Here is a 94,521-nt window from a genome sequence, read left to right on the forward strand (position 1 = left end):
TGCGGCTCACCCCGACCGTCGCGGCGCTCATCCGCGACCTGTCGGAGATCACCGGCCAGCCGATCGACCTGGACCGGCTGGACGCCGAGGCGGCCCGGCTCGGGCCGCTCGGCAGCCTGTTCAAGAGCCAGATCCGCAACTCGGCTAACCCCACCATGCTGGACGCCGGGTACAAGGTGAACGTCGTGCCCTCGACGGCCGCCGCCCACGTGGACGGGCGGTTCATGCCGGGCACGCAGGAGGAGTTCCTGGCCACGATCGACGAGCTGCTCGGGCCGAAGGTCACCCGCGAGTTCGTGAACCTGGAGGACGCGCCCGACGCGCCGTACCCGTCGGCGTTCTTCGACGAGCTGGCCGGGGCGCTGGTGGCCGAGGACGGGCTGGCCAGGCCGGTGCCGTACGTGATGGCCGGGGGCACGGACGCCAAGTCGTTCGCCAGGATCGGGATCAAGGGGTACGGGTTCGCGCCGTTGATGTTGCGGCCGGATCTGGACTACTTCGGGATGTTCCACGGGAAGGACGAGCGGGTGCCTGTGGAAGGGCTGGAGTTCGGCACCCGGGTGCTGACCCGCCTGTTCACCTGACGGCGGGCGGGCCGAACCACGTGGTGAGCGCCTCGGCGGCCTCGCCCGGTTCGCCCGCCCACGCCACGTACCCGTCGGGCCGCACCAGCAACGCGCCCGCCCCTCCGAGGTCCCCTCCGAGGTCCGCGCCAAGGTCCGCGCCGAGGTCCGCGCCGAGGTCCGCGCCGAGGTCGCCGCCGGGCTCGGCCCAGGCCGCCAGCACGCGGTCGCGATGCCCCGCCAGCGCGGCTTCCAGCGCGCCCGGCTCCCCGCCCGCGCCACCGGCCTGCGCGCCACCAGCCTGCGCCGCACCCGCCTGGGCGCCACCGGCCTGCGCGCCGCCGGCCTGCGCCGCACCCGCCTGGGCGAGCCCGATCAGCAGCCCGCGCCCGTCCCGCAGCGACTCCGCGACCCCGGCCGCCCCGGTCAATCGCACGTCGGGGACGAACCGCCCGACCAGCGGCTCGGCCGCGCCGGGCGCGTAGTCGATCGCCGTCCCGTCCATCATGCCCGCGAAGTGCCGCCACCCCTCCGGCAGCGCGATCACCTCCTCCAGCACCGCACGCAGCGCGTCCACCTGCGCCCCCGGCCGCATGAGCGCGACCTGGGCCCGCTGGTTCCGCAACACCCTGGCCGCCACCGGATGCCGCTCGGCGGTGTACCCGTCGAGCAGGCTCCCGGGCGCCGCTCCCCGCACCACCAGGCCCAGCCGCCAGCCCAGGTTGAACGCGTCCTGCATGCCGAGGTTGAGCCCCTGGCCGCCGATCGGCGAGTGCACGTGCGCCGCGTCCCCGGCCAGCAGCACTCGCCCCTTCCGGTACGTCTCCGCGTGCCGGGTGTTGTCGCTGTACCGGATCCCGGTCTCCAGCCGTTCGACGACCACCTCCAGCCCCGTCACCCGCCGCAGGCTGGCCTGCAGCTCGGCGGCGGTCACGGGCGTGTCGCGGTCGCCTGGCCCGCCGTCGAACTCGATGGTCGCGATCTCCCCCGGCACCAGCGACAGGTTCACCAGCCCGCCGGGCCCGCGCAGCGAAGAGGTCACCAGGGAGGGGTCCGCCAGCTCGGCCACCGCCGTGCGCCCGGTCATGGTGGGCGGCGTGCCGTCGAAGGCGAAGCCCGCCCGCTTGCGCACCACGCTGCGCCCGCCGTCGCAGCCCACCAGGTACGCCCCGCGCACGATCTGCCCGCCGGCGAGCGTGGCGGTGGCGGCGGAGCCGTCCTGCGTGACGTCCGTGACCGTGCGTCCCTGACGGATCCGCACGCCCATCGCGACGGCCCGCTCGGCGAGGATCTCCTCCAGCCGGTCCTGCTTGAGCATGACGTACTCGGCGCCGCCGGCCGGTTCCAGTAGCGGCATCCCGGCGAAGTGCCCTCTGATCTCGCCCTTGCGCAGCACCTCCAGCATCAGCCCGACGACGTCGGCGCGGGCGGGGCCGGACAGCCCGTCGAGCATCTCCCACTGGGCGCGTTCGACCGGCTCGACGAGCCCGCGCAGGGCCAGTGACTGCACGGTGCGGGCGTTGAGCGAGCGCAGCCCGAGGCTGCGCGTCCTGCGCTCCTCCCCGTCGGCCGCCTCCAGGACCAGCGGGTCCGCGCCGGCCAGCTTGAGCTCGCAGGCCAGCAGCAGCCCGACGGGCCCGCCGCCGACGATGATCACGTCTTCCATCGCCCTACCCCTTACTTACAGTGTAAGTGTACGCCGCAAGTAAAACACGTACACCGTAAGCTCTGTCAAACCGGCACCCTGCGGAAAGGAATGTCACATGGCCCGGCGCGAGCCGCTGAACAGGGAGAAGGTCCTCGACGCGGCCTTGGCCCTGGCTGACGAGGAGGGCCTGGACGGCCTGTCGATGCGCCGCCTGGCCAAGGTGCTCGGCGTGGAGGCGATGTCGCTCTACAACCACGTCTCGAACAAGGCCGACCTGCTCGACGGCATCGCCGAGCGGGTGTTCGCCCAGGTGGAGCTGCCGGACACGGCGCTGCCGTGGCAGGAGCAGATCCGCTCGGCGGCACTGAGCATGTACCGGGCCTTCCGCCGCCATCCGGTGGTGCCGATGGCACTGGTGACCGACCTGGCCAACCCCACCTCCGCGCGGGCCATGTCGCGGGTGGACGCGCTGGTCGGGGCCCTGTACGCGGGCGGCTTCGACGACGAGGGGGCGTGGCGGGCGCTGGGGGCGGTGAACGCGCTGGTGTTCGGCTCGCTGCTGCTGTCCACGGGCGGCTTCGGGGGCGATCCGGGGCCGCACGCGGGCGCGGCGAACGTGGAGATGTACATCACCGAGCTGAACCCCGCCGCGTTGCCGCACTTCAGCAGGCTGCTGCGGTGGACGCGGGGCGGCGGCGTGGATCCGGAGGCCGACTTCGAGCAGGCGCTGGACACTCTTGTCCGCGGACTAGTGGAACAAAGTATTCCGTTCTGATAGAGTGGTCTCAACGAACCGGAAGGGACCCACTCATGAGCGACAGCATCATCATCAGCGGCTGGGACGTTCTCGACGCCTCGCACGAGGCCCTGCGCCAGGCGGTCAGCGGCGTTCCGGCCGGCGGCTGGAGCCTGCCCACGCCGTGCGAGGGCTGGAGTGTCGCCCACGTCCTGCAGCACGCCGCGGGCGACCAGCTCGGCTTCGCCTCCGCCCTCACCGGCGAGCCCGGCCCCTCCTTCAACCCGTTCGAGCCCACGGGCGAGCTCGGCGGGGACGCCGCGGCGTTCCTGGAGGACGCGCTGCGGCGCTCGGCCGCCGCGTGGGCAGGGGTGGACCGGCAGGCCGCCGAGGTGGCGACCCCGGTCCCGCCGCACAAGATGGCGCCCGCGTCGGGCGTGGCGGCGTGCGCGCTGGACGCGGGCGTGCACGCCTGGGACATCGCCATGGCCTGCGGCGGGCCGTCGCCGCTCACGCCCGAGATGGCCCGCCCCATGCTGGAGGTGGCCAGGCGGATCGTCGAGCCGCTGCGCGCCTGGGGCGCGTACGCGCCGGCGCTGGAGTCGCAGCCCGGCGACGACGACGTCATCACGCTGCTGCGCTACCTCGGCCGCGACCCCCACTGGACCCCGGCCGCCTGACGGGTCAGGCGAACTTGCTCTTCGGCCGCTCCTGGAGCTCGCCGTCCACGTACACGTCGAGCTTCTCGTCGTAGAACGCGATCAGCCCGGCGACCCTCGTGCTCTCCGGCAGCGGCGTCCGGTACGACCACGCCAGGTCCTTCTTGCCGTTGACCGACCAGTACTCCGCCGTCCCCTTGTAGGGGCAGTGCGTGGCGGTGTCGGTGTGCTCCAGCAGGTCCAGCCGCACATCGGTCTTCGGCAGGTAGTACCGGACGGGCAGGCCGGTCTCGAAGAGGACGCGCGGGTTGCGGGAGTCGGCCACGGTCACGCCGTCCACCTCGATCCGCACGTGCCGCGAACTGGGCAGGATGTCCACCCTCGTGTACGGGTCGCGCGGGTGGAAGAACACCTCCTCGTCCTCCTCGAACCAGGCGTCCATCGCGTCCCACTCGAAACGGACGTAGCCCCGGATCTGCTCCAGCGGCGAGTCCGGGTAGGCCAGCGCCGCGTCCGCGGCCTCGGCGGTGCCCGACGTGACGGTGTAGACGACCGCGTCGCCCCTGCTCGGGGAGTGCTTGGTGGCTCCCGTGGCCTTCAGCGCGGACTCGTCCACGTCGGCCAGGGGGAAGTAGTAGGTGGGGTAGTACGGGACTTCCCACACCAGGAGGGCGGCGGTGGTGTCGGCCACCACCCGTCCGCCCAGGTAGGTCCGCACGCGCTTGGCCGTGTGCTCGACACGCACCCGGCCGCGGTTCTTGGCATCCATGTTCGCGGCAACCCCGGCGGCGACCCCGCTATTCCGGTGCCGCTAGCTCACACCGAAGGCGGCCAGCGTCGCCCAGGTCGTGAGCGTGCCGACCGCGGCCCCGGCCGCCACCTGGGGCCAGGTGTGGTGCGTGAGACGCACCCTGGCCCAGCACACCAGCGCCACGACGGCGGCCCCCACCAGCGCGGCCGGCCAGGCTGGCAGCACGTGGGCGAACACCACGACCGTGCCGGCGGAGACGGCGGCGTGGAAGGAGATCTTCCAGCGCAGCGTGATCGGCACGGTCACGCCCAGCGCGACCAGCATCGCCGTCACCGTCGCCACCAGCAGCGTCGGCGCGCCCAGCACGACCAGCAGCGCCAGCGCCACCAGCACGGCCGCCACGGCCGCGAGCAGGGGGCCGGTGCGGCGGGCGCGGTCCACGATGTGGTGGGAGTCGAGGCGGCCCGAGCGGACGCCCAGCGCGATCACCGCCGCCGGCACGCCGCCGCAGAACGCCGAGGCCACCAGGCCCCACACTGCGCCCTGCCAGCCCTGGGCCAGGAGGCCGACCAGCGGGGGCATGAGGATCACCAGCACCTGGGGTGCCAGGACATCCGTCACCCGCTTCGCTACCAGGTCGGCCGTCATGTCAGGAAACATTACGCGATCATGGGGGCTGTCCCGTCCAACGGGGTCTGCGACTCAGGGTCCCGTGCGGCGGCGGTGGCGGGCCGGGCGGTCCGGCACGGGGGACGGCTCGGGGTGCGCAGGCGGGCCGGGGCGAGGGCGCGGCGTGAAGAAGTCGTCGCGATCGGGCGGGCGCGAGAAGAAGTCGTCGGGCTCGGGCGGGCGCGAGAAGAAGTCCTCCCCCTCGGAGTCGTGCCCGGGGTCGTGCCCGGAGTCGTGCCCGGGGTCATGGCCGGAGTCGTGCGCGGTCACGGGGCTCGTGTGGCTCCGGGACGCGATCAGCGCGGCCAGCGCCGTCGTGATGGGAACGGCCGCGATGAGCCCCAGCGTGCCCACGATGCTCCGCACGATCTCCTGCGCGATGACCGGCGTCGACATCACCTCCCCCAGCGGCTGGTCCCCGATGCTGAACAGCAGCAGCAGCGGCAGAGAGGCTCCCGCGTACGCCAGGATGATCGTGTTGATCACCGACGCGATGTGCGCGCGCCCGATCCGGCTGGCCGCCCGGTACAGGCGGGCGAAGCCGTAGGACGGGTTGGCGTGGGCCAGCTCGGCCACCGTGACCGACTGCGTGACCGTGACGTCGTCGAGCACGCCGAGCGCCCCGATGATGATGCTGGCCAGCAGCAGCCCCTGCGTGTCGATGGACAGGCTCATGTCCAGGGCGAGCGCGCTGTCGTCGGTGATCCCGTTCAGCCGGGCGAACCCCAGCGCCAGGTACGACAGCGCCCCCGTCAGCGCCAGGCTGGCCAGCGTCCCGAGCACGGCGACGGACGTGGACAGCGAGAAGCCGTGCGTGAGGTAAAGCACCGCCAGCATGATCGCCGCCGCGCCCACGATGGCCACCAGCATGGGCGGCCGCCCCTCCAGGATGCCGGGGATCACGAACGTCAGCAGCAGCACGAACGTGACCGCCAGCCCCACCAGCGCCGTCACCCCGCGCCACCGCCCGAAGGCGATCACCGCCAGCGCGAACGCGGCCCCGAACAGCCACAGCGGCATCGACCGGTCGTGGTCGGAGATCTGGTAGGTGCCGTCGGCCCCGCGCAGCAGGATCACGTCGTCGTCCGCGGCGAAGTGCTGCGCGCCCGGCCCGCTGGGCAGCCGCAGCTCGACGTCCTGCCCCGCGTCGGGCCCGTCGCCCACCTTGACGACGGCGTTCCCGCAGGTGGCCGGGTCAGGCTGGGGCGAACCCTCAAGCGCGGCCGGGCAGGTCTTGAGCGTGACGCTGACGACCGTGCCGCTCAGCCGCTGCACACCCGACTCCGCCGGCGCCGCCGCCTGCCCGCCGCCGGGCCCGCCGCCGGGCCAGAGCCACACCAGGGCGGCCAGCGTGACGACGGCCAGCGGCACCAGGACGGCCAGGCCCGCCACCACGGTGCGGCGCGAGCTGGGAAGGGCGGTGCCGTGCGCGTGGTTGGCGCCCATTGCGTGAAAAATCCTCTCGGCTGATGAACTAGGACAGTTGTACTGCACGTGGCCCCATGGGGTAGGCGAGATGCCATGACATGGCTGGTGGGCACGTCCGGGTGGCAGTACAAGGACTGGCGCGGGGTGCTGTACCCGGAGGGCGTGCCGCAGCGGCTCTGGCTGGAGACGTACGCGGCCGAGTTCGGCACCGTGGAGAGCAACAACGCCTTCTACCGCCTGCCGAGCCTGGAGTCGTTCGCCGCCTGGCGCGACCGTACGCCGCCGGGTTTCGTGATGGCCGTGAAGGCCAGCAGGTTCCTCACCCACATCAAGCGGCTGGAGGAGCCGGAGGAGCCGGTCGCGCGGCTGATGGGCGCCGCCGCCGGGCTGAAGGAGAAGCTCGGCCCGATCCTGCTGCAGCTCCCGCCGACGCTCAAGGCCGACCCCGACCGGCTGGACCGGTGCCTGAGCTGCTTCCCCGAGGGCGTGCGGGTGGCCGTGGAGCCGCGCCACGAGTCCTGGTGGACGGCGGAGGTGCGGGGGCTGCTGTCCGCGCGTTCGGCCGCGCTGTGCTGGGCCGACCGGCTGGGCCGGCCGGTGACCCCGCTGTGGCGTACGGCGGGGTGGGGCTATCTGCGGCTGCACCAGGGCAGGTCCGGCTTCTCGTACGGCGAGCAGGCGCTGCGCACCTGGGCCGGCCGGGTGCGCGAGGCGGGCTGGGACGACTCCTTCGTGTACTTCAACAACGACCCTGGAGGGGCGGCCGTGCGTAACGCGAGACTGTTTGCCAGACTCGGCTAGTGCATACGCGGCTGTACAGGAACGGCGTCCTGGAGAAGGAGGGCTTCCCGGTCGAGGAGGTCTCCGACCACGTGGCGGACCCGGAGAACGTGGTCTGGTTCGACCTGTGCGCCCCGACGCCCGAGCAGCTCGGCGTGATCAGTGAGGAGCTGGGGCTGCACGAGCTGGCGGTCGAGGACGTCCTGTCCGACCACCAGCGGCCGAAGGTGGACGTCTACGACAACCACCTGTTCATCACGGTGTACGGGCTCTACTCCGAGAACGACCGGCTCGTCCCCGTCGAGGTGAACGTCTTCGTCACCGGGAACGCCCTGGTCACCGTGCGGGAGAACGACCACTTCGACATCGGCGGGGTGGTCAGGCGCTGGGACGCCGCCTCCCGGATGGCCTGCCACGGCGTGACGTTCCTGCTGCACGGCCTGCTCGACTACGTCGTCGACCAGCACTTCGACCTCGTGCAGGACCTCGACGGGAAGGTCGAGGCGATGGAGGAGGGCCTGTTCGTGCAGGGCATCCGCGAGAGCAGGCAACTGCAGCACTCCATGTACCTGCTGCGCAGGGACACCACCAAGCTGCGCCGGGTCACCTTCCCGATGCGGGAGGTGATCGGCACGCTGCTGCGCCGCGACCAGGACCTGATCGCCGACCCGGTGATGAAGCCGTACTACGAGGACGTGCACGACCACGTGCTACGCGTCATCGAGTGGGTGGAGTCGATCCGCGACATGCTGGCGAACGTCCGCGAGACCCGCCTGTCGCAGCAGGGCTTCCGGCTGAACGAGATCATGAAGCGGGTCACGAGCTGGGCCGCGATCATCGCCGTGCCCACCGCGATCACCGGCTTCTACGGCCAGAACGTGCCCTATCCGGGGTCGGGCGACCCCCTGGGGTTCTGGACGTCCTCGGTGCTGGTGGCGCTGGCGTCATCGGGACTGTACGCCGTGTTCAAGAAGAAGGACTGGTTGTAGGGCCGCGAACGCGCGGGGGCACGGCCGGCTCGCGGGCTGCCGGGTGAGCGCGAGCGACAGGCGCACCTCGCTCGCGCCCGTGGCCGGGTAGAGGGGCAGGCAGCGGCCGTCCGCGATGACCGTCCTGCGGCCGATCGAGGTGGTGAGCAGCGACAGCTCCGCGTACGTGGCGGGCTCGGCCGGCCGCAGCAGCCACAGGCCGCCCGGCAGGCGCACCCGCTGCCCCTCGACCGCGTAGTAGTCCAGCACGCCCTCGTTGACCGACACCACGGCCCGCATGGTGAAGCGCCCGCCCGCCACGGTGAACACCTCGGCGGCGGGCGCCCGGTAGATCGAATGCACGTAGGCGAGGGCGAAGCCGCGCGTCACGGGCAGGCCGTTGACGGCCGGGCACCCGGCTCCGTCGCCGGAGCCGAGCGTCAGCGCCACCGTCAGCGCCAGGAGCAGGCGGATCAGCCCTTCTCCTTGTAGTAGCGCGCGGCCCCGGGGTGCAGCTCGACCGGGGCCACCTGCTGGCCGAGCGCCGGGTCGAGCTTCTTGGCCTCGGGGTGCACCTTGGCCAGCTCGTCCTTCTTGTCGAACAGGGTCTTGGTGATGTCGTGGGCGAGCTGCTCGTCCATGGAGTCGGGCACGAGCAGCACGTTCGCGATGCCGACGGTCTTGACGGTGCCGGACAGGTTGTAGGTGGCGGCCATGTCCACGTCGAGCGAGACGTACTGCTGGCCGTAGGTGGACTGCATCTTGGCCAGCACGTCGCTGGTGTCGAGCATCTTCATGTCCGGCTTGCTGGTGGCCAGGTCGGTGATGCCGGACGTGGGCAGGCCGCCGACCCAGAAGAACGCGTCGATCGTGTCGTCCTTGACGGCCTGCACCGACTCGTTGATGGAGAGCTGCTGCTTGGTGATGTCGGTGTCGGGGTTCAGCCCGGCCGCCTCCAGCACGCGCCTGGCCACGACCTGGGTGCCGGAGTTGGCGGGGCCGAGGGAGACGCGCTTGCCCTTCAGGTCGGCGACCTTGGCGGCCTCGACGCCGGGGGCGACGACGACGTGCGTGTAGTTGTCGTAGATGCGGGCGATGGCCTTGACCGGCTGCTTGGCGGTGAAGGTGTCCTTGCCGTTGACCGCGTCGGCGGCCGTGTCGGCCTGGGAGAACGCGATGTGCGCCTTGCCGGAGGCCAGCAGCTTGATGTTCTCGACGGAGGCCGAGGTGGCCGAGGCGATGGCGCGGGTGTTGGCGATGCTGGCCGAGAGCTGCTGGGCCAGGCCGCCGCCATAGACGTAGTAGACGCCCGACGTGCCACCCGTGGCGATCGACAGCCGGTTGCCCGAGCCGCCGCCCGCGCCACCGCCGCCGCAGCCCGCCGCCGCCAGGACGGCGGCGGCGACGATGATGAGGATCCGCTTCACGCTGCTTCCCTTCTCCTGCTTCTGATGAGGTGCACGGCGGCGGCCACGGCGAGCACGGCCAGGCCGGCGACGATGGGGACGGGTTCGAGGAACAGCAGCAGCACCGCGGCCACCGCCGCCAGCAGCCGTTCGGGCCAGGCGGCCAGCCCGCCGGTGGCCATGGCCAGGGCGGCCACCGCGACGGCCGACACCCCGGTCATCAGCAGCACGGTGCCGATCGGCCCCTGCCCGAGCAGCGCCTGCCCGTTGGGCGTCAGCACGAAGGCGAACGGCACCAGGAACGCCGGCAACGTGTAACGCCAGGTCATCATCATGGTCTTGTACGTGTTGCCGCCGGTGATCGCGGCCGCCGCGACCGCGGACAGCGCGGTGGGCGGGCTCACCTCCGAGAGCACCGCGTAGTAGAAGACGAACATGTACGCCTCGGGCCGGCTGACGCCGAGGTCGAAGAGCGCGGGCCCGATGATCACGGCCGCGATGATGAAGCTGGCCGTCACCGGGACGGCCAGGCCGAGCAGCAGCACCGCGATGGCGGCCATGGCGGTGGTGATGATCAGGCTGCCCGCGCCGATGTCCACGATGATGTCGGCCAGGTTCTGGCCGAGCCCGGTCAGCGTGATGGAGCCGACGATGATGCCCGCCGCCGCGCAGACGGCGGTCACCGGCAGCACCTCCAGGGCGCCCTTGGCCAGCGCCTGCCCGATCCGCTTGGGCCCCATCCGGTGCGCGGGGTCGAGGAACGACAGCAGGAACGCGACCGCCGTGGCGATCACCACGGACTGGAACGCCGACCGGTCCAGCGCCATCAGCACGACGATGAGGATCAGCGAGCTGAAGTGGTAGCCGAAGCGCAGCAGCAGCCGGCCGATCCTGGGCGCGTCCACCTCGACGGCGCGGGTGCCGAAGCGGCGCGAGTCGATCTCGATGGCCAGGAAGATGCCGAGGTAGTACAGCAGCGTGGGGATGGTCGCGTACAGCAGCACCTGGAGGTAGTTGACGCCGAGGTACTCGGCGATGATGAACGCCGCCGCGCCCAGCGTGGGCGGCGACAGGATGGCGCCGATGCCGCCGGCGGCGAGCATGCCGCCCGCGGGCTCCCTCGGGTAGCCGGCCCGCCGCAGCACCGGCCAGGCGACGCTGCCCAGGCTGACGGTGGTGGCCACGCCGGAGCCCGACACGGTGCCGAGCAGGAAGCCGGCCGTGGTGACGGTGCGGCCGGGGGCGGCGCGGGACTTGCGGAAGGCGGCGAAGCTCAGGTCGATGAAGAACCTGCTGGCGCCCGAGTATTCGAGCACCGCGCCGTAGATGGTGAACAGGATGATGTAACTGGCCGCCACCTGCATGGGCACGCCGAAGAAACCTTCGGTGCCGGTGTAAAGCTGCGAGATGATTTGCCCGACATCAAACCCGGTGTGGCCAATAGTCCAGTCAATGGGTAAATATGCACCGTAGTAGGTGTAAAGGAGGAAAATGACGCAGATGATGGCGAAAGACCAGCCGACCGTACGGCGTACCGCCTCCAGCAGCAGCACCGTCAGCACCACGCCCGCCACGACGTCCAGGTCCGTCAGCGCCGCGCCGGAGCCGCGATCGCGGAACGCCTCGATGTCCAGCAGCGGGTAGAGCAGCACCGCCAGCGACGCCGCCGCCAGCAGCCAGTCGGCCACGCCCGGCCACTCCACCCGGGGCCCCGCCACCACCGCGGGCTCGGGCCGCCGTGACAGACGCCGAACGTACGGCGCGAGGCCCGAGCGGTAGCAGAGGAAGACCGGCGGCAGCGCCACCGCCAGGAACGTCATCCGGTGCTCGATCGCCTCGACCGGCCGGAACACCACCACCAGCGAATACGCCGACAGCAGCCCGCCCACGATCCACACGCCGAGTTTGAGCGGCCCGCCCAATTCACGTGCCGGACGTTCCTGTTCGTGAGCGGAGATCAGCTCTGACTCACGATCGCTCAGCTCGGTCAAAATCCGGCCTCCCCGACCACGGCGTTGCAGCGGACTTTACGAGCCGTTCACATGATCAGGGAAGCCTCCGTTATCCATTTGATTTCCGCTCGTCAGCCGAACGGTCGCGATTGTGCGGCCAACTGCTCGATCGGCACCTCCCCCGCCTGGCTCCCGTCGCGCAGCCGCACCGCCGCCCGCCCGCTCGCCACCTCGCGCGGCCCCACCACGAGCTGGTACGGCACCAGCCGGTGCGCCCTGATCCTGGCCCCGAGGCTGCCCCGGTCCGCGGGCGCCAGCTCGGCCCGCAGCCCGGCCGCCACGCAGCGGCGCAGCACCTCCGCGGCGGCGGGCGCCTCGGCGTCCGACAGCGGCAGCACCACCGCCTGCACGGGTGCCAGCCACGCGGGGAACGCGCCGCCGTGCACCTCGATGAGGTGCGCGACCAGGCGCTCGATGCCGCCGACCACGCTGCGGTGCACCATCACCGGCCGCCCGCCGCCCGCGTACCGCAGGTCGAAGCGCTCGGGCTGGAAGTAGTCGACCTGGACGGTGGACAGGGTCGCCTCACGGCCGGCCGGGTCGGCGATCTGGATGTCGATCTTGGGGCCGTAGAAGGCGCCCTCGCCGTGCTCCTCGTCGTACGGGCGGCCCCGCTGCCGCAGCACGTCCCGCAGCACCGACTCCGAGCGCAGCCACATGGCGGGGTCGTCCACGAACTTCTCGCCGTCGCCGCGCAGCGACAGCCGGTACCGGGCGGCACGGATGCCGAGCCGCTCGTGCGCGGCCTCGATCAGGTCGAGCGCGGCCGACACCTCGGCGGCGGCCTGCTCCGGCGCGCAGAACACGTGCCCGTCGTTGAGCTGGATCGCTCGCACCCTGGTCAGCCCGCCCAGCACCCCCGACAGCTCGGAGCGGTACATGCCGCCCAGCTCGGCCAGCCGCAGCGGCAGATCACGGTGGCTGCGCTGGCGGGAGCGGTAGACGAGCGCGTGGTGCGGGCACAGGCTGGGCCGCAGCACGAACTCCTCCCCGCCCACCTCCATGGGCGGGAACATGTCCTCGGCGTAGTGCGCCCAGTGCCCCGATCTCTCGTACAGCTCGCGCTTGCCCAGCACCGGCGAGTTGACGTGCAGGTAGCCGTCGCGGCGCTCCAGCTCGTGCACGTAGTCCTCGATCGCCTTGCGCACGGCCGCCCCGGCGGGCAGCCAGTAGGGCAGGCCGGACCCGATCAGCGGATCGGTGTCGAAGATGCCCAGCTCACGGCCGAGCCTGCGGTGGTCGTTCATGGTCAACCTCTCCGTGGAAAGGGCGAACGACCAGCTCCCGGGCGTCCGCCCGGGAAGACATGGAGTCAGCGCGCCGGGAGGGTCTCCGGCGTCGTCGTGACGAAAGCGCGCTGCATGGCAACGACCATAGCACCGGACGCCCCTGCGGCACCCCGGTTAAAACTTCGGCAAATGATATAAAAGCAGCGTGGCCCAGATCACCGTGGACGTGCGCCATCTGCAGGCGTTCGCCGAGGTCGGCTACCAGGTGGCGGGCGGCGGGGGCGCGCACGGGGCGATGGCGGCGCTGCGCCGCGTGGTCGCGCTCGACGCCTACGAGTTCGTCGCCTACGACCCCGCCACCGGGCGGCACCACAGCGTGGTCTCCGACGGCCATCCGCGCATCGACCAGGACGCGGCCGAGGAGTACGCCGGGCTGGAGGCGTACCGCAGGGCGATGGCCACCCGCGCGCCGGTCACCATGCCCGAGCCGGGCACCGAGCGGTACTTCCGCCGCCACCTGGCCCCCTACGGCTGGCGGGCCGGGCTGACGGCGCCGCTGTTCCTCGACGGGGGCCGCTACACGGGGCTGCTGCACCTGGCGGCCAGAGAGTCGTTCCCGCTGCTCACCGGGGCGGTGGTGGCGGCGGTCAGCCCGATGCTGGCACACGTGACCGACCTGAGCAGGTGCGTGATCGACCCGGTGGGGCTGCCGCCGGGCTTCCGCGCGGTCGCCTACGACCGGCTCGGCGTCCGCCGGGAGGTGCCGGGGCACGAGGTCTCGGCCGCGCTGTGGGACGACCCGGCGATGGCCGCGTACGCGCGGGCGTTCATCGACTCGCGTGAGCTGAGCAGGCACGGGCTCTGGCTCGGCGCCGACGGGCGGTGGCGCGAGGTGCGGCTGCTGCGGGCGGGCGTCGGGTTCCAGGGGGCGGTGCAGGGGGCGGTGGCGGCCGAGCGGCGCTGTCACCTGCCGTACGAGCTGACGGGGCGCGAGGTGGACGTGCTGACCCGGGTGGCGGCGGGCGACTCCAACCCGCAGATCGCGGCGGCGCTGGTGCTCAGCGTCCGCACGGTCACCACGCATCTGGAGCACATCTTCGCCAAGCTGGGCTGCGACAGCCGCACCCGCCTGACCACCAAGGCCCTGGCCGAGGGCCTGTGCCGTCTGGACGTCTGACCTAGCGGTTCACCACCAGTCCCAGCCGCCTCCCCAGGGGCCGCCCCACCAGCGCCTGCGGCGGCGGCAGCGACGGCGACGCCAGCGGCGCCGCCCGCAGCCTCCTCCTTCGTGGAAGCCGGATGTCCCAGCCATGATGCCTCCCCCCGATCGCCGTTCCCCTCCTCTCCACGCTAATCCCGCAAACCCCCACAAAACGCCCTATATCCGCTTATTTCGCCCAGTCTTGACGGTGTCTTCGCCCTGCTGCCCGCCCACGCCGGACGGGCCCGTCGCTGCCACCTGACCCGGCGTCTCACTCCAGAGAATCCATCAGCCGCGCCAGCCCGGCGCGGCTGCTCACTCCCGTCCGCTCGTAGACCTGGACGAGCGTGTTGGCCACGGTGCGGCGCGACAACACCAGCCGCTCGGCGATGTCCGGGTTGCTCAGCCCGGAGGCGGCGAGCTGGGCGATCTGCCGCTGCCTGGCCGTGAGCCCGGGGACGGCCAGGCCGACCAGCGCGGGCGTGCGCGCCGTGCCGCACCGGCGGGCCAGCGTCCACGCCCGCGTCTCGGCGGCCCGCTGTGCCCTGCGCAGCCCGTCGCGGTGGTGGCCCGCCGCCGCCTGCGCGGCGGCCTCGGCGGCGTGCAGCGTCAGCCCCAGGCCCTCCAGCGCCTCCGACACCCGCTCCAGCTCGGCGGGGGTTCTGGCGCGGGCGTGCCGGGCGAGGACGGGGGCCAGGTCCCCTTCCACCACCTGCGCCAGCCGCCCCAGCCGCTCGGCGACCCGCTCCCCCGCGCCCAGCCGGACGACGTCGTGCAGCGCCAGCAGCTCGTAACCGGGATACGCGGACACGTCGTCCGCGCCCGCCCCGTGACGCTTCCCCGGGCCACCCGCCACCGCCGACGCGCCCGCCCCGTGACGCTCCCCCGCACCACCCGCCACCGCCGACGCGCCCGCCCCGTGACGCTCTCCACGGGCTGCCCGCGCCGCGCCCAGCGCCGCCTCCACCGCGCCCTTGACGTCGCCCTCGGCGGCCAGCGTCCACGGCCTGGCCAGCAGGAAGGCGAACTCCGTCTCGTGCACGCCCGGCAGCACCAGCTCGTCCGCCAGCCGCAACGCGCCCTGCATCGCCGGCACATCACCGGCCAGCGCGTACGCGTGCACCAGCTCCGCCAGGCACGTCCCCGCCTGCATCGTGCGGCCCCGCAGCCGCACGAGCGCCTGCCTGCACAGCCGGACGGCCTCGGCGACCTGACCGCGCAGCCGCAGCACCTGCGCCCGCCGCGCCGCGAACGCGACCAGCGCCCGGTCCCAGCCCGCGTAGTCCTCGCCGATGCGGTACCCGATCCCGGCGAACCGCTCGGCCGCCGCCAGGTCCCCCGCCAGCACGGACGCCCCCGCCCCAGCCCCGGCCACGGCCGCCGTGATCGAGGGCAGCTCCTGCTCGGGCGCGCGGCCGATCAGCGCGAGAGCCTCGTCCGCCGCCGCCATGGCCTGCCGCGCGAGCCCCCGCCCCAGCAGCAGGAACGCCTCCACCCCCGCCACGCCGGCCGTCACCCGGGGGCCGCACGGGCCGATGGCGCGGATCTCACCGAGCGTGGCGCCGGCGGCGGCGAACAGGCCGGTGGCGTGCTCGATCGTGGACCTGACCGTGAGCACCCCCTGCCGCGGCTCCACCTCCGTCATCAGCTCCCGCGCGTCCGTCAGCACGGCCCGCGCCTCCTGCGCCCGCCCGAACCCCCAGAACAGGTTGAGCGCCCGCACCACCTCGTACTCGGCCAGCGTCTGGTCGTCCATCGGCGCGCCGGCCAGCCCGGCCAGCACCTCCTGGGCCTCGCCGTAGCGGTCGGCGTAGCTGAGCACGTTCGCCAGGGGGATCCCGGCCGCGACGCCGCCGCCCACGGCCAGCGCCGCCCGGCCGAGCCTGGCGGCCAGCTCCAGGTCGCGGACGGTGCGCGCGATGTGGCAGGCCCTGACCAGCGGGGCCGGGTCGGCGGCGGTGCCGCTGTCCAGCCGCCAGACCGCGACGCGCAGCAGGTCCTCCGGCGTGCGCGGGCCGGTCGACTCCAGTGCCCCTGCCAGGCCGCGCAGCACCTCACGGGCGCGCAGGGCGCCGCAGCCCGCGCGGATCACCTCGCCGTGCAGGGGGTGCGCCAGGCGTACCAGGAGGTCGGCGGTGGTGACGGCGGCGAGCTGGCGATCCTCCAGACCGCGCAGGGTCTCCTCGGGCACGAGCCGGGTCAAGGCCGCCAGGGGCAGCGGCTCGCCGTAGGCGACGAGCTCCAGCGCGGCCCGCTCACCGGCCGTGACGTCACCCAGACGGCTCTCGATCAGCTCGCGCAGCCGCGTCGTCACCGGGATCTCGCCCTGCCCGCGCCAGACGCCGTGCCGCTCGGCGAGCGTGCCGCCGGACTCCCCCGCCAGGACGAGCTCACGCAGGAACAACGCGTTGCCGCCGCTCACCTGCCACAGCCGCTTGGCGGTCGCCGGCTCCACCTGCCCGCCCAGCGCGCCCGCCAGGATCTCCGCGGTCTCGCCGAGCGTCAGCGGGGCCAGGTCCAGGCGCGGGAGCAGCCCGTCCTTCCACAGCGCGGTCACCGCGTCGGGCGCCCGCTCGCCGGACCGCAGCGTGACCAGCACCTTGATCCGGCCGTCCGCCGCCAGGTGGTGCACCAGTGCGGCCGAGACGGGGTCGAGCAGGTGGGCGTCGTCGGCCAGCAGCGTCCAGTGCTGGTCCGCGATGGCGTCGGCCGCCCAGCGCAGCACGTTGTGACCGGGCGCATCGGGCGGCAACAGGTGCGCCACCGCGCCCAGCGGAATGCCGGACGCCGCGACCGTCGCCCTCACCAACGCAACGCCGCCCGCCTCACGCCGCGTCTCGCTTGTGCCGCCCGGCCGGCGCGTTCCTTCGCCGGCCTCGCCCGGCCCGCGTACCGCCTCGGCGGCCAGTCTGCTCTTGCCCACCCCCGCCGGGCCGGCGAGCACGGCGCCCTTCGAACGCAGGGCCGCCGCGACCGAGGCCAGCTCGGACGTCCGGCCCGCGAAAGGCCACAGGACACGCACAAGGGGATGATAAGCCGCCCTTTTAAGTAAGCCCATGCTCTATCCGCAGACCGCCTCCACCGGCACGGTGTGGACATGTCGCACGCCGACCCCACCACCCTCGTACGGCAGGCACTGGACCTCCCCGGCGCCGAGATCGCCACCACCCGCACGCAGCCGCTCGCGCACGTGCCCGGCACCCCCTCCACCGGCTCCCTGCGCAGGGTCTCCGGCACGACCACCTGCGGGCGCGCCTGGTCGTTCGTCGTCAAGCGCATCCAGTCGGCACGCCACTGGCCGCACCTGCACCTCCTCCCCGAGGACGCGCGTGACGGCTTCGTCGCGATCTTCCCGTGGCGGATCGAGGCCGACGTGTACGCGTCCGGCAGGCGGCTGCCGCCGGGGCTGCGCATGCCGCGCCTGTACCTGCTCGACGACCTCGGCGACGACCGCATCGACCTGTGGCTGGAGGACGTGCGCACCAGCGGCCCCGCCGAATGGGACCTCGCCAGGTACGCGGCGGCGGCCCGCGTCCTGGGCAGGCTGGCCGGCATGTACCCGGCCGCCGGGCCGGGCACGGGACCCGGGCTGCGCGTCTACGTCACCAACCGGGTCATGGCCGGCGCCGTGCCCGCGCTGCGCGACCCGTCCGTCTGGCGCCACCCCCTCGTCGAGCCGCACGCCGACCCGCTGCTGCGGATGGACCTCGACCGGCTCGCCCACCGCGTCCCCGGCCTGCTGGCCGCCCTCGACGCCCTGCCGCACACCATGGCGCACGGGGACGCCAGCCCGGAGAACCTGCTCGTGCCCGTCTCCCGGCCGGACGAGTTCGTCGCCATCGACTGGGGCTGGCAGGAGCCGGTGCCCGTCGGCTTCGACCTCGGCCAGCTCCTCGTCGGCCGGGCGCACGAGGGGCGGCTCGAACCCGGCGAGCTGCCCGCCGTCCACCGGGCCGTCCAGGAGGCGTACGCGCTGGGCCTGGCCGACGAGGGCGCGCCGGCCGGCGGGCTGGCGTCCGGGTACGTCACCTCGCTCGTGCTGCGCAGCGCGTTCACCGCGATCCCGGTGGAGCGGCTGGGCGAGCCGGTCACCGCGGAGCTGGCCGAGCTGTTCCGCAAGCGGGTCGGGCTGGCCCGGTTCCTGGCCGATCTCGGGCTCGGGCTGCCATCGTGAAAGTCGCGACAATATTTTTCCCGGGGCGTGTCCTTCCGCGGTCGTCCCGTTCGTAGAGATGGCGACGCGGCACTCCGTCCGCGACGACGACAGGGAGACAGGACATGAAGTACATGCTGCTGATCAACAGCGCCGCCGAGGAGAGCGACGCCGAGGGCGCCTCGTTCGAGGAGTGGATCGCCTACGACAAGAGCGTCAGGGAGTCGGGCGTCTACGTCTCGGGCGAGTCGCTCGCCGACCTCACCACCGCCACCACCGTCCGCGTGGACGCGTCCGGCGAGCGGACCGTCACCGACGGGCCGTTCGCCGAGACCCGGGAGGTGCTGGGCGGCTTCTACGTCATCGACGTGCCCGACCTCGACGTCGCCCTCGACTGGGCGGCCCGCTGCCCGGGCGCGCGCGGCGGCGGCTCCGTCGTGGTCCGGCCGGTCGCGGAGTTCTGAGCGAGGGAGTGGTGATGGCGGTGGACGAGCAGGGGGCGGCGGCGGTCGGGCCCTCCGTCGAGGCGGTCTTCCGGGAGGAGCGCGGCCTGCTCCTCGCCGCCCTGGTACGCCGCTTCGGCGACCTGGACCTGGCCGAGGAGGTCGCCTCGGAGGCCATCGAGGCGGCCCTGGTGCGCTGGCCGTCCGACGGCGTGCCACCGAACCCGGGCGCCTGGCTGATGACCACCGCCCGCCGCCGCGCCGTCGATCGCCTGCGCCGCGACCGCACGTACGCCGCCCGCCTGGCCATCCTGCAAGTGGAGGCAGAGCGCGCGGGCCCGGCCGCGCCCACCGCCGGGGACGGCGAGCTGCCGGACGAGCGGCTGCAGCTCTTCTTCACCTGCGCCCACCCCGCCCTGTCCGCGGAGGACCGCGTGGCACTGACGCTGCGCTGCCTGGCCGGGCTGACCACGCAGGAGGTGGCGCGCGCCTTCCTCCTGCCGCCCGCCACCATGGCCAAGCGCATCGTCCGCGCCAAGAAGAAGATCCGCGAGGCCCGCATCCCGTTCCGCGTGCCCGGCGCGGACGAGCTGCCCGGGCGGCTGCCGGGCGTGCTCCAGGTGATCTACTCGATCTTCACCGAGGGGTACGCCGCCAGCACCGGCCCCGACCTGCAACGACTGGACCTGGCGGAGGAGGCCATCCGGCTGGCCCGCATCCTGCGCCGCCTGCTTCCCGGCGAGCGGGAGGTCGCCGGGCTGCTCGGCCTGATGCTGCTCGTGCACGCCCGCCACGCCGCCAGGATCGGCGCGGACGGCGAGCTGGTCCTGCTCGACGACCAGGACCGGACCCGGTGGGACCGCACGCTGATCGAGGAGGGTCAGGGCCTCGTGATCGTGGCGCTCACCGGCGGCCCGCCCGGCCTGTACGGGGTGCAGGCCGCCATCGCCGCCCTGCACGACGAGGCGGCCGGCCTGGCCACCACCGACTGGCCGCAGATCGTGGCACTGTACGACGTGCTGCTCGCGCTCGCGCCGTCCCCGGTGATCGCGCTCAACCGGGCGGTGGCCGTGGCCATGCGCGACGGCGCCGAGGCGGGGCTGGCGCTGCTGGACGAGCTGGCCGGGGAGCCGCGGCTGGCCGGCTACCACCCGTACGCGACGGCGCGCGGCGACCTGCTGCACAGGCTGGGCCGCCACCGCGCCGCCGCCGACGCCTACCGCCAGGCCCTCGACTGGGCGGGGACGGAGCCCGAGCGTGCCCATCTGCGCCGTCGTCTGACGGAATGCGAGACGGCAGCCGACGTCCGCCCAGAAGACGGCGGCCCAGAAGACGGCGGCCCAGAAGACGGCGGCTCAGGAGACGGCGGCCCAGAAGACGGCGGCTCAGGAGACCGCGACGACTAGCCCCCTGATCTCGTAGCCTCCGATGTCGTTGTTGAACGTCACCCTGGGCGCCGCCGCCATCCTGACCCCCTCCATGGCCAGCAACCGCGTCAGGAACACGTCTGTCTCCAGGATGGCGATCCCGGACCCCGGGCACTTGTGTGGCCCGTCCCCGAACGCCAGCGCCGCCGCCCCCGTCCCGTCCCCGACCGCCCGCCCTGGCCGCACGGCCAGCGGCTCTTCACCCACCGCGGCGGGGTCGGTGTTGGCCGCGTCGACCAGCACCTCGACCACCGCGCCCGCGGGCACCGTGACGGGCCCGCCGGGGCCGGGAAGCTCGATCGCGGCCGTCGTGCGCCGCCGCAGCTTGCTCACCACCGGCTCCAGCCGCACGATCTCGTGCAGGACGGCCAGCCGCCCCGGCTCGTCCGCCTCCCGGTAGCGGGCCAGCAGGGCGTCGTCGGTGAGCAGGTGCCACGCCGCCACGCAGATGAACTCGCGCGTGGTCACCATCCCGGCCGCCGCGAACGTCAGGCACTCGCCGAGGATCTCCGCCGCCGAGCACCCGTCGTCCAGCAGGTGCGAGATGAGGTCGTCGCGCGGCTCGCGGCGGTGGTCGCGGATCGCCGGGCGTACGTCGGCCAGGTAGACGCGCAGCCAGTTGGCGTTCTGCCTGAAGGTCCAGTAGAGGCCGTGGAGACTGGTGAGCCCCGGTTTGCCGTACTTCTCCGGGAAGAAGCGCTCCAGCCGTTCTCGGATGCCCGGCTTGCTGGAGGTGAGGCCGATGATGGCGCTCGCCACCTCGATCGCCATGCCGAAGCTCAGCTCGGAGAGCTGGGCCTCGCCCGCCGCCCGCAGCTTGGCGAGCTGCCGGTCGGCGACGTCCGCCATCAGGCCGCGATACCGCTCGTCCACGCGGCGCGGCGTGAAGAACCGGGCGGTCTGGCGACGGTCCTCCCGGTGCTCCGGCCCGTCCCGGTACAGCACCGGCCGCCTGACCTTGGCGGGCAGCTTCTCCACCGTCTCGACGCCCAGCCCCGCCTGCACGGTGGACTCGCTGCGCAGCACGGCGCGGGCCGTCGCGTGGCCGCTCACCTGCCAGGTGCCGTCATCCGCCCGGCGAATGGGACAAACCTGCCCTTCAGTGCCGGGCCCTTCAGTGCCGGGCCGTTCAGTGTCAGGTCGCTCAGTGCCAGGTCGCTCGATCTTCCGAGCGTCGCCGTCGTACCGACTCACGCCGCGCGTCTCCCGTCCGTACTCGGATCCCGATGACCATGCTCCAGCGCGCCCGCCTCCGGATCAACCCCGCACGGAACCGCCGCCCTACACGGCCACCCACGCGGGCAGCCGCTGCTGCGACATCTCGAACCAGACCGTCGTCGCCCCCGCCTCCCTGACGAACCCCCAGCGGTCGCTGAGCGCCTCGATCAGCGGCAGGCCGCGCCCGCTCGTCGCCTGCGTGCTCGTACGGCACACGCACGGCGGCTCCTCCGACCCCCCGTCCGACACGAACACCCGCACCACCGCGGCCGAGCTGACCACGCTCACCGTGAACGAGCCGCCCGCGCCGGACTTGGTGTGCAGGATCGCGTTCGTGGCCAGCTCACTGGTGAGAAGCGCCACGTCGTCGTAGAGCGGGTGATCGCGGCCGAGCGCCGCGCCGACCAGCTCTCTCGCCCTGGCCACCTGCGACGGCATCCCGGGCAGCCGGACCACATGGTCGCCCGCGCCGGTCCGATCATCCCCGTTCACGTGCTGCGAGTCCGGCGGCGCCACGGCGACCTCCCCCAAATCCGGTGACGTTATGAGACGCGCGGAGGGCGGCCCGGAGATTATCGCGAATAGGTAGTAATGACCTTTCCCGAGGTCGCTTGCACGTCCCGCCGCACCGACCGAGTACGCTGCGATCGACGAGTCGTCTAGGCCCGTGGGGGAGCAGGAGGTCGCGTGAGCAGCCTGGAGGCCGTCTGGACGCAGCCTTACGAGCGGCCGGGGGCGGCGGTCGTGACCGGCGTCTTCGACATTCTGCACGTCGGTCATGTGCGCTATCTCGGCGCCGTGGCTGCGCGCGGGCTGCCGCTGGTCGTGGGCGTCGAGGACGATCCGCGCGTGCGCGCGTGGAAGGGGCCGACCCGCCCGTTCAACCCATCGGCGGAGCGCGCCGAGGTGCTGGCCGCGCTCCGCTTCGTCGCCGGCGTCTTCATCGTGACGGGGCCGCCCGAGGCGCACGGGCCTGAGGACTACATCGACCTGCTGGCCCCGATGCGGCCGGCCGCGCTCGCCCACACGGCCGGTGACCCGCACGCGGGGGCCCGGGCGGCGGCTGCGGCGATCCTGGGTGCCGACTGCTGGGAGATGGCCGCCATTCCGGATCGCTCGACCACGCGCATCGTCAACGCGGCCGGCAAGGGCTGACCCACCGCGCCCCTCTGGCGGCCGGGGCAGGGCGAGGTGCGGCTGAGCGCAGCGCGAGAAGCGTGGGCGGGCCGGCCGCAGCGCGAGGCGCATCGGCGCGTCGGGCGCGGCGCGGGTCTCAGTCGACCTCGGCGCTGCCGTCAACACGCAGCTTGCGCCGCGCCCGCTCGTAGAACGTGGTGCCCAGCCGCACCACCTTCGCCGCCCCCGGCCAAGCGGACACCGTGACGCTGTCACCCGGGCACAGGTGCCCGACCACGGCCCCGTCCACCTCCACGGCCAGCCGCCCGCTGGTGGGCAGCACCTGCAGCGTCACCTCCTCGTCGGCGGGCAGTACGAGCGCCCGGTTGAAGGCGGAGTGCGCGGCGGCGGCCACGACGAGGACGGCTTCGACGCGCGGCGACACGATCGGCCCGCCGGCGGAGAAGCTGTAGGCGGTGGACCCGGTGGAGGTGGCGACGATGACGGCGTCGGCGGAGTAGCGGACGAAGGGGCTGCCGGACGGGGTGACGGACACGGCGGCGAGCCCGTCGCCCGGGATTCTGACGAGTGCGATGTCGTTGAAGGCGGTGACGTCCACCCCGGCGACGGAGCTGCGGATGGCCATGCGCGGCTCGATGGTGTAGGCGTGCTCGTCGATGGCCGACAGCGTGCCGGCCAGTTCGTCCACGTTGATCTCGGCGAGGAAGCCGAGCCGCCCGAGGTTCACCCCCAGGATGGGCGTGGGCCGTCCGGCGAGCAGCCGCATGGTGCGGAGCATGGTGCCGTCGCCGCCCAGGCCGACGAGCAGGTCGGCCCGTTCCACCAGGGAGGTGGCGTCCACGGGGACGGCGGTGCAGTCGATGCGGCCCACCTCCTCGGGCAGGCCGAGCACGGTGGCGCCTTTGTCGGCGGCCCACCGCAGGATCGTGTCTATCGCCTTCTTGGAGTCGCGCTGAGGATGCAGTACCAGCCCGACCGTCCCGACCATGCCCATGCCGCCCACATTACGACGACCCCGGAGGCGGCGGCGTGACGGGGGCGGGTGGCGATAACGTCGTGCCCATGCGGCTTCACGTGGGATGCGCGATGTGGGCACATGCGCGCTGGCAAGGACGTTACCTCCCCGGCCACCTGACCCCGGGTGACCGCCTGAGCGCCTACGCCACCTGGTGCGACGCGGTGGAGGGCAACACGACGTTCTACGCCACCCCGTCGAGGGCGGCGGTCGAGTCGTGGGCGGCGCAGACGCCGGAGGACTTCCGGTTCGTGATCAAGCTGCCCAAGCCGATCACGCACGAGCGCCGCCTGGCGGGCGCGGAGGAGGAGCTGCGGGCGTTCCTGGAGGCGATGGAGCCGCTGGGGCCGCGGGTGCACGCGTTCTGGGTGCAGCTTCCCGGCTCCTTCTCCCCCGCCGACCTGGGCACGCTGGCGGCGTTCCTGCGGAGCCTGCCGCGGGAGCACCGCTACGCCGTGGAGGTGCGTCATCGCGCGTTCTTCGAGGAGGAGCGCGCCGAGCGGCTGCTGGAGCGGGTGCTGGCGGCCGTGGACGCGGAGTGGGTGCCGTTCGACACCACGGTGATGTTCGCGAGCCCGCCGACCAGCGACGCCGAGCGGGACGCGTGGCTGAAGAAGCCGCGCGTGCCGCGCCGCACGCGGGCGCTGACGGCCCGCCCGATCGTGCGTTATCTGGGGCGCGACGCCGAGGAGCGGACGGTCGAGGGCTGGCGGCCCTGGGTCGAGCAGGTGACGGCGTGGCTGCGCGAGGGCCGGGAGCCGACGGTGTTCGTGCACACCCCGGACAACGCCGACGCGCTGCGGCTGGCCCGCCGTTTCCACGACGAGGTGCGCGCCGGCGTCCCGGAGCTGGAGCCGCTGCCCGACCCGATGCCGAACGAGCCGCTGACCCTGTTCTAACGGACGAGGCAGGGCCGCTTGGGGTCGAATACCCAGCCCTCGACCAGGAAGCGCATGGCGACGGAGTCGTCACGCGCGCCGAGCCCGTGGCGCAGGTACAGCTCGTGGGCCGCGGCCAGGGCGTCCCTGTCGAGCTCGACGCCGAGGCCTGGCGTGTCGGGCACGTCGATGGCGCCGCCGGTGATCTGGAACGGCGCGGTGGTGAGCGCCTGGCCGTCCTGCCAGATCCAGTGCGTGTCCAGCGCGGTGATCTCGCCGGGCGCGGCGGCGCCGACGTGCGTGAACATGGCCAGCGAGATGTCGAAGTGGTTGTTGGAGTGCGAGCCCCAGGTCAGCCCGAAGTCGTGGCAGAGCTGGGCGACGCGGACCGAGCCCGCCATGGTCCAGAAGTGCGGGTCGGCGAGGGGGATGTCCACGGCGTCGGAGCGGATGGCGTGGGCCATCTCGCGCCAGTCGGTGGCGATCATGTTCGTGGCGGTCGGCAGGCCGGTGGCGCGGCGGAACTCGGCCATGGTCTCCCGCCCGGAGAAGCGCCCCTCGGCGCCGCACGGGTCCTCGGCGTAGGCGAGCACGCCGCCGAGGCCGCGGCACAGCCGTACGGCGTCGGACAGCAGCCACCCGCCGTTGGGGTCGAGCGTGACGCGCGCCTCGGGGAAGCGGGCGGCCAGCGCCCTGACGGCCTCGACCTCGTCCTCGCCGGGCAGCACGCCGCCCTTGAGCTTGAAGTCGGTGAAGCCGTAGCGCTGCTGGGCGGCCTCGGCGAGCGCGACGACGGCGTCGGGGGTGAGCGCCTCCCGGCGGCGCAGTTTGGACCAGGCGTCGTCGCCGCCGTCGTCCATCAGGTAGGGCAGGTCGGTGCGGCCGGTGTCGCCGACGTAGAACAGGTAGCCCAGCATCGGCACCCGGTCGCGCTGCCGCCCCTCGCCGAGCAGGTCGGCCACGGGCAGGCCGAGGTACTGGCCGTGCAGGTCGAGCAGGCAGGACTCCAGGCCGGTGACGGCGTGCACGGTGGTGCGCAGGTCGAAGGTCTGCAGGCCGCGCCCGCCGGCGTCCCTGGAGGCGAACCGCTCGGACACCGAGCGCAGCAGGGCGCGGTAGCGGGCCACGGGCCGGCCGGTCAGCAGCTCGCCGGCCTCCTCGATGGTGCGCCTGATGGCCTCGCCGCCGGGCACCTCGCCGAGCCCGGTGCGGCCGTCGGAGTCGGTGACGATGACGACGTTGCGGGTGAAGAACGGGCCGTGGGCGCCGCTGAGGTTGAGCAGCATGCTGTCGTACCCGGCGACCGGGACGACCTCGACCCCGTGGATCGTGGGAGACACGAGAGCCCCTAGCTGATCTTGTTGATGAGGGCGGTCAGCTCGGCGAGCTCGCCGTCCTTGAGGTTCGACAGCGGCGGGCGAACCGGGCCGGCCGGGCGGCCGACGGCGGCCAGCCCCGCCTTGATGATCGACACGGCGTAGCCCTTGGTGCGGTCGCGGATGTCCAGGTAGGGCACCACGAACTCGCGGATGCGCCGGTAGACGGCGGCGTGGTCCTGGGCGCGCACGTCGGCGTAGAAGTCGAGCGCGTACTGCGGCACGAAGTTGAAGATCGCCGAGGAGTACGTGCTCATGCCGAGCTGCAGCAGCGGCAGGGCGAACGTCTCGGCGGTGGGCAGGCCGCCGATGTAGGCCAGGCGGTCGCCGACGGCGGCGTAGATGCGGGTGAGGTTCTCGATGTTGCCGACGCCGTCCTTGAACCCGACGAGCGTCTCGTTCCGCTCGGCCAGGGCCGCCACGGAGCGGTCGTTCAGCACGGCGTTGGCGCGGCTGTAGACGATCACGCCGAGGCCGCTGGCGCGGCAGACCGCGGAGACGTGCTCGACCAGGCCCTCCTGGCCGGCCTCCGTGAGGTAGGGGGGCATGAGGAGGATGCCGTCGGCGCCCGCGGCCTCGGCGGCCTTGGCCTGGGCCACGGCGCTGGCGGTGCCGCCGGTGGCGGGGGCCACGACCGGGACCTTGCCGTTCACCTCGCTCACCGCGGCACGGACCACGCGGTCGATCTCGGCGGCGGTGAGGGAGAAGCCCTCGCCGGTGCCGCCCGCCGCGAACAGGCCCGCCACGGGGTACGAGCTCAGCCACGACAGGTGGTCACGGTAGCCCGCCTCGTCGAACTCCAGGTCCTGGGTGAAATGGGTGACGGGGAACGACAGCAGACCACTCTTGAGCTGTGTGGCGAGCTCCTGCGGGGAGTAATGGGGCATGGCGGACGCTCCTCGCTTCACTTGCGGTCGTGGGATTTTCCCGCACCGCCGGTAAGAACTGACGTCGACAGGCTAAGGAGGTGGGGCGATACTTGTCCAAGTGCGATTATGTATCCGGCGATACTCAACGAGCATCATCAGCTTCCAGGTCGGGCAGGAGTTCGAGCACCCGGGCCAGCGCGGGGTTGGTGGAGTCGCGGCTCCAGATGACGTGCAGCTCGACCGGCTCGCCGTTGCCGCCTTCGCCGTCGAGCGGGTCGCCGCCGCCGCGCACCAGGTCGCAGAAGGCGATGCCGTCCACGCCCAGGGACCGCGCGCTGGCGGGCGCCAGCGCGACGCCCCGGCCCGCGGCGACGAGCAGCACGGCGGTGAGGATCTGGTGGACCTGCTGCTCGATCCGCGGGTGGGCGTTGGTCAGGAAGCGCACGGTCAGCTCGTGGAAGTAGCGCGACTGGACGGGGTTGTAGCTGATCACCGGCAGGCCGTCGAAGTCGTCGGGGGCCAGCGGCCTGCCCAGCTCCGACAGCGGATGGCCGAGCGGCACGGCGGCGCACAGCGGCTCGCGGAAGACGACGCGGGAGTCGAGGGTGTCGATGTCGAACGGCGGGCGGGCCAGGCCCAGATCCAGCTCGCCGCGCAGCAGCCCGTCCACCTGCCCGGCGGTCACCCGCTCGTGCAGGATGACGTCGATCTCGGGAAGCCGCTCCGACAGCCGCCGCAGCAGCGCCCCGAGCATGCTGATGGCCGAGACGGCGGTGAAGCCCAGCCGTACGGTGCCGGCCGCGCCGCTGGCGATCCGGCGCGCCCGGTCGCCCGCGGTGTCGACGAGGGAGAGCATGCGGCGGGCGTCGTCGAGGAAGCCACGCCCGGCGTCGGTGAGCACGACACGGCGATTGTCACGTTCCAGGAGCGTCACCCCGATCACGCGCTCCAGCTTCTGTATGTGCCTGCTGAGCGGGGGCTGGGTCATGCGCAGCCGATCAGCCGCGCGGCCGAAGTGCAGCTCCTCGGCGACCGCCACGAAGGCTCGGATCTGATCGAGTGTTAGCATGATGCGTGAAGAGTATCACTTGATACCGAATTGAGCCTGGACAGGCATCGAGGCTGGTCCATAGTCTCCGGAGACTACAGAGCGGAAACCTTGCCGTAACCTTACGCAACCCTCTCTCCGCTTCACGAAGATCCACGGGCGGTTCCCCGCCCGCATGAAGGAGAAGTCAATGCCGACATCTCGGACAGCCCCCCGTCGCATCCTCCTGGGTGTCGTCGGCGCCGCCGCCGCGATCACGCTGACCGCCTGCGGTGGTGTCAAGACGACCTCCTCCGGTGGCGGGGACGGCGAATATCCCACGGGCAACATCGAGTTCAGCGTGGGCGCCTCCGCGGGCGGCTCGACCGACCTGATCACCCGATCCCTGGCCAAGGGCATCGGCAAGGAGCTCGGCGTCTCCACCCCCGTGCTGAACAAGCCGGGCGCCAACGGCGCGCTGAACGCCAAGGAGCTGCAGTCGGCCAAGGCCGACGGCTACAAGATCGCCGTGCAGAACGCCTCGCTCTTCACGATCACGCCGCTCACGGTGTCGGCCGCCGAGGCCACGAAGATCGACTCGTTCGACGTCATCTCCGGCATCTCGCGCGACGACTACGTCATGGCGACCAGCACCCAGTCCGGCTACAAGTCGATCGACGACCTGAAGAAGGCCGGCAAGACGATCAGGTACGGCACCACCGGCGTCGGCACCGGCGCCCAGCTCGCCTCCGCGCTGACCTTCAAGTCGGCCGGCGTCGAGTCCACCGCCGTGCCCTTCGACGGCGGCGCCCCCAACCTGACCGCGCTGCTGGGCAACCAGGTGGACGTGTCCACCATGCAGATCGGCGAGGCCATCGAGAACATCAAGGGCGGCAAGCTCGTCCCGCTCGCCGTCTTCTCGCAGGAGCGCATCCCGTTCCTGCCCGACGTGAAGACGGCCAAGGAGCAGGGCTACGACGTCCAGGTGACGCAGTACCGCTTCCTGACCGCGCCCAAGGGCACCCCGGAGAACGTCAAGACCAAGCTGCTCGACGCGGCCAAGAAGACGTTCGCCACCGCCGAGTACAAGAAGTTCAACGAGGACAACTCGCTGACCCCGATGGAGGTCTCCCCGCAGGAGGTCCTCACCTCGCTGCAGAACGACTCCACCACCTTCAAGGCACAGCTCGACAAGTTCGGCATCAACCTGGCCGGTTGATGACGACGGCGACCGGCCGGCCGCACCGGCCGGTCGCCGTTGGGCACTAAGGAGTGTGCATTTCCATGACCGACCCTGCGAAGCCGCCCGGCGCGGAGCCTGAGCACGCCGCTCTCGCGACCGACCTCCAGGAGGAGGCCGACCGGCTCCAGGCCGAGCTGGACGAGGCCAGGCCGCCGCACGCGGGCCCGATCTCGCAGATCGCGGCCGCCGTGGTGACGCTCGCCGTCGGCGTCTTCGGTGCGGTCGGCTCGTACGCGCTCGGGCTCGGCAAGCTCACGCAGCCCGGCCCCGGCCTGTGGCCGTTCGCCATCAGCGTCGTCATCATCGTGCTGTCGGCCGTGCTCCTCGTCACGGGCCGCAACCTCCAGGACACCGAGCGGTTCTCCCGCTCCAGCCTGCTCACCGCGGTGGGCCTGGTGACGCTCGTCGGGCTGGCCGCGCTGCTGCCGGTGATCGGCTTCGAGATCCCGTCTCTGCTGCTGATGTTCATCTGGCTGCGTTTCCTCGGCAAGGAGTCGTGGCGTTCCTCCATCGTGATCAGCATCTGCGCCGTGGCCGCGTTCTACGTGCTCTTCGTCGTGCTGCTGCAGATCCCGCTCCCTCGCCTCATCTGAGAAAGTCACATGGACATCTCCCCGATCCTCGACGGTTTCGGCGTCGTCCTGGAGCCGACCAACCTGCTGTACTGCCTCATCGGCGTCATCATCGGCATGCTCATCGGCGTGCTGCCCGGTCTCGGCCCCGGCGCGACCATCGCCATCCTGCTGCCGATCACGTACGGCATCGGGCCCGTGTCGGCCATCATCATGCTGGCGGGCATCTTCTACGGCGCCCAGTACGGCGGCACCATCACCTCGGTCCTGCTCCGCCTGCCCGGCGAGGCGTCCTCGGTCGTCACCGTCTTCGACGGTTTCGCCCTGGCCAAGCAGGGCAAGGCGGGCACGGCTCTGGGCATCGCGGCCATCGGCTCGTTCATCGGCGGCACGGTCTCGATCATCGGCCTGACGCTCGTCGCCCCGGTCGTGGCCGGGTTCGCGCTCGACTTCGGGCCGCCCGAGTACGCCGCCCTGGGCATCCTGGGCGTGCTGCTGATCTCCTCGATCGGCAACGGCAACAAGCTCAAGGCCATCATCGCCGCCTGCATCGGCCTGCTAATCGCGACCGTGGGCCGCGACACGTTCACCGGCGCCGAGCGCTTCACCTTCGGCAGCCTGAACCTGGCCGAGGGCATCGACTTCATCCCGATCGCCATGGGCCTGTTCGGCCTCAGCGAGATCCTCTACAACCTGGAGGAGCGGCACAACCAGGTGCACGCGCCGGCCAAGGTCGGCAACGTGTGGCCGTCGCGCAGGGACCTCGGGCAGGCCAAGGGCGCCATCGGGCGCGGCTCGGTGATCGGGTTCGTGCTGGGCGTGCTGCCCGGCGGTGGCGCGGTGCTGTCGTCGCTGGCCGCGTACGCGCTGGAGAAGCGGCGCGCCAAGCAGCCCGAGCGCTTCGGCCGGGGCGCCGTGGAGGGCGTGGCCGCTCCCGAGACCGCCAACAACGCCGCCGCGACCTCGTCCTTCATCCCGCTGCTGACGCTGGGCATCCCGGCGAACGCGACGATGGCGCTGATGTTCGGCGCGCTGCTCATCCAGGGCATCCAGCCGGGGCCGCAGCTCGTCACCGAGCACCCGGACGTGTTCTGGGGCGTCATCAACTCGATGTACATCGGCAACATCCTGCTGCTGGTGATGAGCATCCCGATGGTGGGCGTGTTCGTCCGCATCCTGCGGGTGCGCCCGGCCATCATGGCCCCGATCACGGTGCTGATCACGCTGCTGGGCGCCTACACGGTGCGCAACCAGGCCTACGACATCTTCCTGGTGATCGTGTTCGGCGTGCTGGGGTATCTGATGAAGAAGTTCGGCTTCGAGCCGGGGCCGCTGGTGCTGGCGTTCGTGCTGGGCTCGATGATCGAGAGCTCCGCGCGGCAGGGGCTGCTGATCTTCGGCGGCAACCCGGCCGGGTTCTTCACCCGGCCCATCTCCGGCACGGTGTTCGCCCTGGTGCTGATCGTGGCGTTGTGGCCGCTGATCCGTAAGGCGATACGCCGCAAGCCCACCGATCGTGTTGAGGAGAAGATCTCATGACCATCCTCGTCGGTTACCTGCCGACGCCCGAGGGCGAGGCCGCCGTGGACGCGGGCCTGCGCGAGGGCGCGCTGCGCGGGGAGCGCGTGATCATCGTGAACTCGCCGCGCCGCGGCGCCCCCATCGACGAGCACAAGATCGACGACGCGGCCGGCACCGAGCTGCTGCGCCGGGCGCGGGAGGCGGGCGTGGACGCCGAGCTGCGTCAGCCGCTGCACGACGACGACCTGCCCGAGACGTTCGAGGCGCTGGTCAAGGAGACCGGCGCGACACTGGTGGTGATCGGGATCCGGCACCGGTCGCTGGTGGGCAAGTTCATCATGGGCAGCGAGGCGCAGCGCATCCTCATGGAGTCGACCGTCCCCGTGCTGACGGTGAAGGCGGCCCAGTGAGCGTGCGTGAGGCCGGGCGGGTCAGCAGGGTCGTCGTCACCCCGGTCGCCTTCCGCGACCCGCCACTGCTCAACGTCGTGGGCGTGCACCAGCCGTACGTGCTGCGCACCATCGTCCAGGTGCACACCGACGAGGGCCTCGTCGGTCTCGGCGAGACCTACGCCGACCAGGCGCACGTCGAGCGGCTGGAGGCGGTCGCCGCCGCCCTGCCCGGCGCGGACGTCTTCGACCTGCACGCCCTGCGCCGGATCGTCGGCGAGACGCTCGGCGCCGCCACCGGCGGGGCGGGCGCCAGCTTCGGCGGCATGCTGGAGGTCTCCAGCGCGGTGGACACCGTGGTGTCGCCCTTCGAGGTGGCGCTGCTGGACCTTCAGGGCAGGGCGACGGGGCGGCCGGTGAGCGACCTGCTCGGCGGCGCCGTACGCGACCGGGTGCCGTTCTCGGCGTACCTGTTCTACAAGTGGGCCGGCCACCCGGGCCACGAGGAGGACGCCTGGGGCGAGGGCCGCACGCCCGAGCAGCTGGTCGAGCAGGCGCGGCGGATGATCTCCGAGTACGGCTTCACCGCCGTCAAGCTCAAGGGCGGCGTGTACGAGCCCCGCCACGAGTTCGAGACCGTCGAGGCCCTGGCCGCCGCCTTCCCCGAGCATGCCCTGCGCATCGACCCGAACGGCGCCTGGACCGTCGAGACCTCGATCAAGGCGGCCGACCGGCTCTCCGGCCTGCTGGAGTACCTGGAGGACCCGACGCCGGGCATCCCGGGCATGGCCGAGGTGTCCAGGCACACCGACCTGCCGCTCGCCACGAACATGTGCGTGATCTCGTTCGAGCACCTCAAGCCCGCCGTCGCCGCCGACGCCGTGCAGGTCGTGCTCTCCGACCACCACCTGTGGGGCGGGCTGCGCCGCTCGGCGCTGCTGGGCGGCATCTGCGAGACGTTCGGCATGGGGCTGTCGATGCACTCCAACTCGCATCTCGGCGTCAGCCTGGCCGCCATGACGCACCTGGCCGCCGCCACCCCGAACCTCACCTACGCCTGCGACACCCACTACCCGTGGAAGACGGAGGAGGTCGTCAAGCCGGGCGCGCTGGAGTTCTCCGGCGGCTCCGTCGCCGTGCCGAAGGGGCCTGGCCTCGGCGTGGAGCTGGACGAGGACGCGCTGGCCGCGCTGCACGAGCAGTACCTCACGTGCGGGCAGCGGGCCCGCGAGGACACCGCGTACATGGCCTCGATCGTGCCGGGTTTCACCCCGAACACCTCTCGCTGGTAGCGGTTACGGCGGCTGCAGCCTGGCCTTGGAGTTGGACAGGTGCAGCCGCATGGCCGCCCGCGCCGCGGCGGGGTCGCGCCCGGCGATGGCCCGGTAGACGTTCTCGTGCTCCAGCGTCACCCGCGTGAAGTGGGTGGCGTTGGAGACCGTGTAGACGTGCTCCAGCCGGGTCCGCGGCAGCATGATCATCATCGGCCCGAGCGAGGTGAGCAGGTCGGCGTAGAACCGGTTGTTCGCGGCGAGCGCGATCTTCAGGTGGAACTCGAAGTCGGCCTCCACGGCGTTGCCGGGCTGCTCCCCCGAGCGCCCCAGGTCGACCAGCGCCCGCTCGATCGCCTTGAGCTGCAGGTCAGTACGCCGCTCGGCGGCCAGCCCCGCCGCCTCCGTCTCGACCCCGATCCGAAAGTCGATCATGTCGAGGACGTCGCGGTGGGTGCGCACCTGCGACGCCTCCACGGAGAACGCCGTGGAGGCGGGCAGGGCCAGCACGAACGAGCCGCGCCCCTGGAAGGTCTCGACGAGCCCGGCGGCCTGCAGCCGGGAGACGGCTTCGCGCACCACCGTGCGGCTGACCCCGAACTCCTGGATCAGCGACGACTCGGTGGGCAGCTTCTGGCCGGGCTGGATCTCCCCGGCCAGGATGCGGGCCTTGAGCCGCTCGACGAGCTCGTGCGCGAGGCCGCGACCGGTGTCGCGGTCGAGTCTTTGATCGGGCGGCACGGCGGACAATCTACCGGCCGTCCACGTGGAACTCGACCTCGTCCAGCCGCCAGTCCCCGGCCTGCCCGGCGAGGCTGAGGCCGAGCCCCGGCCGGTCAGGTACGGCCATCCGCCCGCCCTCGATCTTCAGCCGCTCCTCGAACAGCGGCGAGAGCCATTCGATGTGCTCGACCCAGGAGTCACGCGGGTAGGCCGCGGCCAGGTGCACGTGGATCTCCATCACGAAGTGCGGCGCGACGTGCAGGTGCGCGTGGTCGGCGAGGGCGGCGACCTTGAGGTAGGGGGTGATGCCGCCGACGCGCGGCACGTCGGGCTGCAGGAAGTCCACGGCCCGCAGGTCCACGAGCCGGACCAGGTCGGTGACGCCGGCGAGCATCTCGCCGGTGGCGATGGGGGTGTCGAGCGCGGCGGCGAGCTGGGCGTGCCCCTCGGCGTCGTAGGCGTCGAGCGGCTCCTCGATCCACACCAGCCCCAGGTCCTCGACCTGCCGCCCGAACCGCAGCGCGCTGGCCCGGTCCCACTGCTGGTTGGCGTCCACCATCAGCGGCACCTCGTCACCGAGGTGCTCGCGCACGGCCGCCAGCCGCCGCAGGTCCTCCTTCATGTCCGGCTGGCCCACCTTGATCTTGATGCCGCCGATGCCGCCGGCCAGGGACTGGCCGGCCTTCTCCTTGACCTCCTCGATCGGGGCCTGGAGGTAGCCGCCGGAGGTGTTGTAGACCCGCACCGAGTCGCGGTAGGCGCCCAGCAGCTTGGCCAGCGGCAGCCCCGCCCGCTTCGCCTTCAGGTCCCACAGCGCCACGTCCACGGCGGCCAGCGCCTGCGTCGCCACCCCTGAACGGCCCACCGACGCGCCCGCCCACAGCAGCCGGTCGTAGATCCGGCCGATGTCGGCGGGGTCCTCGCCGAGCAGCAGCCCGCCGACCTCCTTGGCGTGCGCGAACTGCGCGGGCGTGCCCGCCCTGGTCGTGTAGGAGAACCCCAGCCCCGCCAGCCCGTCGCTGGTGACGATCTCGCAGGTCAGGACGTCGATCTGGGCCAGCGGGCGCTGCCGCCCTGTGGCCACCTTGGCGTCGCTGACCGGCTTGGCGAGCGGAACGGCGTAGCGGCCGAACCGCACCGACTCGACGCGCACGGGTCAGGCCTTCCCGAACTCGACGGAGTCGACGGTCCACTTGCGGCACTGCTCGCTGAGCGTGAACCCGAGCCCGGGGCGGTCCGGCACGATCATGCGGCCGTCACGCGTCTCCAGGCGCTCCTCGAACAGCGGGTTGAGCCACTCGAAGTGCTCGACCCACGGCTCGCGCGGGTACGCGGCTGCCAGGTGGAGGTGGATCTCCATGGCGAAGTGCGGCGCGAGCTGCAGGCCGGCGTGGTCGGCGAGCGTGGCCAGGCGCAGGAACGGGGTGATGCCGCCGACGCGCGGGGCGTCGGGCTGGATGATGTCGGCGGCGCGGGCCTCGATCAGGCGGACGTGCTCGGCGACGCTGGAGAGCATCTCGCCGGTGGCGATGGGGGTGTCGAGCGCGGCGGCGAGCTGGGCGTGCCCCTCGGCGTCGTAGGCGTCGAGCGGCTCCTCGATCCACACCAGCCCCAGGTCCTCGACCTGCCGCCCGAACCGCAGCGCGCTGGCCCGGTCCCACTGCTGGTTGGCGTCCACCATCAGCGGTACGCCGTCGCCGAGGTGCTCGCGCACGGCCGCCAGCCGCCGCAGGTCCTCCTTCATGTCCGGCTGGCCCACCTTGATCTTGATGCCGCCGATGCCGTCGGCCAGCGACTGCGTCGCCCGCGCCTTGACCTCCTCGATCGGCGCGTGCAGAAATCCGCCCGAGGTGTTGTACGTCCTGACGGAGTCGCGGTAGGCGCCCAGCAGCTTGGCCAGCGGCAGCCCCGCCCGCTTCGCCTTCAGGTCCCACAACGCCACGTCCACGGCGGCCAGCGCCTGCGTCGCCACCCCTGAACGGCCCACCGACGCGCCCGCCCACAGCAGCGACTCGTACACCTTGCCGATGTCGGACGGGTCCTGGCCGAGCAGGTTCTCGCCGACCTCCTTGGCGTGCGCGTACTGGGCGGGGCCGCCGGCCCGCTTGGAGTAGCTGAAGCCGGTGCCGCTGTGGCCGTCCTCGGTGGAGATCTCGGCGAACAGGAAGGCGATCTCCGTCATCGGCTTCTGCCGCCCGGTCAGGACCTTGGCGTCACTGATGGGGACGTCGAGCGGGAGCGTGACGGAGGAGAGGGCGACGTGGCGGATGCGGTCCATGGAGGTCCCCGGAGGTCGGCGGCAGATTCGTACGTCATCGTATGACTCAATAAGTCGTATGACAACTGCGGCCGTCCCGCCCCTTCCGTCACACCGACCCCTCGACGGCGTCCTCGACGATGCCTTCGATGACGCCGGCGACGAGGCCGGCGTCCTTGGCGAGGACCTGGACGTGGTTGCCCGGCGCGGTCGCGCGGACCGTCACCCGCTCGCCGGCGGCCGTGGCCGTGGTCACGGCGGCGCGCATGCGGGCGTTCTCCTCGACGGTGGAGCCGGAGTGCGCCCCGCTGGCGACGACGAAGGCGGCCGGGCAGCGCAGGGCCGCGTAGTCGGCCGCGAGCCCGCCGTTGACCGTGTCCATCTCGATGACGACCTCCGCGCTCTCGGCGGGGGTCATCCTGGCCGACAGCCCCAGCAGGGCCAGGACGCGCATCAGCGGGCCCAGCCGGCGGAACTGCCGCCGGACGCGCTCCTTGCCCGCCTCGTCGAACGTCGCGATCGGGTAGGCGCCGTCGATCAGCACGAGGCCGGACACCTCGCCGGGGTGCTCGCTCGCGTACCGCACGGCCAGCGTGGCGCCGTGGGACCAGCCCACCAGGACCGGCCGCTCCAGCCCGCGCGCCTCGATGACCCTGCCGACGTCGCCGAGGGCGCCCCGCAGCGAGTAGTCGGACGAGCGGCCGGACCTGCCGCGCGCCCGGCCGTCGAAGGTGACGGTGCGGTACCGGCCGCCGAGCTGCCGCAGGACGGGTCTCCAGTGCCGTTGCGTGGCGAACCCGCCGTTGATGAACAGCAGCGCGGGCGCGCCCCCCGGGGTGTCGGTGCCGTGGAGCGTCGTGTCGCCCGCGGCGACGGTGAAAGTCTCAGACATGACAGTGCCCTTCGTCCGTGAGGAGTGAGTGTCACTTGCGGTGGCCGAGCTCCTTGCGCCTGGCGTGCCATTCGGCGCGCAGCGCGGGCATGCGCTCGGCCAGGAACTCGTAGAACGCGAGACCTTCCTCGAGCATCGCCCGCCGCTCGGAGTCGCCGTCCTCCAGCAGGCCCAGCGCGGTGCGGGCGAGGTCGGCCTGCTCGCGGTAGATCTCGCCGGCGAAGCCGCCGGGGTCGAGCGCCCGGGGGTCGAGCGTGACGTGGTCCACCCGCTGCCCCGCCGACCTGAACCGGCGCACCACGTTGTGGCCGGACAGGAGCGTGACCGCCCCGGTGATCGCACTGCGGCTGGCGAGGAGCGCCTCGGCGATCTCGGCGATCGTCTGCTGGGGCGGGCGGCAGACGAACAGGTAGCCCAGCACCCGGCCGGCTACGGGCGGGAAGCCGTACTCCCGCGCGTAGAAGTCGGCGACGCGGTCGGTGAAGGCGAGCTGTTCGGGTGTCGTCGTCATGCCGACAACTATAACCGAAAAAACTGAGATGACACAAATTTGTGTCATCTGAGTCATGCAGAGGCGACGCCGTCGTAGTCGACCACCAGATGCCGCGGCCCGCGCAGGACGGCGCTCGGCCGGTACGGCGGCGGGTCCGTCACCAGCCGCGGGTTGTCCAGCCTGCGGATCAGCTCGTTCAGCACGATCTGCGCCTCCGTCCTGGCCAGCGGCGCGCCGAAGCAGTAGTGCACGCCGCCGCCGAAGCCGAGGTGCTCGTTGCGCGGCCGGTCGAGGTCGAAGTCGTCCGGATGCGGCACGTGGCCGGGGTCGCGGCTGCCCGCCGCCATGGCCAGCACCACGGGCGCGCCCGCCGGGATCGTGACGCCCGCGATCGTGATGTCGTCCAGCGCCACCCTCGAGGACACGAACTGCACGGGCGGCTCGTAGCGCAGCAGCTCCTCGACGGCGCGGATCATCAGGGTGGGCTCGTCGCGCAGCCGCCGCAGCAGGCCGGGGCGACGCAGGAAGGTGAGCATGCCGTTGGCGATGAGGTTGATCGTGGTCTCGTGGCCGGCGATCAGCAGCAGCACCGCCGTGGACACCACCTCGTCCTGGGTCATGCCTCCCTCAGGGTCGCGATAGGTCATCAGGCCCGACAGCATGTCGTCACGCGGCTCCCGGCCGCGCGCCCCGGCGAGCCCGGCCAGGTAGCGCGACAGCTCCATGGCCGCCGCCCTGCGCGCCTGCTCGCGTTCCGCCCGGTCCTCCTCGCCCGGCCCGAGCGTCTCGACCACCTCGTCCGCCAGGGCGTGGAAACGCGGCTCGTCCTCCTCCGGCACACCGAGCAGCGCGCAGATCACCGAGACCGGCAGCGGGTAGGCCACCTCGTCCACGAGGTCGGCCCGGTTCTTGCCGGCCAGGCCGTCGATCAGGGCGGTGGTGAGGTCGAGCATCTTCGGGCGCAGCCGTTCGACCGTCTCGGGCGAGTGCGGCGGGCCGAAGTGGCGCATGGCCAGGCCACGCAGCCGGTCGTGCTCCGGCGGGTCCAGGCCGATGAAGGACGGGTGCGGGCCCGGGTCGTGGGGCGCGGCGCTGTCGAGGTTGCGGCGGTCGGAGCTGATGCGCGGGTCGTGCAGCAGGGCGACGATCTCGCGGTAGGTGGTGACGAGGTAGGAGCCGTCGTCCTGGCGCACCACCGGGCTCTCGCGCAGCGCGCCGAAGAACCGGTACGGGTCGGCGCGAGCCGCCGGGTCGAGGATCTGCTTCAGGACGTCCATGCTCTCTCCTGCGTTCAGCGCGGATGCATCAGCGAGGCGCGGCGCTCCGCCGGGTCGTGGCCGGTCACCGCGACCGTCACGCCGGCGGCGGCCACCAGCCGCTCGGGGACCCGCGCGGGCATCGGCCCGCCGTCCGCTCCCCCGGCTCCCCTGGCTTCGCCGCCGACGTGGCGGAAGTCCGGCGGGAACGGCGCCGCCTGCTCGATCTGATGCTGGTAGAACTCCAGCCACATGGCCTGGTCGAAGGTGACCGCCGCCGTGATCCTGCCCTGGTAGCCGTAGACGGCCACGAACCGCCGCTCCGCCGGCGAGCCCTGGGTGAAGACGACCTGGTCGGCGAACGTGGGCACGCCGACCGACTTGATGTTCACGCCGAACTGGGTGGACCAGAAGACCGGCACCGAAAGGTGCGGCCAGCGGTGCGCCTGGTCGCTGACCATGTTGTGCGCGGCGATCTCTGCCTGGGCGACCGCGTTGCCCCAGTGTTCGAGGCTCATGAACTGGTACTCGTAGATCGGGTGCGGGAAGCGGGCGATGTCGCCGGCCACGAACACGTCGTCGGTGACCAGGCCGTTGACGTCCACGGCGCGGCAGCCCGCGTCGCACGTCACGCCCCACACCCCGGCGGCCAGGCCGGAGTCGCGCAGCCACTCGACGTTGCGCACGGAGCCGAGCGCCACCACGGCCACGTCGGCCTCCACCGTGCTGCCGTCCGACAGCCTGGCTCCGGTCAGCCGGCCCGCGCCGTCCGACTCCAGCGCCGTGACGGTCGTGCCGGTCCGCAGGTCCACGCCGTGGTCGCGCTGGAGCTGCGCGGCGATGTCGCCGATCACGCCGCCCATGGCGTTGTAGAGCGGGGCGGGCCCGCGCTCGACGACCGTCACCGGCAGGTCCAGCTCCCGGCAGACGGAGGCGATCTCGCTGCCCGTGAAGCCCGCGCCGAGGATGAGCACCCGTCGCGGGCCCGCCGCCAGCGCCTGCCGCAGCTCGGCGGCGTCCCTGGCGTCGCGCAGCGTGTACACGCCGTGCAGCGCCGCCTCGGCCGCGTCCGGCCAGGGACGGGCGCGGGTGCCGGTGGCCAGCAGGACCCGGTCGAACCCGACCTCCCTGCCGTCGGCCAGGAGCACCCGCTTGCCCGCCACGTCCAGGACGGTGGCCGGCGTGCCGAACAGCAGCTCGGCGTCCACCTCGCGCAGGCGGGGCAGGAGGGTGTGCTCGGGCGGGACCTGTCCGGTGAGCACCTGCTTGGACAGGGGCGGCCGGTCGTACGGCTCGCGCGTCTCGTCGCCGATCATGGTCAGCTCGCCGGTGAACCCGTCCCGCCTGAGCACCTCGGCGGCCCGCGCCCCCGCCAGCGAGGCGCCGACGATCACGATCCGCCCGCCGACGGGCTGCGGGCGGGACTCCCGGTCGAGGGGCGGGTGCATCGACAGGGCGGTCCTGTCGAGGTGGATGGCCTGGACGGGGCAGGCCGCCGCCGCCCTGAGCACGTGCTCGCGGTGCTCGTCGGCGGGCTGCAGGTCGTACAGGAGCGCCTCGTCGCGCATGGTGAAGACGTCCGGCGCGAGGAAGACGCACTGCCCGTATCCCTGGCAGCGCGTCAGATCGACGATGACTCGCACAAGCCCACTCCCCCGTTGAGCGTCACCCCCAGCGCTCTTCCCCGTCCCGGGCGCCCCCTAGCCGGTCCGGCCCATTCCTTGAGTTCTCTTTGCCGGCCCTCAGGTCGCCACGATGTCGGACCTGGCCAGCACCCGCAGATGCTCCATGAGCCGCTGCGGGCTGTCGGCGAGCGGCTGGACGCACACGTGGTCGGCCCCCGCGTCGAGGTGGGCGCGCACCCGCTCGATGATCGTCTCAGGGTCGCCCCACGCCACGATGGCGTCGACCAGCGCGTCGCTGCCGCCGTCGGCCAGGTCGTCCTCCTTCCAGCCCAGGTCGAGCAGGTTGTTGGCGTAGTTCGGCAGCGCCAGGTACCGCGCCGTGAAGCCACGGGCGATCTGCCGCGCCCGATCCGCGTCGGACTCCAGGATCACCGTCTGCTCGGGCGCCAGCACGGGCTCGGGGCCGAGCACCGCACGCGCGCGGGCCGTGTGCTCGGGCGTGACGAAGTACGGGTGCGCCCCGTACGCCCGCTGCGCCGCCAGCTCCAGCATCTTGCCGCGCAGCGCCGCCAGCAGCCGGGGCGCCGGCCCGGGAAGCGGCCCTGAGTACTCGGTGGCGTCCATGGCGTCGAGGTACTCGCGCATCGCCGACACCGGCTTGCGGTAGTCGTGGCCCCGCCCCCGCACGGCGGGCGCGTGGCTGACGCCGATGCCCAGCACGAACCGGCCCTCGTACGCCTCCGACAGCGTGTTCGCCCCGTTCGCGGCGGCCGTGGCGTCGCGCCCCCAGATGCTCGCGATGCCGGTGGCGACGGTCAGGCTGCTCGTCCCGCCGAGCAGGATGGCCGCGTGGGCCAGCGCCTCCTTGCCGGTGGGGGTCTCACCGATCCACAACGCCCCGAAGCCCAGGCTCTCGATCTCGGCGGCGGCCTCGCGCTCGAACGCGGCCGCCTCGCCGCTCAGCGTGCTGTTCCAGACCCCGACCCGGCCCAGGCGCCGCTTCAGCGCCTGTACGTCCTTCATCTCCGGCTTCATGCCTCATCACCTCACATCACAGGCACCTCTGCCCACGCGATCACCGAGCCACGCCGACGGCCTTGCCGTGGTTCACCCGGCGTCCGCGTGACCAGGGTGGCGGGCCTGGCCGTGGTTCGCTCAGCGGCCTCGCCCACAGGTGGCGGGCCTGTTCGCTCAGCGTCCGCGTCCGGTGGTGGCGGGCCTGGTCACGTGCGCGTCGAGGGCGCAGGGGTGCTGGCGGCTCATCGCCGCGGAGGCGGCCCGGCTGTAGTGATGGAACAGGCGGGTGAGCGCGGCGCGCCGATCCTCCTCGGACTCCTCGCGGACGGCCCGCTCGGTGGCGTGGGCGCGCACCAGTTCGTGGAAGCGGTAGCGGCCGGGGGCGGGCTCCCCCAGCAGGTGCAGCTCCAGCAGCCGTTCCAGCGACGCCGACGCCCCGGCGACGGTCGTGGACAGCAGGGCGGCGGCGCTCTCCGGCACGATCTCGGCGCTCGGGTGCAGGCCCAGCAGGCGGTAGGCGCGCCGCCCGGCGGGGGTCAGGTCGCGGTAGGACAGGTCGAGGGCGGCGGCCACGCTGCGCCGGCCCGCGCGCAGCTCGCTCAGCCGTCGCCCGCGCGACTCCAGGCGTTCCAGCAGGTGACGCACGCTCCAGGCCGGGTGGGCCTGCAGCCGGGCCGCCGCCAGATGGATGGCCAGCGGCAGCAGGCCGCACCGGCGGACCACCTCGGCCACCGCCTCGCGCGCCTCACGCGCGTCCCGCAACGCACCCGGCACCCCCAGCGTGCCCAACGCCCCCAGCGCGCCCGCCGTGCCCAGCGCGCCCACCGTCCCCGCCGCCTCCAGCGCGCCCTCCGACGCCGCTGTGCCTCGCGTGCCCGGCGCGCCTGACACCCCCAGCGGGCCCAGGCCGCCCGCCGTGCCCGGCGCGTCCGGTGCTCTGGGCGCGCCCGCGACGCGCTCGGCGCCGGCGGCGGCGGTGAAGAGGGCGATGGCGTCCGGCTCCGGCAGCACGTCCACCGGCACGGTGCGGGCGCCGTCCAGGTCGAGCAGCCGCCTGCGGCTCGTGACCAGCACCCGGCACGCTCCCGCGCCTGGCAGCAGGGGCCGGATCTGGTCCTCTCCGGCGGCGTCGTCCAGCACGATGAGCATCTTCCTGCCGGCCAGCACGCTGCGGTACAGGGCGGCCCGGTCGGCGAGCTGCCGGGGGACGGCCTCGGCGGGCACGCCCAGCAGGGTCAGCACGCGGCCGAGCGTGCCGGCCGGGTCGCCCGGCGCGTGGCCGTGCAGGTAGCCGAGGTCGTCCGGGGCGCCGGCCGGGGTGTGGCCGTGCAGGTCGATGAAGAGCTGCCCGTCGGGGAAGGCGGGCGCCAGCCGGTGCGCGGCGTGCACGGCCAGCGCCGTCTTGCCCACCCCCGCCATGCCCTCCACGGCGGTGACCATCGCCGCCGACGCGTCGCAGATCCCGTCCAGGACGGCCAGCTCCCGCTCCCGCCCGGCGAACCCCGCCACGTCGGCGGGTAGCTGGCGGGGCGTGGGCCGCGCCGCGCGGGGCACGAGCCGCTCCTGGGTGAGCACCGCGCGGTGGAGCCAGCGCAGCTCCGTGTTGGGGTCGATGCCCAGCTCGTCCCTGAGCAGGCGGGAGATGGTGCGGTACGCGCCGAGCGCCTCGGCCTGCCGCCCGCCCCGGTACAGGGCGGTCATGAGCTGGGCCCAGAAGCGCTCCCGCAGCGGATGCTCGGCGGTCAGCGCCCGCAGCTCGGCGGTGAGCGCGGCGTGCTCCCCCGCCTGGAGGTCGGCGTCGATGCGGCGTTCGAGCACCTGGAGGCGCTGTTCGGCCAGCGGCGGCACGTCGATCCTGTGCAGTGTGTCGGACTCGACGTCCGCGCAGGCGGGCCCGCGCCACAGGCGCAGCGCCTCGTGCAGCAGCCGCCCCTCCTGCTGCCCGGCGTCCGCCGCGTGGTCGGCCTGCTGGACGAGGTGCCGGAACTGGAGCAGGTCGAGCTGGTCGGCGCGCAGCCTGGCGAGGTAGCCGCCGGGCTCGGTCTGGATCAGCTCGCCCAGGTCCAGCGACTGCCGCAGGCGTGCCACGTTGGTCTGCAGGACCCGGCGCGGGTTGCGCGGGATCCGCTCGTCCCACAGCCGTTCCGCGAAGTGGTCGACGGTGACGACCTCGTTGGGGCGGAGCAACAATGTCGCGAGAACCGTCCGGATCTTGCCGCCGGGCACAGCCGTCCGCCGCCCGTCGCGGAATACGGCGAGAGGGCCCAGCACCGAGAACCGTACAACGATCACAACGCCCACTTCCTCTGTGTGGCTCGATCGAGGGGGCGGCCGTGCGGAGCAGGATCGTGCGAGGCGCCGCGGCGTGGTGGCGGCACTGGCCGGCGCGATGATCGGCCCCCGTGGCCGCGTGGTCCCAAGGCGCGGCGGGGCCGGTGACGTTTGCCCCCGTGAACTTTCATTATCCCCGCTCTCAACAAAACGTTCGAATATGGCAGCGAACCGACCCCAAACCGTTATTGACACGGAGTCGACCACGCGGTGAACGCCTTCTCGAAAACGAATTCCGCTCGGACCGAAAGGCAATGCGTCCCGTTCCGCGTAATGGCATTCCATGTCACGGAATAAGGCCGGGACGCCGCGACCCGCCTCCCGCCCTCTTGACACACTCTTCGCGGCAGTGGTCTCCTATCGCCAGTTCGGAACGACGTTCTGCGATACGGAATGAGGAGCATCCATGGAACGCCCCCTCTCGACGCCCGGACCCCGCGGGTGAAGGCGCTCGTCTTCACCGGGCCGGGTGTGGTGGAGCCGCAGGACGTGCCGGAGCCCGAGGTGGCCCGGGGCGAGGTCCTCGTGCACGTGGTCACGTCCGGGATCTGCGGCAGCGAGCTGCACGGCGTCAAGACCCCGGGCTTCCGGGTGCCGCCGCTGGTCATGGGGCACGAGTTCGCCGGGCGCACGGACGACGGGCGCGCCGTGACGGTCAATCCCATCCTGTCGTGCGGCGAGTGCGACGTGTGCGCGGCCGGGCTGCGCAACGTCTGCAGGAACCGGCGGATCATCGGGGTGCACCGCCCCGGCGCGTTCGCCGAGCGCGTCGCGGTGCCCGCCGCCGCCGTGGTGCCGCTGCCGGACAGGCTCGGGTGGACGGCCGCCGGCGTGGTCGAGCCCGCCGCCAACTCCGTGCACGCCTGGCGGCTGGCCGGGCGCCCGTCCGGCGCCAGGGTCGGCGTGCTCGGCGCCGGCGCGATCGGGCTGACCTGCCTCCAGGTCGCGCTGTCCGGCGGCGCCGCCTCGGTCGAGGTGGCCGACCGCGCCCCCGACCGGCTGGAGATCGCCACCCGCCTCGGCGCCTCGGCCGCGGGCCCCGAGCTGACCGGCGAGTACGACGTCGTCTTCGACGCGGTCGGCGCCGCCGCCACGCACGAGCAGTCGGTCGCCCGCCTGCGCCCCGGCGGCGTGGCGGTCTGGCTCGGCCTGGCCGACCACGTGTCCGGCTACGACGCCGCCGACCTGGTACGCGGCGAGAAGCGGGTGCTCGGCTCGTTCGCCTACGACGACGCCGACTTCGCCGCCGCCATCGGCCTGGTCGCCGGCTGGGACCTGAGCTGGGTCGAGACCTTCCCCCTCGCCGAGGGCGCGCAGGTCTTCACCGCGCTGATGAACGGCCGCACCACCCCCGTCAAGGCCCTGCTCACCCCGGAAGGAGCGTAGCGATGGCCCGCATCGTCCTGGTGGGCGCCGGCAGCATCACGTTCGCCAAGAACCTGCTGTCCGACATCCTGACCTTCCCCGAGCTGTCGGAGTCGACCGTCGTGCTGCACGACATCGACCGGGCGCGGCTCGGCACGGCCGAGGCGATGGCCAGGTGGATGGTCGCGGAGCTGGGCATCGGCGCGAAGGTCGAGGCGCACGCCGACCGCAGGGCCGCCGTGGACGGCGCCGACTACGTGATCAACGAGATCGCCGTCGGCGGCCTGGACGCGGTCAGGCGCGACTTCGAGATCCCCGCCGCGTACGGCGTCCGCCAGACGATCGCCGACACCCTCGGCATCGGCGGCATCTTCCGCGCGCTGCGCACGATCCCCGTCATGGTCGGCATCGGCGACGACCTGGCCGAGCTGGCCCCGCGCGCCACGCTGTTCACCTACACCAACCCGATGTCGATGATCCCGTGGTCGGTGTACGCGGGCACGGCGTTCAAGAACGTCGTCGGCGTCTGCCACGCCGCCCGCGACACGCAGAAGACCCTGGCCAGGATGGTCGGCGTGCCGGAGGAGGAGGTCTCCTTCCTCACCGCCGGCGTCAACCACCAGGCGTTCGTGCTGCGCTTCGAGCGCGACGGCGAGAACCTCTACGACCGCCTCGACGAGCTGATCGCCCAGGACCCCGAGCTGGCCCGCCGGGTGCGCGTCGAGGTCTACCGGAGCTTCGGCTACTTCCCCACCGAGTCCAGCGAGCACGGCTCGGAGTACCTGCCGTGGTTCCTGCCGCACGAGGAGGAGGTGTCGCGTTACCGCATCCCGGTCGGCGTCTACCTCGGCTGGCTGGCCGACGGCTTCGAGGAGTACGAGACGTACCGGCGCTCGCTCGAAGAGGGCGGGGGCGTGCCGATCGAGCGCGGCGAGGAGCTGGCGTCGCTGGCCATCCACTCGATGGAGACGGGCACCCGCCGCATGATCCACGGCAACGTGCGCAACGGCGGGCTGATCTCCAACCTGCCGCGGGAGGCCACCGTCGAGGTGCCCTGCCACGTGGACCGCGCGGGCGTGCAGCCGGTGCGGGTCGGCGAGCTGCCCGCCCAGGTGGCGGCGCTGAACCGGACGTTCCTCAACGTCAGCGAGCTGACCGTGAAGGCGGCGCTGGAAGGCCGCCGCGACCACGTCTACCAGGCCGCGCTGCTCGACCCGAACACCTCGGCCACGCTCCCGGTCCGGAAGATCCGCGAGCTGGTGGACGACCTGATCGCGGCCCACGGCGACCTGCTACCGGAGGGAATCAGGAATGTGTAGCCCGGATCTGCCCCTGTCCCGTTACCGGCCGGTCTCCCAGCTCCAGGTCGCGGTCCACGAGGTGGACCGCGCCCGGATGCCGGTCGTGGACGCGCACATCCACCTCGGCCGCTGGCTGACCGAGGACGGGAGCTGGATGGTCAAGGACGTCCCTGCCCTGATCGGGCTGATGGACGAGCTGAACCTGCGCGGCATGGTCAACCTCGACGGCCGCTGGGGCAGGGAGCTGGCCGAGAACCTCGAACGCTACGACGCCGCCTACCCGGGCAGGTTCGCCACGTTCTGCCACGTGGACTGGTCGCAGACGGCCGAGCCCGGCTTCGGCGAGCGGCTGGCCGCCCAGCTCACGCGGAACGTGGCGGAGGGCGCGGCGGGGCTGAAGGTGTGGAAGGACGTGGGCCTGCGGGTCCGCGACGACCGGGGCGAGCTGGTCATGCTCGACGACCCGCGGCTCGACCCGCTGTGGGCGGCCGTCGGCGAGGCGGGCATCCCGATCGCGCTGCACACCGCCGACCCGGTGGCCTTCTTCCAGCCGGCCGACGAGCGCAACGAGCGGCTCGAACTGCTGGCGGCCCGGCCCGACTGGAACTTCTCCGGCCCGGAGTTCCCGCCGTTCGAGCGGCTGATGGAGGCCATGGAGGCGATGATCGCCCGGCATCCGGCGACCACGGTGATCGGCGTGCACGCCGGCTGCTGGCCGGAGAACCTGGCCTTCGCGAGCCGCCTGCTGGACACGTACCCGAACTTCCGCGTCGACATCGCCGCACGCATCGCCGAGCTGGGCCGCCAGCCGCGCGCCACGCGCGCGCTGATGCTGCGCCACCCCGACCGGGTGCTGTTCGGCACGGACGAGATCCCGCCGGACCGGGAGATCTACCGCATCCACTTCCGGTTCATGGAGACCGACGACGAGGCGTTCGCGCACTCACTCGACGACCCGCCGCCGATGGGCCGCTGGACGATCTCCGGCCTCGACCTGCCCGAGGACGTCCTCCAGCAGGTCTACGCCGGCAACGCGCTGCGGCTCGTGCCGAGGCTGGCATGACCGCGACGCTCACGCGCGCCGGGCGGACCCCGTACAAGCCCGCCTTCAAGCACAGCGCCGAGGGCGGGCAGGGCCGCCACGCCGTGCTCTTCCTGCTTCCGGCCCTGATCGGGTTCGCCGTGTTCTACATCTACCCGAGCGTGCGCGGCCTGTGGTTGTCGGTCACCGACTGGAACCTGCTGTCGGAGCCGGAGTTCGTCGGCCTGGACAACTACGCCGAGCTGGCCACGGACCCGCTGTTCTGGAAGGCGCTGCTGCTCACCGCCTACAACACCGTGCTGAACCTGGCCGGCCAGATCACGCTGGCGCTGCTGCTGGCCGCGCTGATGCATCGGCTGACCAAGTCGGTGGTGCTGCGCGCCACGCTGCTGCTGCCCTGGCTGGTGCCGAACGTGGCCACCGCGCTGCTGTGGCTGTGGCTGCTGGACGCCAACCTCGGCTTCGTCAACCAGCTATTGAACGCGATGGGCCTGCCCACGCACGGCTTCTTCAACGCGCCCGCCGAGGCCATGCCGAGCGTGGCCGCGGTGACCACCTGGGCCTCCGTCGGGTACGTGGCGCTGCTGCTGTACGCGGGCATGCTGCAGATCCCCGCATCGGTGTACGAGGCCGCGGCGATGGACGGCGCCGGCGAGGTCCGCACGTTCTTCCGCGTCACGCTGCCGCTGCTGCGGCCCGTGCTCGCGCTCGTGCTGGTGGTGTCGATGATCGGCTGCTTCCAGATCTTCGACACGATCGCGGTGGCGACCAGGGGCGGCCCGGTCAACGCCACCAAGGTCATCTACTACTACATCTACCAGGAGGCGTTCACCCACTTCCGGATGGGCTACGCGGCGGCCATGGCGCTCAGCCTGGTGGCGATCCTCGGCGTGCTGACGTTCGTGCAGATGCGCCTGATGCGCGCCTCCGACTCGGACCTCGGATAGGGAGGAACCCGACATGCGCGCAGGCCGGATCGCCGCCTGGACGGTGCTGGGGCTGGCCGTCCTGGTGACCGTGTTCCCGTTCTACTGGATGGTGCGCACGGCGCTCACCGACGCCCAGCACCTGTTCTCCGACAACTTCTCGCTGTGGCCGCAGCACTTCACCTGGGCGAACTTCAAACGCGTGCTGGGCCTGTCCACGTTCGCCGAGGCGCAGGCCGCCGGCGGCTCGGGCGCCTCCCTCGACTTCCTGCTCTACCTGCGCAACTCGATCGTCTACACGGCGGTCGTGGTGGCCGTGCAGACGCTGTCGTGCGCGATGGCCGCCTACGCGCTGGCGCGGCTGCGCTTCCGCGGCAGGGAAGCGCTGTTCTCGGCGTTCGTGGCGGCGCTGATGGTGCCGCCGATCTTCACGCTGCTGCCCAACTTCGCGCTCGTGCGCAACCTGGGCCTGCTCAACACGTTCGCCGGGCTGGTCGCGCCGATCCTGCTGATGACCCCGTTCACCGTCTTCTTCCTGCGGCAGTTCTTCCTGTCGCTGCCGCGCGAGGTCGAGGAGGCCGCCGTCATCGACGGCGCGGGCGTGTGGAGCGTGTTCTGGCGGGTGGCGCTGCCCATGTCGCGGGGGCCGCTCATCACGATCGCCATCATCAACGGCGTCTACGCCTGGAAGGACTACCTCTGGCCGCTGCTCGTCGGTCAGGACGAGAGCAGCCGGGTGCTCACGGTCGCGCTCGGCGTGTTCCTGCAGCAGTCGCCGAACGCCCGCCCCGACTGGACGGGCCTGATGGCCGGCTCGACCCTGTCCGTCATCCCCGTCCTGCTGCTCCTGCTGGTCTTCGGCAAGCGGCTGGCCAACTCGCTCAACTTCACCGGCATCAAGTAAAGGACCCCCCAGATGTCCCGCAAGACCCTTCTGACCCTTGTCACGCTCGTCTGCGCCACCTCGGCGTGCGGCGGCGGCACCGACGCGCAGGCGGGGCCCGTCGAGCTGAACTACGTGATGTGGGTCGACAGCCAGGTGCCCGCCTACAAGCAGTGCGCCGACGCCTTCACCAAGAAGAACCCGAACATCACGATCAAGCTCAGCTCGGTGGCCTGGGCGCAGTACTGGCAGAACCTCACCACGCAGGTCGTCTCCGGCACCGCCCCCGACGTCTTCCGCGACTCGGTGGCGTACTACCCGCAGTTCGCCAGGAACGGCCAGCTCCTGGACATCAGCGAGTACGTCGAGCGCGACAAGGTGGACCTCGGCCAGTACCAGAAGGGCCTGGCCGACGTCTGGGTGCGCGACGGCAAGCGGTACGGCCTGCCGCTCGACTGGGACACCATCGGCGTCTTCTACAACCAGGACCAGGTGAAGGAGGCCGGCCTCGACCCCGCCGGCTTCTCCGGGTGGACGTGGAACCCGAAGGACGGCGGCACGTTCGAGAAGGCCATCGCCGCGCTCACCGTGGACGACAAGGGCCGCAGGGGCACCGACCCCGGCTTCGACAAGGAGCACGTCGCCGTCTACGGCATCGCCCCCGACTACAACACCGGCGCGCTGGGCCAGACGGGCTGGGCCGCGTTCGCGGCCGGCAACGGCTTCAAGTACCTCGACAAGAACCCGTTCGGCACCAAGTACTTCTACGACGACCCGAAGCTGGCCGAGACCATCGACTGGTTCGCGAGCCTGATCAAGAAGGGGTACGCGCCGCCGTACGACAAGCAGTCGGCGCTCGGCGGCGACGCGGTGCTGCAGGCGGGCAAGACCGCGATGGTCATGGCCGGGTCGTGGATGGCCAAGCCGTACCTGGACAACAAGGCGCTCAACCTGGCGGTCGCGCCGCTGCCGACGGCGCCGCTGGGCCGCAAGTCGCCGATCAACGGCGTCTCCGACGCGATCTACGCCGGCACGAAGCACAAGGAGGAGGCGTGGCAGTGGGTCAAGTTCACCGCCTCCGCCGAGTGCCAGGACCTGATCGCCGCGACCACCGAGGTGCTGCCCGCCATCACCACCTCCTCCGACAAGGCGCTGGCGGCGCACGAGGCGGCCGGGCGGGACGTCAAGCCGTTCGTGGAGGAGGCCAAGGCCGCCGACGGCACGTTCCTGCTGCCGGTGACCGACAACGCCGACAAGATCAACGAAATCATGGACGCCGCGATCTCGTCGGTCCTGCTGGGCACCGCCGACGCCAGGACCGCGCTCCCCAAGGCCAACACCGAAGTCAACGCGCTGTTCCAGTAGTCAAGAAAGGGTGCACATGCTCAAGTCCCGCTGGCACACGTTGCTCGGAGCGACGCTCTTAGCGATCCCGTTGCTGGCCGCCACACCTGCGCAGGCGGCTGACGCCGTGCTCGACCAGCAGGTGGCCGTACCCGCCTACTTCCTGCCCGGCAACACCCCCGACTACTGGAACCAGCTCAACACGATGACCGGCAAGCCGGGCGTGGTGGTGGCCAACGTCGCCAACGGCCCCGGCAACCAGGCCAAGCCTGCCTACACCGCCGCCCTGTCGGCCGCGCACGCCGCCGGGATGAAGGTCATCGGCTACGTGGACACCGGCTACTTCGGCACCACCGGCCTCGCCTCGAACCGGACCCGGCTCGGCTCGCTGGCCGCCGAGGACTGGCGGGCGCAGATCCAGTCCGACATCAACAAGTGGTACGCGTTCTACGGCTCCTCGATCGACGGCATCTTCTTCGACCAGGCGCAGAACGCGTGCGGGCCCACCTCGGGCGGCGAGGGCTGGGTGAGCCTGTATCGCGAGGTCAACGCGTACGTGAAGACGTACCACCCGGGCGCGACCACCATCGCCAACCCCGGGGTCTCGCCCGCCGCGTGCTTCCAGGACGCCGCCGACATCCTCGTCACCTTCGAGGGCTCCTACAGCTCCTACCAGAACCGGCAGGCGCCCTACCTGCCGTCGGCCTGGGAGGCCACCGCCGACCCCAAGCAGATCTGGCACCTGATCTACGACGTGCCCGACGCGGCGGCCATGGCCACGGTCATCGCCACGTCCAAGGCCAACAACGCCGGGTACGTCTACGTGACCGACGACAAGATGGACAACCCCTGGGACACGCTGCCCTCGTACCTGTCGTCGCAGGTGACGGCGGCGAAGGGCAGCGGCGGCGCGGCTCCCGCGCAGCCCGCCGCACCGACGGCCAGCCTGGTGAAGGCCACGAGCGCGCGCCTGAGCTGGGCCTCAGCCGCCTACCCCGGCGTGGTCGGCTACGACGTCTACCAAGGCAGCGTGAAGATCGGCAGCAAGGCCAACCTCACGCCGTCGGCCACCACCTTCGACGTGGGCGGGCTCACGGCCGCCACCGCCTACTCCTTCACGGTCAAGGCGCGCGACCGGGCGGGCAACGTCTCCGCCGCCGGCACGGCTGTGGCCGTGACGACCGCCGCCGCCAGCGCGAACGCCCCCACGGTGCCCGGCACGCCGGTGGCGTCCGGCGTCGGCCCGACCAGCGTCAAGCTGACCTGGACCGCCTCGACGGACAGCGACTCAGGCGACAGCGTGGCCTTCTACGACGTGTACAAGGACGGCGTGCGGGAGCTGTCCCTGCCCGGCGACCGCACCAGCGTCAACCTCGGCGGCCTGGCGCTCAACACCTCCTACGGCTTCACCGTGCGGGCCCGTGACACGACCGGCCGCGCCTCGGCGCAGTCGGCCACGACGGCCGTCACCACCACCAACCCGACGCCGGTCACCGGCGCGGCGGCGGCGATGGACGAGAACACGGCGACCTACCAGGCGCAGTTCAACCTGCCGTACAGCGGCCACCACGTCTTCATCGACACGGACGCGGACTACCAGACCGGCTGGTCGGTGAACACGATCGGCGCCGAGTACATGATCGAGAACAACGCCCTCTTCCAGAAGACGGGCGACCCGGGCCAGTGGTCGTGGAGCGTGGTTCCCGGCGTCACCCCGCTGGTCTCCGACACCAACGGCCTGTACCAGTGGTCCGTGCCCTCCTGGCTGCTGACCGGCACGGGCACCACCCACAAGATCGTCTTCCACGGCACGGACGGCGACCGGAACGACTACGCCGCGAGCGTCCTCACCGTCACCGCCCCCGCCACCCCGGTCGCCCCCATCGCCGGAGCGGTGGCGGCGGTCAGCGCGGGCACGGCGACCTACGCGGCGAAGTTCAACCTGCCGTACACGACCTACCACGTCTTCATCGACACCGACGCGAACTACCAGACCGGCTGGTCGGTGAACACCATCGGCGCCGAGTACATGATCGAGAACAACACCCTCTTCCAGAAGACCGGCGCCTCGACCGCCTGGTCGTGGAGCGCGGTGGCGGGCGTGAGCCCGCTGGTCTCCAGCACGGACGGCCTCTACAAGTGGTCGGTGCCGCTCTCGCTGCTGACCGGCTCGGGCAACACCCAGAAGATCGTCTTCCACGCCACGGACGGCCCCCGCAACGACTACGCCCCGAACGTGATCACCCTCACCACGGGCTGAACCGATCGCCTGTGGTGATCGTTTCACAGGTATGACCTCACGCTGGACCGCCGTTCCGGTGCTGGCGCTCGCGCTGGCACTGGCGGCGTGCGGCGGCGCGGGAGCCGGCGAGACACCCCGTCCGGGGGCCTCGCCGGCTCCTTCGCCTGTCGCCGAACCCGAACCGCCCGCCACAACCGCGCCCGCCGACAAGCCCGCCAGCGACGCCGCCGCCACCGACGCGGTCGTCACTGAGGCGGCCGTCGCGGGGCGGCCGGTCGCCGAGTGGCGGCGGCAGGGCGGTTACCTGGCTCCCGGGCTCAGGGCCGTCCGCCCTCCCGCGCTGGTCGTCTACGCCGACGGGCGGGCCATCGCGGAGGCCGCCCACGAACTGCGCCTGCCACCTGCCGAGGTGGAAGCCCTGGTCAAGGCGCTGCGGGAGGATCTGGCCGGGCAACCTGCCACCGTCTCACCCCGCCCTGGCACCCCGACCGTCTACGACGCGCCGGCCACCGTCCTCGGCGTCGACACGGGGAACGGGCTGCGCGAGGTGTACGTACCGCATCTGGACCAGACCCCCGAGGGCTACGACGCCGCGCTGACCAGCGCCCGCGACCGCCTCAGCCTCCTGGCCGACCGCGTCACGGCCGGGGGCCGCCCGTACGCCGTCGCCCGGGTGCGGCTGTCCGCCGACCGGGTCAGCGGCCACGACACGGCCAGGCCGTGGCCGCGCGGCCTGCCGGTGCCCCCTCATGAGAGCGGCGAGAACACCAGGGACTACGCGGGCGCGAAGGCGCGGGCGATCGTCCGCCTGCTGCCGGCCGGGCCCAGGCACGTCTTTCGAACGTCGTCAGGGGAGGAGCTGGCGCTCGCCTGGCGCTACCTCCTCCCCCATGAGTGAGTGCTCACATGACGGCGAGCTGCCCGCCGTCGATGACCAGCTCCGTGCCGTGCACGAAGGCCGCGTCGTCGGAGGCCAGGAAGGCGTACCCGGCGGCGACCTCCTCGGCCAGCCCGGCCCTTCCCAGGGGGATGTGGTCGCGCTCGTAGGAGGACACGAAGTCCCCCGCCAGCCCCTCGGAGATGGAGGCGTTCAGCGGCGTCCGGATGTAACCGGGGCACAGCGCGTTCACGCGGACGCGGTGCCTGCCCAGCTCGACCGCCATCGTCCTGGTGAGCAGCAGCACTCCGCCCTTGGAGGCGTTGTAGTGGGCGTAGTCGGCCTCGCCGCCCAGCCCGTTGGTGGAGGACATGTTGAGGATGACCCCGCCGGTGCCCTGCTCGACGAGGTGGCGCGCGACGGCCTGGGCGACCAGGAACATGCCGCGCAGGTTCACCGCCATGATCGTGTCCCAGTGCTCGGGGGTGATCTCCAGGAACGGCTCGCGCCAGGCCGTGCCGGCGTTGTTGATCAGCACGTCGAGGCCGCCGAGCGTCTCCACGGCCCCCTGGACGAGGCGGGTGACGTCGGCCTCCGTGCTGACGTCACCGGCGATGCCGCTCACCTCGCCCAGCCCGGACAGCTCGGCCACCGTCTTGTCCACCTCGGCCGGATCGAGCCCGCCGAGCACCACCCTGGCGCCCTCTTCGAGGAACCTGCGGGCCGTGGCGGCGCCGATGCCGCTGCTTCCCCCGCTGATCAGTACCCGCTTGCCCGCGAGTCCCCGCATGGCGTGCTCCTTCCGTTCCCGCTAGCGCACCGCGCCGCGGGCGGCGACGCGGAGCTCGGTGGTGACGCGACCGCCCTCGACGCCGTGGGCGACGTCGAAGAGGTTGACGGCCGCGCAGGCGTGGCTGGGGATGAGCTGCGCCCGCGTGCCGACCGGCAGCTCGCCGTGGTGGCCCGCCTCCAGGCGGGCCACGCCGTGCTCCTCGTTGAGAAAGTCCAGGTGCAGGTACGGCAGGCCGGCGGCCCTGATCCAGCCCGGCGAGCCGGCGCCGTCGGAGGTCAGGCACTTGGTGCCCGCGTCGAAGACGACGCGCTCGGGGGTCGAGCGGGCGATCACGGTGGTCAGCACCCGCGCCGCCGCCGTCTCCTCGGTGGCCACGCCCAGGCGCATCATCGCGGTGTCGTTGAAGATGTACGTACCGGGCCGGATCTCGGTCACTCCGGCGACCCCGGCGGCGTACCGGGCGGTCGGGGTGCAGCCGACGCTGATCTCACGCAGCTCGATGCCGTCACGCAGGCACAGCTCGGCCGTGGCCACCAGGTCCTCGCCCTCGCGGCGGGCGGTCTCCTCCAGCTCGGCGCGGTCGCGCGAGTGGTAGGCGTGCCCTGCCAGCGTGAGCAGGCCCACGACCTCGACGCCGGGCGCGGCGGCGATCTCGGCGACCAGGTCGGCGGTGGGCCGGCCCGGCGGGCGGCCCAGCCGGTGCTGGCCGGTGTCCACCTCCACCAGCACCTCCACGGGCGGCCCGCCCAGCCTGCCGAGCCCGGCGGCCACCTCGGGGGAGTCGAGGCTGACCCGCACCCGGGCGCGCTCGCGCAGCGCGGCCAGGCGGCGCAGCTTGGGCTCGCCCCAGATCGGGAAGGCCAGCAGGATGTCGTCGACGCCCGCGTCGGCCATCACCTCGGCCTCGCCGAGCTTGGCGCAGGTGATGCCGCTCGCGCCGGCGTCGAGCTGCATGCGGGCCAGCTCGGGCATCTTGTGGGTCTTGATGTGCGGTCGCAGCCTGACGCCGTGCGCCGCGGCCGTCTTGGCCATCTCGGCGATGTTGGTCCTGACCGCGTCGAGGTCGATGACGAGCGATGGGGTATCGAGCTCGAAGTACATGAAGGTACGGCTCCTCCGGGAGAAGTTCTCCCAGAAGATAGCATTCATTCCGTATCGCGCACCAGCGTTCCGCATTGCGGAATCAATGATGCTCGGCGACCGCCTTCCGCAGCCCGTGCCCGATCTCCTCCATCCGCGCCGGCGACATGCGATCCTTCAGCGCCGTCACGCTCACCGCCGCCACCGGCGCCGTCCTGCCCATGAACACCGGCACCGCCACGCACCGCACGCCCGGCTCGTTCTCCTCCAGGTCGAGCGCGTAGCCGCGCTGACGCACCTGGTCGAGGTGGGTGGCCAGCTTGGCCGGGCTGGTGAGCGTGTTCCTGGTCCTGCCCGACAGCGGGCCGAAGCGCTCCGCCCACGCCTTGACCGACTCGTCGGTCGGGTACGTCCAGGCCAGCAGCGCCTTGCCGACGCCCGTGCAGTGGGCGGCGTTGCGCCCGCCGATCACCGAGGTCATCGTGATCGACCGCACCGCCTCCACCTTGTCGACGTAGACGACCTCGCCGCCGTCGAGCGTGGCCATGTGCACGGTCTCGGCGAACTCCTCGCTCACCCGCAGCAGCAGCGGGCGCACGAGCGTGCGCAGATCCATCGTCTCGTAGAACCTGAAGGCCGTGGCCAGCAGCTCCGTGCCGAGGAAGTACGGCCCGCTGGGCTCCGGCTGCGCCGCGAACCCGCGGTGCTTGAGCGCGCCGAGCAGGCGGTGCAGCGAGCTCTTGGGCAGCCCGAGCCGGGTGGCGAGCTCGTCGAGCGTAACGCCCCTGCTGTGCTTGCCGATCTCCTGAAGGATCAGCAGGGCGCGATCGACGCTCCCCACGGGGGACTGGGCCTCAGCCACCGCCACTCCATTCTGTTCCGCTTGGTGGAATGCTAACGCGTGTAGCGGAATCCTATGTCACTTATGGCGCGGTGGCCCGGTCGAGCAGTTCGAGCAGGTGCTGGTACTGCTTGCCGGTGGCCCTCGTGAGGCCCAGCTCGCAGGTGCGGTTCACCGAGGCGTGCCCCGCGAAGTCCCCGGCCCGCACGGCGGCGGCCTCGTCCCGGGTGGCCGAGGCGGTCAGCTCGGGATGCAGCAGGCCGCGGTCGCCGGCGAAGGCGCAGCACTGCCAGCCGTCCGGCACCACCACCTCCTCGGCCACGGCCTCCGCGATCCGCCTCAGCGCGGCGTCCAGGCCGAGCCGGGTGGAGGAGCACGTGGGATGCAGGGCCAGCGACGGCAGCCGGCGCTTGACGGCCAGGTGCGGCAGGAGCCGGTCCGCGGTGTAGGCGACCGCGTCCAGCACCTCGACGGGAACGGCGTCCACGAGGCGATGGAAGCCCTCCGTGCAGGACGCGGCGTCGCTGACCACCGGGACGCGTCCGCCGTCGGTCGCCTTGAGCAGCGCGTCGCGGACCCGCTCTCCCATGGCCGCGTAGCCGTCCGCGTAGCCCTTGGACGACCAGGGCGTGCCGCAGCACAGCCCGGCGATCCCCTCAGGCACGCGCAGCCGCACGCCCGCCCGCTTCACCAGCCGCGCGAAGGCCACCATCACGCCGGGCCCGCCGTCGGCGGGCGCGAAGAGCGTGTTCAGGCAGGACGGCACGTAGACCACGTCGGCGTCGTCGGCGGCAACGGGACGGCGGCGCATGCCGCCCCCGGGCAGGTCGCGGCTCCACTGCGGCACGGCCTCGCTCACCCTGCGGGCGGCCCGCGAGGCGGTCTCGGGCAGCGCGGGCGGGGTCGCGGCGGCGGTGTCCAGGGCGAGGTTCATCGCCCTGGTGACGCCGTCCCAGTGCCCGGCGGCCGTCTTCCAGCCCCTCTGCGCGGCCCTGCCGTGGCGCTCGGCGCGCAGGCGCTTGGTCAGGTCGCCGGTGTTGATCAGGACGGGGCAGGCGGTGGCGCACATGCCGTCCACGGCGCAGGTGTCCACGGCGTCGTAGCCGTACTCCTCCTCCAGCTCGGCGGCCAGCTCGTGGTCGCCGTCGCGGTGGGCGGCGGCCAGCTCCCGTCTGAGCACGATGCGCTGGCGCGGGGTGGTGGTCAGGTCGCGGCTGGGGCAGACCGGCTCGCAGTAGCCGCACTCGACGCAGCGGTCCACCTCGGGCTCGACGGTGACGACGGGCTTGAGGTCGCGCAGGTGGGCGTCCTGGCGCTCGGTCAGGACGACCCCGGGGTTCAGCGTGCCGCCCGGGTCGCACAGGCGCTTGATCTCGCGCATCACCTCGTACAGCTCGTCGCCGTACTGGCGGCGGACGAACGGCGCCATGACCCGCCCGGTGCCGTGCTCGGCCTTCAGCGTGCCGCCACGCGAGAGCACGGCCTCGACCATGTCCTCGGTGAACTCGGCGTAGCGCTCCAGCTCGGTCCCGAAGTGCTCGTTGAGCATGAAGTGCAGGTTGCCGTCCTTGGCGTGGCCGAAGATGACGCTGCGCTCGTAGCGGTGCCGGGCGAACAGGCCGGTCAGCTCGTCGCACAGGCCGGCCAGGGCGGGAACGGGCACGGCGACGTCCTCCAGCAGGGCCGTCGTGCCGCTGGGGCGGGCGCCGGCGACCGAGGCGTACAGGCCCTTGCGGATGTGCCACAGCGCGGCCCTGCCGCCCGCCTCCCTGCTCAGCCTGGCGGGGACGGCCAGCTCCAGCGTGTCCAGCAGCTCCACGGCGGCGCGCTCGCGCCCGGCCAGCGGTTCCTCCTCCGGCTCCTGCCACTCGACCAGGAGCGCGGCGTGCTCGGCGACGTCCAGCGAGCGCAGCACGTCGTCGGCCTTGGCGTCGGTCCTGGCCACCCGCAGGGACTCGGCGTCCAGCAGCTCGACGGCGGCCGGGGCGGCCTCGACGAGCTGCGGCATGGCGGCCATGGCCGCCCGCAGCGTGGGGAAGACGAGCAGGCCGGTGGCGGCCAGCGGGTGTGCGGGCACCGTGCGGAAGACGGCCTCGGCGACGAAGCCGAGCGTGCCCTCGCTGCCGATGACGAGGTGGGCGAGGATCTGCGCGGGCGTGTCGTGGTCGAGCAGGCTGTTCAGCCCGTAGCCCATGGTGTTCTTGAGCGAGAACTGGGCCTGGATGCGCCGCACCGAGTCCGGATTTTTCCGGACTCGGTCGCGCAGCCTGACCAGGCCCTCCGCCAGGCCGGGCTCCAGCGCGCGCAGCCGCTCGTCCGCGTCGGGCGCTCCGGTGTCGATGACGGTGCCGCTGGGCAGCACCACCGTCATCGACTCCAGGGTCCGGTACGTGTTGGCATGCGTGCCGCACGTCATGCCGCTGGAGTTGTTGGCCACGACGCCGCCGATCGTGCACGCCGACTCGCTGGCCGGGTCGGGCCCGAGCTTGCGCCCGTACGGGGCCAGGCGGGCGTTGACCTGCCGCAGCACCGCGCCGGGCTGCACCCGCACCCGCTCCCCGCCGTCCAGCACCTCGATCCCGCGGAAGTGCCGCCGGGTGTCCACGAGCAGGTGCTCGCTGACCCCCTGCCCGCTCAGGCTGGTGCCGCCCGACCTGAACGTCAGCGGCAGGCCCTCGCGCAGCAGCGCCGCCACCTGCTGCGCGTTCTCCGGCACCAGGACGGCCTGCGGGGTGAGCAGGTAGTGGGAGGCGTCGTGCGCCATGCCGAGCCGGTCGCTCGCCCGCGTCCTGGCGATTCCGGGGACGGCGGCCTCCGCGGCGGCCAGGACGGTGGGGTCGGGTGCAGTCAAGGTCATGATGTCTACTGTCTACCGTGGGCCGATGACGTGCTGACGCTGGGTGCCGAGGCCGTCGATGCCCAGCTCCATCACGTCGCCCGGCTGGAGCCAGATCTGCGGGTCGTGGCCCATGCCGACGCCGGGCGGGGTGCCGGTGTTGATCAGGTCGCCGGGCTCCAGGACCATGAACTGGCTCAGGTGGTGCACGATGACGTACGGGTCGAAGATCATGGTCTTGGTGGTGCCGGTCTGGCGGCGGGTGCCGTTGACGTCCAGCCACATGCCGAGGTTCTTCACGTCGGCGATCTCGTCCGGCGTGACCAGCCACGGCCCGGCCGGGTTGAACGTCTCGGCGGACTTGCCCTTGCTCCACTGCCCGCCGCGCTCCATCTGGAAGGCCCGCTCGCTGACGTCGTTGACCACGCAGTATCCGGCGATCGCGTCCCTGGCCTCCGCCACCGAGTCGAGGTAGGAGGTACGGCGCCCGATGACGATGCCCAGCTCCACCTCCCAGTCGGGCTTCGTGGAGCCGCGCGGGATGCGCACCTCGTCGTTCGGGCCGATCAGCGTGTTGGGCGACTTGGTGAACAGGATCGGCTCGTCCGGCACGGCCTGGCCGGTCTCGGCGGCGTGGTCGCTGTAGTTGAGGCCGATGCACAGGATCTGGTGCGGCCGGGCGATCGGCGCGCCGATCCGCTCACCGGCGAACTCCACGTGCCGTCCGGTGGCGACCTTCCCGGCGAGCAGCGCGACGCCGCCGGCGGCGAAGAACCTCTCGTCGAAGTCGGGGGTGACGTCGGAGACGTCGATGTAGTGGGTGTCGTCGACGCGGACGACGGGCTTCTCGGCGCCGGACGCGCCGATGCGCATGAGGTACACGGGGGCCTCTCTCAGCAGGGGTTCCAGTAGGGGACGGGCAGGCCGCGAACGCCGACGTCCGCCGTGAACAGGCGGCCGTCGTCCGGGCCGGGGACGGCCAGGCCGGTGCGGGCGGTGGTGATGACGAGGATGTCGAGGTCAGGCCCGGCGAAGACCGGGCAGGAGGTGTGCGGGGCGCCGGTCTCGACGACGTCGATCAGCTCTCCCCCGGTGCTGCGGCACTCGACGCGGCCGAGCCCCCAGTTGGCGATCCACAGGTTGCCGTCGGCGTCGGCGCACATCCCGTCGGGCAGGCCCTCGGTGATCGTGAACGCCTCCCGCCGCGGCCCCGTCTTCCCGGTGTCCGGATCGTAGTCGCGCACCCAGATCGTGCCGGGCATGGTGTCCACGCTGTAGAGCCGGTCATCGACCCAGGCCAGGCCGTTGGAGAGCACCAGGTCGGTGTCGAGGAAGGTCACGCCGTGCTCGTCCAGCCGGGCCAGCACCTCTTCGCCCTCGCGGTCGTCCTGGGCCAGGCTTCCGACCAGGAACCGGCCGGCCGGATCGACGGCGCCGTCGTTCAGTCTGCTGCGCACGCCAGGCTCGAGCACCCGGGCCAGCTCCGTGCGGCTGCCATCAGCGCCGAGCCGGGTGAGGGTGGCCCGCTCGGCGACGATCAGATCGCCGTCCGGCGCGGCGGCGACCGCGCCCACCGTGGAGTCGAAGCCGTGCCGTCCGGTGGCGGTCACCACGCCGTCGTCGAGCCGCCCCTCGTGCACGGCTCCCGCGACGATGTCGACCCACAGCAGGCGCTGCCGGGCGGCGTCCCAGACGGGACCCTCCCCGAGCGCGTAGACGCCGGCCGAGGCCGGGACAGCGGTGAACGTCAAGGAAGTTCCTCTCCTGAGGCGATGGCGCGGATGGCGGGCAGGTCGCCGACGAGCTTGCTCAAGGGGGTGCGGTAGGCCAGGCCGCTGACGCTGATCGCGCCGCTGGGCACGGTCGGCGACGTCAGGTAGGCGGCGACGGCCACGCAGTTGACGCCGGGCTCGTTCTCCTGGTCGTCGGCGGCGTAGCCCTGCTCGCGGATGCGGACCAGCTCGGCGTGCAGCTCCTCGACGGTGCCGATCGAGCGCTCGGTCGGCCGTTCCAGCGTGCGGCCGTCCACCCAGGCGCGCACCGCCTCCCGCGTCCTGAGCGCGTCGGCGAGCAGCACCTTGCCGACCGCCGTGCAGTGCGCCGGGTTGCGGCCGCCCACCACCGAGGTGAGCCGCACCGCCCCTGCGGCCGGGTCGAGCTTGGAGCGGTAGACGACGCAGGGCCCGTCGAGCACGGCGTAGTGCGCCGTCTCGCCGTAGCGCTCGCACAGCGCCTTGAGCACCGGCGTGACGCGGACGTGGTCGGGCCGCGCCTCGTGGTGCGCGAAGGCCATCCGGAGGAACTCGTCGCCCAGCACGTACCGGCCGTGGCCGTGCTGCGCGGCCAAGCCGGCGCGGCGTAACGCCGCCAGCGCGCGGTGCACGGTCGGCTTGGGGCTGGACACCGCCCGCGCCATCTCCTCCAGCCCGATGCCGTCGGGGTGGCGTGCCAGCTCGGCCAGCACTGCCAGGACGCGGTCGGAGCCGACGAGCTTGTCCGCGGGGATCTGCTCGGACATGTTCCGAACAGTAGACCATCGTTCCATCAAACGAAAGTTAACCGGATTCGGTGGGAACGGCTATGGTGGCGATCATGTCGCGACGTGCCCTGGGCGTCTTGCTGGCGGTCCTGACCGCCACCGGTTGCGCGCAGCCCACCGCGCACACGACGACCTCGCAGACCAGCCCTCAGAGCAGCCCTCAGACCGGCGCGCCTTCCGCAGGACCGCCGGGCTTCACGGTGACCGATGACGGAACCGGTCTGGACGTGTGCTCCCTGATCTCCGCCGAGCGCATGGGCGACATCTACGGCGCCTCCGGCGTCACGGCCACCAGCGCCGAACCACTCCGGGGCAGCCAGCTCGGGGGCTGCGTCTACACGCTCGGCGGCCTCACGGTGGACGTCGGCCTGTACCCCCTGGACCCCACGATCAACGGCGCGGCCCAGATGGCCGAGGAGTTCACCTACGGCAAGGGCACACCCATCGCGGACCTGGGCGACGCCGCCGCCGTGGCCACCTACGACGACAGCGACCCGAAACTGGCCGATCTCGCGGGCAGCGGGCGGCTGGTCGCGGTCGACCACGACGCGATCCTCGTGATCGACGGCCCGGAGGCGGCCGTGGAGCACTTCGAGGAGGTCGCGAGGGAGATGTGGCCCAGGATAGGCTCGCTCTACTAGACGGTGACCACGATCTTGCCCACCTGCGCGTTCGACTCCAGATACCGGTGCGCCTCGACGATCTCCGCCAGCTCGAACGTGCGGTCCACGACCGCCCTGAACGCCCCGGACCGCAGCCCGGAGTTCACGAACGCCGCCGCCCTGCGCAGCCGCTCGGGCCTGGTCGTCGTCTCCAGCATCGTGTACGTCCGCATGGCCAGCGCCGGCATGCCGAGCTCGATCCCCGGATAGGGCGTCGGCTGCCCGCTCAGCGCCCCGTACACCAGCAGCGTGCCGTCGTCGGCGACCGCTCTGGCCAGGTCGCGCACGCCGGGTCCGGCGACCGCGTCGAGGACGAGTTCGGCGCCGCGGCCTCCGGTGGCCGCCAGCACCCGCTCCACCACGTCCTCCCCCTCCCCGGTGACGATCACCTCGGCGGCGCCCTCCTTCAGCAGCGCCTCCTTCTTGGCGGCGGTGCGCGTGAGGGCGATGGGCGTGGCGCCGAGCCGGTCGGCCACACGCAGGGCGGCCAGCCCCACACTGCTCGAAGCCGCGTTCAGCACGACCGTGTCGCCTGGCCGCATCCCGCCGGCCTCCATCAGCGCGCCGTAGGCCGTCACGTACGCCATCCACACGGCGGATCCCTCGACGGCGCCGAGCCCCTCCGGCCGCCGCAGCACCGCCGTCGCGGGCACGATCATCCGCTCGCCGTACACCCCGTAGTCGTTCATCGAGAACGTCTGCACCGTGCTGACCGGCTCCCCAGGCCGCAACCCCGTCACCCCTGCCCCGACCGCCTCCACGACGCCGGCGGCCTCCGTGCCGAGCGTGGCGGGGAACCTCTTCACCGGCTCGATGTACAGGCCGGAGCGGAACAGCGCCTCCGCCCGGTTCAGCCCGAACGCCTCCACCCTGATCCGCACCTCGCCGGGCCCCGGGTCACGCACCTCCACGTCCTGCACCCGCATCACCCCGGGCCCGCCGAGCTCGCTGAACAACACCGTCCTGGCCATCGCACAGTCCTTCCGTCACAGAAATGGCCGGACCACTTCAGCACGGAAGTTCGATGGCTGTCAAACTTTGACGGCTATCGTCCTAGACTGGGCGCTTGGCGCCCGACTCGCCGTCGGCCAGCACCCCGCTGAACTGCGGCGTGCGGACGACCGTCGCGGCGTTGGCGTTGCACTCATCCGACGTGCCCGCCTGCGCCGGTGCGGGGTTCAGCACCAGCACCGCACCCACGGCGGCGGCCGCGGCGGCGGCGCGGCGAGTCCGGGTCCGGACCTTCATAGGTTCCTCCTGTCTACGGGTGATCGTGGACGTGCTGCTCACCAGCATCGGCTCCACGCCCCCTCCCGTCCACCCCGAATCTCCCTTTTCTGCTAGTTGCGCCCCGCACCTGGTCCCGTATCGTCCCCACCACGAGACGATCCCGATCACGTGAGGGAGAACCGCCATGTCCGTCAACGCGGTACGGCACGTTTTCCAGGTGGTGGACTCGTTCGACGCCGACGAGTTCGCCAAGCTGATGACCGAGGACGCCACGCTGATGTTCGCCAACGCCGAGCCGCTCGCCGGCCGCGAGGCCATCGCCGCCGGGATCCGCGAGTTCTTCACCACCATCGGCGGCCTGCGGCACCGCATCGTCAGGACGTGGGAGGCCGGCGACGACAGCATCGCCGAGACCGAGGTGACCTACCGGCGGCTCGACGGCAAGGACGTCACCGTCCCGGCCGTGTCGATCTGGCGCTCCCGCGACGACGGCCTCATCACGGACTACCGCATCTACATCGACCTCACCCCGGTCTACGCCCCATAACCGCCGGCTGTACCAGCAGGTGCCGGACATGAGCCGCCTCGAACTCGGCACCGGCATCCCGCCCCGGCGCGACTCGCTGGTCCTCGCCAAGCAGGCCGCCGGTCTGGACGTGCTGAGCGGCGGCCGGCCGCTGCTCGGCGTGGCGGGCGGCTACCCGCAGCCCGAACCGGCCGCGCCGGGGGTGCCGAGGGCCTGGCCCGCCGCCCTGGCCAGGCTGGAGAGGTCGGACGCCTTGCCGGGCTGAGCCGCTTCCCTGGAGCGGCACGCTTCCCTCCCCCGCTGACGATCTTCGCCGCGCCTAGACTCTCGGGCGTGGAGACCAGTGTGCGGGCCGCGGAGCCGGACGACCTGCCGGCCGTGCGAGCGGTGGCCCGGCGGTTCGGCCTGCTGAGCGGATGGCCCACCGGCTCGCCCGACTTCCTCGACGCCGAGCGTCTCTTCGGCACGCTGCTGATCGCCCCGGCCCAGGCCCGCGACGGCGGAGGCGAACCGGGCGGCGGTGGCGAACCGGGCGGCGGTGGCGACAACGGCGGTGGTGGCGGCGGCGGCGGTGGCGGCGGGGTCGCGTGGGGTTTCGGCGGGACGATGCGCAGAGGCGACCTCACCCACCTCGGCGACCTCTTCGTCCTGCCCGCCCACCAGTCATCGGGCCTCGGCCGCACCATGCTGACCCAACTCCTGTCCGGGGACGGCCCCAAGGTCACCTTCGCCTCGTCCGACCACCGCGCCATGGCCTTGTACGTCCGCCACGGCCTGCGCCCCTGGTGCCCGCTGCTCTACCTGTCCGGCCCGGCGACAGGCCTGCCCGCCCCGCCACCCACCCGCGTGACCTCCCCTGACGGCGTCGCCTCCCTGGACGCCCAGGTGTCGGGCGGCGCCCGTCACCGGACCCTCTCCTGGTACGCCGCCCAGCCCGGCGTCACCACGTACACGACCGGGGCGGGCTACGCGCTCACCCGCACCACCGCGAGCGGGACACTGATCGGCCCGGCGGGCGGCGCCGAACCGCAGGACTGCGCGCACGCCGTCCTCGGCGCCCTGGCCACCGCACAGGGCACGGCGAAGCTGGCCCTGCCCGGCACGCACCCTCTCCTGCCGTCGCTGCTCGTGGCCGGCTGGCGCATCCACGACATGGACACCCTCATGGCCGACGACGCAGCACTCGCCCTGATCCGCCCCGACCGCTACGTGCCCCACCCTGACCTGGGATGACCTGGGCGGGTGAGCGGTCAGCCGTCCTCGGCCAGGAGCCGCAGGCCTTCGCGGGCCCAGTCCGCGCGAGCCTGCGCGACGGCCATCTGGCCCTTGAAGACGTGCGCCTTCAACCTGGCGATGCGTTCGTGCTCGACCGGCGGCCGGTTCTTCAGCCGCTCCTTGATCAGATCGGTCTCCTTGGCCAGCAGCGCCTCGCTGTGCGCCCGCCACTCCGCGATCAGCTTCTCCTGCTGGGCGACGTAGGTCTCCAGCACGGACGCGGCCCGCTCCGGCTCGACCATGTCGAAGAAGAGCGCCTGTAGGAAGAACGCGTCCCGTACCGGCGGCGCGGCGTGCTCGGTGCCCACCCAGGCGCGCAGTTCCGCCAGCCCGCGCTCGGTGATCGAGTAGACCCTCCGCCTCAGCTTCGTGCCGCGGATCTCCTGCTGGCCCTCGATCAGGCCGGCCTGCTCCATCTGCCGCAGCGCCGGATAGATCTGGCTGTGCGGGGCGGACCACACCCAGCGCGGGGCGGCCTCGAAGAAGCGGGTCAGCTCGTACCCGTTCATCGGACGCGCCTCCAGGACGCCGAGCAGCGCGTGCTGAAGCGACATGCCCCTCAGCATAGGGAGCCTTGGAACATGTATCGAGATACATGTATGGTCCTGCCTGATCACCAAGGAGGCCCATCATGAGCACAGAGCCGGCGGATGCCGGACAAGCGCTGGCGGACGTGCGGCGGGAGCTGGCGGCGGCCGGAAAGGCGCTGGCGGCGGCCGGGCTGGTCACCGCGTTCGGCCACGTGTCGGCCCGGCTGCCCGGCGACCGCCTGCTCATGACCCCGCCCGCCCCCCTGGGCACCCTCACCCCCGCCGCCCGCTACGCGGAGGTCCCCCTGGACGGCGCCGCCCTCCCCGAGGGCACCCCCCGCGAGGCGTGGATCCACGTCGAGATCGCCCGCGCACGGCCGGGCATCGGCGCGATCTGCCGCGCGCAGCCGCCCACCGCCACCGCGCTGGCCTCGGCCGGCGTGCCGATCCTGCCGCTGCACGGCCAGGGCGCGTTCCTCGGCCCCGAGGTGCCCGTCCTGGACGACGCCGTCCTGGTCCGCGACCGCGCCAGGGGCAGGGCGCTGGCCGAACGCCTGGCCGCGGCCCCCGCCCTGGTGATGCGCGGCAACGGCGCCGTCACCGTCGGCGCGAGCGTCGGCGAGGCCGTCGCCCTGATGTGGGTGCTGGAGGCCAGTGCCCGCATGAACGCCACCGCCGCCGCGGCAGGCACCCCCGTCCCCATCACGCCCGCCGAGCAGGAAGCGTGGCGGGCCGTGCGATCCGAACTGTCCGACCGCATCTGGTCCCATCTCCGGGAGTCGTCATGATCGAGTTAACCGACATCGCCTACGTCCGCTCCGGCGCCGCCGACCTGGACAACGCCGTGCGCTTCGCCGTGGACATCGTCGGCATGGAGCTGACCGCCCAGGAGGACGGCGTGGCCTACCTGCGCGCCGACCAGCGCCACCACTGCCTGGCCCTGGTCGAGGGCGAGTCGGGGGTGATCAGCTCCGGCTTCCTCGTCCGGGACGAGGACGCGCTGGCCGCCGCCGAGACCGAGCTGGAGAAGGCGGGCGTCAGCGTCGCCCGCGGCGGCGCGGAGGCCGCCCGCTCCCGCCGGGTCCGCGACCACATCGCCTTCGACGACCCCTTCGGCAACCGCATCGACCTGGCCATCGACCAGGTCACGCTGACCGCGCCCGTGCACGGCGGGCGCGCGGCCGGCATCACCGAGTTCGGCCACCTGTGCCTGGACGCCCCGGACGTGCGCGAGGCGTACCGCTTCTGGAACGGCCACTTCAACGCCCGCGTCTCCGACTGGATCGGCGACTGGGCGTGCCTCATGCGCATCGACCCCGTCCACCACAAGCTGGCCGTCTTCCAGGGCAGCCAGCCGGGCCTGTGCCACATCAACTTCCAGGTCGACTCGCTGGACGACGTCATGCGCAACTGGCACTTCCTGGAGGCCAACGGCGTCGAGATCGAGATGGGCCCCGGCCGCCACCCGCAGTCCACGGCCGTCTTCGTCTACTTCAAGGGCCCTGAGGGCATCACGTACGAGTACTCCTGGGGCGTGCGGCTCATCACCGACGAGGACGCGTGGCGTCCCCGCTACTTCGACCCCGCCGAGGTCGGCTCCATCGACATGTGGCAGGGCCCGACCCGCCGCGTGCACACCCAGCCCCAGATCCGCCGCCCACTCGAACAGAGCTGACCATGACCGACTGGACCATCGAACGCACCGCCGACGTGCTGCTGGAGGCGGAGCGGAACCGCGCCGACCGCGGCCCCATCACCGCCGAGTGGCCGGGCCTGGACCTGGCCACCGCCTACCGCGCGCAGGACGTGCTGCTGGAGCGCAGGAAGGCCGCCGGTGAGACGGTCATCGGCGTGAAGCTGGGCCTCACCTCGCGGGCCAAGCAGCTCCGGATGGGCATCGACGCGCCGCTGACGGCGTGGCTGACCGACGCCATGGTGCTGCCCGCAGGGGAGAACGTGCGGGTGGACGAGCTGATCCATCCCCGCGTCGAGCCCGAGATCGTGTTCGTGCTCAAGGACCGGCTGGCCGGTCCCGGCGTCACGGCCGCCTCGGCGATGGCGGCGGTGGGCGCGGTGCACGGCGGGTTCGAGGTGATCGACTCCCGCTACCGCGACTTCAAGTTCACGCTGCCGGACGTGGTCGCCGACAACGCCTCCTCCGCCCGGTTCGGCGTCGGCCCGATCGGGCGGGCGCCGGACGGGCTGGACCTGTCCCTGCTGGGCTGCGTCCTGGAGGTGGACGGCCAGGTCGTGGACACCGCCACCGGCGCCGCCGTCCAGGGCCATCCCGGCGAGGCCCTGGCCCTGGCCGCCAACTCCCTCGCCGCGCGCGGCCTGGCCCTGGAGGCCGGGTGGATCGTGCTGACGGGCGGGATGACGGACGCGGTGCCGCTGCGGCGCGGCTCGTCGGTGACCGTACGCTTCGCCGGGCTCGGCGGGCTCACCGTGGCGGGGGTGTGACATGCCGCTGGTCGAGGTGACGCTGTCGGAGGGGCGCGAGCCGGCCGCCATCCGGGCGCTCATCCACGAGGTGCACGCCGCCGTCGAGCGCTCGCTGGGCGCCCCGGCGCAGAGCATCCGGGTGATCGTACGCGAGGTGCCGCGCACCCACTGGGCGGCCGGCGACGAGACGCTCGCCGAACGAGACTCCCGAGGAGGCTGACATGGAATTCTTCGGACATGTGATCGACGGCGCGGAGGTGAAGTCCGCGAGCGGCGAGACGTTCGCCAGCGTCGATCCGTACACGCGGGAGCCGTGGGCGGAGGCCGCGCTCGGCGGCGCCGCCGAGGTGGACCGGGCGGTCACGGCGGCCCGCCGGGCCTTCGACGAGGGGCCCTGGCCGCGCATGAGCCGCGCCGAACGCGGCCGGCTGCTGCACCGCCTGGCCGACCTCGTCCTCGCCAACCTGGACGAGCTCGCCCTGGCCGACACCCGTGACATGGGCAAGCCGATCGCCCAGAGCCGCGGCAAGGACGTGCCGCGCGCCGCCGACAACTTCCGTTTCTTCGCCGACCACGCCCGCCTGACGCCGGCCGAGTCGCTGCCCATGGACTCCGGCCACCACGCCTACACCCGCTACGACCCCGTGGGCGTGGCCGCCGCCATCGCACCGTGGAACTTCCCGCTCATGCTGGAGTCCTGGAAGATCGCGCCCGCGCTGGCCTGGGGCAACACCGTCGTCCTCAAGCCCGCCGAGGACACCCCGGCCTCCGCCACCATCCTGGCCAGGCTCGCGCTGGAGGCGGGCCTGCCGCCAGGCGTGCTGAACGTCGTGCACGGCCTCGGCCCGGACTCCGCCGGCCAGGCGCTCACCGAGCACCAGGGCATCGACCGCATCACCTTCACCGGCGAGTCCGCGACCGGCCGCGCCATCTCGGCCGCCGCCGCCCGCCACCTGGTGCCGGTCAGCCTGGAGCTCGGCGGCAAGGGCGCCAACGCCGTCTTCGCCGACGCCGACCTGGACAAGGCCGTGGACTGGTCGCTCAAGGCCATCTTCACCAACGCCGGCCAGGTCTGCCTGGCGGGCTCCCGCCTGTACGTGCAGCGGCCGGTCTTCGAGGAGTTCCTGGCCCGCTTCACGGCCGCCGCCGAGGCCATGCGCCTGGGCGACCCCAAGCAGGAGAGCACCGAGATCGGCCCGCTGGCCTCGCAGACCCACTACCGCAAGGTCCGCGGCTACGTCGAGTCGGTCGCGGACGAGGGCGGCACCGTGCACTCGGGCGGCCTCGGCGACGGCTGGTTCGTCCGCCCCACGATCGTGACCGGCATGCCCGCCACCGGCCGCCACCAGCGCGAGGAGATCTTCGGCCCGGTCGTCACGGTCACCCCGTTCGACACCGAGGACGAGGTCGTGGCGCTCATGAACGGCACCCGCTACGGCCTCAACGCCATGCTGTTCACCGAGAACCTGTCGCGCGCCCACCGCGTCTCCGCCCTCCTGCGCGCCGGGACGGTCTGGGTGAACTGCTTCTTCATCCGCGACCTGCGCGCCCCGTTCGGCGGGGTGGGCGACTCGGGTGTCGGCAGGGAGGGCGGCACCTTCAGCCGCGAGTTCTTCACCGAGCCGAAGGCCGTCGTCATGCAGATCGACTGACCTTCGGTCCCGGGATCACGCGCACCGGCGATCAGCCCGCGAGGCACGATCGCCGGTGCGCCTCCGGCCGGGTCCTGGACTCAAGCGGCGGCGGGCCTGGCCAGGATGGAGGTGGCTCACCTTCGACACTCCGCTCGCCACAGGCAGCGCAGACGACGTCGATCTCCAGGGCCCGGGCGCGCTGGACCGTATCGGCCGCAGGCCTTGCCGTGACAGCCCACGACCGGCCGCCTGATGTGCGAAAGGGTGTCACCCTGATGAGTGACACCCTGATCGACCAGAGAACTTCTGGTCGGGACGACAGGATTTGAACCTGCGACCCCTTGACCCCCAGTCAAGTGCGCTACCAAGCTGCGCTACGTCCCGGCTGTGCTGTGTCGGCCGCCCTTACGGGGCGAGACGTCATAACCTTAGCGCACATCGGACGTGCACGCGTACACGGAAAGCGGGAGCGGAGGCGGCCAGGTGGGGCGGAAGCCGACCATTGATCGCGAGGAGCTGGCGCGGCGGGTGGCGGAGGGGATGAGCGTTCAGGAGCTGGCCGCTCACTTCGGCGTCAGCGAGTCCGGGGTGCTGCAGGCGAAGCGGGCGGCCGGGCTGGCCAAGCCGATGCTGGACCACAGTGCGGCGCTCCCGTGGAAGGTGGCCCGCGCGCACACCCAGTCCGGCCCGGCCACGAACCTGCGGAACCTGTCGGCGGCGGCGCAGGGCAGGCCGCCGGCGGCGGAGCGGCTGAACACGGCGCTGCGGTGGGCGCAGCGGCTGGTGGAAGCCGGGCTCGACGTGCGCTACGACGCCGCGGAGGGTTTCACCGAGGTGCCCGCCGCCTCACAGGGCTCACATGTAGCAGACATGCTGGCTGCGGCCAGGAAAGCGCTTGACGCCCGCCGATAAAGGCGTTTCGACCTGCCGTTCGAGGGCAGTCGCTGGTCTCGACACAGAGACCGGAGGCGAACATCATGACCACCTGGGCATGGGTGGCCGTCGTCGTGGTCGCGGTGGTGGCGCTCGCCGCAGTCGGTTACTTCGTGCTGCAGCAACAGAAGCGCCGCACCCACCTCCGCGAACGCTTCGGCCCGGAATATGAACGCATAGTCGCCGAGCACGACAACCGCCGCGAGGCGGAGCAGGAGCTGCTCAGCCGCGAGCAGCGCCATGCGGAGCTCGACATCCGCCCCCTGACGCAGGAGTCGCGCGACACCTACGCCAACCGGTGGACCGAGGTGCAGGAGCGTTTCGTGGACGCACCGGGGTTCGCGGTGACGGAGGCGGACCAGCTCGTGACGGCGGTCATGGCGGAGCGCGGCTACCCCACGGAGAACTTCGAGCAGCGGGTGTCCGACCTGTCGGTGGGTCACGCCGCGACGCTCGACCATTACAGGACGGCTCACGAGATCAGCGGGCGCGCGGCCAGGAAGGAGGCCTCCACCGAGGATCTCCGCCAGGCCATGGTGCACTACCGCGCGCTGTTCGAGGAGCTGCTGCAAGAGACCACCCGAGGACGGTGAACGATATGAGCAGCGACGAGCTGAAGGTTCCGTCGCAGCACCAGCGCAATGACGTTCATGACCACGACCACGACCGCGAGGACGACAGGGACCGGCTGACGAACGATCCCGTGGACGGCGAGGAGCTCGCCCGCAGCGAGGCCAGGACCGAGGACCTGTCGCGGTACGAGGACGATGACGAGACCGTCCGGGACCGCCGCGCCGACGACGAGTACGCCTCGGTGCCCGCCGCTCCCGTCACGGGCGCCCCCGTTCCCGGCGTCGGCGTCACGGGCGCCCCCGTCGCCGCCGGCCCCGACGCTGGACCCGAAGCCGTGGCGGACGACGAGGCCCCCTACCGGGACCCGTACGCCAGGACCGACGGCGACATGCTCGCCGAGCCCGACCCGGCGCACGCCGCCCCCGGCTCGCACGCCGCCCCCGACGACATCGTGCTGTTCGACCAGGACCCCGCCGAGGTGCAGGCCCGCTGGCGCGACCTGCAGTCCTCGTTCGTGGACGACCCCGGCGAGGCGGTGCAGCGGGCCGACGGGCTGGTCAGCGAGGTGGTGGACTCTCTCACCAGCACCTTGAGCAGCCGGACGAACGCCCTGCGCGACCGCTGGAAGGAGACCGGGAGCAGCGCCGACACCGAGCAGCTCCGGCTGGCCCTGCGCGACTACCGGACCGTCCTGGAGCGGCTGCTGGCGCTGTCCAGCAAGTCTCCGGCGCAGCCGGCGCAGGCCTCGCAGCCTGATCCGTACCAGAGTCAGGAAATGAGGTGACATGACATGCTCGCAGTCGTAGCAGCGATCATCTTCGGGCTGGGCTTCCTGCTCGACCTGGTAGGCGCGTCCATTCCCGGCGGGATCTCCGGCATGACGTTCGTCCTGCTGGGGCTGACCCTGCTGGCCCTGCACCAGGCAGGCGTCGGCACGGCCAGCATCCGCACGGGTTACAGCAACTGGCGCGGCGGCAGAGCCCGCCGTTGAGCGGACACATGAGATCGCCGGGTGGCATCGAGCCACCCGGCGATCTGCCGTTCGGGACCTCAGCCCTTGCCGGGGAACCTCATGATCACCGTGCTGCCGCCGCTGCCGACGCGCAGGGTCAGGTCGGACGAGAGCAGCCGCGCCACCCACAGCCCCATGCCGCCCACGGCGCCCGGCATCGGGCCCGGCTTCCAGGCGCCCTCGTCGTGCACCTCGACGATCAGGTCGCCGCTGATCACCCAGGTGCGCATGCGGCCGTCGTCGGCCCCGTGGGTGACGGCGTTGGTGGCCACCTCGTTGACGGCGATGACGAAGTCGCCGATGGCCTCTTCCGGCATGCCGACGCCACGGGCCTCTTCCTCGGCGAACTGCCGGACCTCTGGCAGGTCCGGCAGCCGGAAGCGGAGTGTCTTCACGGGCGCGCCGGGTGGCGGGCTCGTGTAGCCCGACTGAGGCTCGACGTCCTCGTTCACCCGGCGACCGCCTTCGTCAGCCGACCAGCTCGGAGCGAAGCTGGTCGAGAACCTTGCGGAGAATACGCGAAACATGCATCTGAGAGATTCCGAACTCGGCTGCGATCTCGGCCTGCGTCATGTTGCCGAAGAACCGCAGCAGCAGGATGTGCTTCTCGCGGGAGGGCAGCGCGTCGATGAGCGGCTTGACGGCTTCCCTGTCGACCATGTTGCTCAGCGTGTCGTCGTCCTCGGGGATGACGTCGCCGAGCGAGGCGGCGTCGTCGTCGGTGCCGAGCGGCGCGTCGAGCGACAGAGTGCTGTACGCGGCGGAGGCGTCGAGCGTGAGCAGAACGTCCTCCTCGCTGATGTTCATCTTCGCGGCCAGCTCGGCCACGGTCGGCGAGCGGCCGAGGTCCTGGCTGAGGTCGGCCACGAGCCGGTTGAGCTCCGAGCGGCGCTCCTGGTAGAGCCTCGGCACCCGGATGGCCCAGGTGCGGTCGCGGAAGTGGCGCTTGACCTCACCGGTCATCGTCACGACCGCGTACCCTCTGAACGCGTGGCCGAGGGTGGGGTCGAAGCCGTTGACGGCCTTCATCAGGCCAACATACGCGGCCTGGAGGAGATCTTCCAAAGGTTCGCCGCGATAACGGTAGCGGCGGGCGATCTCCATGGCGAGCGGCCGGTGCATCTCGACGATGCGCTCGCGCAGACGCTCCCTGTGGCTGTCGAGCGTCTCCTCCCTGACCATCTCGGCCAGGAGTTCTTCCGCGGTCATCTCCTCGAGGACGTATTCCTGCACAGCCATCGCTGCTCCTCATATGGGTCGCAGGCGGCCTGCCGCAAAAGGAAAAAGCCCATGCAGAGGCACGCCTCGCTCTACTCTCGAGACCGAAGCCCTCTGCTGGACTTCGGCTCCAGTATCCCCCATGCGGCGACAAGTATTCGCCGAACGTGTGGTGACAGTAGGGTTGCTCCGTGACAATGCCGGAGAACGGCGAGGAGCCAGTGGCGGCCCTCAGCCTGACGTCGACGACCGTGGACGACATCACCGTGGTCAGGGTCGACGGCGTCCTCGACGCCACGACACGAGCCCAGTTCGCCGACTATCTGGCGATGGCGGGCTCGGACCTCATCCTGGACCTGGCCGGGGTGACATTTATGGATTCGCGCGCCCTCGGGCTGATCGTGCATCACTGGCAGACGAGCCTGTCGGCGGGCGCGAAGTTCGCCCTGATAGGCGTCGAGTACTCGAAGTCCAAGGTGATGTGGATCACTGGCCTGGCTCAGCGCCTGCCGCTCTACGACACGCTGGAGGACGCGCTGTCCGCCATCAAGTAGCCGGCTAGCGCTTCGACTTCGACGACGACTTGCGCTGGTGCTCGTCGACCAGCAGCCTGGCCAGGTCTGCCACCTTGACCTGGTGGTGCTGGGAGATCCTGCGCAGTTCCTCGAAGGCGGCCTCCGCGGTGCATCCGCTGGTCTGCATGATGATGCCCTTGGCCTGGTCGATCACGGAGCGGCCGGCCAGCGCCTCCTGGAGCTGCGCGTGGTCGGTGCGCACCTCCTCGAACTCCCACATGTTCGCCATGGCCACGCCGACCTGCTCGGTCAGCATGTCGGCGAGGGAGCCGGCGCCCTGCGGGGAGAAGGCCCCGGGGCGTACGGAGTAGAGGCCGACGACGAGCAGGGCGGGCGGCACCTCGATGGGGACGACGAGCGCGGAGCGCACGCCCCAGCGGGTGGCCAGCGCGTCGTAGCGGGGCCAGCGGGTCTCCTTGAGCACGTCCGTCACGGTGGAGCGGCCCCCGCTCTGCCTGGCCTCGATGGAGGGGCCCTCCCCCAGCTCACGCTCGCCCTCGACGAGCATGATGAGCTCGCTGTGCGATCCGGAGACGAGGACCCGGTGGTCGCGCCAGTGCTCGGCGGAGGCGCCTGAGCAGTTGGGCACGCCGGTGGCCAGCGCTGTGGTCAGGCCGCGCAACACGCTTTCCGTCGAGGTGTCCTCTCCCAGCCGGCCCAGTGCGGCGAGGTCTCTGGCGAGTCCAGGGGTGATCATCGCGGTCGATTCCATAGCAACAAGCTTCTACCCCTTATGGCTAGCATTATCCCGAGTGGCGTAGCGTCAGACCATGACCATGCCGGACCTCGAACACGCGCTTGACGCGCTGGCCGGGCGCGTCTCCTCGCTGCGTGAGGCGAGGGCCGCCTACCCCACCGACCTGGCGCCCACGCTGGACGCCGCGCTCGCCGAGCTCGACACCGCCGCGGAGCTGCTGGCGGAGGCCCGTGAGGAGCTGCGCAAGGCTCCCAAGCGGGCCCCCAGCCGCAAGGACGGCGGGCAGCGGGAGCTGAAGCTGCTGCGCCAGGTGCTGCGGGCCTTCCCGGTGCCCGTGATCGTCCTCGACGGCGGCGGCGTCGTCCGCCGGATCAACCCCGAGACCTCCCGCGTGCTGGGCAGCCCCGACGGCTACCTGGTGGGGCGGTCCTTCCCGCTGCTGGTGGACGTGTCGCGCCGGGCGGCGTTCCGCTCCCACCTGACGTCGGTGCTGCAGACCGGGCAGCCGGCGGCGTTCGAGACGCGGCTGGCGCACCAGGGGCGCACGCACACCGTCCAGCTCGCGCTGACCCGGCTGACGATGCCGGGCGAGCCGCAGCAGATGGTGGCGGCGGTCGCGCTGCCGACCGAGGTGCAGTTGCCCGAGCCGGGCGCGCGCCGGCCGGAGCTGAGCGACGGCGCGCTGCTGCTGGCCGCGGCCAAGCGGCAGGACCTGCTGACGCGGATGGGCAGGCTGCTGCTCGACGAGGAGGCGCTGCTGCGCCCCGTCGTGCTGCAGCGGGCCTCGCGGCTGCTGGCGGCCGAGTGGGCCGACTGGGTGGTCGCCGACATGGTGCGCGACGGGGCGCCGCGCCGCTCGGTCGTCATGGCGCCGAAGAACCACCCGCTCGGCGGCCTGGTCCGGCAGGTGGAGTCCGCCGACCCGGCGGCCAGCCAGCTCGTGCTGCAGGTGCTGGAGCGCGGCTCCGGCATGGTGCTGGAGATGGTGGACGACGACTCGCTGCTCGGCTTCTGCGCCGACGGGCCGCTGCTGACCGTGATGGGCGCGGGCTCGGTGCTGTGCGTGCCGATCGGCCGCGGCGACGGGGTGCTGACGCTGATCCGGGCGCACGACAGGCCGCCGTTCGCGCTGGCCGACCTGGCCGTCCTCCAGGAGGTGGGGCTGCAGATCGGGCTGGCCGTACGCTCCCAGAACAGCTTCCAGAGCCGTTCCAGCGCCGCCGACGCCCTGTCGGCCAGCGTCGCCCCGCGCAACCTGCCCGACGTGCCCGGCTACGAGGCGGCGGCCGTCTACCACCCCGGCTCGTCGGTGGGCGCCGAGTTCTACGACGTGTTCCCCGTCTCGGGCGGCTGGGGTTTCGCGCTGGGCGGCGCCGCGGGCAAGGGCGAGGAGGCGGCCTCGGTCAGCGCCATGGTGCGCGGCGGGCTGCGCGTGCTCAGCGTCTGGGAGTCCGACCCCGACCTGGTGGTGCGCAAGGTCAACGAGGCGCTGGTCACGCAGGGGACCGGCATGTTCGTGATGGCCGTGGCGGGCTTCGTGCAGGGGCGGCGGATCCGGCTGTCGTCGGCCGGGCACCATCCGGCCGTGCTGCTCCAGTCCGACGGCGGGGTGCGCTTCACCGAGGGCGGCGGCGTGCCGCTGGGCATCTCGCCCGAGGCGGAGACCGGCGTGGAGACGCTGACGATCGCTCCCGGCGAGACGCTGGTGCTCTACTCGGAGGGGTTGATCTCCTCCAGGAACGAGCACGGCGAGCCGTACGGGGAGGAGCGGCTGGCCGACGTGCTCAGCAGATGCGCAGGTCAGGCGCCGTCCACTGTGGTCAAGGCGGTGGAGGCGGACCGGCACGCGTTCTCCGGCGGCCAGGTTTGGGATGAGATCGTGGTCTTCGCGCTCCGGGGTGTCTGATCTGCGGGGGTTTGCGATCGACGGAAATCTGGGTATGGTCGGAGACGTAGAACGACGTGCCTAAGACGCAGGCACACCTTCAAGGCTTTCCACGCTGAGGTGTGCCATGAATATTGCGATCGTCGCTTCCGCGAACGGTAACCAGCGTCACCGCATCCTGTCCGTCGCACGGGAGCTGGGGCGCGATCACCACGTCACCATCTACTCCCGACGTGACAACGCCGATGGCAAGCCCAAGACGCGGGTGGCCCCGGGTGTCACGCTGGAGCACATCGACGTGGGCCCCGCCAAGGAGCTCACGGGTGACGAGGTGGCGCCCTACCTCAACGAGGTCGGCAACCAGTTGATGAAGCGTTGGAGCCAGGAGCGTCCCGACGTGATCCACGCGCACTCGTGGACCGGCGGGCTGGTCGCGGTGACCGGCGCCAAGGGTCTCGGCGTTCCCGTCACGCAGACGTTCCACACGGTGGACACCACCCACATGGAGCTGGAGCGGGCGCTCGGACGCCGCGCCAACGCGGTCATCGCGGGCTCCGGTGACGAGGAGTCGGCTCTGATCAGGCTGGGCGTGCCGCGCGGCAACATCGCCGTGGTGCCGTACGGCGTGGACACCGAGCGCTTCCAGCGCCGCGGCGCGATCGCCACGCGCGGCAGCCGCAAGCGCCTCCTGCACGTCGGGCCGCTCTCGATCGACCGCGGCGCGCACACCATCGTGCGGGCGCTGCCCGGCCTCGGCGACGTCGAGCTGGTCATCGCCGGCGGGCCCGAGCCCGAGGACCTCGACCAGGACAGGGACGCGCGCCGCCTGCGCGCGCTGGCGGAGCAGCTCGGCGTGGCCGACCGCGTGACGCTGCTCGGCCAGGTGAAGCGGGCCGCCGTGCCGAAGCTGATGCGCAGCGCGGACGCCGTGGTGTCGGTGCCGCGCGACGCGGTGACGGGCATCGTCGCGCTGGAGGCCATGGCCTGCGGCGTACCGGTGATCGCCTCCGCCGTGGGCGCGCACCTCGACTCCATCATCGACGGCGTCACCGGGCTCCTGGTGCCGCCGGACCGGCCCGCCCGCACCGCGCGGCTGGCCCGCGAGCTGCTCTACGACCCCACCCTGCGCACCGCGCTGGGCTACGCGGGCGCCGATCGGGCGCGTTCGCGCTACTCCTGGGAGCGGGTGAGCCAGGAGCTCGTACGCGTCTACGAGGCGGCCTGCGCCTGACCCCCTCGATACTCCGGCAGGTGGCGGTGGCCACCTGCCGGCGCCATTTCCAGGCCCATTCCGGTGTGCAGGGTGACGCGCATGGAGATCGGAGAGGCACGATCACTGGCCCACGCCCTCCAGCGGCTCGTCGACGACGCGCACACCGTGATCGACGAGTCCCGTCCGGTTGCCGCCCTGGTGGCCAGGGTGACCGGGCACCTGTCCTGCACGATGAAGGACCTCGTGGTCGTCACGCAGACGTTCGGCAACTGGGAGCACGCCAGCCTCCAGCGCGGCGTGGACGCCTACCTCGCCGGCCGGGGCGAGCCCGCCTGGTACGGCGTGTCGGGACACGGCCGCGAGCACAACGACACCATCGACCTCCTGACCGCGGCCGGCCGCGGCGTCGAACGCTTGGAGATCGGCGCCGTCGACTACGCCACCGCGGCGACCGGCCCGGACGAGACCATCGAAGTGGTGACGTTCGGCCTGGTCGGAACGGCCGCGCCGGACGGCGCGCCGGTCGTGCTCTGCCTGCGCGGCCCGGCCGAGCAGTTCGGCAGGGAAGGCTGCAGGATCGAGGTGCTCGCCACCTCCCGGGCGCGCGCCACCGCCACCCGCGAGGAGATCGAACGGCTGATGCGCCGCCACGACGTGCTGCGCGGCCAGATCCTCACGTTCGGGCTCTCCGAGCATCGGGGCAACAGTCTGGTGACGTTCCTGCCCCGCCCCGCGCTCGGCCCCGCACAGGTGATCCTGCCGAAGGGGGTGCTCGACACCATCGAACGGCACGTGGCGGGCATCGGCCGGCACACCGAGGCGCTGCTGGCCCGCGGCCAGCACCTCAAGCGCGGCCTGCTGCTGCACGGCCCGCCCGGCACGGGCAAGACCCACACGGTGCGCTACCTGATGGGCCACATGCCGGGCGTGACCGTCGTGGTCATGGCCGGCACCGCGCTGCGCTTCATCTCCGACGCCGCCGCCCTGGCCAGACGGCTGCAACCGGCCATCGTCGTGGTGGAGGACGTCGACCTGGTCGCGCACGAGCGCCGCTTTCCCCGCCGAGGGCAGCCCGCTGCTGTTCACGCTGCTCGACGCGATGGACGGGGTCGGCGCCGACGCCGACGTCACGTTCGTCCTCACCACGAACCGCCCCGACCTCCTGGAGACCGCCCTGGCGAACCGGCCAGGCAGGGTGGACCTCGCCGTCGAGGTCCCCAGACCCGACGCCGCCTGCCGCTCCGCCCTGCTGCGCCTGTACGGCGCCGCCCACCTGGCCGGACCGGACCTGGAACAGCTGGTGGCCGGGACGGAGGGCATGACCGCCTCGTTCTTCAAGGAACTGCTGCGGCGGGCCGTCCTGGCGTCCCTGCGCGAGGACCCCGCCCCCGGCATGCCGGACGCCTCCCACCTGACGTCCGCGCTGGAGGAGATGCTGCACGGCCACGAAGCCCTCACCCGCTCCATGCTCGGTGCGCCCCGCTCACGAGTGACTGATGGGACAGATGGGTTGTTATCTCCGTGAGATGTTGCTTCGATGGTCGGCATGCCTACACGCAGACCGATCCTGGCGGCGGTGGCACTCGCGGGTGTCGCCGCCCTCCCCCAGACCGCGCACGCGCAGACCTCGTGGGGCAGACCCGTCCTCGTCGAGAACTTCAACGGCTCCGCCATCGACACCAGCCGCTGGATGATCTACCACTCGCCCCAGGCCGCGCGTAACCCGCGCACCGGCAAGGCCGCCTCCGTCTCCAACGGCGCCCTGCGCCTCAAGGGCGGCAGGTACGGCGGCAAGGACCTATCCGGCGGCGTCGCCACCCGCCTCGCCCAGGAGTACGGGCGTTGGGAGGTCCGGTTCAAGGCGGAGGCGGGCGCCGGGTACACGCCGGTGGCGCTGCTCTGGCCCGTCTCGCAGGACGACGGCTACTCCGAGGTCAACTTCGCCGAGATCGTCGACCCGCGGCGGCAGGGCGGCGGGATCTTCGTGCACAGCGAGCAGGGGCGCGCCAGGAAGGCGCTGCGGGGGGACTTCACGCGGTGGCACACGGCGGCGGTGGACTGGCTGCCCGGGCGGCTGACGTTCTGGCTGGATGGCAGGAAGGTGTGGGAGTACCGGGGGAGGCATGTGCCCGAGGGGCGGAAGATGGGGCTCGCCCTGCAGAACGACGTGGTGTGCGAGCCGCGCTGCCGGGACTCCTCGACGCCTGACACCGTGTCGATGTACGTGGACTGGGTGAAGGTCTACAAGGCTCGCTAGCGCAGCTCCTCCGCGGCCGCTGCGCCGGGCCGTCGCCCGCGACCGTGGTCAGCCGGGCCGTGTCGTCCTCGGCCAGTCGCGCCTGATCCAGCAGGCGCGCCGCCGGCGCGCGCACCTGCGCGGGGTCCCCGGGGGTGGGGTCGCCCGCCAGTCCGAGAGTCTCCCGGCCGCCCGGTACGCAGCGGGCGCGGCCCGGAGTTCAACGATCAAGCCCCCGTCGGGCCTGACCTTCGGGTACGCGGGCAGGAAGCTTCCGTGAACCTCCTGAGCAGCCTCGCCCTGGTCGCGCTTGTCGTCGGCATGGCCATAGCCCTCACTCAGCGAGTGTGGCCGGTGGCGCTCCTGTGTCTCGGACTGTTCCTGGCTCTGCTCGCCGAGGCAGGCCTCATCGTGACATGAGCGGATAAGGTCCGAGTCGTGGCCGAGTGCGCCGGAGACGACCGATGACTTTCGCCGTCTCCCCCGGTCTCCATCTTCGGTTCATCGACAAGGAGTGACACATGACCGAACCCAGAAGCCACACCCTTGAGGTGCCCGGCGCCACCCTCGCGTACGACGTGCGGGAAGCCCAGGGCGGCGGCGAGCCGATCCTGCTGATGATCGGCTCTCCGATGGACGCCAGCGGCTTCACCACCCTGGCCGGCCACTTCGAGGACCGCACGGTGGTGACGTACGACCCGCGCGGGGTGAGCCGGAGCAAGCGCACGGACGGCCTGGCCGAGTCGACGCCCGAACTGCACGCCGACGACCTGCACCGGCTGATCGACGCGATCGGCGGCGGGCCGGTCGACATCTTCGCCAGCAGCGGCGGCGCGGTGAACGCGCTCGCGCTGGTGGCCCGGCATCCCGGCCAGGTGCGCACGCTGGTGGCGCACGAGCCGCCGGTCGCCAAGGTGCTGCCGGACGCGGAGCGGGCGATGGCCGTGATCATGGACATGCGGGAGACGTACGAGCGGGAGGGCTTCGGGCCCGCGATGGCGAAGTTCATCGCGACGACGAGCCACACCGGCGAGTTCCCGGCGGATCCGAAGGAGCTGCCGGTGGCGGATCCGGCCATGATGGGCCTGCCGACGCAGGACGACGGCTCGCGCGACGATCCGCTGCTGGGGCAGAACCTCATCACGTGCACGCACTACGAGCCCGAGTTCGAGGCGCTGCGGGGGGCTTCGACGCGTGTGGTGATCGCGGTGGGTGCGGAGTCGGAGGGGCAGATGGCGCGGCGTGGGGGTGAGGGGGTGGCCGAGCGGCTCGGTACGAAGCCGGTGATCTTCCCCAGCAACCATGGAGGGTTCATGGGGGACGAGTTCGGCATGCCGGGCCAGCCCGAGGCCTTCGCCGCCGCACTGCGCCAGGTCCTGGACGCGTAACCCCCGGGCTTCGGTGATCACGGCTGGTCGTGCGGGCGGAGGCGGGCCGCCTTCAGTCCCAGGTGCACGGCCAGCCGGTCGTCGCCGTCCGACAGGTCGCGGTGGATGAGCCGCTCCGCCTTGCCCAGCCGGTAGTAGAGCGTCTGCCGGTGGATGCCCAGCTCGGCCGCCGTCTTCTGCACGTGCCCGCCCCGGTCGAGGTAGACCTCCACGGTCTGGGCCAGCTCGGCGTCCAGCGCCGCGGTCTCGGCGGACAGCTCGCGCAGGTCGGCCTGGCCGAGCCGGGCCAGCAGGCGGTGCACACCCAGGTCCTCCCACCGGGCGATGGGCGCGTGGCGCGGGAAGTGCTCGGCGATGCGCAGCGCCTGGCGGGCCTCGCGCCAGCTCAGCCAGGCGTCGGCCGGGTCGGTGCGGGTGGCGCCGATGCCGGCGGCGGTGCCGTACGCGCTCTGCATGGTCTGCGCCACCTCCCCCGCCAGGTGGGCGGGGGCGAGCAGGGCGACGGGCGAGCCGGCGCGGGCCAGCACGCCGCGCGGCAGCGTCCAGAGGGCCGCCACCCGCTCCTGCGACTCGCGCACGGCGATGGCCGCGACCGGGCCCGGCACCTCGATCGAGGCGCCGGCCCGCTCCTCCGGGTCGGCCGAGAGCAGGGCGCGCAGGCCGCGTCCGAGGTCCTGGCGGCTCCTGGCCTCCTGGGCGAGCGCGGCGGCGGCCCGGGCCACGAGCGGGGCGGCGGCGGCCAACCGCTCGTCGGTCAGCCCACTGGGACCGGCCCGCTCGCCCGACCCGATCTGCCCGCCAGAGCCGGTCAGCTCACCGGAGTCGAGCAGCCACAGGTAGCCGTAGGTGACGTCGGCGTGGCGCAGCGGCCAGCAGACTCTGGCCAGCACCCCGAGCTCGGCGTCCGCGGGAATCCTGACGGGCCCGTTCGCCCGGGCGATGCCGTAACGTTCGAAGTACTCGCGCACCTCGCCCGTAGCGCGCCGCCGCAGGATGGACTCCTGGCGGACCGTGTCGATGTCGCCGTGCTGCGCGCCGTACGCGAGCAACCGGAACGAGCGGTCCTCCAGCGTCGCGGACGCCCCCAGCCGGGCGGCGATCTCATCGACGATCTCTTGTAGGTCAGCCGAGTTGTGCATTTGTATGACAGCCTGCCACAACCGGCGTTACGCGCGTCGATGGCCCCCTCTGAGCTGCGGTTTCTAGACTGAACGCATGCTGGGTCAACTGCTGCTCGCCGCTTCGAGGAGCGGCGTCGTACGCCGTACCGTGTCAGGCTTCCCCCTCACGAAGAGGGTCGTGAAGCGCTTCGTCGCGGGCGAGAGCGTCCAGGAGGCCCGCGCCGCGATCGAACGGCTGCGCGACGCGAACCTCGCCGTCACCGTGGACCACCTCGGCGAGGAGACGCTGGACGCGCGGGCCGCCGAGGACACCGCCAACGCCTACATCACGCTGCTGCAGGCCGTCGAGCCGCTCAAGCTGGGCGCCCGTGGCGAGGTGTCGGTGAAGCTGTCGGCCGTCGGGCAGCGGCTCGACGACTCCATGGCGCTGGAGCACGCCCGCGAGATCTGCGCCGCGGCGGCCGCCAACGGCTCGACCGTCACGCTCGACATGGAGGACCACACCACGATCGACTCCACGTTGTCGATCCTGCGCAAGCTGCGCGAGGACTATCCCGCGACGGGTGTGGCGATCCAGGCGTACCTGTTCCGCAGCGAGCAGGACTGCCGCGACCTGTCCGCGGAGGGCTCGCGCGTGCGGCTGGTCAAGGGCGCCTACCGCGAGCCTGCGTCGGTCGCGCACCAGGGCAAGCCGGACGTGGACAAGGCCTACGTGCGATGCCTGCGGATCCTCATGGCGGGGAAGGGTTACCCCATGGTGGCGACGCACGACGACCGCATGATCGCGATCACCGAGCTGCTCGCCGACCGCTTCGGGAGGACGATCGGCGACCACGAGTTCCAGATGCTCTACGGAATCAGGACCGACCGGCAGGAGGCCCTGGCCGGGGCCGGTCACACGGTCCGCGTGTACGTCCCCTACGGCGACGACTGGTACGGCTACTTCATGCGCCGCCTGGCGGAGCGTCCGGCCAACGTCGCCTTCTTCCTTCGTGCCCTTGGGGGTAAGTAAATGGATGCCATCAGCAACGTCCCCGTGCCCGCGAACGAGCCTGTGCTCGGCTACGCGCCCGGCAGCGCCGAGCGGGAGACGCTGGAGGACCGCATCAAGGAGCTGGCCGGCGCGTCGCTCGACCTGACCTTGACCATCGGCGGTGAGCAGCGGCTCGGCGGCGGCGCCCCCATCGACGTGGTGCAGCCGCACAACCATGCCTCCGTCCTGGGCCGTACCAACGACGCTACGGCCCAGGACGTGCAGGACGCGATCTCGGCGGCGCTCCAGGCGGCGCCGGCGTGGCGGTCGCTGTCGTTCGACGAGCGGGCGGCGATCTTCCTGAAGGCGGCCGACCTGCTGGCGGGCCCGTGGCGGGCGACGCTGAACGCGGCGACCGTCCTGGGGCAGTCGAAGTCGGCGCAGCAGGCGGAGATCGACGCGGCGTGCGAGCTGATCGACTTCCTGCGCTTCAACGTGGCCTACGCCCGGCAGCTCTACGCCGACCAGCCGATCTCCTCGCCCGGCGTGTGGAACAGGATGGAGTACCGCCCCCTTGAGGGGTTCGTGCTCGCGATCACGCCGTTCAACTTCACCGCGATCGCCGGCAACCTGCCGACCTCGGCCGCGCTGATGGGCAACGTCGTGGTGTGGAAGCCGTCGCCGACGCAGCAGTTCGCGGCGCACTTCACGATGCGGCTGCTGGAGGAGGCGGGGCTGCCGCCTGGCGTGATCAACCTGGTGACGGGCAACGGGCAGGCCGTCTCCGAGGTGGCGCTGGCGCACCCGGCGCTGGCCGGCATCCACTTCACCGGCTCGACCGCGACGTTCCAGCACCTGTGGCGCACGATCGGCACCAACATCTCCGCCTACCACGGCTACCCGCGTCTCGTCGGCGAGACCGGCGGCAAGGACTTCGTGCTCGCGCACCCCTCCGCCGACCCGGCCGTCCTGACGACGGCGCTGGTCAGGGGCGCGTTCGAGTATCAGGGTCAGAAGTGTTCCGCGGCGTCGCGGGCGTACGTGCCGCGCTCGCTGTGGAACCGCATGCGTGACGACTTCGTCGCCACCGCCGAGTCGCTGACGGTGGGCGACGTGGCGGCCGACCTGTCGACGTTCATGGGCGCGGTCATCGACGCGCGGGCGTTCGCCAAGCACAAGGACGCGATCGACCGGGCCCGCGCGGCCTCGAACATCGACGTGCTCACCGGCTCCTACGACGACTCCGTCGGCTACTTCGTCAAGCCGACCGTCCTGGAGTGCGCGGACCCGGCCGACGAGATCTTCGTCAAGGAGTACTTCGGGCCGATCCTCGGCGTGCACGTCTACGAGGACCGCGACTACGACCGGGTCGTGGACCAGATGGAGAACGTCTCCCCGTACGCGCTGACCGGGTCGATCATCGCCCAGGACCGGTACGCCATCGCGGCGGCGGCCGAGCGGCTGCGCTTCGCGGCGGGCAACTTCTACGTCAACGACAAGCCGACGGGCGCCGTCGTGGGCCAGCAGCCGTTCGGCGGCGGGCGCGCGTCCGGCACCAACGACAAGGCGGGCTCGATCTTCAACCTGACGCGGTGGGTGAGCGCCCGCGCGATCAAGGAGACGTTCGTGCCGCCGACCGACCACCGTTACCCGCACATGGGCTGAGTTCCCATCGCCGCCGAGAGCCCCCGGGGTCCTGCCCCCGGGGGCTCTCGCCGTCTGCGGGGGCGGTGGCGTAATCTGCAATATTCGTGTCGTTGACGCCATCCCGGGGCACGGCCAGCATGAGAGACATGCAGCGACGTATCCTGATCGTCGTCTTCCCCGGCTTCCAGCTCCTCGACATGGCAGGCCCCGCCGACGTGTTCGGCACGGCGGCCCTCCTCTCGCCCGGAGACGGCTACACGGTGGAGGTGGCGTCCCCCGGCGGCGGCGCCGTGTCCGCGGGGAACGGCGTCACGGTCACGACCGGCGCGCTCGGCGACGTCACGGGCCCGCTGGACACGCTGCTGGTGGCGGGCGGCCTGAGCGTGCCCGAGCACGTCCAGGACCGCGAGCTGATCGCCGACGTCGTCCGCCTGGCGGCCGGGGCGCGGCGGGTGGCGTCCGTCTGCAACGGCGCGTTCCTGCTGGCGGAGGCCGGCCTGCTGGACCACCGGCGGGTCACCACGCACTGGCTCGCCGCCCGCGAGCTGAGCAGCCGGTACGGGGACGTCGAGGTCGACCCCGACCAGCTCTACATCGAGGACGGCGACGTCTGGACCGCCGCAGGCGTCCTGTCAGGCGTGGACCTGGCACTCGCGCTGGTCGCCAGGGACCACGGCCACGAACTCGCCACGAACGTCGCCCGCGGCCTCGTGGTCTACCTGCACAGACCGGGCGGGCAGAGCCAGTTCAGCACCCCGATGCGGGCGATGACGCCGCGCAGCGAGCCGCTCAGGGAGTTGCAGGCCTACATCGACGCGAACCCGTCCGCCGACCTCAGCGTGCCCGCCCTGGCCGCCCGCGCCGGCATGAGCGAGCGGCACTTCTCCCGCGTCTTCACCGAGCAGACCGGCCTGTCACCCGGCCGGTACGTCGAACGCAGCCGCGCCGACACCGCCAGGCGGCTGCTGGAGGTGACCGGTCTCCCCCTGACCGCGGTGGCCAGGGAGGCGGGCCTCGGCACGCAGGAGACGCTCTACCGGGTCTTCCGCCGGCACTGGCGGATCTCGCCCGGCGACCACCGCAGACGATTCCACTCCACTTCCAGGGAAAGGCCACGGGGCACATGAACATCGCCATTCCGCTCTATCCGCGGTTCACGGCGCTCGACGCGGTTGGGCCGTACACGGTGCTGGCCTTCGCGCCGGGCTGCACGGTCACCTTCGTGGCCGGCGAGGCAGGGCCGGTCGCCGACGACCACGGCACGCTCTCGATCACCGCCACCGCCACCTACGCCGACCTGCCCGCACCGGACGTGATCGTCGTCCCGGGCGGCAGCGGCACCTTCGACGCCCTCGCCGACGAAGCCCTGGTCGGGTGGATCCGGCAGGCGCACGAGCACACCCGGTGGACGACCTCCGTGTGCAGCGGCTCGCTGCTGCTCGGCAAGGCGGGGGTGCTCGAAGGGGTGCGGGCCACCTCGCACTGGGCTGTCCTGGACGAGCTCAAGCGGTACGGGGCGGAGCCGGTGAGCGAGCGCGTGGTGACCGCCGGGAAGGTCGTTACGGGGGCGGGGGTGTCGGCGGGGATCGACATGGCTCTGACGTTGCTGGGGCGGGCTGGTGGGGCGGAGGTGGCGGAGAGTGTGCAGCTTTTGATCGAGTACGATCCGGAGCCGCCGTTCGACTGCGGGTCGGCTGAGAAGGCGACGCAGGAGATGATGGGGCGCGCCCTGAGCCTGCTTCCCTGACGGGACTCGCCCGGCTGAGGTCGGGGTCGGGTTTATCGGGGTAGCACACGCCCGCGTCCCGCACGCCTGGGTCCTGCACTCCTGGGTCCTGCACGCCTTATCGCGCGCGCCCGGGTCCCATAGGCCCGTATCGCGCACGCCCGCGTCGCCCACGCCCTGATATCCCGCACGCCCCCATCGCGGACACCCGCATCGCGCACGCCGGGCATCGCGCACGCCGGGTCGCGTACGGGGCAGGCGCCCCCGTCCCTCCAGCCCGGGACGAGGGCGCCGCCCCTCCGGGCCCTATGTCCGGTGGGCCCGGAGGCCTGCCGCGCACCTGACGCGCGGACCGCCCCTGCACGTATGGGCAGCGGCGCCGCCGAACATCGCCCGCTCCGACGGCGGCGCCGCGCCCGGTATCCCGGCCCGCGGCCCTCCCCGCGAACCGGCCCCCAGCCCAACCGACGACCCTGCCCGCGGCCCATCCCGCAGACGGGCCGGCCACCTGACCGGCAGCCCAGCCCGCAGACTCGCCCGTAGACCCACCCGCACCTGCACGTTCCGGAACCGCGTACGGGCGCGCTCGCGCGCGGGCGAGCCCCCGCCTGCCGCCCATGGGAGCACCCCGCACCCACCGGCCTTGGACCGTTCCATGAGGCCGAGAGGGGCGCGAGGCCCAGGGTCCGCGGTCCGGCCACCACCCGCATCGGTGCTGCGCGCCATGGTCGACTCCTACGTCAGTTGAGCACTGCTCGTGATAGGCCGGGTGTCGATGAAACTATGGCGTCACACGAAGCCCTGGCTTCAGGGCGGCACCTAGGGAAATCCCTAGGTTGTGATCGCGCCCGGCACCCCTGCCCCTCCACACCGGCCAGCCGTCACACCCCCACACCGGCCAATCGTTGCCTGCCAGCCGGTCAGCCCTCGCCCCCCACACCCGTCGGCAGCACGTCGAAGTGCACGATGACGTGCCCGGTCGCCTCGTCCTCCCGGGTATCGGACAACGCCCGGTACCGCTCCAGCACCTCGAACACCTGGTCCCGCATCGACGCCGTCTCCTCAGGCGTCAACCGCAGCGATCGCCGCCCGTACACGCTCGCCTGCACCCACTCCTCGGGCGCCGTGGCCGACTCCTCCCGCCAGCGGGACAGTTCCGCGCCGCGGGTGCGTACCAGGTCATCGAGCAGGTAGTCCAGCGCGCCCGCCACCTCGGGGTCGGCGGGGCGGGCCTCGCCGTAGGAGTAGCCGCCGGGCGTGACGCGCCAGTACTTCTGCTTGCCGCGCCCCATCCCGGCGACGACCTCGATCATGCCGTGCTTGGCCAGTTCCCTGAGGTGGTAGCTGGTGGCGCCGGTGTTCTGGCCGAGGCGGGCGGCCAGGCCGGTGGCCGTGGAGGGGCCGTGTTCGTCCAGGAGCTCGTAGATGCGCAGGCGCAGCGGGTGAGCGAACGACTTCAGTGCGTTCGCATCGAGCGTGCGGGCGGAGAAGCTCTTGATTTGCATACTGTGCAAGCCTATCTTTGCAAAGAAACTTATGCACACTTTCCCTTGCATACTATCGGAGCAAACCGTGGCACGTCTTGGGCGATCGTTCGTTTTCCTGTGGTCTTCCACGGGGCTGTCCAACCTGGCGGACGGTGTACTGAAGATCGGTGCGCCGCTGCTGGCCGTGAGCATGACCCGATCCCCCACCCTGGTGTCTCTCGCGGGGGCCGCCGCCACATTGCCGTGGCTGCTGCTGGCGTTGCACGCGGGCGCCATCGCCGACCGGGCCGACCGCCGTCTGATCATGGTCAGGGCTAATCTGGTGCGTGCGGTTCTCCTGGCCGCCGTCACCGTCCTGGCCGTCCTCGGGATGCTGAATCTCTGGTTGCTGCTCGCCGCCGTGCTGCTGGCCGGCGTGTGCGAGGTGTTCGCGGACCTGTCGGCGCAGTCCGTCCTGCCCATGAGCGTCTCCGGAGCGGAGCTGACCAGGGCGAACGGCCGCGTGTCCACCGCCCAGCTGATCGGCAACGACTTCGTCGGCGCCCCGGCGGCGGGGGTGCTCGTCGTGGCGCTGCCCGCCGCCGTCTTCGGCGCCCCCGCCCTCCTGTACGGCGCCGCGGGCCTGCTCCTGCTCGGCATGCGGGGCACGTACCGGCTGCCGGACCCGCCCGCGCCCCGCCCGATGCGGGCCGACATCGCCGAGGCCCTGCGCTACCTGTGGGGCCACCGGCTCCTGCGCAGCCTCGCCATCACGGCGGGCCTGCTCAACCTCGCCAACGCCAGCTACTTCGCCGTCTTCGTCCTCTGGGCGGTCGGCGACGGATCGCGGATCGGCCTGGAGCCGGGCGAGTACGGCCTCATGACCACGGCCTTCGCGGTCGGGGCGGTGTTCGGGTCGCTGCTGGCGGAACGGGCGGCGGGCGTGTTCGGCGAGCTGCGGACGCTCGTCGGCAACTGGCTCACCACCAGCGTGCTGCTCCTGGTGCCGGTGATCGTGCCGTCTCCGTGGACGCTCTACCCGACCGCCGTGCTGTGGGGCGTGGTCGGCGCCGCAGGAAACGTCCTGGTGATCTCGGCCCGCCAGCGGCTCATCCCGGCGGAACTGCTCGGGAGGGTCAATTCGGCATACCGCCTCATCGGGATGGGTGGCATGCCCCTGGGAGCGGCCCTGGGAGGCGTCGTGGCGGAGCTGGCCGGCCTGACAGCCGCCCTCGTCGGCGCCACAGGAGTATGTTTGGCGGCAGTCGGACTGGTGTGGCGCGCTTTGTCAGATCAATTTTCTGGGCCTCTGACCAGCGAACCTACACTTTCCGACATATCCACATCACGTTAGGCACCCTACAGCTCGTGCTGAGGTGACATGATTATCCCCGAGCTTGAGGGGATGGTATGCGGAAGATCGGCGGACGGTACCTCCTGAACGAGGAGGCCGGTCGTGGGGGTATGGGAGTCGTCTGGCGGGCGTTCGATCAGCTCCTCCACCGTACGGTGGCGCTTAAGGAGCTGACCTTGGCCGGTGAGGCCGAGATGGTGCGCCGCCGGGTGCTGCGCGAGGCCCGGATGGCAGCCGGGCTGACGCACCCCAACATCATCACGGTCCACGACCTCATCGAGGAGGGCGGCAAGCTCTGGATCGTGATGGAGTACCTCGACGGGCTCTCGTTGCACCAGTTGCTGTCGCAGGTGGGCACACTGCCCGCCCAGTCAGTGGCGGCCATCGGGCAGCACCTGCTCGCGGCGTTGCGCACCGCCCACCAGGCCGGCGTGCTGCACCGCGACGTGAAGCCCGCCAACGTCATGCTGACCGGCGACCGGGTGGTGCTGACCGACTTCGGCATAGCGACCGCCGAGGGCGACATCCGCATGACCACCTCCCGCCGCCTGCGCGGCACACCCGCCTTCATGGCGCCCGAACGGCTGCACGGCGGGCCGGCCAGCAAAGAGGCCGACATGTGGTCCTTCGGGGCCACGCTCTACAGTGCCATCGAAGGACAGCCGCCCTATCCGGGGCAGGACGCGGCCACCGTGCTCGGGATGGCGCGTAGCGGGCCCTATCCGCCGCCTCGGCGGGCCGGGGTGATGCGGCCGCTCATCGAAGGGCTGCTGCATGGCGATCCGGTGCGGAGGTATACGCCGGAGCAGACGGCGGGGTTGCTGGCGGGGATGCGGGCCAGCGCTTATCAGGCGGCCATCTGAACGGTGGGCGGGTGGGGCCGGGGGGCGTTCTCGTTCTTGGGTGCCGGGTGCCCGTTCGTGTGCCGGGTGCGCCGTCCTGCGCATCTCCGAGGTACCAGGGTTTCGCCACGGCAGGCAGAGGTGCCCGGGGGGGGTGGGCGGCGTAACGCGTACGACGGCTGGCGGAAAAAGCGAACGACCGGGAAAGCGAACACCCGGCAAGGCGAACACCCGGGAAAGCGGACGACCGGGAAAGCGAACACCCGGGAAGGCGAACGACCGGCAGGGCGGACGGCAGAAAGAGCGTCCGCCCAAAAGAGCGAGCGGCGAGAAACGCGAAAGACGCAAGCCCGGACGGCGGGAGGGCGGCGGCGGGTCAGTCGCGCTGGGCGCGCGCCTCGGCCTCGGCGGCGTCCATGGCGGCGGCCTCCTCGGGAGTGGGCGCGGTGCCACCGAGGTGCGCGGGTTGCCACCACACCCCCTGCGGCACCTCCGGATAGGTCCGCTGCGCCCGGTCCACCAGCTCCGACAGCCGGGCGTGCAGATCGGCGGTGTGCTCGCCGACGTTCTCCCCGCGCTTCGGGTAGATCGGCTCCCCCACCAGGATGGTGAGCGGCACGTGACGCTGCAGCAGCTTGCGCGGCCGCCCCTTGGTCCACAGCCGCTGGCTGCCCCACAGGCTCACCGGGATGATCGGCGTCCCGGTGGCCATGGCCATGCGGATGGCCCCGTTCTTGATCTCCTTGACGGTGAAGGACCGGCTGATGGTGGCCTCGGCGAACACGCCGACGACCTCGCCCGCCTTCAGCATGCGCAGCGCGGTGGCGTACGAGCCGGCGCCCGCCCCCCGGTCGACCGGGATGTGGTGCATGCCGCGCATCAGGGGGCCGGAGATGCGGTGGGTGAAGACGTCCTCCTTGGCCATGAAGCGCACCAGCCGCTTGGACGGCAGCGCGGCGAACCCCGCGAAGATGAAGTCGAGGTAGCTGATGTGGTTGCTCACCAGCACCGCTCCCCCCGACCGCGGCACGTGCTCGGTGCCTTCCATGTGGAAGCGGATGTCGAGCACGCGAAAGAGGGTCCGCGCGGCGGCGATCACCGGCGGGTACACGATCTCAGCCATGTGCGAACGGTAACCTACTCAGGCGGGTGTGACGGTAGTCGGGAGGCACACCATGCCTCTGACGTTGCCGTGGGCGGTGCGCCTGATGCCGGCCGGATCGACGTCGTAGCCGGGTCTGACGGCCTTGGTGAGCTCTTCCAGGGCGATTCTGGCCTCCAGCCTGGCGAGAGGGCCGCCGAGGCAGTAGTGGCGGCCGGCGCCGAAGCTGATGGCGCGGCCGGTGTCGCGGCTGAGGTCGTAGGCGTCGGGGTCGGGGAAGACGGTCTCGTCGCGGTTGGCCGAGCCGATCAGGAGCCACATCCTGGCGTCCTTGGGCACGCGGGTGCCGTACCAGTCGGTGTCGCGGGTGAGGCGGCGGGCGACGCCGTGGGCGGGGGTGTCGTAGCGCAGCGACTCCTCGACCCACTGCCCGATCTTCCCGCCGAACGCGACGGCGCGCTGGGCGGGGTTGCGCCACGCCCAGTACCAGGCGGCGCTGAGCAGGTGGGTGGTGGTCTCGGCGCCGGCGCCGATGAGCAGGAAGAGGAACGCGACGATGTCCTCGTCGGCCAGTTCGTCGTCGGCGACGAGCACGGAGACGAGGTCGTCGCGGGGGGCCTTCCTGCGTTCTGCGATGATCGAGCGGTAGTAGTCGCCGAGGCCGATGACGCTTCTGAGCCCGTCCTCGGCCATCTTGCCCTCGGGGTCGTACATGAGCAGGGCGCCGAAGTTCCTGCGGACGTGCGCCCGTTCGGACGGCGGCACGCCCACCAGTTCGGAGATGACGTCGAGCGGCAGCTTGGCGGCGATCTCGCGGGCGAAGTCGAACGTGCGGCGCTCGACCGCGCGGCCGATGTGGCCGCGGGCGATCTGCCTGATCATGGGTTCGAGCGCGGCGACGCGGCGCGGGGTGAAGCCGCGGGAGATCGCGGCGCGCATGCGGGTGTGCTCGGGCGGGTCCATGGCCACGAACGACAGGAACGTGCGCGCGTGCGGCCCCCACGCGCCCGGGTCCAGCATGGGGCCGTGGTCGCTGGACAGCAGGGAGCTGTCGGTGAGCGCGGCCGAGACGTCGGCGTAGCGGGACAGGGCCCAGAAGCCGAGGGCGGGGTTGTGGTAGACGGGCGCTTGCGCACGCAGCCGGGCGTAGACGGGGTAGGGCTCGTCGTTCACCGCGGGGTCGTACGGGTTGTAGACGACATCCACGCCGCCCACGCTACGACGCTTGCGCAGTCGTGAAAACGGGCAGATGTTTTGACCATGAAGAAGCTCATCAACTCGGCCGACTCCGTAGTTGAGGACGCGTTGAACGGCATGGCCGCGGCTCATCCGTCGCTGCGGATCCGCGATCAGGTGGTGTACCGGGCTGAGGGCCCCCGTCCCGGGAAGGTGGGCCTGGTCTCGGGTGGCGGCTCGGGGCACGAGCCGCTGCACGCCGGGTTCGTCGGGTACGGCATGCTCGACGCCGCCTGCCCGGGCGAGGTCTTCACCTCGCCGGTCCCCGATCAGATCATCGAGGCCACCAGAGCCGTGGACGGCGGCGCGGGGGTGCTGCACATCGTCAAGAACTACACCGGCGACGTGCTCAACTTCGAGATGGCCGCCGAGCTGACCGAGGACGTCGAGGTGGTCAGCGTGCTGATCGACGACGACGTGGCCGTGCGCGACTCCCTCTACACGGCGGGCCGCCGCGGCACCGGCGCGACGCTGTTCGCGGAGAAGATGGCCGGAGCGCTGGCCGAGGAGGGCGCGCCGCTGCACGAGGTCGCCGCCGTGGCGGCCGAGGTGGACGAGCGCAGCAGGTCGTTCGGCATCGCGCTGTCCTCCTGCACGGTCCCCGCCGCCGGGAAGCCCACGTTCGACCTGCCCGAGACGGACGTGGAGCTGGGCATCGGCATCCACGGCGAGCCCGGGCGGGCCAGGGTGGCGATGGTGTCGGCGCGCGAGCTGGCGGCCGTGGCGATGGAGGCCGTCCACGGCGACCTACCGCTGCGGGGCGACCTGCTGGTGATGGTGAACGGCATGGGCGGCACGCCCCTCATGGAGTTGTACGTGGTGTTCGCGGAGGTGGCCGCGTTCGTCAAGGGCAAGGGGGCGCGGGTGACGCGGTCGCTGGTGGGCAACTATGTGACGAGCCTGGAGATGCAGGGCTTCTCGGTGACCGTCTGCCGGCTCGACGACAGGCTGACCCGATTGTGGGACGCGCCGGTCGAGACGCCCGGCCTGCGATGGGGGCGGTGATGGAGACGGCGCTGTTCGTGGCCTGGTTCGAGGAGGCGGCCAGGCTGGTGCGCGCCGACCGCGACCGGCTGACCCGGCTGGACGCGGCGATCGGCGACGCCGACCACGGCACGAACCTCGACCGCGGCCTCAGCGAGGTGCTCAAGGCGCTGGCCGACTCGGCGCCCGGGTCGGAGGCGGAGGTGCTGACGACGGCGGGCGCGACCCTGATCCGCCGCGTCGGCGGGGCTTCAGGGCCGTTGTACGGGTCGCTGTTCCGGCAGATGGGCAAGGCGCTGGCGACGCCGGTGACGCTGGCGGGCTTCGCGGCGGCGTTCGAGGAGGGGGTGGTGGCGGTCGAGCGGCTGGGCAAGGCCGCGCTGGGTGACAAGACCATGGTGGACGCGCTGGCGCCCGCCTCGCGTGCGCTCGCTCTGGCCGTACGGGACGGGGTGGGGGTGCGGCAGGCGCTGGATCAGGCGGCTCGGGCGGCCGGGGAGGGATCCAAGGCCACCATTGCGATGCAGGCGAGGAAGGGGCGGGCCAGTTACCTCGGGGAGCGGAGTGTGGGGCATGAGGATCCGGGGGCGGCGTCGGCGACGTTGATCATGACCGCGCTGGCCGCCGTGGCGGGGTAAGGCCGCTGCGGATGGCCGATGGTGCGAGAGCGGCGTGGCGGCAGCACAGGCGGCACAGGCGGCTCACGGCGGTGCGGGCATCTCACGGCGGTGCGGGCATCTCACGGCGGTGCGGGCATCTCACGGCGGTGCGGGCATCTCACGGCGGTGC

At 72.1% G+C, this 94,521-nt stretch carries 93 protein-coding genes, 1 tRNA gene and 1 pseudogene (1 of these 95 cut by a window edge); 53 read left to right on the plus strand and 42 right to left on the minus strand.

Annotation, left to right across the window (positions count from 1 at the left end; all coding sequences use genetic code 11):
• Positions 1 to 584: the final stretch of a M20/M25/M40 family metallo-hydrolase gene (locus tag FXF51_RS33910; RefSeq protein ID WP_148438780.1), read on the plus strand. It extends 679 nt beyond the left edge of the window; 584 of the gene's 1,263 nt are visible here — the last part of the coding sequence; its start codon lies beyond the left edge, outside the window; the stop codon is at positions 582 to 584.
• On the opposite strand, the gene FXF51_RS33915 is transcribed toward FXF51_RS33910, so the two are convergent.
• Entirely contained in the window at positions 577 to 2,229 is a 1,653-nt protein-coding gene (locus tag FXF51_RS33915) for an FAD-dependent monooxygenase (RefSeq protein ID WP_187414715.1), read from the minus strand. The genes FXF51_RS33910 and FXF51_RS33915 overlap by 8 nt on opposite strands.
• 97 nt (positions 2,230 to 2,326) lie before the next feature.
• On the opposite strand from FXF51_RS33915, the gene FXF51_RS33920 reads away from it, so the two are divergent.
• Both FXF51_RS33920 and FXF51_RS33925 read left to right on the plus strand, forming a co-directional pair.
• Positions 2,327 to 2,986, plus strand: coding sequence for a TetR/AcrR family transcriptional regulator C-terminal domain-containing protein (locus tag FXF51_RS33920; protein WP_148438781.1), 660 nt, complete (start codon positions 2,327 to 2,329; stop codon positions 2,984 to 2,986).
• Positions 2,987 to 3,021: 35 nt separating this feature from the next.
• On the plus strand, positions 3,022 to 3,627 hold the full coding sequence (locus tag FXF51_RS33925; protein WP_148438782.1) for a TIGR03086 family metal-binding protein: 606 nt from the start codon (positions 3,022 to 3,024) through the stop codon (positions 3,625 to 3,627).
• Positions 3,628 to 3,631: 4 nt separating this feature from the next.
• On the opposite strand, the gene FXF51_RS33930 is transcribed toward FXF51_RS33925, so the two are convergent.
• From FXF51_RS33930 to FXF51_RS33940, 3 genes are read right to left on the minus strand one after another with little or no spacing between them, the layout of a single operon-like run.
• Positions 3,632 to 4,375 (minus strand): DUF427 domain-containing protein, encoded by a 744-nt coding sequence (locus FXF51_RS33930; protein WP_148438783.1) that lies wholly within the window; start codon positions 4,373 to 4,375, stop codon positions 3,632 to 3,634.
• 42 nt (positions 4,376 to 4,417) lie between these two features.
• Positions 4,418 to 5,005, minus strand: coding sequence for a hypothetical protein (locus tag FXF51_RS33935; protein WP_148438784.1), 588 nt, complete (start codon positions 5,003 to 5,005; stop codon positions 4,418 to 4,420).
• 54 nt (positions 5,006 to 5,059) lie between these two features.
• Positions 5,060 to 6,472: a YibE/F family protein gene (locus FXF51_RS33940; protein ID WP_148438785.1), complete on the minus strand. Its 1,413-nt coding sequence runs from the start codon at positions 6,470 to 6,472 to the stop codon at positions 5,060 to 5,062.
• A 75-nt stretch (positions 6,473 to 6,547) separates the two neighbouring features.
• Between FXF51_RS33940 and FXF51_RS33945 the strand changes: the two genes are divergently transcribed.
• Both FXF51_RS33945 and FXF51_RS33950 read left to right on the plus strand, forming a co-directional pair.
• On the plus strand, positions 6,548 to 7,255 hold the full coding sequence (locus FXF51_RS33945) for a DUF72 domain-containing protein (RefSeq protein WP_148438786.1): 708 nt from the start codon (positions 6,548 to 6,550) through the stop codon (positions 7,253 to 7,255).
• On the plus strand, positions 7,255 to 8,223 hold the full coding sequence (locus FXF51_RS33950) for a magnesium transporter CorA family protein (RefSeq protein WP_222871582.1): 969 nt from the start codon (positions 7,255 to 7,257) through the stop codon (positions 8,221 to 8,223). Before FXF51_RS33945 ends, FXF51_RS33950 begins: the two co-directional genes overlap by 1 nt.
• Here FXF51_RS33950 and FXF51_RS33955 read toward each other — a convergent pair.
• From FXF51_RS33955 to thrS, 4 genes are all read right to left on the minus strand, one after another.
• On the minus strand, positions 8,179 to 8,652 hold the full coding sequence (locus FXF51_RS33955; protein WP_187414716.1) for a DUF1850 domain-containing protein: 474 nt from the start codon (positions 8,650 to 8,652) through the stop codon (positions 8,179 to 8,181). The two genes, FXF51_RS33950 and FXF51_RS33955, sit on opposite strands and share 45 nt — an antisense overlap.
• A gap of 23 nt (positions 8,653 to 8,675) precedes the next feature.
• Positions 8,676 to 9,629, minus strand: a complete 954-nt coding sequence (locus tag FXF51_RS33960; RefSeq protein ID WP_148438788.1) for a TAXI family TRAP transporter solute-binding subunit — start codon at positions 9,627 to 9,629, stop codon at positions 8,676 to 8,678.
• Complete coding sequence (locus FXF51_RS33965; RefSeq protein WP_222871583.1) at positions 9,626 to 11,599, minus strand: TRAP transporter permease; 1,974 nt, start codon at positions 11,597 to 11,599, stop codon at positions 9,626 to 9,628. Before FXF51_RS33965 ends, FXF51_RS33960 begins: the two co-directional genes overlap by 4 nt.
• A gap of 92 nt (positions 11,600 to 11,691) precedes the next feature.
• Positions 11,692 to 12,936, minus strand: a complete 1,245-nt coding sequence (gene thrS / locus FXF51_RS33970; RefSeq protein WP_148438789.1) for a threonine--tRNA ligase — start codon at positions 12,934 to 12,936, stop codon at positions 11,692 to 11,694.
• 118 nt (positions 12,937 to 13,054) lie between these two features.
• On the opposite strand from thrS, the gene FXF51_RS33975 reads away from it, so the two are divergent.
• Positions 13,055 to 14,026: a helix-turn-helix transcriptional regulator gene (locus FXF51_RS33975; RefSeq protein WP_148438790.1), complete on the plus strand. Its 972-nt coding sequence runs from the start codon at positions 13,055 to 13,057 to the stop codon at positions 14,024 to 14,026.
• A gap of 295 nt (positions 14,027 to 14,321) precedes the next feature.
• Here the strand turns inward: FXF51_RS33975 and FXF51_RS33980 are convergent, their stop codons facing one another.
• A complete protein-coding gene (locus FXF51_RS33980) occupies positions 14,322 to 17,072 on the minus strand; it encodes a LuxR C-terminal-related transcriptional regulator (RefSeq protein WP_148438791.1) in 2,751 nt (916 codons plus the stop codon).
• 75 nt (positions 17,073 to 17,147) lie between these two features.
• Between FXF51_RS33980 and FXF51_RS33985 the strand changes: the two genes are divergently transcribed.
• The 3 genes from FXF51_RS33985 to FXF51_RS33995 all read left to right on the plus strand — a co-directional run bounded on the left by FXF51_RS33985 (position 17,148) and on the right by FXF51_RS33995 (position 20,052).
• The gene (locus tag FXF51_RS33985; RefSeq protein ID WP_148438792.1) at positions 17,148 to 18,224 is read left to right on the plus strand and encodes a phosphotransferase; all 1,077 of its coding nucleotides are present in this window, start codon (positions 17,148 to 17,150) and stop codon (positions 18,222 to 18,224) included.
• A 104-nt stretch (positions 18,225 to 18,328) separates the two neighbouring features.
• Positions 18,329 to 18,667, plus strand: coding sequence for a YciI family protein (locus FXF51_RS33990; protein WP_148438793.1), 339 nt, complete (start codon positions 18,329 to 18,331; stop codon positions 18,665 to 18,667).
• Between the two features lie 14 nt (positions 18,668 to 18,681).
• A complete protein-coding gene (locus FXF51_RS33995) occupies positions 18,682 to 20,052 on the plus strand; it encodes an RNA polymerase sigma factor (protein ID WP_148438794.1) in 1,371 nt (456 codons plus the stop codon).
• On the opposite strand, the gene FXF51_RS34000 is transcribed toward FXF51_RS33995, so the two are convergent.
• Both FXF51_RS34000 and FXF51_RS34005 read right to left on the minus strand, forming a co-directional pair.
• Positions 20,032 to 21,126, minus strand: coding sequence for a cytochrome P450 (locus FXF51_RS34000; protein ID WP_222871585.1), 1,095 nt, complete (start codon positions 21,124 to 21,126; stop codon positions 20,032 to 20,034). The genes FXF51_RS33995 and FXF51_RS34000 overlap by 21 nt on opposite strands.
• 228 nt (positions 21,127 to 21,354) lie before the next feature.
• Positions 21,355 to 21,807 (minus strand): ATP-binding protein, encoded by a 453-nt coding sequence (locus tag FXF51_RS34005; protein ID WP_262380021.1) that lies wholly within the window; start codon positions 21,805 to 21,807, stop codon positions 21,355 to 21,357.
• Positions 21,808 to 21,978: 171 nt separating this feature from the next.
• On the opposite strand from FXF51_RS34005, the gene FXF51_RS34010 reads away from it, so the two are divergent.
• On the plus strand, positions 21,979 to 22,446 hold the full coding sequence (locus FXF51_RS34010) for an adenylyltransferase/cytidyltransferase family protein (RefSeq protein ID WP_148438795.1): 468 nt from the start codon (positions 21,979 to 21,981) through the stop codon (positions 22,444 to 22,446).
• 118 nt (positions 22,447 to 22,564) lie between these two features.
• On the opposite strand, the gene FXF51_RS34015 is transcribed toward FXF51_RS34010, so the two are convergent.
• Positions 22,565 to 23,422, minus strand: coding sequence for an NAD(+)/NADH kinase (locus FXF51_RS34015; RefSeq protein ID WP_148438796.1), 858 nt, complete (start codon positions 23,420 to 23,422; stop codon positions 22,565 to 22,567).
• Positions 23,423 to 23,490: 68 nt separating this feature from the next.
• Here FXF51_RS34015 and FXF51_RS34020 point away from each other — a divergent pair, with 68 nt between their 5' ends.
• Complete coding sequence (locus FXF51_RS34020) at positions 23,491 to 24,342, plus strand: DUF72 domain-containing protein (protein WP_148438797.1); 852 nt, start codon at positions 23,491 to 23,493, stop codon at positions 24,340 to 24,342.
• Here FXF51_RS34020 and FXF51_RS34025 read toward each other — a convergent pair.
• The 3 genes from FXF51_RS34025 to FXF51_RS34035 form a co-directional block, all read right to left on the minus strand.
• Entirely contained in the window at positions 24,339 to 25,661 is a 1,323-nt protein-coding gene (locus tag FXF51_RS34025) for an enolase C-terminal domain-like protein (RefSeq protein WP_262380022.1), read from the minus strand. The two genes, FXF51_RS34020 and FXF51_RS34025, sit on opposite strands and share 4 nt — an antisense overlap.
• Before the next feature lie 8 nt (positions 25,662 to 25,669).
• Positions 25,670 to 26,584: a 5-dehydro-4-deoxyglucarate dehydratase gene (gene kdgD / locus FXF51_RS34030; RefSeq protein WP_148438798.1), complete on the minus strand. Its 915-nt coding sequence runs from the start codon at positions 26,582 to 26,584 to the stop codon at positions 25,670 to 25,672.
• 124 nt (positions 26,585 to 26,708) lie between these two features.
• On the minus strand, positions 26,709 to 27,635 hold the full coding sequence (locus FXF51_RS34035) for a LysR family transcriptional regulator (protein ID WP_148438799.1): 927 nt from the start codon (positions 27,633 to 27,635) through the stop codon (positions 26,709 to 26,711).
• Positions 27,636 to 27,804: 169 nt separating this feature from the next.
• Between FXF51_RS34035 and FXF51_RS34040 the strand changes: the two genes are divergently transcribed.
• The 5 genes from FXF51_RS34040 (at position 27,805) to FXF51_RS34060 (ending at position 32,610) form a co-directional block, all read left to right on the plus strand.
• A complete protein-coding gene (locus tag FXF51_RS34040) occupies positions 27,805 to 28,812 on the plus strand; it encodes a Bug family tripartite tricarboxylate transporter substrate binding protein (RefSeq protein WP_148438800.1) in 1,008 nt (335 codons plus the stop codon).
• A 65-nt stretch (positions 28,813 to 28,877) separates the two neighbouring features.
• Positions 28,878 to 29,429 (plus strand): tripartite tricarboxylate transporter TctB family protein, encoded by a 552-nt coding sequence (locus FXF51_RS34045; protein WP_148438801.1) that lies wholly within the window; start codon positions 28,878 to 28,880, stop codon positions 29,427 to 29,429.
• 9 nt (positions 29,430 to 29,438) lie between these two features.
• Positions 29,439 to 30,947, plus strand: a complete 1,509-nt coding sequence (locus FXF51_RS34050; RefSeq protein WP_148438802.1) for a tripartite tricarboxylate transporter permease — start codon at positions 29,439 to 29,441, stop codon at positions 30,945 to 30,947.
• The gene (locus tag FXF51_RS34055) at positions 30,944 to 31,339 is read left to right on the plus strand and encodes a universal stress protein (protein WP_148438803.1); all 396 of its coding nucleotides are present in this window, start codon (positions 30,944 to 30,946) and stop codon (positions 31,337 to 31,339) included. The genes FXF51_RS34050 and FXF51_RS34055 overlap by 4 nt, the downstream gene beginning before the upstream one ends.
• On the plus strand, positions 31,336 to 32,610 hold the full coding sequence (locus FXF51_RS34060; protein WP_262380023.1) for an enolase C-terminal domain-like protein: 1,275 nt from the start codon (positions 31,336 to 31,338) through the stop codon (positions 32,608 to 32,610). The genes FXF51_RS34055 and FXF51_RS34060 overlap by 4 nt, the downstream gene beginning before the upstream one ends.
• Before the next feature lie 3 nt (positions 32,611 to 32,613).
• On the opposite strand, the gene FXF51_RS34065 is transcribed toward FXF51_RS34060, so the two are convergent.
• The 9 genes from FXF51_RS34065 to FXF51_RS34105 form a co-directional block, all read right to left on the minus strand.
• The gene (locus FXF51_RS34065; protein ID WP_148438804.1) at positions 32,614 to 33,330 is read right to left on the minus strand and encodes a FadR/GntR family transcriptional regulator; all 717 of its coding nucleotides are present in this window, start codon (positions 33,328 to 33,330) and stop codon (positions 32,614 to 32,616) included.
• A gap of 10 nt (positions 33,331 to 33,340) precedes the next feature.
• Positions 33,341 to 34,465 (minus strand): L-talarate/galactarate dehydratase, encoded by a 1,125-nt coding sequence (locus FXF51_RS34070; RefSeq protein ID WP_148438805.1) that lies wholly within the window; start codon positions 34,463 to 34,465, stop codon positions 33,341 to 33,343.
• A 3-nt stretch (positions 34,466 to 34,468) separates the two neighbouring features.
• Positions 34,469 to 35,590, minus strand: a complete 1,122-nt coding sequence (locus tag FXF51_RS34075; protein WP_148438806.1) for an L-talarate/galactarate dehydratase — start codon at positions 35,588 to 35,590, stop codon at positions 34,469 to 34,471.
• A gap of 88 nt (positions 35,591 to 35,678) precedes the next feature.
• The gene (locus FXF51_RS34080) at positions 35,679 to 36,461 is read right to left on the minus strand and encodes an alpha/beta fold hydrolase (protein ID WP_148438807.1); all 783 of its coding nucleotides are present in this window, start codon (positions 36,459 to 36,461) and stop codon (positions 35,679 to 35,681) included.
• A 31-nt stretch (positions 36,462 to 36,492) separates the two neighbouring features.
• Positions 36,493 to 36,972 (minus strand): GbsR/MarR family transcriptional regulator, encoded by a 480-nt coding sequence (locus FXF51_RS34085; protein ID WP_148438808.1) that lies wholly within the window; start codon positions 36,970 to 36,972, stop codon positions 36,493 to 36,495.
• 53 nt (positions 36,973 to 37,025) lie between these two features.
• On the minus strand, positions 37,026 to 38,231 hold the full coding sequence (locus FXF51_RS34090) for a cytochrome P450 (protein ID WP_148438809.1): 1,206 nt from the start codon (positions 38,229 to 38,231) through the stop codon (positions 37,026 to 37,028).
• Positions 38,232 to 38,245: 14 nt separating this feature from the next.
• Complete coding sequence (locus tag FXF51_RS34095; protein ID WP_148438810.1) at positions 38,246 to 39,853, minus strand: FAD-dependent oxidoreductase; 1,608 nt, start codon at positions 39,851 to 39,853, stop codon at positions 38,246 to 38,248.
• Positions 39,854 to 39,952: 99 nt separating this feature from the next.
• Entirely contained in the window at positions 39,953 to 40,870 is a 918-nt protein-coding gene (locus FXF51_RS34100) for a TIGR03620 family F420-dependent LLM class oxidoreductase (RefSeq protein ID WP_222871586.1), read from the minus strand.
• Positions 40,871 to 41,026: 156 nt separating this feature from the next.
• Entirely contained in the window at positions 41,027 to 43,144 is a 2,118-nt protein-coding gene (locus tag FXF51_RS34105) for a BTAD domain-containing putative transcriptional regulator (protein WP_187414717.1), read from the minus strand.
• A 480-nt stretch (positions 43,145 to 43,624) separates the two neighbouring features.
• On the opposite strand from FXF51_RS34105, the gene FXF51_RS34110 reads away from it, so the two are divergent.
• From FXF51_RS34110 to FXF51_RS34145, 8 genes are read left to right on the plus strand one after another with little or no spacing between them, the layout of a single operon-like run.
• Positions 43,625 to 44,569 carry an alcohol dehydrogenase catalytic domain-containing protein gene (locus tag FXF51_RS34110; protein ID WP_187414718.1) on the plus strand — a complete coding sequence of 315 codons (945 nt, stop codon included), beginning with the start codon at positions 43,625 to 43,627 and terminating at the stop codon, positions 44,567 to 44,569.
• A 2-nt stretch (positions 44,570 to 44,571) separates the two neighbouring features.
• Positions 44,572 to 45,867 (plus strand): alpha-galactosidase, encoded by a 1,296-nt coding sequence (gene melA, locus FXF51_RS34115; RefSeq protein WP_148438813.1) that lies wholly within the window; start codon positions 44,572 to 44,574, stop codon positions 45,865 to 45,867.
• On the plus strand, positions 45,860 to 46,912 hold the full coding sequence (locus tag FXF51_RS34120; RefSeq protein ID WP_148438814.1) for an amidohydrolase family protein: 1,053 nt from the start codon (positions 45,860 to 45,862) through the stop codon (positions 46,910 to 46,912). The genes melA and FXF51_RS34120 overlap by 8 nt, the downstream gene beginning before the upstream one ends.
• Positions 46,909 to 47,838 carry a carbohydrate ABC transporter permease gene (locus FXF51_RS34125; RefSeq protein ID WP_148438815.1) on the plus strand — a complete coding sequence of 310 codons (930 nt, stop codon included), beginning with the start codon at positions 46,909 to 46,911 and terminating at the stop codon, positions 47,836 to 47,838. Before FXF51_RS34120 ends, FXF51_RS34125 begins: the two co-directional genes overlap by 4 nt.
• Positions 47,839 to 47,851: 13 nt before the next feature.
• Positions 47,852 to 48,721 (plus strand): carbohydrate ABC transporter permease, encoded by an 870-nt coding sequence (locus tag FXF51_RS34130; RefSeq protein ID WP_148438816.1) that lies wholly within the window; start codon positions 47,852 to 47,854, stop codon positions 48,719 to 48,721.
• 12 nt (positions 48,722 to 48,733) lie between these two features.
• Entirely contained in the window at positions 48,734 to 50,065 is a 1,332-nt protein-coding gene (locus FXF51_RS34135; RefSeq protein WP_148438817.1) for an ABC transporter substrate-binding protein, read from the plus strand.
• A 16-nt stretch (positions 50,066 to 50,081) separates the two neighbouring features.
• Complete coding sequence (locus FXF51_RS34140; protein WP_148438818.1) at positions 50,082 to 52,304, plus strand: spherulation-specific family 4 protein; 2,223 nt, start codon at positions 50,082 to 50,084, stop codon at positions 52,302 to 52,304.
• 31 nt (positions 52,305 to 52,335) lie between these two features.
• The gene (locus FXF51_RS34145; RefSeq protein WP_148438819.1) at positions 52,336 to 53,184 is read left to right on the plus strand and encodes a hypothetical protein; all 849 of its coding nucleotides are present in this window, start codon (positions 52,336 to 52,338) and stop codon (positions 53,182 to 53,184) included.
• 4 nt (positions 53,185 to 53,188) lie between these two features.
• On the opposite strand, the gene FXF51_RS34150 is transcribed toward FXF51_RS34145, so the two are convergent.
• From FXF51_RS34150 to FXF51_RS34180, 7 genes are all read right to left on the minus strand, one after another.
• Positions 53,189 to 53,953 (minus strand): SDR family NAD(P)-dependent oxidoreductase, encoded by a 765-nt coding sequence (locus tag FXF51_RS34150; RefSeq protein ID WP_148438820.1) that lies wholly within the window; start codon positions 53,951 to 53,953, stop codon positions 53,189 to 53,191.
• 21 nt (positions 53,954 to 53,974) lie between these two features.
• Positions 53,975 to 55,057, minus strand: coding sequence for an alanine racemase (locus FXF51_RS34155; protein WP_187414719.1), 1,083 nt, complete (start codon positions 55,055 to 55,057; stop codon positions 53,975 to 53,977).
• An 82-nt stretch (positions 55,058 to 55,139) separates the two neighbouring features.
• Positions 55,140 to 55,898: an IclR family transcriptional regulator gene (locus tag FXF51_RS34160; protein WP_148438822.1), complete on the minus strand. Its 759-nt coding sequence runs from the start codon at positions 55,896 to 55,898 to the stop codon at positions 55,140 to 55,142.
• A 61-nt stretch (positions 55,899 to 55,959) separates the two neighbouring features.
• Positions 55,960 to 58,734: an FAD-binding and (Fe-S)-binding domain-containing protein gene (locus FXF51_RS34165; RefSeq protein ID WP_148438823.1), complete on the minus strand. Its 2,775-nt coding sequence runs from the start codon at positions 58,732 to 58,734 to the stop codon at positions 55,960 to 55,962.
• Between the two features lie 12 nt (positions 58,735 to 58,746).
• Positions 58,747 to 59,595 carry a fumarylacetoacetate hydrolase family protein gene (locus FXF51_RS34170; RefSeq protein ID WP_148438824.1) on the minus strand — a complete coding sequence of 283 codons (849 nt, stop codon included), beginning with the start codon at positions 59,593 to 59,595 and terminating at the stop codon, positions 58,747 to 58,749.
• Positions 59,596 to 59,606: 11 nt separating this feature from the next.
• Positions 59,607 to 60,464: an SMP-30/gluconolactonase/LRE family protein gene (locus FXF51_RS34175; RefSeq protein ID WP_148438825.1), complete on the minus strand. Its 858-nt coding sequence runs from the start codon at positions 60,462 to 60,464 to the stop codon at positions 59,607 to 59,609.
• Entirely contained in the window at positions 60,461 to 61,231 is a 771-nt protein-coding gene (locus FXF51_RS34180; RefSeq protein ID WP_148438826.1) for an IclR family transcriptional regulator, read from the minus strand. The genes FXF51_RS34175 and FXF51_RS34180 overlap by 4 nt, the downstream gene beginning before the upstream one ends.
• A gap of 74 nt (positions 61,232 to 61,305) precedes the next feature.
• On the opposite strand from FXF51_RS34180, the gene FXF51_RS34185 reads away from it, so the two are divergent.
• Complete coding sequence (locus FXF51_RS34185; protein WP_148438827.1) at positions 61,306 to 61,893, plus strand: hypothetical protein; 588 nt, start codon at positions 61,306 to 61,308, stop codon at positions 61,891 to 61,893.
• Here FXF51_RS34185 and FXF51_RS34190 read toward each other — a convergent pair.
• Positions 61,890 to 62,885, minus strand: a complete 996-nt coding sequence (locus FXF51_RS34190) for a zinc-dependent alcohol dehydrogenase family protein (protein WP_148438828.1) — start codon at positions 62,883 to 62,885, stop codon at positions 61,890 to 61,892. The two genes, FXF51_RS34185 and FXF51_RS34190, sit on opposite strands and share 4 nt — an antisense overlap.
• 82 nt (positions 62,886 to 62,967) lie before the next feature.
• Positions 62,968 to 63,162, minus strand: a complete 195-nt coding sequence (locus FXF51_RS34195; RefSeq protein WP_148438829.1) for a hypothetical protein — start codon at positions 63,160 to 63,162, stop codon at positions 62,968 to 62,970.
• Positions 63,163 to 63,328: 166 nt separating this feature from the next.
• Here FXF51_RS34195 and FXF51_RS34200 point away from each other — a divergent pair, with 166 nt between their 5' ends.
• The 3 genes from FXF51_RS34200 to FXF51_RS34210 all read left to right on the plus strand — a co-directional run bounded on the left by FXF51_RS34200 (position 63,329) and on the right by FXF51_RS34210 (position 64,903).
• On the plus strand, positions 63,329 to 63,691 hold the full coding sequence (locus tag FXF51_RS34200; protein WP_148438830.1) for a nuclear transport factor 2 family protein: 363 nt from the start codon (positions 63,329 to 63,331) through the stop codon (positions 63,689 to 63,691).
• A gap of 28 nt (positions 63,692 to 63,719) precedes the next feature.
• Positions 63,720 to 63,935 carry an LLM class flavin-dependent oxidoreductase gene (locus FXF51_RS34205; RefSeq protein ID WP_148438831.1) on the plus strand — a complete coding sequence of 72 codons (216 nt, stop codon included), beginning with the start codon at positions 63,720 to 63,722 and terminating at the stop codon, positions 63,933 to 63,935.
• A 68-nt stretch (positions 63,936 to 64,003) separates the two neighbouring features.
• Positions 64,004 to 64,903 carry a GNAT family N-acetyltransferase gene (locus FXF51_RS34210; protein WP_148438832.1) on the plus strand — a complete coding sequence of 300 codons (900 nt, stop codon included), beginning with the start codon at positions 64,004 to 64,006 and terminating at the stop codon, positions 64,901 to 64,903.
• 17 nt (positions 64,904 to 64,920) lie between these two features.
• Here FXF51_RS34210 and FXF51_RS34215 read toward each other — a convergent pair whose 3' ends face one another.
• Positions 64,921 to 65,499, minus strand: a complete 579-nt coding sequence (locus FXF51_RS34215) for a PadR family transcriptional regulator (protein ID WP_262380024.1) — start codon at positions 65,497 to 65,499, stop codon at positions 64,921 to 64,923.
• 77 nt (positions 65,500 to 65,576) lie between these two features.
• Between FXF51_RS34215 and FXF51_RS34220 the strand changes: the two genes are divergently transcribed.
• Genes FXF51_RS34220 through FXF51_RS34240 form a run of 5 tightly spaced genes read left to right on the plus strand, consistent with a single transcriptional unit; the run spans position 65,577 to position 69,569 of the window.
• Positions 65,577 to 66,263 carry a class II aldolase/adducin family protein gene (locus FXF51_RS34220; RefSeq protein WP_148438834.1) on the plus strand — a complete coding sequence of 229 codons (687 nt, stop codon included), beginning with the start codon at positions 65,577 to 65,579 and terminating at the stop codon, positions 66,261 to 66,263.
• Positions 66,260 to 67,150 carry a VOC family protein gene (locus FXF51_RS34225; RefSeq protein ID WP_148438835.1) on the plus strand — a complete coding sequence of 297 codons (891 nt, stop codon included), beginning with the start codon at positions 66,260 to 66,262 and terminating at the stop codon, positions 67,148 to 67,150. Before FXF51_RS34220 ends, FXF51_RS34225 begins: the two co-directional genes overlap by 4 nt.
• A gap of 2 nt (positions 67,151 to 67,152) precedes the next feature.
• The gene (locus tag FXF51_RS34230; protein ID WP_148438836.1) at positions 67,153 to 67,935 is read left to right on the plus strand and encodes a 2-keto-4-pentenoate hydratase; all 783 of its coding nucleotides are present in this window, start codon (positions 67,153 to 67,155) and stop codon (positions 67,933 to 67,935) included.
• Between the two features lies 1 nt (position 67,936).
• Complete coding sequence (locus FXF51_RS34235; protein WP_148438837.1) at positions 67,937 to 68,137, plus strand: tautomerase family protein; 201 nt, start codon at positions 67,937 to 67,939, stop codon at positions 68,135 to 68,137.
• 1 nt (position 68,138) lies between these two features.
• Complete coding sequence (locus tag FXF51_RS34240) at positions 68,139 to 69,569, plus strand: aldehyde dehydrogenase (RefSeq protein ID WP_148438838.1); 1,431 nt, start codon at positions 68,139 to 68,141, stop codon at positions 69,567 to 69,569.
• A gap of 289 nt (positions 69,570 to 69,858) precedes the next feature.
• Here the strand turns inward: FXF51_RS34240 and FXF51_RS34245 are convergent.
• Positions 69,859 to 69,935 (minus strand) — tRNA-Pro (locus FXF51_RS34245).
• 99 nt (positions 69,936 to 70,034) lie between these two features.
• On the opposite strand from FXF51_RS34245, the gene FXF51_RS34250 reads away from it, so the two are divergent.
• From FXF51_RS34250 to FXF51_RS34265, 4 genes are all read left to right on the plus strand, one after another.
• Positions 70,035 to 70,463: a helix-turn-helix domain-containing protein gene (locus tag FXF51_RS34250; protein WP_148438839.1), complete on the plus strand. Its 429-nt coding sequence runs from the start codon at positions 70,035 to 70,037 to the stop codon at positions 70,461 to 70,463.
• A 65-nt stretch (positions 70,464 to 70,528) separates the two neighbouring features.
• Positions 70,529 to 71,077, plus strand: a complete 549-nt coding sequence (locus FXF51_RS34255) for a hypothetical protein (protein ID WP_148438840.1) — start codon at positions 70,529 to 70,531, stop codon at positions 71,075 to 71,077.
• 5 nt (positions 71,078 to 71,082) lie between these two features.
• Complete coding sequence (locus FXF51_RS34260) at positions 71,083 to 71,841, plus strand: hypothetical protein (RefSeq protein WP_148438841.1); 759 nt, start codon at positions 71,083 to 71,085, stop codon at positions 71,839 to 71,841.
• A gap of 6 nt (positions 71,842 to 71,847) precedes the next feature.
• Entirely contained in the window at positions 71,848 to 72,048 is a 201-nt protein-coding gene (locus FXF51_RS34265; protein WP_148438842.1) for a hypothetical protein, read from the plus strand.
• Between the two features lie 59 nt (positions 72,049 to 72,107).
• Here FXF51_RS34265 and FXF51_RS34270 read toward each other — a convergent pair whose 3' ends face one another.
• Positions 72,108 to 72,521, minus strand: coding sequence for an ATP-binding protein (locus FXF51_RS34270; RefSeq protein ID WP_148438843.1), 414 nt, complete (start codon positions 72,519 to 72,521; stop codon positions 72,108 to 72,110).
• 16 nt (positions 72,522 to 72,537) lie between these two features.
• A complete protein-coding gene (locus tag FXF51_RS34275) occupies positions 72,538 to 73,308 on the minus strand; it encodes a SigB/SigF/SigG family RNA polymerase sigma factor (RefSeq protein ID WP_148438844.1) in 771 nt (256 codons plus the stop codon).
• Between the two features lie 176 nt (positions 73,309 to 73,484).
• Here FXF51_RS34275 and FXF51_RS34280 point away from each other — a divergent pair, with 176 nt between their 5' ends.
• Positions 73,485 to 73,841, plus strand: a complete 357-nt coding sequence (locus FXF51_RS34280; RefSeq protein WP_148438877.1) for an STAS domain-containing protein — start codon at positions 73,485 to 73,487, stop codon at positions 73,839 to 73,841.
• 4 nt (positions 73,842 to 73,845) lie between these two features.
• On the opposite strand, the gene FXF51_RS34285 is transcribed toward FXF51_RS34280, so the two are convergent.
• The gene (locus tag FXF51_RS34285; protein ID WP_148438845.1) at positions 73,846 to 74,574 is read right to left on the minus strand and encodes a GAF and ANTAR domain-containing protein; all 729 of its coding nucleotides are present in this window, start codon (positions 74,572 to 74,574) and stop codon (positions 73,846 to 73,848) included.
• 58 nt (positions 74,575 to 74,632) lie between these two features.
• Here FXF51_RS34285 and FXF51_RS34290 point away from each other — a divergent pair, with 58 nt between their 5' ends.
• The 7 genes and pseudogenes from FXF51_RS34290 (at position 74,633) to FXF51_RS34310 (ending at position 81,281) form a co-directional block, all read left to right on the plus strand.
• The gene (locus FXF51_RS34290; RefSeq protein WP_262380025.1) at positions 74,633 to 76,465 is read left to right on the plus strand and encodes a SpoIIE family protein phosphatase; all 1,833 of its coding nucleotides are present in this window, start codon (positions 74,633 to 74,635) and stop codon (positions 76,463 to 76,465) included.
• A gap of 106 nt (positions 76,466 to 76,571) precedes the next feature.
• Entirely contained in the window at positions 76,572 to 77,675 is a 1,104-nt protein-coding gene (locus tag FXF51_RS34295) for a glycosyltransferase (protein ID WP_148438846.1), read from the plus strand.
• Positions 77,676 to 78,566: 891 nt separating this feature from the next.
• Positions 78,567 to 78,647, plus strand: a pseudogene (locus FXF51_RS63890) (hypothetical protein); the annotation flags it as partial.
• Positions 78,648 to 78,756: 109 nt separating this feature from the next.
• Entirely contained in the window at positions 78,757 to 79,182 is a 426-nt protein-coding gene (locus tag FXF51_RS62090; protein ID WP_222871587.1) for a hypothetical protein, read from the plus strand.
• A 21-nt stretch (positions 79,183 to 79,203) separates the two neighbouring features.
• The gene (locus FXF51_RS34305) at positions 79,204 to 79,914 is read left to right on the plus strand and encodes a glycoside hydrolase family 16 protein (protein ID WP_187414720.1); all 711 of its coding nucleotides are present in this window, start codon (positions 79,204 to 79,206) and stop codon (positions 79,912 to 79,914) included.
• 255 nt (positions 79,915 to 80,169) lie between these two features.
• Positions 80,170 to 80,313: a hypothetical protein gene (locus tag FXF51_RS61115; protein ID WP_187414721.1), complete on the plus strand. Its 144-nt coding sequence runs from the start codon at positions 80,170 to 80,172 to the stop codon at positions 80,311 to 80,313.
• 101 nt (positions 80,314 to 80,414) lie between these two features.
• A complete protein-coding gene (locus FXF51_RS34310) occupies positions 80,415 to 81,281 on the plus strand; it encodes an alpha/beta fold hydrolase (protein ID WP_148438848.1) in 867 nt (288 codons plus the stop codon).
• Positions 81,282 to 81,298: 17 nt separating this feature from the next.
• On the opposite strand, the gene FXF51_RS34315 is transcribed toward FXF51_RS34310, so the two are convergent.
• Entirely contained in the window at positions 81,299 to 82,420 is a 1,122-nt protein-coding gene (locus FXF51_RS34315) for a PucR family transcriptional regulator (RefSeq protein WP_148438849.1), read from the minus strand.
• A 76-nt stretch (positions 82,421 to 82,496) separates the two neighbouring features.
• On the opposite strand from FXF51_RS34315, the gene FXF51_RS34320 reads away from it, so the two are divergent.
• The 4 genes from FXF51_RS34320 (at position 82,497) to FXF51_RS34335 (ending at position 86,769) form a co-directional block, all read left to right on the plus strand.
• Positions 82,497 to 83,414, plus strand: a complete 918-nt coding sequence (locus FXF51_RS34320; RefSeq protein WP_148438850.1) for a proline dehydrogenase family protein — start codon at positions 82,497 to 82,499, stop codon at positions 83,412 to 83,414.
• Positions 83,415 to 85,040 carry an L-glutamate gamma-semialdehyde dehydrogenase gene (gene pruA / locus FXF51_RS34325; protein ID WP_148438851.1) on the plus strand — a complete coding sequence of 542 codons (1,626 nt, stop codon included), beginning with the start codon at positions 83,415 to 83,417 and terminating at the stop codon, positions 85,038 to 85,040.
• 128 nt (positions 85,041 to 85,168) lie between these two features.
• On the plus strand, positions 85,169 to 86,149 hold the full coding sequence (locus tag FXF51_RS34330; RefSeq protein WP_148438852.1) for a GlxA family transcriptional regulator: 981 nt from the start codon (positions 85,169 to 85,171) through the stop codon (positions 86,147 to 86,149).
• Positions 86,146 to 86,769: a DJ-1/PfpI family protein gene (locus FXF51_RS34335; protein WP_148438853.1), complete on the plus strand. Its 624-nt coding sequence runs from the start codon at positions 86,146 to 86,148 to the stop codon at positions 86,767 to 86,769. The genes FXF51_RS34330 and FXF51_RS34335 overlap by 4 nt, the downstream gene beginning before the upstream one ends.
• A gap of 899 nt (positions 86,770 to 87,668) precedes the next feature.
• Here FXF51_RS34335 and FXF51_RS34340 read toward each other — a convergent pair.
• Entirely contained in the window at positions 87,669 to 88,253 is a 585-nt protein-coding gene (locus tag FXF51_RS34340) for an ArsR/SmtB family transcription factor (protein ID WP_187414722.1), read from the minus strand.
• Positions 88,254 to 88,320: 67 nt separating this feature from the next.
• Between FXF51_RS34340 and FXF51_RS34345 the strand changes: the two genes are divergently transcribed.
• Together FXF51_RS34345 and FXF51_RS34350 are read left to right on the plus strand one after the other, a co-directional pair.
• Complete coding sequence (locus FXF51_RS34345; protein WP_262380027.1) at positions 88,321 to 89,568, plus strand: MFS transporter; 1,248 nt, start codon at positions 88,321 to 88,323, stop codon at positions 89,566 to 89,568.
• Between the two features lie 56 nt (positions 89,569 to 89,624).
• Positions 89,625 to 90,431: a serine/threonine-protein kinase gene (locus FXF51_RS34350; protein WP_148438856.1), complete on the plus strand. Its 807-nt coding sequence runs from the start codon at positions 89,625 to 89,627 to the stop codon at positions 90,429 to 90,431.
• A 355-nt stretch (positions 90,432 to 90,786) separates the two neighbouring features.
• Here the strand turns inward: FXF51_RS34350 and FXF51_RS34355 are convergent, their stop codons facing one another.
• Positions 90,787 to 91,533 carry a lysophospholipid acyltransferase family protein gene (locus FXF51_RS34355; RefSeq protein WP_148438857.1) on the minus strand — a complete coding sequence of 249 codons (747 nt, stop codon included), beginning with the start codon at positions 91,531 to 91,533 and terminating at the stop codon, positions 90,787 to 90,789.
• 18 nt (positions 91,534 to 91,551) lie between these two features.
• Complete coding sequence (locus FXF51_RS34360) at positions 91,552 to 92,718, minus strand: cytochrome P450 (RefSeq protein WP_262380028.1); 1,167 nt, start codon at positions 92,716 to 92,718, stop codon at positions 91,552 to 91,554.
• 54 nt (positions 92,719 to 92,772) lie between these two features.
• Here FXF51_RS34360 and dhaK point away from each other — a divergent pair, with 54 nt between their 5' ends.
• Entirely contained in the window at positions 92,773 to 93,753 is a 981-nt protein-coding gene (dhaK, locus tag FXF51_RS34365) for a dihydroxyacetone kinase subunit DhaK (RefSeq protein ID WP_148438859.1), read from the plus strand.
• Positions 93,753 to 94,370, plus strand: coding sequence for a dihydroxyacetone kinase subunit DhaL (dhaL, locus tag FXF51_RS34370; protein ID WP_148438860.1), 618 nt, complete (start codon positions 93,753 to 93,755; stop codon positions 94,368 to 94,370). The genes dhaK and dhaL overlap by 1 nt, the downstream gene beginning before the upstream one ends.
• Positions 94,371 to 94,521: the final 151 nt, after the last annotated feature.

The organism is Nonomuraea sp. PA05 (genome assembly GCF_008086045.1).
In the GTDB taxonomy this organism is placed as follows: Bacteria; Actinomycetota; Actinomycetes; order Streptosporangiales; family Streptosporangiaceae; genus Nonomuraea; species Nonomuraea monospora.

Bases quoted from the DNA above. Each gene is read 5' to 3' on its own strand.
- FXF51_RS33915 (WP_187414715.1), bottom strand. From the start codon at position 2,229: ATGGAAGACGTGATCATCGTCGGCGGCGGGCCCGTCGGGCTGCTGCTG.
- FXF51_RS33920 (WP_148438781.1), top strand. From the start codon at position 2,327: ATGGCCCGGCGCGAGCCGCTGAACAGGGAGAAGGTCCTCGACGCGGCC.
- FXF51_RS33925 (WP_148438782.1), top strand. From the start codon at position 3,022: ATGAGCGACAGCATCATCATCAGCGGCTGGGACGTTCTCGACGCCTCG.
- FXF51_RS33930 (WP_148438783.1), bottom strand. From the start codon at position 4,375: ATGGATGCCAAGAACCGCGGCCGGGTGCGTGTCGAGCACACGGCCAAG.
- FXF51_RS33935 (WP_148438784.1), bottom strand. From the start codon at position 5,005: ATGACGGCCGACCTGGTAGCGAAGCGGGTGACGGATGTCCTGGCACCC.
- FXF51_RS33940 (WP_148438785.1), bottom strand. From the start codon at position 6,472: ATGGGCGCCAACCACGCGCACGGCACCGCCCTTCCCAGCTCGCGCCGC.
- FXF51_RS33945 (WP_148438786.1), top strand. From the start codon at position 6,548: ATGACATGGCTGGTGGGCACGTCCGGGTGGCAGTACAAGGACTGGCGC.
- FXF51_RS33985 (WP_148438792.1), top strand. From the start codon at position 17,148: ATGTCGCACGCCGACCCCACCACCCTCGTACGGCAGGCACTGGACCTC.
- FXF51_RS33990 (WP_148438793.1), top strand. From the start codon at position 18,329: ATGAAGTACATGCTGCTGATCAACAGCGCCGCCGAGGAGAGCGACGCC.
- FXF51_RS33995 (WP_148438794.1), top strand. From the start codon at position 18,682: ATGGCGGTGGACGAGCAGGGGGCGGCGGCGGTCGGGCCCTCCGTCGAG.
- FXF51_RS34015 (WP_148438796.1), bottom strand. From the start codon at position 23,422: ATGGGCATGGTCGGGACGGTCGGGCTGGTACTGCATCCTCAGCGCGAC.
- FXF51_RS34020 (WP_148438797.1), top strand. From the start codon at position 23,491: ATGCGGCTTCACGTGGGATGCGCGATGTGGGCACATGCGCGCTGGCAA.
- kdgD (WP_148438798.1), bottom strand. From the start codon at position 26,584: ATGCCCCATTACTCCCCGCAGGAGCTCGCCACACAGCTCAAGAGTGGT.
- FXF51_RS34035 (WP_148438799.1), bottom strand. From the start codon at position 27,635: ATGCTAACACTCGATCAGATCCGAGCCTTCGTGGCGGTCGCCGAGGAG.
- FXF51_RS34040 (WP_148438800.1), top strand. From the start codon at position 27,805: ATGCCGACATCTCGGACAGCCCCCCGTCGCATCCTCCTGGGTGTCGTC.
- FXF51_RS34045 (WP_148438801.1), top strand. From the start codon at position 28,878: ATGACCGACCCTGCGAAGCCGCCCGGCGCGGAGCCTGAGCACGCCGCT.
- FXF51_RS34050 (WP_148438802.1), top strand. From the start codon at position 29,439: ATGGACATCTCCCCGATCCTCGACGGTTTCGGCGTCGTCCTGGAGCCG.
- FXF51_RS34055 (WP_148438803.1), top strand. From the start codon at position 30,944: ATGACCATCCTCGTCGGTTACCTGCCGACGCCCGAGGGCGAGGCCGCC.
- FXF51_RS34075 (WP_148438806.1), bottom strand. From the start codon at position 35,590: ATGGACCGCATCCGCCACGTCGCCCTCTCCTCCGTCACGCTCCCGCTC.
- FXF51_RS34080 (WP_148438807.1), bottom strand. From the start codon at position 36,461: ATGTCTGAGACTTTCACCGTCGCCGCGGGCGACACGACGCTCCACGGC.
- FXF51_RS34085 (WP_148438808.1), bottom strand. From the start codon at position 36,972: ATGACGACGACACCCGAACAGCTCGCCTTCACCGACCGCGTCGCCGAC.
- FXF51_RS34090 (WP_148438809.1), bottom strand. From the start codon at position 38,231: ATGGACGTCCTGAAGCAGATCCTCGACCCGGCGGCTCGCGCCGACCCG.
- FXF51_RS34100 (WP_222871586.1), bottom strand. From the start codon at position 40,870: ATGAAGCCGGAGATGAAGGACGTACAGGCGCTGAAGCGGCGCCTGGGC.
- melA (WP_148438813.1), top strand. From the start codon at position 44,572: ATGGCCCGCATCGTCCTGGTGGGCGCCGGCAGCATCACGTTCGCCAAG.
- FXF51_RS34120 (WP_148438814.1), top strand. From the start codon at position 45,860: ATGTGTAGCCCGGATCTGCCCCTGTCCCGTTACCGGCCGGTCTCCCAG.
- FXF51_RS34125 (WP_148438815.1), top strand. From the start codon at position 46,909: ATGACCGCGACGCTCACGCGCGCCGGGCGGACCCCGTACAAGCCCGCC.
- FXF51_RS34130 (WP_148438816.1), top strand. From the start codon at position 47,852: ATGCGCGCAGGCCGGATCGCCGCCTGGACGGTGCTGGGGCTGGCCGTC.
- FXF51_RS34135 (WP_148438817.1), top strand. From the start codon at position 48,734: ATGTCCCGCAAGACCCTTCTGACCCTTGTCACGCTCGTCTGCGCCACC.
- FXF51_RS34140 (WP_148438818.1), top strand. From the start codon at position 50,082: ATGCTCAAGTCCCGCTGGCACACGTTGCTCGGAGCGACGCTCTTAGCG.
- FXF51_RS34145 (WP_148438819.1), top strand. From the start codon at position 52,336: ATGACCTCACGCTGGACCGCCGTTCCGGTGCTGGCGCTCGCGCTGGCA.
- FXF51_RS34150 (WP_148438820.1), bottom strand. From the start codon at position 53,953: ATGCGGGGACTCGCGGGCAAGCGGGTACTGATCAGCGGGGGAAGCAGC.
- FXF51_RS34155 (WP_187414719.1), bottom strand. From the start codon at position 55,057: ATGTACTTCGAGCTCGATACCCCATCGCTCGTCATCGACCTCGACGCG.
- FXF51_RS34165 (WP_148438823.1), bottom strand. From the start codon at position 58,734: ATGACCTTGACTGCACCCGACCCCACCGTCCTGGCCGCCGCGGAGGCC.
- FXF51_RS34180 (WP_148438826.1), bottom strand. From the start codon at position 61,231: ATGTCCGAGCAGATCCCCGCGGACAAGCTCGTCGGCTCCGACCGCGTC.
- FXF51_RS34185 (WP_148438827.1), top strand. From the start codon at position 61,306: ATGTCGCGACGTGCCCTGGGCGTCTTGCTGGCGGTCCTGACCGCCACC.
- FXF51_RS34190 (WP_148438828.1), bottom strand. From the start codon at position 62,885: ATGGCCAGGACGGTGTTGTTCAGCGAGCTCGGCGGGCCCGGGGTGATG.
- FXF51_RS34195 (WP_148438829.1), bottom strand. From the start codon at position 63,162: ATGAAGGTCCGGACCCGGACTCGCCGCGCCGCCGCCGCGGCCGCCGCC.
- FXF51_RS34200 (WP_148438830.1), top strand. From the start codon at position 63,329: ATGTCCGTCAACGCGGTACGGCACGTTTTCCAGGTGGTGGACTCGTTC.
- FXF51_RS34205 (WP_148438831.1), top strand. From the start codon at position 63,720: ATGAGCCGCCTCGAACTCGGCACCGGCATCCCGCCCCGGCGCGACTCG.
- FXF51_RS34215 (WP_262380024.1), bottom strand. From the start codon at position 65,499: ATGTCGCTTCAGCACGCGCTGCTCGGCGTCCTGGAGGCGCGTCCGATG.
- FXF51_RS34220 (WP_148438834.1), top strand. From the start codon at position 65,577: ATGAGCACAGAGCCGGCGGATGCCGGACAAGCGCTGGCGGACGTGCGG.
- FXF51_RS34225 (WP_148438835.1), top strand. From the start codon at position 66,260: ATGATCGAGTTAACCGACATCGCCTACGTCCGCTCCGGCGCCGCCGAC.
- FXF51_RS34230 (WP_148438836.1), top strand. From the start codon at position 67,153: ATGACCGACTGGACCATCGAACGCACCGCCGACGTGCTGCTGGAGGCG.
- FXF51_RS34235 (WP_148438837.1), top strand. From the start codon at position 67,937: ATGCCGCTGGTCGAGGTGACGCTGTCGGAGGGGCGCGAGCCGGCCGCC.
- FXF51_RS34240 (WP_148438838.1), top strand. From the start codon at position 68,139: ATGGAATTCTTCGGACATGTGATCGACGGCGCGGAGGTGAAGTCCGCG.
- FXF51_RS34255 (WP_148438840.1), top strand. From the start codon at position 70,529: ATGACCACCTGGGCATGGGTGGCCGTCGTCGTGGTCGCGGTGGTGGCG.
- FXF51_RS34260 (WP_148438841.1), top strand. From the start codon at position 71,083: ATGAGCAGCGACGAGCTGAAGGTTCCGTCGCAGCACCAGCGCAATGAC.
- FXF51_RS34265 (WP_148438842.1), top strand. From the start codon at position 71,848: ATGCTCGCAGTCGTAGCAGCGATCATCTTCGGGCTGGGCTTCCTGCTC.
- FXF51_RS34275 (WP_148438844.1), bottom strand. From the start codon at position 73,308: ATGGCTGTGCAGGAATACGTCCTCGAGGAGATGACCGCGGAAGAACTC.
- FXF51_RS34280 (WP_148438877.1), top strand. From the start codon at position 73,485: ATGCCGGAGAACGGCGAGGAGCCAGTGGCGGCCCTCAGCCTGACGTCG.
- FXF51_RS34285 (WP_148438845.1), bottom strand. From the start codon at position 74,574: ATGGAATCGACCGCGATGATCACCCCTGGACTCGCCAGAGACCTCGCC.
- FXF51_RS34290 (WP_262380025.1), top strand. From the start codon at position 74,633: ATGACCATGCCGGACCTCGAACACGCGCTTGACGCGCTGGCCGGGCGC.
- FXF51_RS34295 (WP_148438846.1), top strand. From the start codon at position 76,572: ATGAATATTGCGATCGTCGCTTCCGCGAACGGTAACCAGCGTCACCGC.
- FXF51_RS62090 (WP_222871587.1), top strand. From the start codon at position 78,757: ATGGACGGGGTCGGCGCCGACGCCGACGTCACGTTCGTCCTCACCACG.
- FXF51_RS34305 (WP_187414720.1), top strand. From the start codon at position 79,204: ATGCCTACACGCAGACCGATCCTGGCGGCGGTGGCACTCGCGGGTGTC.
- FXF51_RS34310 (WP_148438848.1), top strand. From the start codon at position 80,415: ATGACCGAACCCAGAAGCCACACCCTTGAGGTGCCCGGCGCCACCCTC.
- FXF51_RS34315 (WP_148438849.1), bottom strand. From the start codon at position 82,420: ATGCACAACTCGGCTGACCTACAAGAGATCGTCGATGAGATCGCCGCC.
- FXF51_RS34320 (WP_148438850.1), top strand. From the start codon at position 82,497: ATGCTGGGTCAACTGCTGCTCGCCGCTTCGAGGAGCGGCGTCGTACGC.
- pruA (WP_148438851.1), top strand. From the start codon at position 83,415: ATGGATGCCATCAGCAACGTCCCCGTGCCCGCGAACGAGCCTGTGCTC.
- FXF51_RS34330 (WP_148438852.1), top strand. From the start codon at position 85,169: ATGCAGCGACGTATCCTGATCGTCGTCTTCCCCGGCTTCCAGCTCCTC.
- FXF51_RS34335 (WP_148438853.1), top strand. From the start codon at position 86,146: ATGAACATCGCCATTCCGCTCTATCCGCGGTTCACGGCGCTCGACGCG.
- FXF51_RS34340 (WP_187414722.1), bottom strand. From the start codon at position 88,253: ATGCAAATCAAGAGCTTCTCCGCCCGCACGCTCGATGCGAACGCACTG.
- FXF51_RS34350 (WP_148438856.1), top strand. From the start codon at position 89,625: ATGCGGAAGATCGGCGGACGGTACCTCCTGAACGAGGAGGCCGGTCGT.
- FXF51_RS34355 (WP_148438857.1), bottom strand. From the start codon at position 91,533: ATGGCTGAGATCGTGTACCCGCCGGTGATCGCCGCCGCGCGGACCCTC.
- dhaK (WP_148438859.1), top strand. From the start codon at position 92,773: ATGAAGAAGCTCATCAACTCGGCCGACTCCGTAGTTGAGGACGCGTTG.
- dhaL (WP_148438860.1), top strand. From the start codon at position 93,753: ATGGAGACGGCGCTGTTCGTGGCCTGGTTCGAGGAGGCGGCCAGGCTG.